The 87,043-nt window shown below is 62.9% G+C and carries 90 protein-coding genes, 1 tRNA gene and 1 pseudogene (1 of these 92 cut by a window edge); 38 read left to right on the forward strand and 54 right to left on the reverse strand.

All coding sequences use genetic code 11. From position 1 onward, the window contains the following. The 5 genes from nuoN to QB898_RS02630 form a co-directional block, all read left to right on the forward strand. A protein-coding gene (nuoN, locus tag QB898_RS02610; protein WP_050715761.1) for an NADH-quinone oxidoreductase subunit NuoN crosses the window boundary here: on the forward strand, positions 1-299 show its final stretch. 1,198 nt of this gene lie to the left of the window's left edge; the window shows 299 of its 1,497 coding nt (coding positions 1,199-1,497); the start codon falls outside the window, past its left edge; its stop codon occupies positions 297-299. Positions 300-363: 64 nt separating this feature from the next. Continuing rightward, complete coding sequence (locus QB898_RS02615) at positions 364-591, forward strand: hypothetical protein (RefSeq protein WP_279523669.1); 228 nt, start codon at positions 364-366, stop codon at positions 589-591. Further along, on the forward strand, positions 588-893 hold the full coding sequence (locus QB898_RS02620; RefSeq protein ID WP_279523670.1) for a DUF2818 family protein: 306 nt from the start codon (positions 588-590) through the stop codon (positions 891-893). Before QB898_RS02615 ends, QB898_RS02620 begins: the two co-directional genes overlap by 4 nt. Next, positions 883-1,545 carry an NUDIX domain-containing protein gene (locus QB898_RS02625; RefSeq protein ID WP_428982715.1) on the forward strand — a complete coding sequence of 221 codons (663 nt, stop codon included), beginning with the start codon at positions 883-885 and terminating at the stop codon, positions 1,543-1,545. Before QB898_RS02620 ends, QB898_RS02625 begins: the two co-directional genes overlap by 11 nt. Next, complete coding sequence (locus QB898_RS02630; RefSeq protein WP_279523671.1) at positions 1,532-1,984, forward strand: DUF1178 family protein; 453 nt, start codon at positions 1,532-1,534, stop codon at positions 1,982-1,984. The genes QB898_RS02625 and QB898_RS02630 overlap by 14 nt, the downstream gene beginning before the upstream one ends. Positions 1,985-2,085: 101 nt before the next feature. On the opposite strand, the gene QB898_RS02635 is transcribed toward QB898_RS02630, so the two are convergent. From QB898_RS02635 to ykgO, 4 genes are all read right to left on the reverse strand, one after another. Continuing rightward, on the reverse strand, positions 2,086-2,253 hold the full coding sequence (locus QB898_RS02635) for a hypothetical protein (RefSeq protein ID WP_279523672.1): 168 nt from the start codon (positions 2,251-2,253) through the stop codon (positions 2,086-2,088). Positions 2,254-2,512: 259 nt separating this feature from the next. After that, a complete protein-coding gene (gene ruvA, locus QB898_RS02640) occupies positions 2,513-3,091 on the reverse strand; it encodes a Holliday junction branch migration protein RuvA (protein WP_050715764.1) in 579 nt (192 codons plus the stop codon). Positions 3,092-3,106: 15 nt separating this feature from the next. Further along, positions 3,107-3,511, reverse strand: coding sequence for an I78 family peptidase inhibitor (locus tag QB898_RS02645; protein WP_050715765.1), 405 nt, complete (start codon positions 3,509-3,511; stop codon positions 3,107-3,109). 168 nt (positions 3,512-3,679) lie between these two features. After that, positions 3,680-3,829, reverse strand: a complete 150-nt coding sequence (gene ykgO / locus QB898_RS02650; protein WP_050715766.1) for a type B 50S ribosomal protein L36 — start codon at positions 3,827-3,829, stop codon at positions 3,680-3,682. Positions 3,830-4,245: 416 nt separating this feature from the next. Between ykgO and QB898_RS02655 the strand changes: the two genes are divergently transcribed. From QB898_RS02655 to QB898_RS02675, 5 genes are all read left to right on the forward strand, one after another. Then, positions 4,246-5,148 (forward strand): lytic transglycosylase domain-containing protein, encoded by a 903-nt coding sequence (locus QB898_RS02655; RefSeq protein ID WP_279523673.1) that lies wholly within the window; start codon positions 4,246-4,248, stop codon positions 5,146-5,148. Positions 5,149-5,508: 360 nt separating this feature from the next. Next, entirely contained in the window at positions 5,509-7,923 is a 2,415-nt protein-coding gene (gene rpoD / locus QB898_RS02660; RefSeq protein WP_279523674.1) for an RNA polymerase sigma factor RpoD, read from the forward strand. Between the two features lie 589 nt (positions 7,924-8,512). Next, positions 8,513-8,797 (forward strand): phosphopantetheine-binding protein, encoded by a 285-nt coding sequence (locus QB898_RS02665; RefSeq protein WP_279523675.1) that lies wholly within the window; start codon positions 8,513-8,515, stop codon positions 8,795-8,797. Positions 8,798-8,817: 20 nt separating this feature from the next. After that, the gene (locus QB898_RS02670; protein WP_279523676.1) at positions 8,818-9,708 is read left to right on the forward strand and encodes a COG4648 family protein; all 891 of its coding nucleotides are present in this window, start codon (positions 8,818-8,820) and stop codon (positions 9,706-9,708) included. Continuing rightward, positions 9,668-11,020, forward strand: coding sequence for an AMP-binding protein (locus QB898_RS02675; RefSeq protein ID WP_279523677.1), 1,353 nt, complete (start codon positions 9,668-9,670; stop codon positions 11,018-11,020). Before QB898_RS02670 ends, QB898_RS02675 begins: the two co-directional genes overlap by 41 nt. Before the next feature lie 557 nt (positions 11,021-11,577). On the opposite strand, the gene hemE is transcribed toward QB898_RS02675, so the two are convergent. Next, entirely contained in the window at positions 11,578-12,717 is a 1,140-nt protein-coding gene (gene hemE / locus QB898_RS02680) for a uroporphyrinogen decarboxylase (RefSeq protein WP_279523678.1), read from the reverse strand. Between the two features lie 591 nt (positions 12,718-13,308). On the opposite strand from hemE, the gene QB898_RS02685 reads away from it, so the two are divergent. After that, positions 13,309-14,271 (forward strand): lysophospholipid acyltransferase family protein, encoded by a 963-nt coding sequence (locus QB898_RS02685; protein WP_346429793.1) that lies wholly within the window; start codon positions 13,309-13,311, stop codon positions 14,269-14,271. After that, positions 14,207-15,193, forward strand: coding sequence for a M48 family metallopeptidase (locus QB898_RS02690; RefSeq protein ID WP_279523679.1), 987 nt, complete (start codon positions 14,207-14,209; stop codon positions 15,191-15,193). Before QB898_RS02685 ends, QB898_RS02690 begins: the two co-directional genes overlap by 65 nt. A 169-nt stretch (positions 15,194-15,362) precedes the next feature. Here the strand turns inward: QB898_RS02690 and QB898_RS02695 are convergent. From QB898_RS02695 to QB898_RS02735, 9 genes and pseudogenes are all read right to left on the reverse strand, one after another. Next, positions 15,363-16,115 (reverse strand): annotated as a pseudogene (locus QB898_RS02695) (IS5 family transposase). A gap of 115 nt (positions 16,116-16,230) precedes the next feature. Next, on the reverse strand, positions 16,231-16,752 hold the full coding sequence (locus tag QB898_RS02700; RefSeq protein ID WP_146006823.1) for a DUF6683 family protein: 522 nt from the start codon (positions 16,750-16,752) through the stop codon (positions 16,231-16,233). Positions 16,753-16,779: 27 nt separating this feature from the next. After that, positions 16,780-17,244: a DUF6683 family protein gene (locus tag QB898_RS02705; protein ID WP_279523680.1), complete on the reverse strand. Its 465-nt coding sequence runs from the start codon at positions 17,242-17,244 to the stop codon at positions 16,780-16,782. A gap of 394 nt (positions 17,245-17,638) precedes the next feature. Then, positions 17,639-18,469 (reverse strand): DUF6683 family protein, encoded by an 831-nt coding sequence (locus QB898_RS02710; RefSeq protein ID WP_279523681.1) that lies wholly within the window; start codon positions 18,467-18,469, stop codon positions 17,639-17,641. A gap of 176 nt (positions 18,470-18,645) precedes the next feature. Beyond that, positions 18,646-19,488 (reverse strand): DUF6683 family protein, encoded by an 843-nt coding sequence (locus tag QB898_RS02715; RefSeq protein ID WP_279523682.1) that lies wholly within the window; start codon positions 19,486-19,488, stop codon positions 18,646-18,648. 50 nt (positions 19,489-19,538) lie between these two features. Beyond that, positions 19,539-20,270: a DUF6683 family protein gene (locus QB898_RS02720; protein WP_279523683.1), complete on the reverse strand. Its 732-nt coding sequence runs from the start codon at positions 20,268-20,270 to the stop codon at positions 19,539-19,541. Between the two features lie 59 nt (positions 20,271-20,329). Next, complete coding sequence (locus tag QB898_RS02725) at positions 20,330-21,124, reverse strand: hypothetical protein (RefSeq protein ID WP_279523684.1); 795 nt, start codon at positions 21,122-21,124, stop codon at positions 20,330-20,332. A 300-nt stretch (positions 21,125-21,424) separates the two neighbouring features. Next, positions 21,425-22,129 carry a response regulator transcription factor gene (locus QB898_RS02730; RefSeq protein ID WP_279523685.1) on the reverse strand — a complete coding sequence of 235 codons (705 nt, stop codon included), beginning with the start codon at positions 22,127-22,129 and terminating at the stop codon, positions 21,425-21,427. A 279-nt stretch (positions 22,130-22,408) separates the two neighbouring features. Beyond that, complete coding sequence (locus QB898_RS02735; protein ID WP_279523686.1) at positions 22,409-23,350, reverse strand: hypothetical protein; 942 nt, start codon at positions 23,348-23,350, stop codon at positions 22,409-22,411. Positions 23,351-23,631: 281 nt separating this feature from the next. Here QB898_RS02735 and QB898_RS02740 point away from each other — a divergent pair, with 281 nt between their 5' ends. The 11 genes from QB898_RS02740 to QB898_RS02790 all read left to right on the forward strand — a co-directional run bounded on the left by QB898_RS02740 (position 23,632) and on the right by QB898_RS02790 (position 31,001). Continuing rightward, positions 23,632-23,871 carry a hypothetical protein gene (locus QB898_RS02740; RefSeq protein ID WP_050715781.1) on the forward strand — a complete coding sequence of 80 codons (240 nt, stop codon included), beginning with the start codon at positions 23,632-23,634 and terminating at the stop codon, positions 23,869-23,871. A gap of 197 nt (positions 23,872-24,068) precedes the next feature. Then, positions 24,069-24,770 (forward strand): GNAT family N-acetyltransferase, encoded by a 702-nt coding sequence (locus QB898_RS02745; RefSeq protein WP_279523687.1) that lies wholly within the window; start codon positions 24,069-24,071, stop codon positions 24,768-24,770. A 140-nt stretch (positions 24,771-24,910) separates the two neighbouring features. Continuing rightward, positions 24,911-25,111 (forward strand): hypothetical protein, encoded by a 201-nt coding sequence (locus QB898_RS02750; protein ID WP_279523688.1) that lies wholly within the window; start codon positions 24,911-24,913, stop codon positions 25,109-25,111. After that, the gene (gene rlmH / locus QB898_RS02755; protein WP_279523689.1) at positions 25,108-25,587 is read left to right on the forward strand and encodes a 23S rRNA (pseudouridine(1915)-N(3))-methyltransferase RlmH; all 480 of its coding nucleotides are present in this window, start codon (positions 25,108-25,110) and stop codon (positions 25,585-25,587) included. Before QB898_RS02750 ends, rlmH begins: the two co-directional genes overlap by 4 nt. Before the next feature lie 32 nt (positions 25,588-25,619). Beyond that, positions 25,620-26,231: a Maf family protein gene (locus QB898_RS02760; protein WP_279523738.1), complete on the forward strand. Its 612-nt coding sequence runs from the start codon at positions 25,620-25,622 to the stop codon at positions 26,229-26,231. Positions 26,232-26,649: 418 nt separating this feature from the next. Further along, on the forward strand, positions 26,650-27,435 hold the full coding sequence (locus QB898_RS02765) for an alpha/beta fold hydrolase (protein WP_279523690.1): 786 nt from the start codon (positions 26,650-26,652) through the stop codon (positions 27,433-27,435). Positions 27,436-27,556: 121 nt separating this feature from the next. Continuing rightward, positions 27,557-28,414, forward strand: coding sequence for a 3-deoxy-8-phosphooctulonate synthase (gene kdsA, locus QB898_RS02770; RefSeq protein WP_279523691.1), 858 nt, complete (start codon positions 27,557-27,559; stop codon positions 28,412-28,414). Positions 28,415-28,438: 24 nt separating this feature from the next. Beyond that, positions 28,439-28,792: a hypothetical protein gene (locus QB898_RS02775; protein ID WP_279523692.1), complete on the forward strand. Its 354-nt coding sequence runs from the start codon at positions 28,439-28,441 to the stop codon at positions 28,790-28,792. Between the two features lie 78 nt (positions 28,793-28,870). Next, positions 28,871-29,158, forward strand: a complete 288-nt coding sequence (locus QB898_RS02780) for a DUF1330 domain-containing protein (protein ID WP_279523693.1) — start codon at positions 28,871-28,873, stop codon at positions 29,156-29,158. Positions 29,159-29,332: 174 nt separating this feature from the next. Further along, complete coding sequence (gene eno / locus QB898_RS02785) at positions 29,333-30,619, forward strand: phosphopyruvate hydratase (RefSeq protein WP_279523694.1); 1,287 nt, start codon at positions 29,333-29,335, stop codon at positions 30,617-30,619. Positions 30,620-30,722: 103 nt separating this feature from the next. Next, positions 30,723-31,001: an FtsB family cell division protein gene (locus tag QB898_RS02790; RefSeq protein ID WP_102283053.1), complete on the forward strand. Its 279-nt coding sequence runs from the start codon at positions 30,723-30,725 to the stop codon at positions 30,999-31,001. A gap of 388 nt (positions 31,002-31,389) precedes the next feature. Here the strand turns inward: QB898_RS02790 and lolD are convergent, their stop codons facing one another. Both lolD and QB898_RS02800 read right to left on the reverse strand, forming a co-directional pair. Next, entirely contained in the window at positions 31,390-32,076 is a 687-nt protein-coding gene (lolD, locus tag QB898_RS02795) for a lipoprotein-releasing ABC transporter ATP-binding protein LolD (RefSeq protein ID WP_279523695.1), read from the reverse strand. After that, positions 32,069-33,340 (reverse strand): lipoprotein-releasing ABC transporter permease subunit, encoded by a 1,272-nt coding sequence (locus tag QB898_RS02800; protein ID WP_279523696.1) that lies wholly within the window; start codon positions 33,338-33,340, stop codon positions 32,069-32,071. The genes lolD and QB898_RS02800 overlap by 8 nt, the downstream gene beginning before the upstream one ends. A 125-nt stretch (positions 33,341-33,465) precedes the next feature. Between QB898_RS02800 and hpnE the strand changes: the two genes are divergently transcribed. Then, positions 33,466-34,899: a hydroxysqualene dehydroxylase HpnE gene (gene hpnE / locus QB898_RS02805; protein ID WP_279523697.1), complete on the forward strand. Its 1,434-nt coding sequence runs from the start codon at positions 33,466-33,468 to the stop codon at positions 34,897-34,899. A 248-nt stretch (positions 34,900-35,147) separates the two neighbouring features. Then, positions 35,148-35,642 (forward strand): DUF456 domain-containing protein, encoded by a 495-nt coding sequence (locus QB898_RS02810; protein ID WP_279523698.1) that lies wholly within the window; start codon positions 35,148-35,150, stop codon positions 35,640-35,642. A 26-nt stretch (positions 35,643-35,668) separates the two neighbouring features. Here the strand turns inward: QB898_RS02810 and QB898_RS02815 are convergent, their stop codons facing one another. The 3 genes from QB898_RS02815 to cbiE form a co-directional block, all read right to left on the reverse strand. Then, positions 35,669-36,190, reverse strand: coding sequence for a hypothetical protein (locus tag QB898_RS02815; RefSeq protein WP_279523699.1), 522 nt, complete (start codon positions 36,188-36,190; stop codon positions 35,669-35,671). A 46-nt stretch (positions 36,191-36,236) separates the two neighbouring features. Further along, the gene (cobI, locus tag QB898_RS02820) at positions 36,237-37,070 is read right to left on the reverse strand and encodes a precorrin-2 C(20)-methyltransferase (protein WP_102283048.1); all 834 of its coding nucleotides are present in this window, start codon (positions 37,068-37,070) and stop codon (positions 36,237-36,239) included. Between the two features lie 128 nt (positions 37,071-37,198). Continuing rightward, entirely contained in the window at positions 37,199-38,524 is a 1,326-nt protein-coding gene (gene cbiE, locus QB898_RS02825) for a precorrin-6y C5,15-methyltransferase (decarboxylating) subunit CbiE (protein ID WP_279523700.1), read from the reverse strand. Between the two features lie 105 nt (positions 38,525-38,629). On the opposite strand from cbiE, the gene glpK reads away from it, so the two are divergent. Next, positions 38,630-40,177, forward strand: coding sequence for a glycerol kinase GlpK (gene glpK / locus QB898_RS02830; RefSeq protein WP_279523701.1), 1,548 nt, complete (start codon positions 38,630-38,632; stop codon positions 40,175-40,177). 326 nt (positions 40,178-40,503) lie between these two features. Here glpK and QB898_RS02835 read toward each other — a convergent pair whose 3' ends face one another. Then, positions 40,504-41,337: a symmetrical bis(5'-nucleosyl)-tetraphosphatase gene (locus tag QB898_RS02835; protein WP_279523702.1), complete on the reverse strand. Its 834-nt coding sequence runs from the start codon at positions 41,335-41,337 to the stop codon at positions 40,504-40,506. A gap of 49 nt (positions 41,338-41,386) precedes the next feature. Here QB898_RS02835 and QB898_RS02840 point away from each other — a divergent pair, with 49 nt between their 5' ends. From QB898_RS02840 to grxD, 3 genes are all read left to right on the forward strand, one after another. Next, positions 41,387-42,706: a hemolysin family protein gene (locus QB898_RS02840; protein ID WP_279523703.1), complete on the forward strand. Its 1,320-nt coding sequence runs from the start codon at positions 41,387-41,389 to the stop codon at positions 42,704-42,706. A gap of 52 nt (positions 42,707-42,758) precedes the next feature. Beyond that, positions 42,759-43,052 carry an H-NS histone family protein gene (locus QB898_RS02845; protein WP_050715795.1) on the forward strand — a complete coding sequence of 98 codons (294 nt, stop codon included), beginning with the start codon at positions 42,759-42,761 and terminating at the stop codon, positions 43,050-43,052. 175 nt (positions 43,053-43,227) lie between these two features. Beyond that, the gene (gene grxD / locus QB898_RS02850) at positions 43,228-43,554 is read left to right on the forward strand and encodes a Grx4 family monothiol glutaredoxin (RefSeq protein WP_050715796.1); all 327 of its coding nucleotides are present in this window, start codon (positions 43,228-43,230) and stop codon (positions 43,552-43,554) included. Positions 43,555-43,761: 207 nt separating this feature from the next. On the opposite strand, the gene QB898_RS02855 is transcribed toward grxD, so the two are convergent. Beyond that, on the reverse strand, positions 43,762-44,595 hold the full coding sequence (locus QB898_RS02855; RefSeq protein WP_279523704.1) for a YidB family protein: 834 nt from the start codon (positions 44,593-44,595) through the stop codon (positions 43,762-43,764). Positions 44,596-45,080: 485 nt separating this feature from the next. Here QB898_RS02855 and paeA point away from each other — a divergent pair, with 485 nt between their 5' ends. After that, entirely contained in the window at positions 45,081-46,379 is a 1,299-nt protein-coding gene (gene paeA / locus QB898_RS02860) for a polyamine export protein PaeA (protein ID WP_050715798.1), read from the forward strand. A 143-nt stretch (positions 46,380-46,522) separates the two neighbouring features. Here the strand turns inward: paeA and sctT are convergent, their stop codons facing one another. The 4 genes from sctT to QB898_RS02880 all read right to left on the reverse strand — a co-directional run bounded on the left by sctT (position 46,523) and on the right by QB898_RS02880 (position 49,186). After that, positions 46,523-47,314, reverse strand: a complete 792-nt coding sequence (gene sctT, locus QB898_RS02865; RefSeq protein WP_050715799.1) for a type III secretion system export apparatus subunit SctT — start codon at positions 47,312-47,314, stop codon at positions 46,523-46,525. An 18-nt stretch (positions 47,315-47,332) separates the two neighbouring features. After that, positions 47,333-47,605, reverse strand: coding sequence for a type III secretion system export apparatus subunit SctS (gene sctS, locus QB898_RS02870; protein ID WP_050715800.1), 273 nt, complete (start codon positions 47,603-47,605; stop codon positions 47,333-47,335). Positions 47,606-47,619: 14 nt separating this feature from the next. Further along, the gene (gene sctR, locus QB898_RS02875; RefSeq protein ID WP_050715801.1) at positions 47,620-48,276 is read right to left on the reverse strand and encodes a type III secretion system export apparatus subunit SctR; all 657 of its coding nucleotides are present in this window, start codon (positions 48,274-48,276) and stop codon (positions 47,620-47,622) included. 61 nt (positions 48,277-48,337) lie between these two features. Further along, positions 48,338-49,186 (reverse strand): hypothetical protein, encoded by an 849-nt coding sequence (locus QB898_RS02880; protein WP_279523705.1) that lies wholly within the window; start codon positions 49,184-49,186, stop codon positions 48,338-48,340. 328 nt (positions 49,187-49,514) lie between these two features. Here QB898_RS02880 and ettA point away from each other — a divergent pair, with 328 nt between their 5' ends. Both ettA and coaBC read left to right on the forward strand, forming a co-directional pair. Next, entirely contained in the window at positions 49,515-51,176 is a 1,662-nt protein-coding gene (gene ettA / locus QB898_RS02885; RefSeq protein WP_279523706.1) for an energy-dependent translational throttle protein EttA, read from the forward strand. A 195-nt stretch (positions 51,177-51,371) separates the two neighbouring features. After that, complete coding sequence (coaBC, locus tag QB898_RS02890; RefSeq protein ID WP_279523707.1) at positions 51,372-52,625, forward strand: bifunctional phosphopantothenoylcysteine decarboxylase/phosphopantothenate--cysteine ligase CoaBC; 1,254 nt, start codon at positions 51,372-51,374, stop codon at positions 52,623-52,625. Positions 52,626-52,745: 120 nt separating this feature from the next. On the opposite strand, the gene QB898_RS02895 is transcribed toward coaBC, so the two are convergent. Continuing rightward, complete coding sequence (locus QB898_RS02895; RefSeq protein WP_279523708.1) at positions 52,746-53,381, reverse strand: hypothetical protein; 636 nt, start codon at positions 53,379-53,381, stop codon at positions 52,746-52,748. Here QB898_RS02895 and QB898_RS02900 point away from each other — a divergent pair. After that, positions 53,380-54,006 carry a hypothetical protein gene (locus tag QB898_RS02900; RefSeq protein WP_279523709.1) on the forward strand — a complete coding sequence of 209 codons (627 nt, stop codon included), beginning with the start codon at positions 53,380-53,382 and terminating at the stop codon, positions 54,004-54,006. The two genes, QB898_RS02895 and QB898_RS02900, sit on opposite strands and share 2 nt — an antisense overlap. Before the next feature lie 176 nt (positions 54,007-54,182). Here QB898_RS02900 and grxC read toward each other — a convergent pair whose 3' ends face one another. After that, positions 54,183-54,443, reverse strand: coding sequence for a glutaredoxin 3 (grxC, locus tag QB898_RS02905; RefSeq protein WP_279523710.1), 261 nt, complete (start codon positions 54,441-54,443; stop codon positions 54,183-54,185). A gap of 42 nt (positions 54,444-54,485) precedes the next feature. Beyond that, complete coding sequence (locus tag QB898_RS02910) at positions 54,486-54,896, reverse strand: rhodanese-like domain-containing protein (protein WP_050716561.1); 411 nt, start codon at positions 54,894-54,896, stop codon at positions 54,486-54,488. A gap of 166 nt (positions 54,897-55,062) precedes the next feature. Here QB898_RS02910 and gpmA point away from each other — a divergent pair, with 166 nt between their 5' ends. The 3 genes from gpmA (at position 55,063) to QB898_RS02925 (ending at position 59,721) form a co-directional block, all read left to right on the forward strand. Next, positions 55,063-55,806 (forward strand): 2,3-diphosphoglycerate-dependent phosphoglycerate mutase, encoded by a 744-nt coding sequence (gene gpmA, locus QB898_RS02915; protein WP_050715809.1) that lies wholly within the window; start codon positions 55,063-55,065, stop codon positions 55,804-55,806. Between the two features lie 66 nt (positions 55,807-55,872). Next, a complete protein-coding gene (locus QB898_RS02920; RefSeq protein ID WP_279523712.1) occupies positions 55,873-57,438 on the forward strand; it encodes a S41 family peptidase in 1,566 nt (521 codons plus the stop codon). 960 nt (positions 57,439-58,398) lie between these two features. Further along, the gene (locus QB898_RS02925; protein WP_279523713.1) at positions 58,399-59,721 is read left to right on the forward strand and encodes a solute carrier family 23 protein; all 1,323 of its coding nucleotides are present in this window, start codon (positions 58,399-58,401) and stop codon (positions 59,719-59,721) included. 726 nt (positions 59,722-60,447) lie between these two features. On the opposite strand, the gene QB898_RS02930 is transcribed toward QB898_RS02925, so the two are convergent. The 26 genes from QB898_RS02930 to QB898_RS03055 form a co-directional block, all read right to left on the reverse strand. Continuing rightward, positions 60,448-61,116: a heme biosynthesis HemY N-terminal domain-containing protein gene (locus tag QB898_RS02930; protein WP_279523714.1), complete on the reverse strand. Its 669-nt coding sequence runs from the start codon at positions 61,114-61,116 to the stop codon at positions 60,448-60,450. Position 61,117: 1 nt separating this feature from the next. Continuing rightward, positions 61,118-62,275 (reverse strand): uroporphyrinogen-III C-methyltransferase, encoded by a 1,158-nt coding sequence (locus QB898_RS02935; protein ID WP_279523715.1) that lies wholly within the window; start codon positions 62,273-62,275, stop codon positions 61,118-61,120. Positions 62,276-62,747: 472 nt separating this feature from the next. Next, a complete protein-coding gene (gene hemH / locus QB898_RS02940; RefSeq protein ID WP_279523716.1) occupies positions 62,748-63,776 on the reverse strand; it encodes a ferrochelatase in 1,029 nt (342 codons plus the stop codon). 200 nt (positions 63,777-63,976) lie between these two features. Beyond that, the gene (locus tag QB898_RS02945; RefSeq protein ID WP_279523717.1) at positions 63,977-64,501 is read right to left on the reverse strand and encodes a DUF4124 domain-containing protein; all 525 of its coding nucleotides are present in this window, start codon (positions 64,499-64,501) and stop codon (positions 63,977-63,979) included. Between the two features lie 191 nt (positions 64,502-64,692). Beyond that, positions 64,693-65,304: an ATP-dependent Clp endopeptidase proteolytic subunit ClpP gene (gene clpP, locus QB898_RS02950; RefSeq protein WP_102283032.1), complete on the reverse strand. Its 612-nt coding sequence runs from the start codon at positions 65,302-65,304 to the stop codon at positions 64,693-64,695. A gap of 98 nt (positions 65,305-65,402) precedes the next feature. Next, positions 65,403-66,731, reverse strand: a complete 1,329-nt coding sequence (gene tig / locus QB898_RS02955) for a trigger factor (protein WP_279523718.1) — start codon at positions 66,729-66,731, stop codon at positions 65,403-65,405. Between the two features lie 108 nt (positions 66,732-66,839). After that, positions 66,840-67,040 carry a DNA gyrase inhibitor YacG gene (locus QB898_RS02960; RefSeq protein WP_082203248.1) on the reverse strand — a complete coding sequence of 67 codons (201 nt, stop codon included), beginning with the start codon at positions 67,038-67,040 and terminating at the stop codon, positions 66,840-66,842. Next, positions 67,037-67,792: a cell division protein ZapD gene (zapD, locus tag QB898_RS02965; protein WP_279523739.1), complete on the reverse strand. Its 756-nt coding sequence runs from the start codon at positions 67,790-67,792 to the stop codon at positions 67,037-67,039. Before zapD ends, QB898_RS02960 begins: the two co-directional genes overlap by 4 nt. Before the next feature lie 33 nt (positions 67,793-67,825). Then, positions 67,826-68,431 carry a dephospho-CoA kinase gene (gene coaE / locus QB898_RS02970; protein ID WP_279523719.1) on the reverse strand — a complete coding sequence of 202 codons (606 nt, stop codon included), beginning with the start codon at positions 68,429-68,431 and terminating at the stop codon, positions 67,826-67,828. Positions 68,432-68,452: 21 nt separating this feature from the next. Further along, positions 68,453-69,394, reverse strand: coding sequence for a prepilin peptidase (locus QB898_RS02975; protein WP_279523720.1), 942 nt, complete (start codon positions 69,392-69,394; stop codon positions 68,453-68,455). 3 nt (positions 69,395-69,397) lie between these two features. Beyond that, positions 69,398-70,627 carry a type II secretion system F family protein gene (locus tag QB898_RS02980; protein ID WP_050715821.1) on the reverse strand — a complete coding sequence of 410 codons (1,230 nt, stop codon included), beginning with the start codon at positions 70,625-70,627 and terminating at the stop codon, positions 69,398-69,400. Positions 70,628-70,661: 34 nt separating this feature from the next. Next, entirely contained in the window at positions 70,662-72,386 is a 1,725-nt protein-coding gene (gene pilB / locus QB898_RS02985; protein WP_279523721.1) for a type IV-A pilus assembly ATPase PilB, read from the reverse strand. Positions 72,387-72,546: 160 nt separating this feature from the next. Beyond that, positions 72,547-72,623, reverse strand: a tRNA-Pro gene (locus QB898_RS02990). Positions 72,624-72,651: 28 nt separating this feature from the next. After that, positions 72,652-73,632 carry a polyprenyl synthetase family protein gene (locus tag QB898_RS02995; protein WP_279523722.1) on the reverse strand — a complete coding sequence of 327 codons (981 nt, stop codon included), beginning with the start codon at positions 73,630-73,632 and terminating at the stop codon, positions 72,652-72,654. Positions 73,633-73,685: 53 nt separating this feature from the next. Continuing rightward, the gene (locus QB898_RS03000) at positions 73,686-74,816 is read right to left on the reverse strand and encodes a WG repeat-containing protein (protein ID WP_279523723.1); all 1,131 of its coding nucleotides are present in this window, start codon (positions 74,814-74,816) and stop codon (positions 73,686-73,688) included. 11 nt (positions 74,817-74,827) lie between these two features. Next, positions 74,828-76,771 carry a RecQ family ATP-dependent DNA helicase gene (locus tag QB898_RS03005; protein WP_279523724.1) on the reverse strand — a complete coding sequence of 648 codons (1,944 nt, stop codon included), beginning with the start codon at positions 76,769-76,771 and terminating at the stop codon, positions 74,828-74,830. Between the two features lie 40 nt (positions 76,772-76,811). Next, on the reverse strand, positions 76,812-78,212 hold the full coding sequence (locus QB898_RS03010) for a GspE/PulE family protein (RefSeq protein WP_279523725.1): 1,401 nt from the start codon (positions 78,210-78,212) through the stop codon (positions 76,812-76,814). After that, positions 78,212-80,620, reverse strand: coding sequence for a type II secretion system secretin GspD (gspD, locus tag QB898_RS03015; RefSeq protein ID WP_279523726.1), 2,409 nt, complete (start codon positions 80,618-80,620; stop codon positions 78,212-78,214). The genes QB898_RS03010 and gspD overlap by 1 nt, the downstream gene beginning before the upstream one ends. A 136-nt stretch (positions 80,621-80,756) precedes the next feature. After that, a complete protein-coding gene (locus tag QB898_RS03020; protein ID WP_428982718.1) occupies positions 80,757-81,227 on the reverse strand; it encodes a GNAT family N-acetyltransferase in 471 nt (156 codons plus the stop codon). Between the two features lie 93 nt (positions 81,228-81,320). Continuing rightward, positions 81,321-81,830 (reverse strand): TlpA disulfide reductase family protein, encoded by a 510-nt coding sequence (locus QB898_RS03025; RefSeq protein ID WP_279523728.1) that lies wholly within the window; start codon positions 81,828-81,830, stop codon positions 81,321-81,323. Continuing rightward, on the reverse strand, positions 81,827-82,330 hold the full coding sequence (locus QB898_RS03030) for a TlpA disulfide reductase family protein (RefSeq protein WP_279523729.1): 504 nt from the start codon (positions 82,328-82,330) through the stop codon (positions 81,827-81,829). The genes QB898_RS03025 and QB898_RS03030 overlap by 4 nt, the downstream gene beginning before the upstream one ends. Before the next feature lie 199 nt (positions 82,331-82,529). Further along, on the reverse strand, positions 82,530-82,805 hold the full coding sequence (locus QB898_RS13385; protein ID WP_050715831.1) for a formylglycine-generating enzyme family protein: 276 nt from the start codon (positions 82,803-82,805) through the stop codon (positions 82,530-82,532). Positions 82,806-82,890: 85 nt separating this feature from the next. Further along, entirely contained in the window at positions 82,891-83,610 is a 720-nt protein-coding gene (locus QB898_RS03040) for a formylglycine-generating enzyme family protein (protein WP_279523730.1), read from the reverse strand. 34 nt (positions 83,611-83,644) lie between these two features. Then, complete coding sequence (locus QB898_RS03045; protein ID WP_050715833.1) at positions 83,645-83,914, reverse strand: HPr family phosphocarrier protein; 270 nt, start codon at positions 83,912-83,914, stop codon at positions 83,645-83,647. Beyond that, entirely contained in the window at positions 83,911-84,291 is a 381-nt protein-coding gene (locus tag QB898_RS03050; RefSeq protein ID WP_050715834.1) for a PTS sugar transporter subunit IIA, read from the reverse strand. Before QB898_RS03050 ends, QB898_RS03045 begins: the two co-directional genes overlap by 4 nt. Positions 84,292-84,625: 334 nt before the next feature. Continuing rightward, positions 84,626-85,312 (reverse strand): ComF family protein, encoded by a 687-nt coding sequence (locus tag QB898_RS03055; protein ID WP_279523731.1) that lies wholly within the window; start codon positions 85,310-85,312, stop codon positions 84,626-84,628. A gap of 287 nt (positions 85,313-85,599) precedes the next feature. On the opposite strand from QB898_RS03055, the gene QB898_RS03060 reads away from it, so the two are divergent. Further along, complete coding sequence (locus QB898_RS03060) at positions 85,600-86,538, forward strand: class I SAM-dependent methyltransferase (protein ID WP_279523732.1); 939 nt, start codon at positions 85,600-85,602, stop codon at positions 86,536-86,538. Between the two features lie 16 nt (positions 86,539-86,554). Then, positions 86,555-87,043 (forward strand): SCO family protein (locus tag QB898_RS03065; RefSeq protein WP_279523733.1); only part of this gene is annotated, 489 nt, incomplete at its 3' end.

The raw sequence follows: 87,043 nt of genomic DNA on the forward strand, positions 1-87,043 counted from the left end.
TTCAGGCCAAGCTTGGCGTCATCCAGGCGCTGGTGAGCACGGGGCAAAGCGCCTACATTGCGCTGGCCGTGTTCGCCATCGTCATGTCGCTGATTGCCGCCTTCTACTACCTGCGCGTCATCAAGGTCATGTATTTCGATGCGCCCGCCGGGCCGCAGGCGCAAGCCGCCATTGCCGCCCCGGCCGATCTGCGGGCCGTGCTCACCGTCAATGGCCTGCTGGTGCTGGGCCTGGGCCTGCTGCCGGGCGCGCTGATGGAAGCCTGCCGCAGCGCCATTGCGCACATGCTCAATACCTGAAAGCCGAGGCGGCCCTGCTGCCGGCCCGCCGCCTGCGCTGCTTGCCTCTGGCGCTTGGCGCTCCTTGCAGCTGCTGCGCAGGCTGTTGAAAAGTCTGAAATACCTCAAAATCAGGAGCAAATTCAAGGCCCAGAAATGGCCTTTTGCGCAATATCGGCGGGGAGGTCATGCTATGGAACAAAGAGCAATTAAAGCGATGTGGCGCCAGACGCTGGCGCGCACATGCGGCGTGCTCGCCGCCGCGCGCCGGGCGGCTGGCCCCGGCGGATATTGGGAAAAGGCATTGCCATGAGTCAAAGCGCAAGCATCTGGCTGTTGATCGCCCTGGCGGCGCTGGCCGCCAACCTGCCTTTTCTCAACCAGCGCCGGCTGGCCGTCTGGCCCGCGCCATCGGGCCGCAAAAGCCTGGGTCTGCGCCTGCTGGAGCTGGTGTTCTGGTACTTCGTGACGGGCGGTATCGGCAAGGCGCTGGAAGCCCATGCGGGGCAGATTCACTCGCAAGACTGGGAGTTCTACGCCGTCACCGCCGCGCTCTTTCTCACGCTGGCCTTTCCCGGTTTTGTTTACCGCTACCTGCTCAAACGTGGACGCTGACCGCACCCCCGCCCCTCCGCTCTTCCCCGCCGGCCCTGACTTTCAGGACGAAACCCTGCGCGAGCAGCCGCTGGCCTCCGAGCCTTTGCTGCAAGGCCATTTCCTGCGCGTGCAGCGCGACACCGTGCGCCTGCCGGACGGCCAGCACGGCGAACACGGCGGCACGGCCACCCGCGAATATGTGCGCCACCCCGGCGCAGCCGTCATCGCCGCCCTGCTGGAAGACGGGCAGGGCGGCTGGCGCGTCGTGCTGGAGCGCCAATGGCGCCACCCCCTGGGCCAGGCCATCATCGAACTGCCCGCCGGCAAGCTCGACCCCGGCGAGCCGCCCCTGCACTGCGCGCAGCGTGAATTGCGCGAAGAAACCGGCTACACCGCTCGCGAATGGGCCTATGCGGGCCTGATGCACCCCACGCCCGCCTACTCCACCGAAGGCATCCACCTCTGGTTCGCGCGCGGCCTCACGGCAGGCCCGCGCCAGCTTGACGCGGGCGAACACCTGCACGTCTTCACCACCACCGTGCCCGAACTGCTCGACTGGTGCCGCCAGGGCCGCGTGACCGACAGCAAAACCCTCGCCGCCGCCCTCTGGCTGCAAAACTACCTCAGCGGCGCGTGGCCGCTTGACTGGCAGCGCGATGAAAGTGCTTGATTTGCAATGCGACCAAGGCCACGTCTTTGAAGGCTGGTTTGCCTCCGAAGACGACTACCAGGCCCAGCGCCAAAGCGGCCTGCTCACATGCCCCCTGTGCGGCGCGCCCGATGTGGACAAACTCCCCAGCGCCCCGCGCCTGAACCTGGGCAGCGGCGGCGCGCCAGCAGGGCAGGGCGGCCCAAGCGGCGGGCCGGAGGAGGCCGCTTTGCCTGCCATGCAGGCCGCTTTACTGAAAGCCATGCGCCGCCTCATGCGCGAAACCGAAGATGTCGGCGCCCGCTTCGCAGAGGAAGCCCGCCGCATCCACTACGGTGAAACCCGTGAACGTCCCATCCGTGGCCGCGCAAGCCCCGAAGAAACCCACGCCCTGCTGGAAGAAGGCATCCCCGTCATGTCTTTGCCCCTGCCGCCCGGATTCGATGGCGAGCTTCAATGAGCAGAGGTGAAAAATCTGGGCCGCCTGCTTTTTGAAAGAGCATGACGGCGAATACAGGCCGCGCCAGAGCTTGCCAGACGGTCAAGCGCCAGAAAAACGGGTCAGGGTCTGGCCGCGAGAGATAAAAAGCCGGTCAGGACAGTCAAGGCACAGACGGCACCCTGCTTCTCGCAGGCTTTGCCGCCGTTCTTTTCTTGTATGCGCCGGCTTGCCTGTCTTGGCTCATGAAGCTGCGGCTGCCGCCAGACCGCGTTTTTGGCATGGGCCATTTCTACTGTCCATCCGACATCAGAAACTGGAGCAAATTTGAGAGGGTCAAAACACCGCTCTGCGCAATATCTACTAGGACGTCGTGCTATGAATAGTGGAGCGAAATTGACCTTGTCCAATGCTTGCCCGCAGGTGTGAAAAGCGGCCTGGCGGCCTGCGGCGCTGCAAGCGGCAGGTCAGGCCGCCCAGGCTCATCTGCTCTTTCGCCCTTTGCGGCCAGGCTTCGCTCGGCCTCACGGATAGATGGGCGACAGGCCTTTACCGCGCCAGGGTTTTGAGGGCCTGCTTGATGCCTTCGCTCACGCCTACGTCGGCAGGCAAGGCCTTGAGGGCTGCGGCGGCTTCTTTTTCGCTGTAGCCCAGCGCCAGCAGAGCCTGCTGGATGTCGGCGTGCGCATCGCTGGCTGGCGCGGCCGCGCCGGAAGCGGAAAGGTCGGGAGAGAGTTTGCCCTTGAGTTCCAGAAGCAGGCGTTCGGCTATTTTCTTGCCGATGCCCGGCAGTTTGGTCAGGCGGCCCGCCTGCTGGGTGGAAACGGCCTGCGCAAGATCGCTCACGCTCATGCCCGACAAAACGGCCAGCGCCATGCGCGGGCCGATGCCGCTGATGCGGATGAGCTGGCGGAAGGCGTCACGCTCGGCGGCGGTGCCGAATCCGTAGAGCGTGTGTGCGTCTTCCCGCACGACCAGGTGGGTGAGCAGCGTGACGGGTGCGCCAGCGGCGGGCAGGTTGTAGAAGGTGCTCATGGGCACGTCTACTTCATAGCCGACGCCATGGCAGTCGAGCAGCAGGCGCGGCGGGTTCTTTTCGGCCAGCAGGCCAGCCAGGCGTCCGATCATGGTCAGGGCTGCGAATCAGCCGCAGGTCACGCGCACGACCGCGCCTTGCGCATTGACGATGACGTTCAGGCGGCCTATTTGCATTTCCTTGGTGGTGGCGCTGTTTTCGCGCAGCATGCGGGCAAGGTCTGCGCCGGCGGCGGCGCGCGCCTGCTCCAGCATGGCCGGGCCGCCGTAGGGTTTGCCGACGATGGACTGCGCGGCTTTGGCGTTGCATTGGTTGCGCGCGGCTTTGCCGCTTTCCACTTGCGTGATTTCACGCGGCTGGCTTGGCTGGCCTTGCGCGTGGTCATGAGCGTGCGGGTGCATGGGAGTTTGGGTCTGTGCGGGTTCAGGGGCGGGCTTCGGGGCGTTGGTGCAGGCGGTCAAAGCCATCAGGGCGGCAAAAGCCAGAGGGTAGGCAAACAGCCGTTTTTCCATGTTGAGTGCTCCACAAGTTTGTTGAAAAGAAAACGTGAAAACGAAAACGCGCTGCTCCTGCCCGGGCAGCGCGCGTGGGATGGTAACTGCCTGCCTGGAACTGAAAGCGAAACGGGCGCCTGTTTTCAGACGCCCGCTGGCAGATTCGTGAGATCGGCGCGCGCTGCTTCAACACTTGTTTTTGTTCTTGGCGCCGCCCTGGCGCGCCTTCAGGCGCGGGTTTGATTTGCAGATGACGTAGATGCGGCCACGGCGGCGCACCACCTGGCAGTCGCGGCTGCGCTTTTTGGCTTCTTTGAGGGATGAAAGCACTTGCATGATTGAAATACTCCTTTGTGTTTCAGAACTTGTTCAAAGTCTGTCTGTGGGCGCGAAAAACGCGGACCCGGCCAGACGCTGAACGGGTTCATAGGGGGGGACGGGAAAGCTGTCGATTGTAGTTATGTTCTAACAACTGTGATGCGTTTTCCCTTTGGAAAAAGCCAGAAACACGCGAAAAACGCACGTGTGCTAGAGTCCCGCTTCGCAACTTTTCACGCATTAGGCCATCAGCTTGGCTACCTTCAACAGGTAGCCAAATTTTTTTGGAAAGCCCGCCCGCCAACAGCCAGACAGCCATTGGGCGGGACTCTCAAGGAGCCTCCGGCAAACAAAATACAAAGGCGCTGGCTCCCGCCTTTTTCACGGTGACCCGCAGCAGCGCCATGCCGCCTGCGGACATGAAAGGAAGCAACATGCAAATTCCCGCCAGGCTGAACGCCCTGGGGCGCGGCATCAATACCTTCGCGGTTGATGTGGCCGCCGGGTTCTTCCAGGTTTCGCACAACGGCTTTGCCCTGCTGGGACTGGCCGTGGTTTGCGCTGTAGCCTTGCTGGTGGCGCGGCCCGATTTGCGCCACCAGGGCGAAGAGCAACTCACCTCATGGCTCAAGGCGCGGCAGGCGGCACAGGTGGGCTTTGAAGCCGAACCTGTGGCCAGCCGCCGGGCCACGGCCGCCAACCCGGTGGACTTGCCGCCGGAGCAGGCCAACGCGGTGCAGTGGATCAGCCGCAAATACCGCGTAGCCCCCGAGCCAGTGGCCGCCCTGGTGGCCGAAGCCTATGAAACAGGCCAGCGCGTGCGGCTCGATCCCACGCTGATTCTGGCCGTCATGGCTGTCGAATCCAGCTTCAACCCCTTTGCACAAAGCAACGTGGGCGCACAGGGGCTGATGCAGGTGATGACCAAGGTGCATACCGACAAATACGAAGACTTCGGCGGCAACTTCGCCGCGTTTGACCCCGTCAGCAATCTGCGCGTGGGCATCCGCGTGCTCAAGGACTGCACCACGCGTTTTGGCTCCACGGCTGGCGGCCTGAAGTGCTACGTGGGCGCCGCCAACATGGAGGACGATGGCGGTTACGCCGCCAAAGTAATGGCTGAACACGCCCGCATCTACCGCGCTGCTACGGGCCGCGCCCTGCCCGCAGCGGCCAGCGAAGAAGCGCTGCGCGCCAAGGCTTCCGCCACCGGCACGGCGCCAGCCTCTGCTGACGCATTGACGCAAGCCGGGTCACTGGCGGAAAGCAGCGCCAGCCCAGTCAACTCATCCAGCCGCAAGAGCCGCAACGCCATCAGCGTAGCCAGCGCGTTTTAAAGCCTGGCTTTCTTTCGCCACGCGCCAGCCGCTGCCTGGAACGGTCTGTTTTCGCGCCGGGCGCGCGGCCTCTTGAAAAAACCTGCACCGCTACAATCTTGGCCCTCGACTCGCGGCAAGAGCGACAGCAACACCTCCGGCCCGGCCTGCCACGCGCACCAGATTCAGACGCAGCGGCCACTTTTCCCGCAAGGATTGCACACCAAATGATCGCCCGGACATCTTGCCTGCGCGCCGCAAGGCACCCCTTGCCTGCTGCGTCCTGACCGCACTCCTTTGTTCTGATGTCTGAACGCATGGCCAGGCGCCGGATGCCTTTCATGCAACCGACTGTCATGCCCCTTCACCATAGGTCCGTCCATGCCCGCCAAGAAAACGTCTGCTCCCGCCGCTGAAGAAGCCGTCGCGCCAAAAGCCGCCAAGAAAGCCAGCGCCAAGAAAGCTGCCACCGTCGAAGCCGAGGCCGAACCCCTAAAGAAAACCCCGGCTGCAAAGGCCCCGAAGGCCAAAGCTGAAAAAGCCGAAGCCGAGCCAGAAGCCAAGGCCAAAAAATCCCGTGTCGCCAAGGCTGCCGCTGATGAAACGGTTGGCGAAACTGCTGACTCAGCGGCCGAAAGCGCGCCCAAGGCCAAGAAAGCCAAACCTACTGCCAAATCTGCTGCCAAACCGGAGGCCGCCAAGGCTAGCGGCAAGCGTGGCCGCCCAGCCAAAGGCAAAAAAGCAGGTGCGGAGGATGACGACGCCGATCTGTCGGACATTGAAGACGACCTGCAAGGCGAGCCGGAGGCCGAAGCCGCTGGCGGCGCAGCCGCAGCAGCCGAGCAGGCCAAGCCGCTGCGCATGAAGATCAGCAAGGCCAAGGAGCGCGCGCTGATGAAGGAATTCGGGCTGGACGAAACCGTTCTGTCCGAAGAAGAGCTGAACCTGCGCCGCGCCAACCTCAAGGCGCTGCTCAAGCTGGGCAAGACGCGCGGCTACCTCACTCACGGCGAAATCAACGACCACCTGCCTGACAAGCTGGTTGATCCTGAAACGCTGGAAGCCGTGGTGACCATGCTCAACGATCTGGGCGTGGCCGTCTATGAGCAAACGCCCGACTCCGAAACCCTGCTGCTCACCAACCAGGGCAACAACACCGCCACGGAAGAAGAAGCCGAGGAAGAAGCCGAAGCCGCCCTTTCCACCGTGGACAGCGAATTTGGCCGCACCACTGACCCCGTGCGCATGTACATGCGCGAGATGGGCACGGTCGAGCTGCTCACGCGCGAAGGCGAAATTGAAATTGCCAAGCGCATCGAAGGGGGTCTGATGGACATGATGCAGGCCATCAGCGCCAGCCCTTCCATCATTGCTGAAATCCTGCAAATGGCCGCCGAAATCCGTGAAGGCAAAGCCGTCATCAACACCATCGTGGACGGCTTTGTGGACCACGACGAAAACGACGACTACGTGGCCGAAGAAGACTTCGACGAATACGACGACGATGACGACGACGGCAAGGGCGGCTCCAAGGCCATGACCAAGCTGCTGGAAGCGCTGAAAACGCAGGCGCTGGAGCGCTTTGACCGCATTGCCCAGCTTTATGAAAAAGTGCTCAAGGCGCACAGCAAAGACGGCTGGGGCACGCCCGCCTACGTCAAGGCGCAGGAAGCGCTCTCGGCCGAGCTGATGACCATCCGCTTCACGGCCAAAACCATTGAAAAGCTCAGCGACATGCTGCGCGGCCAGGTAGACGCTGTACGCCGCCATGAGCGCGATCTGCGCCGCATCATCGTGGACAAGTGCGGCTACCCGCAGGAGCAGTTCATTGCCGAATTCTCCGGCCGGGGCAAAAACGGCGAACGCGTGCCATCGCACCTGCTCGACCTGCGCTGGTGTGAAAAGCAGGCGGCCTCCAACAAGCCCTGGAGCGCCGTCATGGGCCGCAACATTCCGCCCATCCAGGACTTGCAGCAAAAGCTCATCGACTTGCAGCAGCTCGTGGTCGTGCCGCTGGACGAGCTGAAAGACATCCACAAACGCATGAACCAGGGCGAAGCCGCCAGCCGCTTTGCCAAGAAGGAAATGATCGAGGCCAACCTGCGCCTGGTCATCTCCATCGCCAAGAAATACACCAACCGGGGCCTGCAATTTCTTGATCTGATCCAGGAAGGCAACATTGGCCTGATGAAGGCGGTGGACAAATTCGAATACCGGCGCGGCTACAAGTTTTCCACCTACGCCACCTGGTGGATCCGCCAGGCCATCACGCGCTCCATCGCCGACCAGGCCCGCACCATCCGCATACCGGTGCACATGATCGAAACCATCAACAAGATGAACCGCTTCTCGCGCCAGCACTTGCAAGAGCACGGCTTCGAGCCGGATGCCGCCTTGCTGGCCGAAAAGATGGAAATCCCGGAAGACAAAATCCGCAAGATCATGAAAATCGCCAAGGAGCCTATCTCCATGGAAACCCCCATCGGAGACGACGACGACAGCCACCTGGGCGACTTCATCGAAGACACCAGCAACACCGCCCCGGTCGATGCCGCCATGCAGGCCGGCCTGCGCGACGTGGTCAAGGACATTCTCGACAGCCTCACCCCGCGCGAAGCCAAGGTGCTGCGCATGCGCTTCGGCATTGAAATGAGCACCGACCACACGCTCGAAGAGGTCGGCAAGCAGTTTGACGTCACGCGCGAGCGCATCCGCCAGATCGAGGCCAAGGCCCTGCGCAAGCTCAAGCACCCCTCGCGCTCGGACAAACTGCGCAGCTTTATGGACTCCATCTAGGCTCCCGGCGAGCGCCAGATGTACAGGAAACAAGGGGCGAATTCACTGCTTATTCGCTCCTTGTTTCATAGCATGGGGTCCTAGTAGAGTCTGCGCCAAAGCCACTTTCAGATCCCCTGAAATTGCTCCTCTTTTCAAGATAGAGCAACCTGCGTTTTCATGCCTGGCGCAGCAGGCATTGCGGTGCACAGCGGCTTTGCATCAGCCAAAGCACAGAGCCTGAACGCCGTGCGGCTTTTTTCGCCTTTGGCAGCCAGCAGCGCAGCGCGAAAGCCGGGCTGGTTTCGCTCCGCATTAAATAGCAATATGTCCTAGTGGAAATTGCGCAGAAGGGCGGTTTCTACCGCTTTAATTTGCTCCTGTTTTTGGTGCTCTTGCGTGGCAAACGGGTTTTGATGCCGGGCCAGAAATAGGCAGGCCGAACGTGTTTTTCGGCTGCGCGCCGTTGCGTATGCCGCAGTGCAGGTCGGGCCGGGCAGGCAGTGTGCGCCTGCGCTGCCTATACTTTCGCGCTTTTTCTGATTCAGGGCGGGCGGACCGCCTTTTTGCTGGCCGCTCGCGCCTGTTTGCCTCTCTGTTCCCTAGATTTATGAACGCTCCCGTTTCCCCCGCTGATGAAAACGCCTTGCTGGCTGAATTGGCCCAGATGCTGGTGGACAGCCTCAATCTGGATATGAAGCCTGCAGAAATCGACCCGGATGCGCCCTTGTATGGCGATGGACTGGGGCTGGACTCGATCGACATTCTGGAAGTGGCACTGGCGGTATCCAAGAAATACGGCTTTCAGCTGCGGGCTGAAGACGAGAACAAGCAAGCCATCTACAGCAGCCTGCGCAGCCTGGCCCGGCACATCGCGGCGCACCGCACGATTTGAGTTTTTTTCCTCCCTTGCCAATGACCTGGATGCCTGCAGGCCCGCCGGGCCGCCCCGCTGGCGAGAGCGCGCCTGCCTGCGGCGCAGCCCGCGCGGATGCCCCAGCCCTTGCTCACGCCCGTGAGGCCAGCGCGGCGTGCGCGCCCCATGACGCACGCGTACCCATGCTGGTGGCGGCGGGCGTGGTTACCTACGCAGCGGCGGCGTGGTGGAGCAGCCGCCATCTGCCCTGGCTGGCGCTGGCGTTGGCCGTGGCGCCTTTTGTGTGGCTGGCGGCGGCGTTCGCCTTGGCGCGGCCTGCCGCAGGCGGCGCGTGGCAGCGGGCCGGGCGCTGGCTGCCGCTGCTGGCGTTGTGCGCGGCCCTGGCGGCGGGCTGGGAGCCGCTGCTGGCCAATGTGCTGCTGGTGTATCTGGTCCAGCACGTGGGCGCGCATGCGGCGCTGGGCTGGATGTTTGGCGCAAGCCTGCGGCCCGGGCGCACGCCGCTTTGCACCGAATTTGCCAGCTGGGGGCACTGGCGCATGACGCCGCAGCTGGTGTGGTACACGCGGCAAGTCACGCGGGTGTGGGTGGCGTTCTTCGCGGGCGTGGCGGCCGTGTCGCTGGCGCTGTTCGCGGCGGCTTCGCCTGCGGCGTGGATGCTGTTTTCCTCTGTGCTGGGGCCGCTGCTGACGGCGGCGCTGTTCGTTGTGGAAAACCTGGCGCGCAGGCGCTATCTGCCGCCCGACAACCGCATGGGCCTGATGGCCACCTGGCGCGCCATTCAGGCGCGTGCGCGGTCGCAGGGCAAGCCAGCGCCCCAGGCGTGCCCGCCTTCGTCACCGCCTTTCCCGTCTACGCCCTTTCCGCCACACAACCCGGCAGAGCCAGATGAACCCACCCGCCCTCGCGCTGAGCGCCCACGCCCCTGATGAAACACTGGCCCTCGGCCCGCAAGGCCCCGTGACGGCCGCGCGCTTCTTTGCCGACGCGCAAAGCGTGGCCGAAGCATTGCCCGCCAGCCAGTACGTGCTGAACACCTGCCACGACCGCTACCTGTTCATGGTGGGTCTGGGTGCGGCCCTGCTGGCCGGGCGGCCCACGCTGATGCCTTCCAGCCTTGCCCCCGAATCCGTGCGCCAGTTGCAGGAGCGCTATCCGCAGCTGCTGTGCCTGCACGACGGTCAAGAGCGCCCCGAAGGGCTGCCCGCCTGGCCAGTCGCCCCGCCAGCGGCAGGCGCGGCCCGCGCCTTGCAGGATGCGCCGCTGATCGAAGCCAGCCAGGTGGCCGCCATCGTTTTCACCTCCGGCACCACTGGCGCGCCTACGGCGCACCTCAAGCGCTGGGGCGGACTGTGCGCCGATGGCGAGGCCGAAGCGCGGCGGATAGGCTCGCAGGGCCTTGCCATCATCGCCACCGTGCCTTCGCAGCACATGTACGGCCTGGAATCGAGCGTGATGCTCACCTTGCGCGGCGGCGCGCGCCTGTGGCGCGAGCGCCCCTTCTACCCGGCGGACATCTGCGCGGCGCTGCGAGCCGCGCCGGGGCCGCGCATGCTGGTGACCACTCCCTTTCACCTGGGCGCGCTGCTGGCCGCCCAGGTGGCGTTGCCGTCATGCGAACGCTTGCTGTGCTCCACCGCCCCGCTGCCCGTGGCGCTGGCGCGCCGGGCTGAAGCCGCCTTCGGCAGCCCGCTGACGGAAATCTACGGCTGCACCGAAAGCGGCCAGATCGCCACCCGCCGCCCCACGCAGGACGAAGCCTGGCATCTGCTGGATGGCGTGCAGCTTGATGTCAGTGCCGAAGGCGCATGGGCGCATGGCGGCCACGTGCAAATTCGCGTGAAGCTGTCTGACCACATCGAGCCGCTTGACGAGCGGCGCTTTCGCCTGGGCAGCCGCCATGCCGACATGGTGAACGTGGCGGGCAAACGCGCCTCGCTGAGCGCGCTCACCGCCCAGCTTCTGAGCGTGGAAGGCGTGACGGACGGGTGCTTCTTTCTCCCCCAGAACCCCGCCGCCGAAAAACAGGCCGGCGTGCAGCGCCTGGCTGCGCTGGTCGTTGCCGCCCCAGGCATGACGCCCGAGCGCATCATGGGCGCCCTGCGCCAGCGCATGGACCCCGCCTTCCTGCCCCGCCCCCTGCTGCCCGTGCCCGCCCTGCCGCGCAACGCCACGGGCAAGATCGTCGCCAAAGAGGTGCAAGCCCTCTACCAAACCCTCTGCCAACCCCGCGCCAGATAGAGGGCGAGCGGGGCTGAGAGCAGGCGCTGAAAGCCTGCTCAAGGCCTGTCATTCGGGCAGGATGAAAACGCAAAAGAAGTTATTTTTTGCTCTTTGATTTATAGCATGATGTCCTAGTGAAATGGGCGCAAAAGCCGTTTTAGAGCTTGTGAATTCGCTCTGCTTTTTGATGTGCCCATGCATCTGCTGGAACCTGCTCGTGAGTAGGCCAGCTAAGCGCCTCGCCGGGCGGCAAGAGGGTCACAAGACCTGACTTGTGGTTTGCGCCTTGCGGCCGCCGGATTTCCTTTTGCAGCGGAAGAAGGGCAGGGCGCGCCAGCCCGTGCATCTTCTGCCCAGCTCATTCTGATGAACGAAGCGCCCGGCAAGCAGGCAGCGGCAAAGCCCATATTTGCTCTTGAATTCATAGCATTAGGTCCTAGTTGGGCCTGCGCAGAATGGCTTTTTCAGCCCCTCATATTTGCTTCTGTTTTTGATGGTATGCGGCAGGTGGCGCTTGCCGTTGGGGGCGCTTCAACCGTCAGCCGTCTGCCGCTGCGCGCCGTTTTCCTCGCGTTTCATGGTTGCCGAAGGCGGCGCGAGTAGGCATGCACTTCATCTACCAGGTGCGCCACGTGTTCGGGCGGCGTGTGCTGGCTGATGCCGTGGCCGAGGTTGAAGATGTGGCCCACGCCCCGGCCTTGGCCTTGCCCGGCATCAGGCGGGCCGAAGGCGTCGAGCACGGCACGGGCCTGCTGGCGGATGACCTCGGGCGGGGCAAAGAGCACGTTCGGATCGAGATTGCCCTGGAGCGCAACGGGGCGCGCGGCCGCTGGCGCGCCGGGCGGCAGGGCCAGTGCGCGTTCCAGCTCGCGGCGCGCGCGCGTCAGGCTGGCCGTCCAGTCCAGCCCCAGCGCGTCGCACTCCAGCGCGGCGGCCATGTCGGGCAGCCACGGCCCGCCGCCTTTGGTGAAGACGATGCGGGGCACCACGTGCCCGTCGGCGTCCGTGCGTTTGAGCTGGCGCAGCACGCGGGCCGTGTAGGCCAGGCTGAAGGTCTGGAAGGCGCCATCGGCCAGCACGCCGCCCCAGCTGTCAAACACCATCACGGCTTGCGCGCCCGCGTCAATCTGCGCGTTCAGGTAGGCGGCCACGGCATCGGCATTGACGCCCAGCACGCGGTGCATCAGGTCAGGGCGGGCATAGAGCATGGTTTTCACCTGGCGGTAGTCGTCGCTGGAGCCGCCTTCCACCATGTAGCAGGCCAGCGTCCAGGGGCTGCCCGAAAAGCCAATCAGCGGCACGCGCCCGGCAAGCGCCCGGCGTATGGAAGTCACGGCGTCAAACACGTAGCGCAGCCGCTGCATGTCGGGCACGGCCAGGCGGGCCACGGCGGCTTCGTCGCGCACTGCGTGCGCAAAGCGCGGGCCTTCGCCCGGCTGAAAGCTCAGGCCCAAACCCATTGCGTCAGGCACGGTGAGGATGTCTGAAAACAAAATGGCCGCATCCAGCGCGTAGCGCTCCAGCGGCTGCAAGGTGACTTCGGTGGCGTAGTCCACATTCGTGGCCAGCCCCATGAAGCTGCCCGCGCGCTCGCGCGTGGCGCGGTATTCAGGCAGATAGCGCCCGGCTTGCCGCATCAGCCAGATGGGCGTGTGGGCGGTGGGCAGGCCCAGGCAGGCGCGCACAAAAGTATCGTTTTGCAAGGGGGCGTTCATGCGCCAGATTGTCGCAGGCGGGCTTGCGGACGGCCTGAGCGGGCGCGGGCGAGAGTGGCGGCGCGCAAGTGACAGCGCAAGGGTGGCGGCGCGAGCGGCTGAGCGCCAGCAGCGGGAAGTCAGCGCGGCCCTCCTGTGAACCCCGCGCGAAACCCGCGCAAAGCCCCGCCAGACAAGGCTTTCACGCTATGTTTTTTGGGGCATGGCGGCTCACTTATGCACAAAAAACGCTCGCACGGCCATGTGCCGCTCTGTTTTCACTACAGAAGCGATAGCGTCCGTAACTCATTGATTTGAAAGGATTTAATTTTTTTGCCGTTTTGCTGTGCAATCCGCAAAAACCCTTGTTTTGCAAGTGCGGCGCAGCGTTTGCACAGGCTTTTCAACAAAGTTGTCCACAGTTTCTGTGCATAGCCTGCGTGGCCTGTGAAGGCGTGCGGAAAACACAAGGAAAAAGACGCGTGAGACAGGGCCGCGAGCCTGGCAAGCCTGCGCCGGGAAAACACGCGCCCGCCTGCCCGCTGCCTGTTCGTGCGCCTTGCGGCGGCGATGCGGTAAAACCCGCCGTTTTCTCATCTTCCGGCCAGGCTCATGCTGCGTTTCATCCGCTCCGCTCTTCACATGCTGTTTCTCACCGTGACGGTGATTCCGTGGTCGCTGACGGTGGTTGCGCTGTCGCCCTTCGTGAGCAAGCAGTGGCTGTATGGCTTCTGCCATGTGTGGGTGCGCATGGTTGTGGCGTCGGCCAGGCCGCTGCTGGGCATCCGCACGCGGGTGCGGGGGCTGGAGAACCTGCCTGCCGGCCCGCAGGCCGCCGCCGTGCTGCTCGTCAAGCATCAGTCAGCCTGGGAAACCTTCGTGCTGCCCACGATAACGCCGCATCCGCTTGCCTACGTTTTCAAGCGCGAACTCGCGCGCATTCCCTTCTTTGGCTGGGTGCTGGCGCGGCTGAACATGGTGCGCATTGACCGGGGCCGCCCCACGGAAGCCTTCACCCGCATGGTCACGCAGGGCCGCCGCCTGCTGGCGCAAGGCATATGGGTGGTCATCTTCCCCGAAGGCACACGCGTGGCGCGCGGCCAGCAGGGCAAATACCGCAGCGGCGGCACGCGGCTGGCCATTGAATGCGGTGTGCCCGTGGTTCCGGTGGCCGTGACTTCGGCGCGCTGCTGGCCGCCGCGCGCCTTCGTCAAAAGCCCTGGCATCGTTGATATTTCATTTGGCCCGCTCATTGCTAGCCAGGGGCGCAAGGCGGATGAGCTGATGCGCGAAGTGCAAGACTGGATCGAAGCCGAAATGCGGCGGCTCGATCCGCAGGCCTACGCCGGCGCTGCCGCCCTGCCGCCATCAGACGGCGGGCCGGCCGATGGATCGGCCCTCTGCGCGCCCCAGCCTGTCTGCGCGAACGCCGGCCTGGCAGAAAACAGCGATGGCGGCGGCGGTGATGGCTGCAGCGGTGATGGCTGCAGCGGTGATGGCTGCAGCGGTGATGGCTGCAGCGGTGATGGCGGCGGTGGTGATGGCGGCGGTGGTGATGGCGGCGGTGGCGACTGACATGTCCGCGCTTGAGCATCTGGGCCAGCTCATGCTGGACCTGTTCGGCGCCGCATCCGCACAGCCTGCCGCGCCCAGGGCGGCGGTTCAGCCTCCGGCCCCGCGCCTGGCCTCTCCCACGCTCCAGCCGCCCCTGCGTCACTACGCCCACCCGCAGGCCACGCACGCCATACGCTTGGGCGAAACCTGCGTGGCCTGGCGGCTGCGGCGCTCGGCGCGGCGCAGCATTGGCTTCGTGGTGGACGAGCTGGGCCTGACCGTCAGCGCCCCGCGCTGGACGCAACTGCCTGAAATTGAGGCCGCCCTGCACTCAAAAGCGCGCTGGGTCCTCGGCAAGCTCGCCCAGGCGCAAGAGCGGCAGCAACGCCAGCATGCCGCCCGCATCCCGTGGGGCGAAGGCGCCACGCTGCCCTGGCTGGGCCAGACGCTCACCCTGCGGCGTGAACCGCGAGCCGCCTTGAACGGCCCCGCCCGTCCTCGCTGGCAAGCCGCTGCAGATAGCGTGGCTGACGCGGATCGCAGCAGCGCAGCTGGCCCCGCGCTCTATCTCTCGCTGCCCCCTGCCGCCACGGCCGCGCAGTGGCGCGACGCCACGCAAGCCTGGATCAAGCAGCAGGCCCGCCGCCACTTCACCGCGCGGCTGGACCACTTCGCGCCCCTCATGGGCGTGCGCTGGCAAAAGATGGCCCTGACCTCGGCCAGCACCCGCTGGGGCAGCGCCAGCGCAGACGGCAGCATCCGCCTGAACTGGCGGCTCATGCACTTTCGCCCGGCGGTTGTGGACTACGTCGTCGTTCACGAACTGGCCCACCTGCACGAGATGAACCATAGCCCGCGCTTTTGGGCGCACGTGCAGGCCCAGCTGCCCGCCTACGCCGCCTTGCGCGCCGAGCTGCGCGGCGAAGCCCTGCCACTCTGGTGAAAAACCGCTTCCCTGCTCGCCCGCGCTGTCAAAGCAGGCAGGTGCGAGCCAGACAAGAGCCGAAGGCCGTTTGCATGATTTGCGTGTCTGAACCCATAGCCAAGCGAGCGCGACGGAAGTTGTAGTCATGCCTCCACGGCGGCACAAGCCCACTCGGGCGCGTCATCAATCAGGCGAGCCATACGCCAGTCGCTGCCAGATGAATGGCACCCAGGAAGTTGCGAGCCGTCTTGTTGTAACGCGTGGCGATGGCCCGGCGCTGCTTGAGCCTGGCAAAGAAGTTTTCGATCAGATGGCGGGCTTGGTAAAAATGCGGGGCGTAGTCCCGAGCCGCCTTCTTGCAGCTGCATGAGGCAATGACAACGCCTTTGCCTTGGGCCGGCAGCAGCTCGAGCACTAGAGCTTGGGCGTCATAGCCCTTGTTGGTGATCACGGTTTCGGCCGCTGTTTGAGCCAAGAGCACGTCGGCCCCTTCGAGGCCGTTCGCCGCATTGGCGTGAGATGAAATCCGGTGGCCCAGTGCATCCGCCGCTGCGTGAATCTTGGCGCTCAGCCCGCTGCGGCTGTGTCCGATGGCTTGCGGCGCTCCCCCTTTTATCCCTGCACCGTGCTGGGGGCGCTCGCACGATGGTCGAGCCGATCATTGCGTACTCGTTGTCGGCCTGCTGCGCCAGGGCTTCAAAGACCTGTTGCCATACACCGCTGTAGCTCCAGCGGCTGTGACGCAGGTGCGCCACCCGGAAGCGCCACCCGGAAGTCTCCGAAACGTGCCAACAGATCGCGCCAGGGGATGCCGGCCCGGTAGCAGCACGGCATTGACAAACAAGCGGTTGTCCTGTGCTCCTGGCTGGCCGGCACGCTCGGGCAGCCAATCCTTGATGCGCTCCCACTGATCGTCGAGCAACGCGTATCTTCTGGCCATGGCCCCTCTTCTGGGTTCTCGCCCGCAGGCTTCAGGCTCGACTCTTCATGATTGATGACAAGCCCTATGCATGCCGACATGCTGGAAGCACATGCCCGCTTCCCAAATCTTGTTTCTATTTAATCTCTCTCAAACCGTTTTCATCCAGTTTGACGTGTCGGATATCCATTTGCGCGAACTTGCTCAGAAACTCTTTGCCTGCCTCCTTCAGTTGCGCCGCCACTTGCGGATTCTTGTTTTTCATGTTTTCCATTTGGGCCATGGTCAAGAACACGCCAGCGCCCACCAGAATGTGATACATGCTTTGTTTTTCCGTCATGGACATTCCGGCAAATTTCGGATCGACAGCCAGCACGATTTTCATCTGACGGGCCAGGGGCTTGAAATACTCCGCTGGCAGCTCCCGGTTGTGGTACGCCGCATAGCAGCCTGCAATCAGCGCGGCGGAAGCTGACCCCATGTCATAAGCATCCACACCAAGCTTTTCCGCCAGAGATTCGAACATTTCAATCATGCGGGTGAATGTTTTGCGAGCCTCGGCCTTCTGCTCATCCTGATAGCCTGCGACAAGTACGTCCATACCTACCATATCCGCTGGCTTGGCAATCGTGGTATCACTAAGTTTTTGATTTGACATTTTTATTTCCCGTTGCGAGTTAAAAATTCATTGCGATATTTCCATTCCGGACGACGTGAAACTCACCCGCTCGGGCGGCACGCCTAGCAGACTTTTCAGCAAATTGCCGCCCATGGTCTTCATCCGCACCTGCTCCTGTATATTGGGCTTTTTCTGAAGCTCCTGCTGCAAGGCAAACAGCCACATGCCCATGCCTACCAGCGTCTGATAGGTAAACACCTTGTCGCGGACACGCATGGATTTGATCTTCTCGTTTTCCTGCATCACTTTTTCAAGCTGCTGCTCCAGCGGCTTGATATAGGCATCAGGAAACGCCTGCCCCTTATAGGCCGTCCAGGCGCCCGCCAGGGCAACCGCCATACCCGAAGCCAGATTATTGGGTGGAATCCCATAAGCCGGAGCCACCTTCAGATTGAAATCGACAATTAATCTCTGAAACATGTGCGAGCGGTCTATGAAATTCTCGCGCTCATATATGCGCGAAGCCAGCATTTCAGGCGCGCGCGTATCAGCGTATCACTCAGGCGCTGGCCGGAAGACATATTACCCACGTCACCCAAATCTAGCGGAGAGCGTTTGGGCGCTGATTCAGATGGTTTTTTATTGCCTTTCTCGTCTTTTTGGGACTGCTGCTGGATAAGACGCCACATCCTGTCGCTTTCAAGCGCGTCTGTCACATAATCATAACTGTATCCCCAGGCTGCATCTCCCCACGCGCCAGCCGCCGCAGGCATAGCCAGACATAGCGCCGCCAAACAAATCCGCCATCTGCCAGTCATTGCGACGCATGATGAAAATCCAGCGCAACTCAATCTCATGAAACTCTCCTGAAGAAAAACCATGCAGAGGCTGTTGTTCTGGGAGATGGCTGGCAGCGCTGCGCGCTTTATCGAACCTGGCTCAAGCCGTTTTCATCCAGCTTGATGCTGGCCGCGTCCATATGCGTGAAACGGCTCAAAAATTCCTTGCCTGCCGACTGCAATTGCGCGGTAATTTGCGGATCCGGGTTTTTCATGTTATCCATCTGGGCCATGGTCAAGAACATGCCTGTACCCACCAGAATCTGATACATACGCTGTTTTTCCTGGACGGATGTCTGTGCGAATTTCGCATCAGCCATGAACACCTGCTGCATCTGCTGGGCCAATGGCTTGAAATACTCGTTGGGCAGCACTTCGTTCTTGTAGGCGGCATAACTGCCCGCAATCAGCGCCGCCGCTGCTGACCCCATGTCATACGCAGGCACTTCCAGCTTTTGTGCCACAGGTTCGAACATGTCAATTATTTTTGCAAAAAGCTTGCGGGCCTCAGCCTTTTGGGCGTCTTGGTAGCCTGCAACCAGCATGTCAATTCCAGCCGTACCGGTTGGTTTCTCAATGGCCGTGCCCACAGTGCCGGACAATGTATTTTGTTTTGGGTCCTCTGTCGTATTCGACAATAATGATCGTAACGTATCGCCTGATATCAATTCATTGACCTTGGCGCCTGAAGTGGACATGCCTTCCATTACCGAAGGGAGCGTCAGTCCATGCGCCCACGGCGCCACCCACAGGCTGGCTGCTGCAAGCAGGATGCAAAATGTTTTGCGCATATCAAATCCTCGTCTGTTGTTGAAGAAAATGAAAAAATGAAACCAATGCAGCCCAGATTTCATCTGAATATAGCCAGAAGATCCACCAGCTTTATTCCAAACTGATCGCACAAAATACAGCGTCATTGGGGGAAAACATACTTTGTGGAGTCGCTCAACCCTTGCTACAAATTATCGAATATGGAAGACGCGGACTAATCTTATGCCATCCACATTGCAGCCAAAACATGACAGCAATCCATGAACTTTTATCTCGCCCACTTTGCCTAATAATTCTCGTTCGGCGACTCTTGCCACAATCACTATTTAAATGTTATGCCTTTGGGACCCAGCATCACTTTATCTGGTGGCACATGCAAAACGGTAGACAGCACCTGACCGCCCATTTCTTTCCATTGTGCTTTCATCTCGGGACTCGAGGCTTGCTTCGCGCGCGCCTCCAAGTCCATGGCAAGACATACCATTACCTGATACAGATACCCCTTGTCGGAATAGTCCATCTGCACGATTTTATTGTTCTTCAGCATGGCCGCCTCCATTTGAAGAAAAACGGGCTTCATCCATGTCGCTTCCACCTGCCGACCAGAATAAACGCCATATCCGCTGGCCACAAGAGCTGCCATGCCCGTAGCCAGATTGTTCATCGGCACGTCCCACAATGCAGGCTGCGTATGATTGAAATCCATGGCGAGTCGCTTGAAATACCATTTACGTTCACTGTAGTCGTCCCCCAGGCCATATTGGCCCGCGAGAAATGCAAAACCTCTTTCCTTGCTAAAGCGCCCGCGCACCTCGCCATAACCCGCCTCCCAATTGCCAGAGGCCAGCGGCGACTCTTTTGGAAGCGGCCTGGACAAAGTCGTATCAGCATCAATATTCCGTAATCGCTCCTGCTCCGCCATCATGCGATTGAGTGTATCTTGCTCCATCAATGCGCTCAGCGTATCCAGGCTGATGCCCCAAGCCTGGGCCGATGATGAACAAATAAGCCACAGCGCCAAAACTGTAATTACGACGCCAAACGTGCGGGCTACGGCTTTTTGCGCACCGCGACAACCTTCAGACCGTTTCGCAGAATCCTGCGGTAATATGATAATATGCAGCACAAGGCATTCCTCTGAATGCACAATAAGAATCCGGCGCAATCGCCTACAGGCTTCACGAAGATACGATTTTCTAAAATTGGTTTAAATTCTTATCTAAAGACGATGCCTGACGAAGTGAAGCTGACCCGCTCAGGTTCAACGCCTAACACTGCTTGAAATACACTTCTGCCTATAGTTTTTAGCTCCTTCTCATGCGCCGGGTTAGGATTTTTCTGTAACTCAGCCTGCAGCAGCATGAGTAACATGCCCAAACCCACTGATAGCTGATATGAATTCACCATTTCTGTAGAAGATTTTCCCTCAAACAATTCTGCTTTCTTTCTCAAAAAGGAAGCCACCTGCAAGAAAGCCGGTTTAACTACATTATCAGGCAAAGGCTTGTTGTAATAGGCCGCATACGCACCGCCAAGCAGAGTTATCAGACCCGTAGCCACATTTTCCTTCGGGACTTGATAAAGATTCTCGACGCTTGCGTTGAACTTGTCAATGATCTCCACAAACATCCGCTTGGCCTCAGGGCGGCGCTCTGGAGGAAATAGCTGGGATAGCTGTTCGACACCATCCATATCCACAAGAAACTCTTCTCCTGCGCGAACCAAGCTGCCGGTATACAAGATATCAGTCTTAACATCAGGGGGATCATCTGTTTCGACCTCGCTTAAAGGCCTGAGATTTTTCTTTGCCTGATTCATTGCGCGATTGTAGGCATCTTCGCGGAGCCACTTCTCATTGAAATCGATGATAAAGAAAGCGTGAGCGTTAAGATTTACAAACGTTAAAATAATTAACGTCGCAATAGCGGTTATCTTATTAGTATACATAGGAGTATGAGAAATAAAAACAGGCGGTAAAACCGCCTGTCTTCTTGATTGTCAAGACATTACTGCTTGCGACCCATAGTGCTCAAGGATTCACCGATACCCTTGATCACGGTGGAGAAAGTTTCAGTAAGAAGCTTATATTCTTGGCTCACACCTTGCATTTCGGTCTGAGCTTTTGTCATGTCAGCAGCGGCTTCCTGCTGTGCCTTTTGGTCTTTCCCCGCACTCTTTTGAGCATCTGCTGCATCACTAATTTTTCCAGAAAGTTCAACCATTTTTGAAGCCTTTTCGCCCAAGACTTCGCCCATAGCTTTCGCAATAGCCATCAACCAGCTACCAGTGGATTTCTTGCCACCTTTGCCGCTGCCGCCTGTCCGGTTGCTGGCTGTATCATCCTTTTGGTTTTCTTCCAGATTTTTACGAACGGCATCAACAATCTTTTGCGCCAAATCATCTATGGACTTTTGGACATCACTACCAGCCGCATCTTTCAGAGCCTTCTCGGCTTCTGGATCGGCTTTTTTCTCAAATTTCTTAACGACTTCGTCGATGACCTTCTTGATAGCCTCTTGCAAGAATTTTGGCAGACCATCCTCCTTGGCCAACTTATCCACAGCCTGCTTACCGCTATTGCCGCTGATTGAATTGATCAGGTTGGCCGTGGCATTGATGACGTTGGCGGGAGAAAAGCCTTCCAGCACTTTGCCAAAGTCAATCTTGTTGCTGCCACCCAAAAAGCCGCCCAGCAATTGACCTAAGCCGCCCAGCAAGCCGCTGCCGCCAAGCAAACCGCCCAGCATGCCGCCGCCACCACCACCAATAACACCAGCAACTACACCTACTGCTGCACCCATTTTTACTCTCCTTCAAGGTTGAGATGACCCGTTAGGGCCGGTTGTGATGATCAAGCGTTTTGGCGCCTGACCTTCCTGGTAACCAAGCATCGCTTTGCTCGCGTTGCCTGTTGGGTGTATTAAACCGGGTTCGCGCGGCTTGCGCCATAGGGATCGTTCCCAGCTGGGAACGATCCCTATGTCATGAGCGCAACATAAAAGGAAACTCCTATGTCTCTTGCTATTTGATGAGCAGTGCCCCTTGTTTGCAGCGCATGCTGGAGCAGATTTGCTTTCTGATGTCCTTCTGGCTGGGGAGGACTACAGCACCCGCTGGGCCAAAGCCATATGGGTCAGGTGCACGACAGATTTGGCTTTCATTTTCAGCATGACGCGGCTGCGGTGCATCTCCACGGTTTTGGTGCTGATGTCCAACTCACGCGCGATGACCTTGCTGATCTTGCCTTTGACCACTTCCTGCATGATTTGCGCTTCACGCGGACTCAGGCTGGACAAACGGCTGGCGTATTCGGCACAAGGAGGAGCGGCAGGGTTGTCAGATGGCGCACGGTGGCTTTGAAATGCACGTTTGAGGGCTTCTTCCAGCGCGGCGCCCTCAAAGGGTTTTTCCAGAAAGGTGATGGCGCCTTTTTCCATGGCTTTCACGGCCAGGGGCACATCTCCGTGGCCCGTCATGTACACCACGGGCAGCGCCGGAGTGGCGCCCGCGCCAGTAATGCCCAGAGCAATCAATTCGTCATGCACTTGCAATCCGCTCATGACTGGCATGCGCACATCCAGCAGCAGGCAAGCCCGTGCAATGGCTGCGCCATCCAGTTGTTTCAGTGCTTCTATGGCTTGGCGTGCATCGCAAAAGTCTTCCACCTGATAACCTGCACCGCTTAGCCACCACTTGGCCGTGGCGCGGAACTGGTCGTTGTCATCCAGCAAATACAGTGTGCGCACCGGATCTGCAGGTTCAGACGATTCAGCAGATGAGGCAGCAGGGGCAAATGTCATGCTCATGCGCAGGGTCCTTGCAATCAAGAAAAACGCGGCAAGCCAGCCGCATCGGCGGCTGCGGCAAGTAAAAAGTGTAGTCGCGCTCTATGTTGCATCTATGCCGCAAAAAACGCCTGGCGGCCTATTGCTATTTATCAAGGAGCAGCCGCCAGCAAACGCCGAGAAACCGCCTTCTCCTTGCCACAGTGCATAAACCGTGTTTGCGCCAAAGGCCATCGGCGCGCACGATCCGCAGCAGTGCCTGTGAATCTGTTTACAGACAGGGAGCGGCAGCTGGTGACCTCAGCGCCCCAGCAGGCGAAGCAGCCAGTGGCGTGGAGCAGGGGTTAGCGTGAGACAGGCATTGGCAGTGCAAAGAGTCAGGCGCGCGCCGGGCTGATGAAGCAACGGGGCGCAGGCGGCGTCTGCCGCTTGCCAGCAGGCTGCCACGTCAGGGCCGGCAGCATATGAAGGCAGGTCTCGCAAGAGGGTAAAGGTTTGCACATCAGCATGGGCGGCCCAAGGAGCATCGATCACGCCTGCTCCGCTGATCCACAGAGCATTGACAGGGGGCTGGCCTGCTGCTTCGCGGGCAGTGTTGATGGGGTGCGTTTGCAGCAGCATCTGGATTTCGCTTTGCAGGCGCATGAGCGCAGCAGGCAGGCGCGGCAGCAAGCTGGGGGTGAGCCGTTGTTGACACGCGCGCGCCAGCGTGCAGGTGGGCAGGCGGCGCAGCGGTTCTCCTTGGGCCAGCCATCTCAGGTATGGCGGTTGCGGCGTTGAGTCAGCCAGCAGGGTCATGCCCGCTTCAGCCAACAGGGGGGCTACGGCCTCGCGCAGGGCGTGGGCTTGTTCGGACGGCAGCGCCAAGGCGGCAGGGTCGGCCAGCAGAGCATGGTCCATGCCGAGCAACCATTGGCAAGGGGTGAACCAGGCGCAAGGCACGCCAACAGCGCCCGTTTCAAAAGCGGCCCAAGGAATGCAGGCGGGGTCATCTGCGGCATGGGGCAGACCGTAGGCCAAGGCTTGCGCCAGCTCCAGCGGCGTAAGCGGGGCGTCGTCGGCCAGCAGATAGCGGGCCTGCACCTGCATGCGGCGCAGCAACGCGGCCAGCCGTGGCAGGCGGGCGGCCCAGGGGCACGCCAGGGGCGGCAAGCGCGCACCGCTGGGCAAGGGCGCGCTATCGTCCACAGGCAAGGGCAAGATGCTGGCGCGGTGAGCATCGGCAATGATCAGGTGAGGCATGGCAGGCGGCTATGGGCTTCGAAGAGCTTCCAAAAAAAGAGTAACAGTAAATCCAGCACGCGCAGCCTATGCCGAAACTTGCGGACGATGGGCGTCCAGAGCATCCGAAGAATGCTGGGGCGCGGCCGCCGGACCTCAAGGGGCTGAAAAAGCGCATCCATCCAACCCTGTTCAGACCTGAATAGGTAATCCCCCCCCTGGGAACGATCCTAGTGGCGCAAAAGTTCGCAACCGAATAGCATTGGCGTCACGATTTTTTGCAAACTGCTTTTGGCCGCGTCATGAACCCTCTCGCTTCCTCCTTTTTGCCAGCTGCCGGTTTTTCGCCGGTGGCTGGCGGCTGGCCCGCGCCAGCGTCGCAAACCAGCGGCGGCGCCAGCCAAGCCGCTGAGGTGTACGGTTTTCATGGCGAAAGCCCTCAGCTGGCCCGCACGCTGACCGTGCCGCCCGCCAGCGGCGAAACCACCAGCCAGATGCAAGCCCGGTTTCTGGATTGCCTCTTCGTCAAAAACCATCCCTAAGCCACCCGCAGGCAGGCCGAAGCAGAGGCGCAGAGGCGCATCACGCGGTTGCCCAGCCAGGCGCTTGTGCCTTGCGCACCTGCGCACCGGCATTCAGATTATTTTGAACGCGCTTCTGAAATAAACCCGAGGCCCGGGGGACGGCAAACAAAACACGCGTCGGCCTTCACGCTTCCGTCATTTGCCGCTGCTTCATGATGAATTTGCCGTCCTGCCCCATTCAGAACCTTCAAGTCAGCGCGCGCCTGAGAATCAGCGAATTCACCTGGCAAGATGCCGCTGACCTTGCGCACATGCACCAGAACCCTCGCGTGCGTGAGTTGCTGATGGATGATTTACCGCTGGACACCACAAATGCCGCACAGCGCTTCATCGACGGCATGCAGCGCTTTTACCGGCAGTATGAAGGCACTGGCATCTGGCGTGCAGAGCGCGCCATCGCGCCCGATGCCGAAAGCGTCGCGCAGGCCCGCCAAGCCTATGCCGAGGGCGAAATTCATGAAACCTTGCTGGCCCTGGTTGAAGCGCCCACCTGGCAGTTTTGCGGCTGGTTCAGTCTGGTGCACCTCATGGATGCGCCAGATGCCCTGGAAATAGGCGCGCGCCTCAGCCCTGACGCATGGGGCGCGGCGCTGGCGCTCGACGGCGGCGAATGGCTGCTGAACCAGGCCTTTCAAACCTTGAAGCGGGAGCAGGTCTTTGGCCACTGCTCGCCACGCAACCGGTCGGCCGCGCACTGCCTGCGCGTATTGGGCTTTGAGCGCGTGGGCCTGGCGCCGTACAACGGCCAACAAGCAGAACGCTTCAGCCTCAGCCGCGTGCGCTGGCAGCAATGGGGCATGCTGCCCCGGCGCGAACGCCAGCGCCAAGCCCTTGCCGCCGCCAAGGCAGGCCGCTGAAAACCACATGCCCAAAACCGCAAGAGGCGGGGGTGGCAGGCGGATAGCAAAAAACGCAAAGCAAGATGCAAGACGCGGCCAGTGAGCAACGGGGTTGAATACGCAAAGATTTTTCGCTCTTTAAACCATAGCATGAGGTCTTGGTGAAATCTGCGAGAAACGGTATTTCAGACCTCTTGAATTTGCTCCTGTTTTCGATGAATGCAGACAGGCGTGCAGTTCGCCCGCAGTGTGGAAAAGCCCATTGGGCGGACTGCGTGGCGGCTGAATACGGCCTCTCGCGTCTGGCCGCCTGCAAAATCATTTTTCTTGCCGCTTTTGCCGCCTCTTTTGCCACATGAAACTCACCATCATCGCCGTCGGCCAGCGCATGCCGGCCTGGGCGCAGGCGGCGTGGGACGACTACGCCAAGCGCTTTCCGCCAGAGCTGAAAGTGCAGCTCAAAGCCATCAAGGCCGAGCCGCGCGCGGGCGGCAAAACGGCGGCGCAACTCATGGCCGCCGAGCGCGTGCGCATTGAGGCGGCGCTGCCCAAGGGCGCGCACCTTGTGGCGCTGGACGAGCGCGGCCAGGCGCTGCGCACACAGGCGCTGGCCGCGCGCCTGAAGCACTGGCAGCAGGTGCAGGGCATGAATGCCAGCGTGGCCTTGCTCATTGGCGGGCCGGACGGGCTGGATGCCGCGCTGCGCGAGGCCGCCCACGAGCGCCTGCGCCTGTCGGACTTGACGCTGCCGCACGCTCTGGCGCGCGTGCTGCTGATCGAGCAGCTTTACCGCGCCTGGTCGGTGAATGCGGGGCATCCCTATCACCGCGAGTGAGCGCGTGGAGGCTGCCAACGAAATGCAGTAGCCTGCCCGCCATGATTTACCTGGCCTCACAAAGTCCGCGCCGCCGCCAGTTGCTGGAGCAAATCGGCGTGCATCACGAATTGCTGCTGCCCGAAGCGGGCGAAGACGCCGAAGCGCTGGAAGCCGTGCTGCCCGGCGAGCCGCCCGATCGCTACGTGCAGCGCGTGACGGGGCTGAAGCTGCAAGCGGCCGTGCAGCGCCTGCAAGCGCGCGGCCTGCCGCCCGCGCCCGTGCTTTGCGCCGACACCACGGTGGCGCTGGACGGTGAAATCTTTGGCAAGCCCGCAGACGATGACGAAGCCGCCCGCATGCTGGCGCGTCTGTCGGGCCGCACGCATGACGTGCTCACGGCCATCCGCCTGTGGCCGCTGGCGGGGCAGCCGATGGCGGCCTTGAGCCGCTCGCAAGTGCGCCTGGCCTGTTTGAGCGCCAGCCGCATTGCCGCTTATGTGGCCAGCGGCGAGCCGCGCGGCAAGGCCGGCGCTTACGGCGTGCAGGGGCGGGCGGCGGCGTTCATCGAGCACATCAGCGGCAGCTACAGCGGCATCATGGGCCTGCCGCTGTTCGAGACGGCGCAGCTGCTGGAAGCGGCGGGCGTGATGTGCAGGGCTTGATGGCAGCCAGCGCGTAGTTTCAAGGGCTTTCCAACAGGCCCTAACGCCACGGGGCGCAGGGACGCCGCAGCGTAGCCCAGTAGGTTTGATGGTCTTTATTAGCTCTTGATTCGATAGCACGATGTCTTGGTCGAAACTGCGCTGAAAGTCATTTAGACCCTTTTATATTTGCTCTTGTTTTTGATGTGTCTGGCCCGTGTGGAACCAGCTCATCGGCGGCCCGCCTGGACAAGCCGCCGCAAGCGCCGCTTCAGCGATGCGTCGGCGCCAGCGAAGGCGCTGGCAGTGGCCAGAAGCCCCCGAATGCGCCCGTTGTTCAAGAGCACAAGCGCACAATGCCCGCCGCACGCCGCCGGCTTCCCGCGTGCCTGCCTCCGTTTTTTCCGTCTTCTTCCTTCACCGCTTGAAAGGCACGGCCATGCCCTCCATCCGCACCGCTTTCAATCACGCCTGTGGGTGCGTTCTGCCTGTGGGCGACGCGCAGATCTACGTGGAAGAGGCAGGCCAGCCAGATGGCCCGCCTTTACTCTGCCTGCATGGCGGCCTGGGTGACATGCGCGATCTCAACCCCGTGCTGCCCGCGCTGGCGCAGCGCCTGCGCCTCATTGGCATGGACTTTCGCGGGCATGGCCGCTCCACGCTGGGCAGCCAGGCGCTCACGTATGCCCTGTATCAGTCGGATGTGATCGCCGTCATGCGGCAATTGGGCATTGCAGCGGCGCGCGTGCTGGGCTTTAGCGACGGCGGCATTGCGGGTTACCGGCTGGCGGCTGCAAACGGCCCGTTCCAAGTGCTGCAACTGGCCGCCATCGGCGCGCAATGGCGGCTGGCGGCGGATGACCCCGCGCTGCCCATGCTGCAAGGGCTGACGCAAGACGACTGGGCGGGCCTGTTCCCCAACGCCTTGCCTGACTACCAGGCTTGCAATCCGCAGCCTGATTTCGCCCGCCTGCTGCAAGCCGTCAAAACCTTGTGGACCAACGCGCAGCCCGGCAACTACCCCGGCGAAACCGTGCGCGCCATCACTGCGCCCACCTTGCTGATACGGGGCGACGCAGACGAGCTGTGCAGCCTGCAAGAGCTGGCCGCCTTGCAGCAGCGCATCGCTGGCAGCGCCTTGCTCAATGCGCCTTTTGCCGGGCACGATGCCCAGCGCGACGCGCCCGCTCTCCTTGCGCCCGCGCTGGCCGCTTTTTTCGGCTGACGCTGCATCGCTGGCCTGGCCCGGCCGGGAGATTGCCGAAAATCGCCCGTTCGCCCCAGTCGCGCCCCAAGCGCGCCCCAGTTGCGCATTTCGCACTTCTTTGATTCCAGACACTTTCGCCATGAACCTCTGCGGCTTTCCCATCGGCCTTGACCGGCCCCTGTTTCTCATCGCCGGCCCCTGCGTGGTCGAATCCGAACAATTGCAAATCGACGTGGCCGGGCAGCTCAAGGAAATCACTTCGGCGCTGGGCATCCCCTTCATCTTCAAAAGCAGCTACGACAAGGCCAACCGCTCCAGCGGCAGCAGTTTTCGCGGCCCCGGCATGGAAAAGGGGCTGCACATCCTGGCCAAAGTCAAAAAAGAGGTGGGCGTGCCCGTGCTGACCGACGTGCACACCGAAGCCGAAATCCCCGCCGCCGCCGCCGTGGTCGATGTGCTGCAAACCCCGGCCTTTTTGTGCCGCCAGACCGATTTCATCCGCGCCGTGGCGCAAAGCGGCAAGCCGGTGAACATCAAAAAGGGCCAGTTTCTGGCCCCGCACGACATGAAAAACGTCATCGGCAAAGCCCGCGCCGCCGCGCGCGAGGCGGGCCTGCCCGAAGACCGCTTCATGGCCTGCGAACGCGGCGCCTGCTTTGGCTACAACAACCTCGTTTCCGACATGCGCAGCCTGGCCATCATGCGCGAGACGGGCGCGCCCGTGGTGTTTGACGCCACGCACAGCGTGCAGCTGCCCGGCGGCCTGGGCGCCAGCAGCGGCGGCCAGCGCGAGATGGCGCCCGTGCTGGCGCGCGCGGCCGTGGCCGTGGGCGTGGCCGGCCTGTTCATGGAAACCCACCCCGACCCGAACAACGCCCTGTCCGACGGGCCCAATGCCGTGCCCCTCAAGCACATGAAAGCCCTGCTGGAAACCCTGCTGGCGCTGGATGTGGTCACCAAGAAAAACGGTTTTCTGGAAAACGATTTTTCTGCCTAATCAAACCTGTTTCAAGGATATGCCATGCACACGATATTGATTGCAGCCAATACCTTCTTTGCTATTACGAGTGTAGCTGCCGCTTTGCTGGCGCTGTTTCGTCCACATCTCATGATTCGTACGGCTCAAGCAGGCAGCGGCGAAAGGTTTTATGCGCAGATGTACGCCAGCCGGGCCGTGCCCGCTGGCATCGCAACCGCTGTGGCTCCGTTTTGTTTTAACGGAAGCGCTGTGCCGTTGATTCTGTGTGCAGCCGCAGCCATGCAAATAGGCGATGCCATCATCGGCTGGAGCAGAAAAGAATGGGTAATGGTAATTGCCCCGATGATCGCTGCCGCTGTACACCTCACCGCCGCGTGGCAACACTCTTTCTTTTGATGCGCAAAGCCCTCTGCATCCTGCTGCAACGCAACCGCCCTTTGCGTCAAACCTCAAACCCAGACAAGGAACTTCACCATGCCCTACGGTTATGTCATTGCCAATATCGACGTCACAAACCCTGAACAGATGGCCGAATACCGGCGCTGGAGCACCGAGGCGGCGGCAGCGCACGGCGGGGAGTTCATCGTGCGCGGCGGCCAGCAGCAGGTGCTGGAGGGCACGGCTTTTGGCCGCACGGTGGTGATGCGCTTTCCCAGCTATGCGGCGGCGCGCGCCTTTTACGACAGCGCCGAATACCGCAAGGCGCGCCAGGCGCGCGAAGGCGCGGGCGTGTTCAACATGATCTGCGTCGAGGGCCTGTAGAGATAAGGCGGGCAGCCCGCCCGTTTGTCGCCCCTGTTTTTTTGCTCCTGTTTCAATAGTTGCAGCGCCCGTCCAATGGGCGCTGAAGCCGTTTTCAGACCCTTTCATCCGCTCCCGTTTCAGGAGCAATCCTTCCACATTCATTCCCAACCATTTGCGAAAAGGAGAAACCTCATGAGCGCCATCGTCGATATCGTGGGCCGCGAAATTCTGGACAGCCGGGGCAACCCCACCGTTGAATGCGACGTGCTGCTGGAAAGCGGCGTGATGGGGCGCGCCGCCGTGCCCAGCGGCGCATCCACCGGCAGCCGCGAAGCCATCGAGCTGCGCGACGGCGACAAAAAACGCTACGGCGGCAAAGGCGTGCTGCGCGCCGTGGAGCACGTGAACACCGAAATCACCGAAGCCGTGATGGGGCTGGACGCCAGCGAGCAAGCCTTTCTGGACAAAACCCTGATCGAGCTGGACGGCACCGACAACAAAAACCGCCTGGGCGCCAATGCCACGCTGGCCGTGAGCATGGCCGTGGCGCGCGCCGCCGCCGAAGAAAGCGGCCTGCCGCTGTACCGCTACTTTGGCGGCATGAACGGCTGCCAGCTGCCCGTGCCCATGATGAACGTCATCAACGGCGGCGCGCACGCCAACAACAGCCTGGACTTGCAGGAATTCATGATCATCCCCGTGGGCGCGCCGTCTTTCCGCGAGGCGCTGCGCCAGGGCGCGGAAGTGTTTCACGCGCTCAAGAAAATCATCAACGACAAAGGCATGCCCACTGCCGTGGGCGACGAAGGCGGCTTTGCCCCCAACGTGCCCAGCCACGAAGCGGCCATTGAACTCATCCTGCAAGCCATCGACCAGGCGGGCTACACGGCCGGGCAAGACATCGTGCTGGGCCTGGACTGCGCCGCCAGCGAGTTCTACAAAGACGGCCAATACGTGCTGGCCGGCGAAGGCGGCCTTCAGCTCACCGCCAGCGCCTGGGCCGACATGCTGGCCGCCTGGGCCGACAAATACCCCATCATCAGCATCGAAGACGGCATGGCCGAAGGCGACTGGGACGGCTGGAAACTGCTCACCGAACGGCTGGGCAAAAAAGTGCAGCTGGTGGGCGACGACCTGTTCGTGACCAACACGAAGATTCTGAAAGAAGGCATCGAGCGCGGCATTGCCAACTCCATCCTCATCAAAATCAACCAGATCGGCACGCTGACCGAAACCTTCCAGGCCATTGAAATGGCCAAGCGCGCGGGCTACACCGCCGTCATCAGCCACCGCAGCGGCGAAACGGAAGACAGCACCATTGCCGACATTGCCGTGGGCGCCAACGCCGGGCAAATCAAAACCGGCTCGCTCTCGCGCTCTGACCGCATGGCCAAATACAACCAGCTGCTGCGCATCGAAGAAGACCTGGGCGACACGGCGGTGTACCCGGGCCGCGACGCCTTCTACAACCTGCGCTGACGCGCCGCCGCACGGGCCGGAAGAAGGCGCGGCGGCGTTCCAGAAACGATAGCATCCGCCCTTCTCCGCCCGCCCTTGCTGAACGCGCCCTGCCAGGCCTGCCATGACCCAACGCATCGTCGTCGCCATTCTTCTGCTGCTGCTCGCTGCGCTGCACGTGCAACTGCAAACCGGCCGTGGCAGCCTGCCTGAAGTAGCCGAACTGCGCCAACGCCTGCGCGAGCAAAAAGCCGCCAACGCGCAGGCCCAGCTGCAAATTGACCAGCTCGCTTCCGAAGTGGCCGACCTGCGCGACGGCCTGGATACCGTGGAAGAAAAGGCGCGCCACGATCTGAGCATGGTCAAGCCCAACGAAATCTTCGTGCAGTACGAAAAGCCCTGAAGAGGCTGCCCCAAAAGTTATTTCAGGAGCCTGACCGCGCGCCGAATGCAGGCGATCTTCGCGAAGGCTTCGGCTGAAGAGGGCAGTGATTTCGTCGTTTTTGGAGCGCCTGCGAGATTGACTCAACCAGGCAAAAGTCCTCTCCACAACCTAGCGCTTGGGCAGCGCCTCAAAACCGTGGCCCTCTCTTTTGCTCATTTCAGCAAAGTGCTTGGCCGGGTGGCGTCAATAGCCTCAAAAAGAGGAGCGAATCTGGAGGGGCAAAAATACCGTTTGCCGCAATTTGTTCTAGGACCTAATGCTATGAATAGAGGAGCGAAATAAAGGGCGGAATACCTGCGCGGAGCGCTGGCGTGAAATGTCCGGGCGGGATGCCGAGGCCGCGCCTTCAGCCTTCCGTCAGCCTTCCGTGCGTGAGCGTGAGGCGGCGTGAGCAGCGCGCGGCCAGTTGCTGGTCGTGCGTGACGAGCACGAAGGCCGTGCCTTGCTGGGCCGCCAGGTCGAACATGAGGGCGAAGACGGCATCGGCCGTGGCGCGGTCGAGGTTGCCTGTGGGTTCGTCGGCCAGCACGCAGGCAGGCTGGGTGACCAGGGCGCGGGCGATGGCCACGCGCTGACGCTCGCCGCCCGAGAGTTCGGCGGGGCGGTGGTGCAGGCGTTCGGCCAGGCCCACGCGCGCGAGCATTTGCGCGGCCTGCCCGTTGGCGGCGCTGGCGGGCAGGCGGCGCATGGTCAGGGGCATGGCCACGTTTTCCAGCGCGCTGAATTCGGGCAGCAAGTGGTGGAACTGGTAAACAAAGCCCAGGTGCCGGTTGCGCAGCAGGCCCTGCCGGGCGGGCGTGAGGGCGGCGAAGTCCTGCCCCATCAGGCGCACGCTGCCGCTGCTGGGCGCGTCCAGCCCGCCGAGCAGGTGCAACAGCGTGCTTTTGCCGGAGCCGGATTGGCCGACGATGGCCAGCGTTTGCCCCGCCCGCACGGCCAGATCGATGCCGTGCAGCACCGTTACGTCAATCGGCCCTTCGGCAAAGCGCTTGGTCAGGCCGACGGCTTGAAGGGCGATGGTGGCTTCACTCATAACGCAAAGCCTCCGCCGGATTGACGCGACTGGCGCGCCAGCTTGGGTAGAGCGTGACGACGAACGACATCAGCAGCGAAAACAGGCAGATGGGCACGATGTCGCCCGCCTGCGGGTCGCTGGGCAGCTCGGAAATCATGTAAACGTCTTTGGGAATGAAGTGAAAGCCCAGCAGCTGCTCCAGCGCGGGCACGATGACATCGATGTTGGCGGCAATGCCCAGCCCCAGCAGCAGCCCGGCCAGCGTGCCGATCACGCCCACTACCGCACCTTGCACGATGAAGATGGCCATGACGCTGCGCGGACTGGCCCCCAGCGTGCGCAAGATGGCGATGTCGGCGCGCTTGTCCTGCACCGTCATCACCAGCGTGCTGACCAGATTGAAGGCGGCCACGGCCACGATGAGCGCCAGGATGATGGCCATCATGCGTTTTTCGATTTGCACGGCGGCATACCACGTGCTGTTCTGGCGCGGCCAGTCCAGCAGCAGCAGACGGCCGGTGAGCGTGGCGGCGAGCTGCTGCGTCACCTGCGGGGCCTGGTGCATGTCATGCAGGCGCGCGCGCACGCCGGTGGGGCCTTCGAGCTGGAAGATGCGGCGCGCGTCATCCATGTGAATCAGCGCCAGCGTCGAGTCGTAGATGTGGTGGCCCGAATCGAACACGCCCGCCACGGTCATCTGCTTCATGCGCGGGGTCACGCCCACAGGGGTCATCTGCCCGCCGGGGGCCAGCAGCGTCAGCGCATCACCCTCGACCACGCCCAGCATGCGCGCCAGATCGCGCCCCAGAATGATGTGAAAGCGCCCCGGCTCCAGCCGTTGCAGCACGCCCTCGGCCTTCAGTTGCGCGGCCACGTCGGTCACTTGCGTTTCCTGTTCGGGGTCGATGCCGCGAATGGACGCGCCCTTCATCTCCTCGCCACGCACCAGCAGGCCCTGCTCGCCGATGAAGGGCGCGGCCCCGGCCACTTGCGGGTTTTGCCGCACCTCGGCCAGCGTCAGCGCCGGATCGGGCAGCGCCTGGCCGTCGGGCGTGAAGATTTCAATGTGCGGAATCACGCTCAGCATGCGCCCCAGCACGTCTTTCTGAAAGCCGTTCATCACCGACAGCACGATGATGAGCGCCGCCACGCCCAGCGCAATGCCCAGCATCGAAGCCGCCGAGATGAACGAGATGAAGCCGTTGCGCCGCGAAGCCCGCCCGGCCCGCGTGTAGCGCCAGCCCAGCCGCCATTCATACGGCAGGCGTTCGAGCAAGTTCATGGGCTTGATTCCTTGTGATGCAAAAGCGCCGGATTGTGGCGGAAGGCCGGGCATGGGCGGGCGGCCCCGTTCCCGTAGCATCCGCCGCTTGCCGCCTGCCGCCTGTGCCCGTGACCGTGACTGCCATGCCCTCCGCTTCTTCCTCCATGCGCCCGCTGCGGCGCGTTGCCATTGTTGGCGCGGGCTGGGCCGGGCTGGCGGCGGCGGTGCGGGCGGCGCAGGGCGGCCTGGCAGTGAGCGTGTTTGAGGCCAGCCGCAGCGGCGGCGGGCGCGCGCGCGCCGTGCCCCTGCCGCTGCCCGATGGCCGCGAGGTCATGGCAGACAACGGCCAGCACATCCTCATAGGCGCTTACAGCGAAACGCTGCGGCTGATGCGGCTGGTGGGCGCCGAGCCGCAGCGCCTGCTGCTGCGCCTGCCGCTGGCGCTGGCCTACCCCGATGGCACAGGGCTGGCGCTGCCTGCCGCCCGCTGGCTGCCCGCGCCGCTGGATGCCGCCTGGGGCATTGCCCGCGCGCGCGGCTGGCCCTGGCGCGCGCGGCTGGCGCTGCTGCGCCGGGCGCTGGCCTGGCAGCGCGGCGGCTTTGCCTGCGGCCCGCAGGCGAGCGTGGCCGATTTGTGCCGTGGCCTGCCTGGGCAGCTGCTGCGCGATTTCATCGAGCCGCTTTGCGTCTCGGCCCTGAACACGGCTATGCATGAGGCCAGCGGCGCGGTTTTTTTGCGCGTGCTGCGCGATGCGCTTTTTGGCGTGCGCGGCGGCTCCAACCTGCTGCTGCCGCGCGTGCCTTTGGGCGATTTGTGGCCCGAACCGGCGCTGCGCTGGCTGCAAGAGCGCGGCGCGCGCCTGCACATGGGCCAGCGCGTGCAGGGCCTGCAAGCCGAAAACGCCGGCTGGCGCGTGCATTGGCAGGCGGGCGATGAGGCGTGCAGCGCGCTGTTTGACGCCGTCATCCTCGCCACCGCCGCCCCGCACGCGGCGCAACTGGCGGGTGAAGCCATCACGCCGCCCGCCTGGCCCCACGCGCCCCGCCTGCAAGCCTGGCGCGCCTGCGCCGCCGCGCTGCGGCACACGGCCATCACCACCGTTTATGCGCAGGCGGCGCCTGAAGCCATTGCGGCCGCCTTTGCCCGCCCCATGCTGGCGCTGCGCAGCGGCCCGGCCGCGCCCGCCCAGTTCGCTTTTGCCCTGGACGCCATGCGCCTGCGCGGCGCGGAAGGCAATGCGCAACAAGCCGCAGAACCAAATGCAGAACCAAACATCACGGGGCTGCTGGCCTTCGTCATCAGCAACAGCGCGGGCCAGGAGCGGCAGGCCCTTTGCGCCGCCGTGGCCGCCCAGGCGCAAAGCCAGCTGGGCCTGGCCGTGAACGTGCTGCGCAGCGTGAGCGAAAAGCGCGCCACCTTCGCCTGCACGCCCGCCCTGCCGCGCCCAGCTGCTGCCATCGCCCCCGGCCTGGCCGCCTGCGGCGACTACGTGCAAGGCCCTTACCCCGCCACGCTGGAAGGGGCCATGCGCAGCGGCTGGCAGGCGCTGGATCAGGCGCAGGCGGCCTTTCCGTGAGCGCGCTGGCCGCGCAAGCGGGCGCAGGGCCTGCCGGGGCGCATCAAAATCAGGAGCAAATTCAATGGGGTCGAAATGCCGTATCGCGCAATCTGCACCAGGACCTCACGCTATGGTTAAAGGAGCGAAAAAGCCGCATGCCAGTGCCTGCGGCGTGCCCATCCGGCCTGCTCTTTGCGCCCTTTGCGGCCGGGCCTGAAGCTGCGAACCTGAAGACAATTCCGCCCGCTTGTTCCGCTTGCGCCCTCATGACTGCTTCGCTTCTTTTGCCCCTGGCCGCCGTACTCGTCATCCTGACCGGGCTGGCGGGCGCCTTGCTGCCCGCGCTGCCCGGCCTGCCGCTGATGTTCGCCGGGGCCTGGCTGCTGGCCTGGAGCGGCGGCTACCAGACGTTTGGCGCGGGCAGCCTCATCACGGTGGGCGCGCTGGCGGCTACAGGCTCGCTCATGGATTACGTGGCCAGCCTGCTGGGCGCGAAATGCACGGGCGCAAGCCGGCAGGCCCTCTGGGGCGCGGCGGCGGGCAGTTTCGCGGGCCTGTTTTTCGGCCTGCCCGGCCTGGTGCTGGGGCCGCTGGCAGGCGCGGCGGCGGGCGAATACCTGGCGCGCCGCGAGCTGCTGGCGGCGGGCCGGGTGGGGCTGGGCGCTTTTGCCGGTTTCATCATCGGCACGGCGGCCAAGCTCGGCTGCGCCCTGTCCATCGTTTTCGTGCTGCTGGGCGTGTATCTGTTCAGCCTGCTCTGAGTCCGCCGGATCCGCTCCGTGGGCGCTCACTTGCGGATGGCAATGCTGTAAAGCCCCTCGCTGCCCGGCGGCTCGTTCAGGCGGATGGTGTAAACGCGCCCGGCCACGGCTTCAAACGCCACTTCGTATTCGTTGCTCGCGGGCGAAATTTGCGTGCCCAGGCTATTGACGGTGATGGCGGGGACAAAGCCGCCGTCCGTGCCCACCCACACGCGCAAGCTGCGGCTGCTGCGGGCGGTGTAGATGAAGGCGGGCGTGCCTTCGGCATCGTCTTTTTTCGCCAGACGGAACAGGCGCACGCCATAGGGCAGGCTGACATCGGCGGGGCGGGCTTGCGGGCTGGCTCTTTGCTCCTGCCCGGCCAGCATGGCGCCAGCCAAATCGCCGCCTTCTTGCGTGTCTTCCGCCACAGCGTAATTGCCGCCCGAGGCCAGCACGGCGCGGATGACTTCCTGCATGGATGGATCGTCCACGTTCGCAGCCTGCGCGCTGGCAGCCAGCAGGGCTGCGATCAGCGCGCAGGGCACCAGGCGCATACGGAAAGACATGGCTTTTCTCCTTTTGAAGTGGAAAACGGAAAACGGCTGGCGGCCTTCAGGCGGATGGATGCGGGGCCGCCGCAGGCGGGCTTTTTTTCTTCAGGCAGCCCCTGATGCGCTCGCCGCGCACGCGGTGCGGGTTTTTCACGATCAGCAGCGACAGGTAATGCACGGTCTGCCCGCGCAAAGCCAGCAGGGCGCGGCCCGCCAGCGCCCGCTCGCCGGGCGCGCCCACGCGCTCGATGAAATGGGCCGCCTCCAGCAAGCCGCGCTGCTGGAGCCAGTCGAGCAGCTCGTCCATCAGCGGCTTGACTTTCATCAGCACCAGCGTGTCGAACTCCGGCAGCAGCCGGTCCACGGCGGCCACGCCGTAGGCGGCCGGGACGATGGCCACGGTGTCGTCTTGCTCGGCCAGCGGCACGCCCGCGTCCGCGCAGGCGGCCGTGAAGGCGTTCACGCCGGGCAGCGTTTGCACGGCAATGCGCGCATCCAGCCCGCGCACGGTGCGCGCCAGGTGGCCAAAAGTTGCGTAGGTGCTGGCGTCGCCTTCCACCAGAAAGAGCACGTCGCGCCCGGCTTGCAGCCAGGGCAGCACGGTTTGCGCGGCGCGCAGCCAGGCGCGGGCGAGCTTTTCGCCGTCGTGCGTCATGGGAAACAGCAGCGTGGCGGCATCCGGCGGCGGCGCCAGCTGCGCGCGCTCAAGAATGCCCAGCGCGTAGCTGGGCGTTTTGGCGCTGCGGGCCGGATACACCCAGGCCGCGTCCGTGCGTTGCAACTGCGCCCAGGCCGCGCGGGTGATCAGCCCCGGATCACCGGGGCCGAGTGACACGCCGATGAGGCGGCCCGGCGCCGGGTGCGCGGCGTCAGGGTTTGGAGCGTCTGCGGTCATGCTGGAAAGGCGGAGAAAGGGTTCAGAAAAAGGAGCAAATTCAAGGCGGCAGAAAATGGCTTTCGCGCAGTTTCCACCAGGACCTATTGCTATCGTATCAGTAGCTGAAAATAAGCCATTATTCCGCGTCACACCCCATTGCGGGCCTGGCTGGCGGGCTTGCCCGCGCACACCACCCACACCGGGTTTTCGGCGGCCAGGCGGTGCATGTCCAGGATGGGGCGGCTGCGGGCGGCTTGCAGCTGGGTCACGTCCCACTCGATGCCTTGCGCTTCGTGCGCCTTCAGCGCGCCGCAGGCCGCATTCAGGTTTTCAAGGGTGACGAAGTTCATCACCAGATGCCCGCCCGCGCGCAGGCGGCGCAGGGCCAGGGCGATGAGGCCGGGCAGCTCGCCGCCGGAGCCGCCTATGAAAACGGCGTCCGGGTCAGGCCAGCTCTCAAGCCCTTGCGGTGCCTTGCCCCGATGCAGGCTGTAGTTGCTCACGCCAAAGGCAGCGTGGTTTTGCGCGGCAATGGCGTGATCGGCCTCGTTTTTTTCAATGGCCCACACGTGGCCTTGCGGGCACAGGCGCGCCGCTTCCAGGCCCACGGAGCCGGTGGCCGCGCCAATGTCCCACACCACGCTGTTGGCGCGCAGCTGCATGCGCGCCAGGCTCAAGGCGCGCGCTTCCAGCTTGGTGATCAGGCCCTTTTCGGGCTGGCGCTGCGCGTAAGCCGCGTCGGGCAGGCCAAAGCGCACGGGCTGCGGCGCGGGGCGGCTGCGCCAGAGGATGACGACGTTCAGCGGCGCGAAATCCATGCCCGCCGCCTCTTGCGGGGCCAGCTCGGCGTGCACACGCTCGCCCGGCTGCAAGAGGTTTTCGGCCACGGCCATCAGAAAGTCATCGCCCAGCCCTTCGGCCAGCAGCATGCGGGCGATGCGCGCGGGCGTGTTGCCGGGGCTGGTGAGCACCAAAAGCCGCTCGTGCGCGCGAACGGCCTGCGCCAGCGCGTAAAGGCCGTGGCCGGGGGCGCTGCCGCGCTGCCACTCGCCTGCGTCTTTGCCGTGAACGGAGACGATGCGCGCGTCCTGCCAGGCCAGCCCCAGCCGCGCGCAAGCCACTTGCAAGGTGGAGAGATTGGGCAGCACGCGCAGCGCGTTCACGCACAAATGGCGCGCCAGATACGGCGCAATGCCGTGGCACAGCGGATCGCCCGTGGCCAGCACCACGCAGCTTTGGCTGGCCTGGCGCGCGGCCTGCGCCCACTGGGGCACTTGCGCCAGCTGCCCGGTGAGATCGCGCTGCGCCGCGCCCGCCTTGAACTCGTGCGACAAAAGCGCCAGCGCGCGCGTGCCGCCAATGACGAGATCGGCCGCGCGCACATGCGCCAGCGCCGTGGCCGACAGACTGGCCGCGCCATCATCGAGCACGCCAATGACGAGGCAGGGATTGGGATCGGTATGCAATGACATGAAATTCTGAAAGGGGAAAAGCAAGGCGGCCAGGCGGGGCGCGGGCCGGATTCGTTGCCGCTGCCGCAAGGGCACAATGCCGCCCCCGCCCAAGGAGACAAGCTCATGACCTACCTGCTGGCCCTGGACCAGGGCACCACCAGCAGCCGCGCCATCGCGTTTGACGCGCAAGGCCGCATCGCCGCGCTGGCGCAGCGCGAATTCACGCAGCATTTTCCCAGCCCCGGCCAAGTGGAGCACGACGCCGACGAAATCTGGCAAACGCAACTGGCCGTGGCGCGCGAATGCGTGCAAAAGCTCGGCTCGGCGGACGCGGACATGGCCGCCATCGCCCCCAACATCGCGGCCATCGGCATCACCAACCAGCGCGAAACCACCGTGCTCTGGAGCCGCGAAACGGGCCGCCCCGTGGCCCCGGCCATCGTCTGGCAAGACCGCCGCACCACCGCCCGCTGCGAAGCGCTGTCGCCCGCCGAACGCCAGCTCATCCAAAGCCGCACCGGGCTGGTGCCCGACGCCTACTTTTCCGCCACCAAGCTGCAATGGCTGCTGGACAACGTGCCCGGCGCGCGCCGCCGCGCCGAAGCGGGCGAGCTGGCCTTCGGCACCGTGGATTCATGGCTGGCGTGGAACCTCACCGGCGGCGCGAAAGGCGGCGGCCTGCACGTCACGGACGCCAGCAACGCCAGCCGCACCATGCTCATGAACCTGCACACGCTCCAGTGGGACGATGAGCTGCTGGCGCTCTTTGGCATTCCGCGCGCCGTGCTGCCGCGCATCGTGCCCTCCAGCGGCGAAATCGGCGCCACCGCGCCCGATCTGCTGGGCGCGCCCATCCGCATTGCAGGCATCGCGGGCGACCAGCAAGCCGCCACCTTCGGCCACGGATGCCTGGCCCCCGGCATGGCCAAAAACACCTACGGCACCGGCTGCTTCATGCTCATGAACACCGGCGGCCAGCCCGCCGCCAGCCGCAACAACCTGCTGGGCACCGTCGGCTGGCTCGCGCCTGATACGGAGAACCATCCAGCGGGCCAGCCCCGCGCCGCCTACTGCTTGGAAGGCAGCGTCTTCATGGCCGGCGCCACCGTGCAATGGCTGCGCGACGGCCTGCAAATCATCCGCACCGCCGCCGAAGTGGAAGAGCTGGCCGCCAGCGTGCCCGACACGGGCGACGTCTTTCTCGTGCCCGCCTTCGCCGGCCTGGGCGCGCCCGACTGGGACGGCCGCGCGCGCGGCGCGCTCATCGGCATGACGCGCGGCACCACCCGCGCCCACATCGCCCGCGCCGCGCTCGAAGCCATCGCCCTGCAATCGGCCGACGTGTTCGCCGCCATGAGCGAAGACGCCGGCCTGCCCCTGCAAGAGCTGCGCGTGGACGGCGGCGCCAGCCGCAACAACCTGCTCATGCAAATGCAGGCCGACGCGCTGGGCGTGCCCGTCGTGCGCCCGCATGCCGCCGAAATCACCGCCCTGGGCGCGGCCCGCCTGGCGGGCCTGGCCGCCGGTTTCCGCTTTGACGAGCAGGCCCTGGCCGCCAGCCAAAGCGCCGCCCGCCGCTTCGAGCCGCAATGGCCCGACAGCCTGCGCCGCCAGCGCCTGGCCCGCTGGCGCGAAGCCATCGCCCGCGCCAAAGACTGGGCGCGCGGCTAAAAGCCTGGCCGAAAAAGCGCCGGGCCATGCCAGAGACCGGCTTATTTAGCTCTTTTATCAATAGCATGAGGTCCTAGTAAAACGGGAGCTGATCTGTATTTAAGGCCCCTTTAATTTGCTCCTGTTTTGATAAATTTTGACCGGCACAAGCCGCCTAAAGGCCCTGCTTTGCCCATAGCGGCCTCGTATGCCCGGCCTGGTTTGCGCGCCGTGGTTTCATCTGGCGGAAAGCAGGCCAGAAGAGAGAAATCCTGTTTGCACTCTGGCCGCAATCTGGCCGCAATCTGGCCGCGAGGGGCAAAGACCGGGCTGAAGTGGGCTGCTTTTCAGCTGCCGGGTTTTTGGGCCTGCTCGCATGCGATCTGGATCAGCTCGCGGTCGCTTGCGTTTGGTCCCAGGCGCAGGGCGCTTAGGGAACCGCCCCAGACGCAGCCGGTGTCCAGCGGGAGGATGTCGGGGCGTTCGCGCCAGCCCAGGGTGGACCAGTGGCCGAAGGCGATGACGTCGCCCGCCGTGCGGCGGCCGGGCACGTCAAACCACGGCATCAGGCCAGCGGGGGCGCTTTCCGTGCCTTCCTTGGTGGCGAATTCCATCTGCCCTTGTGCGGTGCAGTAGCGCAGGCGGGTGAGGGCGTTGGTGATGACGCGCAGGCGGTCTGCGCCTTGCAGGCTTTCGCTCCATGCGTCAGGCAGGTTGCCGTACATCTGGCGCAAAAAGCCGGGCCAGGCGGGGCCGCGCAGCACGCTTTGCACTTCGGCGGCCAGGCGCAGGGTGTCTTGTGCCGTCCAGGCAGGCAGTACGCCAGCGTGCACGCACAGCACGCCCGCTTCGCGCACGGCCAGGGGGCGATGGCGCAGCCATTCGAGCAAGGCCGGGGCGTCGGGCGCGGCCAGCAGTTCGCCCAGTGTGTCGCTGCGGTGCGGCTTGCGCGCGCCGCAGGCCACGGCCAGCAGGTGCAAGTCATGGTTGCCCAGCAGGCAGCAGGCGGCGTCGCCATAGCCCATGAGGCGGCGCAGCACGCTGGCGGACTGGGGGCCGCGATTGACCAGATCGCCCAGGAGAACGAGGCGGTCGCGGCTGGGAGAAAAGGCAATGACGTCCAGCAGGCGCTGCAAGGCGCCGTCGCAGCCTTGCACGTCGCCGATGAAGTAGAGTGACATGCTTGTCGATTGTGATGCGGGCGCGCTTTTGCCAAAGCGCCCTGGATGCATGGAACTGCTGCTGATTTGTTTGTTGATCGTGCTCAATGGCGTGTTCGCCATGTCGGAAATGGCGCTGGCCTCCAGCCGCAAGGCGCGGCTGGAGGCGATGGCCGAGGGGGGGGACACCGGCGCTGGCGTGGCGCTGCGGCTTATGGAAGACCCCACGCAGTTTCTTTCTACCGTGCAGGTGGGCATTACGTCCATTGGCGTGCTCAACGGCATTGTGGGCGAGTCGGCCTTCAGCGCCCCGGTTGCCAGCTGGCTGGGCGGGCTGGGCCTGAGCGAGAGGGCGGCGGGCATTGCCGCCACGGTGCTGGTGGTGGCCGCCATCACTTTCGTCACCATCATTTTTGGTGAGCTGGCGCCCAAGCGCATCGGCCAGCTCTACCCTGAAACCGTGGCGCGCTGGGTGTCGCCGCCCATGCGGGCGCTGGCGGCTTTCACGCGGCCCTTCGTGGCGCTGCTTTCCCTGTCTACCCAGGGCGTGCTGAAACTGCTGCGCATTGACAACCGCAGTGAACGCGCCGTCACGGCCGAAGAAATATCCGCCAGTCTGGAAGAGGGCGTGGACGCGGGCCTGATTGAGGCGCACGAACACCAGATGGTGCGCAACGTGTTTCACCTGGATGACCGGCCTTTGACGTCACTGATGGTGCCGCGCAGCGATATTGACTGGCTGGACGGCGCAAACACCGTGGCGCAGGCGCTGCAATATGTGGCTACTCGCGGTGAAAAACAATCGCATTCGTGGTATCCCGTGTGCGATGGCGGGCTGGATGACGTAATCGGCATCATCAGCGTGGCCCGCCTGCTTGAATTGGGCCCAAATGCCGAAGGCGCGCTGGCACAGCATTGTGAAAATGCCGCATTCGTGCCTGAAACCCTGAGCGGGCTGGAAATGCTGGAGCAATTGCGCGCCAAATCCGGACGGCTGCTGCTGGTGGTGGATGAATATGGCGTGGTGCAAGGCATGATGACGCCGCGTGATTTGCTGGAAGCCATCACGGGCGAACTCAAACCCGATACTGATATGGACGCATGGGCCACGCCCGCTGCCAATGGCGCATGGATTCTGGAGGGTTTGATGCCCGTCAATGAAATGAAGGCGCGCCTGGGCATTAAGGAATTGCCCCACGAAGCCAAAGGCCGCTACAACACCGTGGCAGGCTTGCTGCTGGCCGAGGCGGGAGATTTGCCACGCGCCGGAGACAAAATCCAGGCGGCGGACTGGGAATTTGAGGTGCTTTCGCTGCAAGGGCGGCGCATTGATAAAGTGATGGCGCGCCCCTTAATGCCGCAGGCCATTCAGTCAAAAAGCAGCGGCTGAAAAATGATGGTATATTCAAGTCTCCAGTTTCTAACTCACTCAAGGAGATTTCATGTCATCTCTCAAAGACCTGCTGCAACAGCGCGAACAACTGAATGCCCAAATTGAACAGGCCCGCCAAAGCGAGCTGTCTGAAGCATTGGCCAAAGTTCATGCCGTCATTCAGGAATATGGTTTGACACAGCAGGATATTTTCCCTTCCAGCGGTCGCCGCTCTTCCCGCGCCGCTGGTTCCAAAGTGCCGCCCAAATACCGCGATCCCGCCACGGGCGCTACGTGGACGGGCCGTGGCAAACCGCCGAAGTGGATTGAAGGCAAGGACCGCAGCGCTTATCTCATTGCCTGATACTCCCTTGCGGCCCGCTTGGCGCGGCGTCACAAACCCAGCAAAGGCCTGCCATCCGTGCAGGCCTTTGTCGTATGTGGGCGATGGCGAATGAAGGGCGGTGGAATAATCCGCGCCTTCAGCGTTTTCCCTTCTTCCTTTTCCCCACGTTTTCACAAATCAGAGGAGTTCTTCCGTGAGCGACACGCAACAGCGCATTGATGCCATTGTCAAAGGCCATCCCATCGTCCTGTTCATGAAAGGCGATGCCAACTTTCCCATGTGCGGTTTTTCTGGCCGCGCCATTCAGGTGCTCAAGGCCGCCGGTATGGATCTGCACAAACTGGTAACGGTGAATGTGCTGGCCGACGAAGAAATCCGCCAGGGCATCAAGGATTACAGCCAGTGGCCCACCATTCCGCAACTTTATGTGAAAGGCGAATTCATTGGCGGCTCCGACATCATGATGGAGATGTTCGAGTCTGGCGAGCTGCAAAACCTGCTGGCTGAAAACGCCGCCTGAAAACCGATTTCAGGCTCTTGCACGCCAACGGACGCCCGGCAAGGCGTCCGTTTCTTTTTGCCCATGTCACGGCAAGGCTGCACTATTTCACACAATGCGAAGATCTTTCACTTAAAAACAAACCAGGGCCATACACAAAAGGCCAAAAAAATGCCAGCACATGGCAAACGCGCATGGGCTGGCAGGCAGCAAAATGTGGAAAAAGCGTCAGGCCGCAGGCTGTTTTTCCACCGCTGGTTTTTCTTCTGCGGGCGGTTCAACCGTTTCAGCAGCAGGCGGCGTTTCTGCGGGTGGTTTTTCTGCGGCGGCCGCAGGCATTTCCGGCATGGGCGGTGCGGCTGGTTTTTCTTCTCTGCCCGGCTCTTGCGCTGGCATTTCCCGGACGGGCGTTTGAGCGGGTGTTTCGACGGGCGTTTCCGGCTGGGTTTTTTGAGGCGCGGGAGTGGTTTCCACAGGTTGAACCGGGCTTGCAGGCGCGGGCTGCGGGGCGGCCACGGGCGCTGACGCTGGCGCAGGCACACCGTCGCCGCCCTGGCGGCAGTAGCTCAGGCCCAGCAGGCCGGCGGCGACCACGGCCACGGCAGGCCACAGCCACTTCATGCCGCCGCCACTGCTGGGCAAAGGGGCGGACAGCAGGGCTTGTCCGGCGCTGGCCACGCTGGCGATTTCAGCGGGCAGCGAGCCGGGCAGGCTGCCGCCGGGCGTGAGCTTGCCGACGATGTAGGGCAGCAAATAGCCCAAGGCGCCTGCAACGTCGTCGCGCGGCGCGTCCAGCCGCCCGGTCAGCTGCTCCAGCAGGCCGCCCGCGCTGCCCAAGGCGTTTTCAATCTGGCTGGCTGTCACAGCCTTGGCACTGGGGCCGCCGCCCAGCCAGGATTGCACGGCGGGGCCAAGTCCGGCTGCCTTGAGCTTTTCAAGAAAGCCGGGCAGACCGCCCGTGTCCTGCCGAGTCATGCATGCCAGCAACATTTGCAGCAAGGGCAGGGCCTTGTCGCCCAGGTTAAAGCGCACAGCCACTTCACGGATAAGAACGTCAAACATGCGGTGAAATCCTTCAAGTCAAAAATGAAAAATGATTATAGAAATGGGGGTTGCCATTACCTTCGCGCAATCAGGGCGGAAAAACAAAAGAGCCGCTTTGGCGGCGCATGGCATTTCGGGCTCTGAAACAGGCTCTGGCGCGGAAGGTCTGGCCCGAACGCATTACGTAACGCAACACATGAACATTCCGCGTGCACACCCTGCGCGAGCGCATCTGCGCCGGCTGACCGCCTGCGCTTGGCTGCAGGCGGCGATGTCGGCGTGCGAGCCGCTCTCCTCTTGCGTACATGCTCTTTTTTCAGAAGCGAATTCAACGCCCACAAAACGGATGACGTCCCCATGAAACGGGCGCTACCCGCTATCGGAACAAGAGCGAGCACTACTGCTGCCAGGCACTGTCCGCTTCGTCAAGCCGCGTTCGCGCCGCCGTAGTTGCCGCAGCGCCAGGCATTTGGCAGGCGGCCAGTAAACTGCGCTTCTTTCTTATGACGCCTTTTCAAAGCCTTTTCGTTCTTGTTTTTCTGATTGCCGCCAGCGCATTTTTCTCGCTGGCTGAAATGTCGCTGGCCGCCTCGCGCCGCCTCAAGCTCACCCAGATGGCTGATGAGGGCGATGCCCGCGCCTTGCGCGTGATGCAGATTCAGGAGCATCCGGGCCGCTATTTCACAGTGGTTCAAATTGGCATCAACTCCGTTGCCATTCTGGGCGGCATCGTGGGTGAAGGCATGCTGGGGCCGTGGCTGGTCTGGATTTTCGAGCCGTGGATGGCGGCCGGATGGGCGGCGCGGCTGGCATTTTTGCTGTCGGTCGCACTCGTCACTTCGCTTTTTGTGGTGTTCGCCGATCTCGTGCCCAAACAAGCGGGCATGGCCAACCCGGAGCGCCTGGCCGTGCGCCTGGTCGGCCCGATGGAGCGGCTGCTGGCCCTGCTCAAGCCCTTGGCCTGGCTCTACAACAAATGCGCCAGCGCCGCCATGCGCGTGCTGGGGCTGCCCATGCAGCGCGATGAGCGCATCACCTCTGACGACATCCTGGCCCTGACGGAAGCGGGCGCGCAGGCAGGCGTGCTGGAGCGCCCCGAACAGCAAGTGATTGAAAACGTCTTCGAGCTGGACACCCGCCCCGTCTCCAGCGCCATGACGCTGCGCGGCAGCGTGGCCTGGTTCGACATCCGCGACAGCGACGAAAGCGTGCGCGTGCGCATTGCCGCCGAACCTTTTTCCACCTACCCCGTGTGCGACGGCGGGCTGGACAACGTCGTGGGCTACGTGGACGCCAAAGACCTCTTTCAGCGCGTGCTCAACCAGCGCCCCATCGTGCTCACCGACGAGGGCCTCATCCACAAGGCGCTGGTCGTGCCCGACCGTCTCAGCCTGGCCGAAGTGCTGGCCCAGTTCCGGCAGGCGCATGAAGACTTCGCCATCATCGTCAATGAATACAGCACCGTCGTCGGCGTGGTCACGCTCAATGACGTGATGAGCACCGTCATGGGCGAGCTGGTCACGCCCGCCGATGAAGACCTCATCGTGCGCCGCGATGACGGCTCCTGGCTGGTGGACGGCATGACACCCATGCCTGATGTGCAACGCGCCCTCAGCCTCTACGACTGGCCCGACAAGGACGAATACGAAACCTTGGCCGGCTTTCTCATGGTCATGCTCCGCCGCGTGCCCCGCCGCACCGACTGCGTGGAATGGGGCGGATACCGCTTTGAAGTGATGGACGTAGACAGCTACCGCATCGACCAGGTGCTGGTCACGCCGCGAAAAGAAAACGTGCAATAAGGCGCAACAGGCCAGCGAGGTGAAGACGGAGCGGGGCGCGGAGCCTGAATGCCCGGCGCTGGTTTGCGCCGCGACCCATCAAAAATAAAAACTCCCGTTTGCCGCCTCGGCTTTGCAGGGAGCAACGTGTTGAGAAGCTACAGCTATACCAGCATGGCCTGCAATCTTTGCAGCAGCTGCGGCATCAGCTCGCCAATTTGCTCTGTGAGCGTATGCACCACAGTTGAGAGCATAACGACCCACGCCAGCACGGCGGCCAGCCCTTTGAGCGACGATGAAATGGGCAGCAAGTTGAGCTGCGGGGCGTAGCGATTCATCAGCCCCAGCGACAGGTCAATCATGTACAGCATCACCAGAGCAGGCGCGGCCAGCACGAACATGAGGCTGGCGAAATGGGAGAACACCCCTTCGAACACCACCACGCCTTCTCTTTTGGGCAGCAGGTTCATCTGGCCCAGCGGCCACAGGGCAAAACTTTCCATCAGCGCGCCTACCCACAACAGCATGCCGCCTGAAAACATGAACATGAAAACAGCCAGGCGTCCCAGAAAAGCGCCCGTGAGCGAAGTCTGGCGGCCCGAGAGCGGATCGACGATTTGCGCCATGCTCATGCCGCTGGCCCCGTCCACGATTTCGCCTGCGGCATGAAACGCCCAGAGCACCGCTGCCAGCATGGCTCCCATGGCCAAGCCAAGAAAAGCCTCCTTGGCAAACAGCAGCAGCCATTGCTGCGCCGTCAAGCCATTCACGTCCAGCAGCGGTTGCACCGCCAGCGTGATGACGCCAAAGCCCAGAAACAGCGCCCCCCGCACCGTGGCGGGCACCGTCTCTTGCGCCAGCACAGGCAGCAGCAGGAAGGCCACGGCAAAGCGCGTGCTGGCCAAAGCGGCCAGCAAAGCCATGTCGCCCAGATTGCCAAACGCGGCAAAGTCCATTGCGTCCGCCCGCTGCCTTTACTTGCGCACCATGGCCGGAAATTCCGTCATCACCCGGTCCGCAAAGCGATACAGCGAGCTGCCCAGCAGCGACGCTGTCACGAAGATGGTGAGCACGATGGCGAAAAACTTGAGCGCGTATTGCAGCGTTTGCTCCTGAATCTGCGTGGCCGCCTGCACCAGCGCAATGAGCAGGCCCACGACGGCCGCCGCCAGCACGGGAGGCGCTGAAAGCATCAGCACCAGCCACAGGGCCTGATAGACGAGTTGCAAAGCTTCACTGTTCAGCATGCAGCCTCTCCCCATCAGTAAGACAGAACCAGCCCGTGCGAGAGCTTGACCCAGCCATCGACCAGCACGAACAGCAGCAGCTTGAACGGCAGCGAAATCGTCGTGGGCGAAAGCATCATCATCCCCATCGCCATGAGGATGTTGGCAATGATGAGATCCACGATGAGAAACGGCAAAAAGATGAGAAAGCCGATCTGGAATGCCGCTGACAACTCGCTTACCGTGAAAGCCGGCACCACGATCACGAAATCACGCTCGGTCAGCTGCGCGGCGCGCTCCGCTGGCAGGTTCTTCTGCGCTGTTTGCAGAAAAAAGGCTCGCTCGCGCGGGCTGGAATGCTTGATGAGAAAGTCACGCAGCGGCTCCTTGGCGGCATCAGCGGCCTGCATCATGTTGGCGCTGCTGTTGCCTCCCGCAGCCTGAGGCAGCGCGCCCACGCGGGCATAGGCGTCCAAGCCCACAGGCAGCATCACGTAAATGGTGAGCACCAGCGCCATGCCATTGAGCACCACATTGGGCGGCACCTGCTGAAGGCCCAGCGCATTGCGCAACAAGCTCAACACCACCACGATTTTGGTGAAGGAGGTCACCATCACCCCCACGAACGGGGCCAGCGCCACGAGGATGACGGTGATCAGCGCTGAAGAGGGAGAAAACTGGGAAAGATCCATAGCGTTTGTTTTCGTGTAATCAGGAAAAGCGTAAGAACCAGTTCAAAGAAACAAGCCGGGTTCAGCTTTCCAGCGCCTGCACGTGCAAGCCGCAGCCGCTGCCCAGCGGCAACAGCGCGCCGCTGGCTTGACGCTGCCCGTTGGCGTGCAATTCAGCAGGCCACGGAGCAGGCAGGGGCCAGTGAAACGCAGGCTGCCCCTGGCGCGGCCAGCCTAGCCAAACATCCAGCGGAATGCTGACCGTCTGCTCCAGCATGGCCTGCCCGGCGCCTTCAGTTTCATCTTGTGTTGCGCTGCCAGGCGCGGCGCTGCCATTCAATGCCAGGCGGGCGTCAGGCAAATCAAGCCAAGCGGCGGCGGGCGGCAGATGACAGCTCATGTCATGCAGCGTCACTGCCCAGCGGTTGGCAAAGGCGGCCGGCAGCCACACCAGCGCTCCGGCTTCCAGCGCCTGTATCGCCTCGGCTGGCACGCTGCCCAGCAGCACCTGCCCGGTTACGGCGCTCCAGGCCAGATGCGGCGCCAGCAGTGCGGCTGGCGGCTGGCCGCCTGGCAACAGGCCGGGCATCAGCGCCAGGCGCGAGCCAGCAGGCGCGAGCGCCGGGGCCTGCACCACGGCCGCCAGCGCGCCCGCAGGCGGCGCTTCCTGCGCCGGAGCCGGGTCCCAGCCTGCATGCAGCCACTCTTCCACGCAAGCAACCAGCGCCTCGGCTTCGGCCAGACGCAGCACCTGCTCCTCGCCTGTGGGCGGCACTGCTGGCGCATCAGCCGCGCGAGGAATGCTCAAGTGCACCCAGCCCCTTGATGTCGCGCCGCTGTAGTGCAGCCATTCAGACGGAAAGGCGGAATCATCCTCGGCTGGCGCGGCGGCAGCGTCATGCGGCGGGTCGGTCAGTGAATCAGCGTTCATGCTCAGGCTCGTCAACGGGGCGGCAATGGTAGTTCGTGCTTTGCAACGTATCGTGTCAGTATGTAGTCTTGCCAACACTCTCGCACCTTTGTGTTGGTTTTTCATCAAAAACAGGAGCTAATTCAAGGCCTTGAAAACACATGAGGTCCTAGAGGAACTTGGAAAGCGCGCTATTGCTTCAGGAGCGAAATATTCCCTTTTGTTCCACACGCGCCGCCCAGGCCAACGGCTCTGCCGCTGGTGGGCGTGGCCGATAATCGCCGCCCTTTGCGCCGGCGCTTTCCGCTGGCGGCGTATTTCTTCTTTTCTGCTTTTCCCAGACCACCCAATGGCCCAATACGTCTTTTCCATGAACCGCGTCAGCAAGATCGTGCCCCCGAAGCGCGCGATCCTGAAAGACATTTCTCTGAGCTTTTTCCCTGGCGCCAAGATTGGCGTGCTGGGCCTGAACGGCGCGGGCAAATCGACCCTGCTCAAGATCATGGCGGGCATCGACAAAGAGATCGAGGGCGAAGCCACGCCCATGCCCGGGCTGGACATTGGCTATTTGCCGCAAGAGCCGCAGCTCAACCCCGAGCACACCGTGCGCCAGGCGGTGGAAGAGGCGATGAAAGAAGTGAACGACGCGCGCGCGCGGCTGGAAGAAATCTACGCCGCCTATGCCGAGCCGGACGCCGACTTCGACGCCTTGAGCGAAGAGCAAGGCCGGCTGGAAGCCCTCATTGCCGCCGCTGGCACCGACAGCGAGCACCAGCTTGAAATCGCCGCCGATGCGCTGCGCCTGCCGCCGTGGGACGCCGTCATCAAGAACCTCTCGGGCGGCGAAAAGCGCCGCGTGGCGCTGTGCAAGCTGCTCTTGAGCAAGCCCGACATGCTGCTGCTGGACGAGCCGACCAACCACCTGGACGCCGAAAGCGTGCAGTGGCTGGAAATCTTCCTGCAACGCTTTCCCGGCACCGTGGTGGCCATCACGCACGACCGCTACTTTCTTGACAACGCCGCCGAATGGATTCTGGAGCTGGACCGTGGCCACGGCATTCCCTACAAAGGCAACTACTCCAGCTGGCTGGAACAAAAAGAGGCACGCTTGAAGCAGGAGCAAAAAAGCGAAGACGCCCGCGCCAAAGCCATCAAGAAAGAGCTGGAGTGGGCGCGCCAAAACCCCAAGGGCCGCCAGGCCAAGAGCAAGGCGCGCCTGGCCCGCTTCGAGGAGCTGAGCGACTACGAATACCAAAAGCGCAATGAAACGCAGGAAATCTTCATCCCCGTGGCCGAGCGCCTGGGCTCCGAAGTCATCGAGTTCAAAGGCGTCAGCAAAAGCTTTGGCGACCGTCTGCTGATCGACAACCTGAGCTTCAAGGTGCCCGCCGGGGCCATCGTCGGCATCATCGGCCCCAACGGCGCGGGCAAGTCCACGCTCTTCAAGCTCATCGCGGGCAAGGAGCAGCCCGACGCCGGTGAAGTCACGCTGGGCAAAACCGTGAAGATGGCCTTCGTCGATCAAAGCCGCGACGATCTGGCCAATGACAAAACCGTGTGGGAAGACATCTCCGGCGGGCTGGACATCATCACCGTCGGCAAATTCCAGATGCCCAGCCGCGCCTACTGCGGGCGCTTTAACTTCAACGGGCAAGACCAGCAAAAGAAAGTGGGCATGCTCTCTGGCGGCGAACGCGGCCGCCTGCACCTAGCCAAAACCCTCATGCAAGGCGGCAACGTGCTGCTGCTGGACGAGCCCAGCAACGACCTGGACGTGGAAACGCTGCGCGCGCTGGAAGACGCGCTGCTCGAATTTGCGGGCAGCGTCATGGTCATCAGCCACGACCGCTGGTTTCTCGACCGCATTTGCACCCACATCCTCGCCGCCGAAGGCGACAGCCAATGGGTGTTTTTCGACGGCAACTACCAGGAATACGAAGCCGACAAGATCAAGCGCCTGGGCGAAGAAGGCGCCCGCCCGCACCGTATGCGCTACAAGGCGCTGAAGTAACTTTCCGCCGCGCCATCCGCGCGTCACGAAAGAGCCGGGGCATCCCGGCTTTTTTCATGCCCAAACCGCCCGCAAGTCCCGGCGCAGGCTGGACTGGCTGCTATGGTTTTTGAAGGAAACAAGGGCAAGCCATGCTGTATAAATCTTTCAGCCTCTCTCCTTATCTCCCTTCCTTGAACAGACTGAGCCTTGCCCATGACCCATACCCCGCCGCATGAACCGCCCGAACTGGCGGGCCGCCGCATCCTTCTGGGCCTGACAGGCAGCGTGGCCTGCTACAAGGCCGCCGAGCTGTGCCGCCTGCTCACGCAAGCGGGCGCCCGCGTGCAGGTGGCCATGAGCGAAGGCGCGCAGCACTTCATCACGGCCGCGACGATGCAGGCGCTCTCCGGCCAGCCGGTATTCACTTCGCAATGGGACGAACGCCCCGCCAATGGCATGGCGCACATCCAGCTGGGCCGCGAGGCAGACGCCATCCTCGTGGCCCCTGCCAGCGCCGACTTTCTGGCCCGGCTGGCGGCAGGCCGGGCGGACGATTTGCTCTCGCTGCTGTGCCTGGCGCGCCCGCGCGAGCGCGCGCCGCTGCTGCTGGCGCCTGCCATGAACCGTGAAATGTGGTCGCACCCGGCCACGCAGCGCAACGTGCGGCAGGCGGCCGCTGACGGTGCGCGCGTGCTGGCCGTGGGCTTTGGCGCGCAAGCCTGCGGCGAAACGGGTGATGGCCGCATGCTGCAAGCGCCCGAACTGCTGGAAGAAGTCATCGCCGCGCTCACCCCGCAAACACTGGCGGGCCGCCGCGTGGTGGTCACGGCCGGGCCGACGTTTGAAGCCATCGACCCCGTGCGGGGCCTCACCAACCGCTCCAGCGGCAAGATGGGCTTTGCCATTGCGCGCGCGGCGCGCCTGGCGGGCGCGCAAGTCACGCTGATCGCCGGCCCCGTGCATCTGCCCACGCCGCATGGCGTGGCGCGGGTGGATGTGGAATCGGCCCTGCAAATGCAAGCCGCCTTGCAGCCCGCACTGCAAGGAGCCGATGTGCTGATTGCCGCCGCCGCCGTGGCCGACTGGCGCGCCGCCGAAGTAGCCGCGCAGAAGATGAAAAAAGACGGCAGCGGCCTGCCGCCGCCCCTGCGCTTTGTGGAAAACCCTGATTTGCTGGCCGCCGCCGCCCGCAGCCCGCGCGCGCAAGCCGGGCAGCTGTATTGCGTGGGCTTTGCCGCCGAAAGCGAAAACCTGCTGGCGCACGCACAAGCCAAGCGCCAGCGCAAAGGCGTGCCGCTGCTGGCGGGCAACATCGGCCCCGCCACTTTCGGGCGCGATGACAACGCGCTCTTGCTGATTGACGAAGCGGGCGTCACCGAACTGCCCGCCGGGCTGCAACCGGCCAGCAAGCGCCAGCTGGCCCGCCTGCTGGTGGACGAAATCGCCCGTCGCCTGCCCCGGCGCTGAACCGCTTCCGAAGCCAGCTATTTCGCTATGAGTTCAATAGCAATAGGCCCCATGAATCCATGCGATAGAGGCGTTTTCTTGGCCTTGAATTTGCTTCTGAAAAAGGAGTAAAAAAGACTTTCACGCCAACCAAAGAGAGCCATGAAGCCCAGCCCCACGCAAGAGCCTGACGCAGCCGATGAGCTGCTGTCTTTGGGCAAACGGCTGTGTTGTCTGGTCTGGAGACTGATCTGGACGTTTTGCAAATGGATGCTTGAGAACGTGCTGATCTTCATCGCATGCCTGCTGGCTCTTGCTTTCGGGCCGCTGGGGCTGCTGGTCGCCCTGCTTGCTTTCCTTGGGCCGCCTGCTGAAAAGAAACCCGGCGACGCAGATGAAAAGCAGAGCCAAACCCCAAAACGCCCGCCCCGAACGCCCGGCAAGCCGGCTTGAAAGCGCACACTGGCAGCCGGCCCCATCAATCAGAAAAAAACCATGAGGCCAAACGAAAAGGAAGCAAACGAATGGCGCGAACCCAAACAGCAAGGCCTGACGCTTGCCGCAAAGCTGCTCCAAATCATTGGGGGCTTTTTCAAGCGGATATGGCACACCGTGCTGATTTTTCTGGGCGTCTGCGTGCTTTTGGTTATCAGCGCAGAAGGCGGCCGCCTTGGCCAGCTTGTGAGCTTGCTGGCGGCTTTTCTGATCTTTCTGACCGTGCAGCCATGGCCCGCGCCGCCTTCTTTTGACAAACAAGAGCCGGATCAAAACAGCCATGAAACCTGAAACAGACAACCTGGAAGGCCCCAACTGGGACACCCCGCCCAACGGCGACTTCGCCGCTTATGTGCAGCAGCTGACCGCGCCTGCCGAACAGGCTGCATCCGCTGCGCCCGCCACGCCTGCCACGTTTCCGCCGCCGGTTCCCATCCAGGCCCCAGCATCCCCGCAAAAAACGCCCCCGCAGAAAAAAAACGGCCCAAAACCGCCCGCGCTGGCCGCCTTGCGCAAGCTGTCTTCCTGGCGGCAACGCCACGTCTGGCTGGCCACGGCGTTCACGTTCGCGGGCCTCTTCTTTGAATTCATCGGACTGATTCTGAAATTCCTGCTGACCATCGCGCTGCTTTTCGTGCCCGGCGGCAGCCTGCTCAGCGAAATACTGGAGCGGCGGAAAAAGCCGCAGCAGGCCCGCGACGTGCCTTGGAGCGTCATTGTTTCCCTGTCAGCCATGCTCAGCCTGCTGCTGGGCATACTGTTTGACTGGCCAGGGGCGCTGGCCGGGCTTCTGATAGGTGCGCTGTGGCTGCTCTGGAGCTATCGTCACACCCGCTTCGTTCGGGCGCTGGGCGCGGCATGGCAGCAATGGCTGCGCCGTTTTTCCGATCCGCCCAATCCTGTTTAAAAGCCTGTCTTCAAATCCCCAGCTGACAGCAAAGCTGGATTGAGGTGAGGACTTTTGCCTGGCTAAGTCAAGCGAGAAAACTGGGCAAGGACTACAAGGTCACTGCCCTCTTCAACTGAAGCATTCGTGAAGATTGCCTGCACTCGGCGCATGGTCAGGCTTTGGGAAACAGGCTCTCAGTCGCCTTGCAGCAGCGGCGTGAGGCCGCCGCGCGCGTCTAGGGCCATCAGGTCGTCGCAGCCGCCTACGTGCGTGCCGCCGATGAAGATCTGCGGCACGGTGCGCCGGCCCGTGATTTCAGCCATTTCAGCGCGGCGCTGCGGAGCCAGGTCCACGCGGATTTCTTCCAGCTGCGTCACGCCGCGCTCGGCCAGCAGCTGCTTGGCGCGAATGCAGTAGGGGCAGGTGCCGGTGGTGTAGATCTTGACGTGTTGCATGAGGCGTTCTCTCGTGGGGCGGGTGGTTCCGGGAAGTGTTTTTCAGCTTTTCTCGACGGGCAGGCCTGCTTCGCGCCAGGCTTTCAGGCCGCCTGCGAGCGAAACGGCTTTTTCGTGGCCCAGTTTTTTGGCCACGGCCACGGCGGCGGCGGAGCGGCGGCCGCTGGCGCAGCACAGCACCAGGGGCAGGGTTTTGTTCTTCACGGCGGCGGGCAGCTTCTCGGCCAGCTCGGCCAGCGGCACGTGGCGCGCGTTGGCAATATGGCCTGTGGCGAATTCGGCAGCTTCGCGCACGTCAATGACGGCGGCCTTTTCACGGTTCATCAAATGCACCGCCTCGGCGGGTGTGACGGTGGCGGCGCCCGGCTGGCCCGACAGCGCCGGAACAAACAGCATGGCGCCGGAGACGAGCGCCACCAGTATCAGCAGCCAGTTGGCAAGAATGAAGTCCACTTTGTGTTCCTGTTCCGGGCGGCTCTGTGCAAAAAGGCCGCTTCCGGGCAAAAAAATGAAAGCCCGAAGGGGGCTGCGAGGGGCGGAGGAAAAGCGGGCGATTCTAAAATGCCGCCTTTTTTCTTTCAGCCCTTTCCCATTTCCTGCCGCCCAGCCGGCCATTGCAATGCACAAGCTCGTTCTGATACGCCACGGCGAATCCACCTGGAATCTCGAAAACCGCTTCACCGGCTGGACGGACGTGGATCTCACGCCCAAGGGCATCGAACAGGCCCGGCAAGCGGGCCGCCTGCTCAAGGAGGAAGGCTACGAGTTCGACCTGGCCTGCACCAGCGTGCTCAAGCGCGCCATCCACACCCTCTGGCACTGTCTGGACGCCATGGACCGCCAGTGGCTGCCTGTGATCAAGAGCTGGCGGCTCAACGAGCGCCACTACGGCGCCTTGCAGGGGCTGAACAAGGCTGACATGGCCCGCCAATACGGCGACGAACAGGTTCTGATCTGGCGCCGCAGCTACGACGTGCCCCCGCCCGCCATGCGCGAGGACGACCCGCACCGCGAAGGCGGCGATGCGCGCTACGCCGCCCTGCAGCCCGGCGAAGTGCCGCTGACCGAATGCCTGAAAGACACCGTGGCCCGCGTGCTGCCCTACTGGGAAGGCGAGCTGGCCCCGCGCATCCGCCAGGGCCAGCGCCTGCTGGTTTCAGCGCATGGCAATTCCATTCGCGCCCTCGTCAAACACCTGGATGGCATTTCGGACGCGGGCATTGTCGCCCTCAACATTCCCAACGGCATTCCCCTCGTCTATGAGCTGGATGACGATCTCAAACCCCTGAGCCACTATTACCTGGGCGACGCGCAGGCTGCCGAACAGGCCGCAGCCGCCGTCGCCAGCCAGGGCAAGGCCTGAGAACCTGCTGCGGGAACCCGTTTGCACGCCTTTTCCCCTTTCCCCACCTGAAAACCCGACACCCCCATGAGCCAGAAACTCAAAATCGCGGGCTGGCTGTGCGCGGGCGCGCTGGCTGGCGCGCTTGGCACGGCCTCGCTGCAATCTGCGGCCCGCAACAGCAACCTCGCCCCGCTGCCCCTGCACGAGCTGGAGCAATTCGCCGCCGTCTTCGGCATGATCAAAAGCGACTATGTCGAGCCGGTGGACGAGAAAAAACTCATCACCGACGCCATCGCCGGCATGGTCTCCAGCCTCGACCCGCACTCGCAGTACCTCGACAAAAAAACCTATCAGGAATTTCGCGAAGGCTCCAGCGGCCGCTTCGTCGGCCTGGGCATTGAAATCACGCAGGAAGACGGGCTGATCCGCATCGTCTCGCCCATAGAAGACAGCCCCGCCTACCGCGCCGGTCTGCTGCCGGGCGACCTCATCACCAAGATTGACGACACCGCCGTGCGCGGCCTCTCGCTGAGCGACGCCGTCAAGCGCATGCGCGGCGAGCCGAACACCAAAGTCACCCTCACCATCTTCCGCAAGGACGAAAACCGCACCTTCCCCGTCACCATCACCCGCGCCGAAATCCGCACGCAATCGGTCAAAACCAAAATGGTCGAGCCGGGCTACGCCTGGGTGCGCCTCTCGCAATTCCAGGAACGCACGGTGGAAGACTTCGTGCGCAAAGTCAGCGATCTGTACGAAAAAGACCCCCACATCAAGGGCCTGGTGCTCGATTTGCGCAACGACCCTGGCGGCCTGCTGGACGCGGCCGTAGCCATCTCCGCCGCCTTCCTGCCCAAAGACGTCACCGTGGTCACCACCAACGGCCAAATCGCCGAAAGCAAGGCCACCTTCCGTGCCTCGCCCAGCGACTACATGCGCCGCCCCGGCTCCGACCCGCTGGCCCGCCTGCCTGCCGCGCTCAAGAAAGTGCCGCTTGTCGTGCTCGTCAATGAAGGCTCGGCCTCCGCCAGCGAAATCGTCGCTGGCGCACTGCAAGACCACAAGCGCGCCACCATCATGGGCAGCCAAACCTTTGGCAAAGGCTCCGTGCAAACCGTGCGCCCGCTCGGCCCCGACACCGGCCTGAAAATCACCACTGCCCGCTACTACACGCCCAAAGGCACCTCCATCCAGGCGCGCGGCATCGTGCCCGACATCATGGTCGATGACACCGCAGAAGGCAGCCCCTACGCCTCGCTGCATGTGCGCGAAGCCGATCTGGAAAAACACCTCAGCGGCGCAGGCGAAGCGAAAAAAGACCCCGCCCTTGAAAAAGAGCTGGAAAAAGAGCGTGAAGAAGCCATCAAGCGCCTGGAAGCCGAATCCAAAAAACCCGCCAGTCAGCGCCGCCCGCCCGACTACGGCAGCGAAAAAGATTTCCCCTTGCAACAGGCCCTGGCCAAGCTCAAGGGGCAGCCCGTGAAAGTAAGCAAAACGCTGACCGAACGCAAAGTGGCCGCAGACCGCCAGGACGGCGCGGACAAGGCGGCCGAGCGAATTTCCAGCAAGCCCGCGCCCAAGCCGGCTGGCGACAAAACAGAGCAGCGGCAAGACAAAACGCCGCAAAAAGATAAATCGCAAGACAAATAAAAAAGGGCCGTGAAGGCCCTTTTTTATTGCGCGAGACATTTTTTGCTGCCCTGCGTTTTATAAATGTCCCATGCCCGCCATGAGGCGGCTCATGCGCCCCTGAATCATCAAGATGCTTGATGACCTTTTATGCGGCGCTGTAATCCCGCGTGCTCAATTCACTTTTGTTGCAGGCCGGGATCTTCAGAACCTGTTCAGAGTCCGGCCATGAGGGCGAAAGAACGGATGAACTTTGGGCGGCAGGCACCAGCCACAGACGGGCATCAGACAGAGCTATTTTTTGCTCCTCTATCAATAGCATGATGTCCTAGTGAAAACTGCGCAGGGCCGTTTTTTTGGCCGCTCAAATTTGCTCTCTTCTTTGAGGTGTTCTGCTCCCTGAAGCCTATTGATGGCTTGACCGCAAGGAGACGTAGAACCAAGCAGGGCTCCAGCCCGTTTTCCCTTGTTCGACGTCTCCAAGGAACAAAGCGCCCAAGCGGAGCTAAAAACAACCTGCGTAGCGCAAGAGAAAAAAGGCTGTAACCGCATCTTGAATGCATAGTTGATGTCTTGGTGGAAATGGCGCAGAACAGGTTTTATTCAATTGGGTTAGATCCTGTTTTTGAGGCTGTCAGGGTTGCTGCGGGCACCGCAGCACCCATGATCTGGCTTGGTTGAAGGACTTGGAAAAACACGCGCCGCGTTGCATGGCGATATTGGGGAAAACCTGATGCTGGTGATGTGCGCCAGCCGCTACAGTCGCGCCCGCCGTGAAAACAGCGGCGCGCGGAAATTCAGGGGGAAATTTGCCACTTTCGGCGGCATGTCCCGCTGGCCCGCGCAGAACGCATATCCACACAAACAAAGGAGACATACATGCCAATGCAGCGTGAATACGGCCAGGAACACCCTTTCTGGCCCTTGGGACCATTCAAATTGAGGCTGCCTTTCATTCATTACCGGTGGGAATTTCCGGAAATGATTCAGGCTTTTCTGATGTTCGTGGTCAGCCTGGGCATGATTCCCTTGCTTCAGCAATATCTGGGGCTGCCGTACGAAGCTGCGCTGGCGGGCGTGGTGATTTGCGGCATTGGCTTCATGCTGCCCGCGCTGATGGGCGTGCCGCTGGTGCCGGGCTGGATTACGCCGGCCATTCCGGTGGTGCTGCTGTATTTGCAGAATTTCGAGCCGGGGCCGGAAGCCGTCAAGGCAATGGTGGCGCTGCAAATCGAGGTTTGCGTCATTTTCCTGGTGCTTGGCATCACGGGCCTGGGCGACAAGCTGGTCACGCTGATTCCCAATTCGCTCAAATGCGGCATCATCATCGGCGCGGGCATTGCCGCCATGATGGGGGAGCTGAAAGCGGGCGGCCGTGTTTCGAACGCGCCCTTTTCCATTTTGATGGGCGCGATGATCGCCGCCTATATTCTTTTTTCGCTCTCATTCAAAAGCGTGGTGCTGCGCAGCCGGGCAGCCAAAATCATTTCCAATTTCGGCATGGTGCCCGGCATTGTGGTTGCCATGCTGATTGGCTGGGTGATAGGCGAATTTCCGCTGCCCGATATTCAATGGGGTATTACCAAACCCGATTTCGGTTTGCTGTTCAGCCATTTGGCCTTTAACGTGGGCTGGCCTGACTGGAACATGTTTCTGCTGGCTGCGCCCACGGCGGTGATTGCCTACGTGATTGCCTTTGGCGATATTCTGGTGGGCTTTACGCTTGTCAAGCGCGCCGATCACCAGCGCCCCGATGAAGTGATCGAAAACAACGTGACTCGCGCGCACCTGGTCACGGCCATTCGCAATGCGCTGCATGCCGTGCTGGCCCCTTGGCCCGGCCTGGCCGGACCGCTGTGGACGCCCGTGCAGGCTGTCATTGCCGAACGCTACGCGCTGGGCCGCAAGTCCATGGATACCCTCTACGGCGGGCAGGGCGTATTCTGGATTTCGGGCTTTCTGGCGCTGTTTGTGCTGCCGCTGGTCTCGATGTTCAAACCCGTGCTGCCGTTGGCGCTGTCGCTGTCGCTGATTCTCACGGCCTATATCTGCATCATGGTGGGCATGGAAGAGCTGAAAGACTCCGCCGAACGCGGTGTGGCAGGCATTGTGGCCGTCACGCTGGCCATGCCCGATACCAAAGCCACCATTTACGCCATCGTGGCCGGGCTGGTGCTGTATTTCCTGATTGAGCGTCAGAATGCCGCCAGCCGCAAGAAGGGCGAGCTGTCCATGATTTTGGACACCACCGAAGCCATTGAGGCCGCCGACGAAAAAGGCGTGGTCAGCCCGGCACAAAAGTGATAACGCCATTTGCCGCCCTGTCCGCACAAAACGCGCCAGGATCAGCGCAAAGCCAATAAAGCTGCGCGGCGGTTATTCAAGGTAATAATAAAAAGGGCCTTCCCGGCCCTTTTTGTTTGCCAGCCAATACGCCCTGCGTGAGCGCGCCAAGGCCATGCGAAAAGAAATGGACGAAACCGGAGCGCAGTAACAAAGCCGCCCGCGCGCAGCCGCTTTCTGGCGCAGCGCGGCTTTGTTTATATCCAGCCCCTGGAATAATGAGATGCTGCATCAAATATACGAATTCAAAGATGCAGAATTACAAAGCGGAAACAGGCCCAATGCCCGCTGAGTGAAAAATCAATCTTGGCTGATTTTTCCACCCAAGCGTCAAATCCAAAAAAAGCGTACGTTTACAGGCGTGCATGCGCCAAATCATAATAAACAACGCGAAATCCATAAACAGATGATGCTCCAGCGTCACGACAGCCGCCGCCCGCCTGTTTGAAGTTGGTCCGTAAGAGCTAAAAGCGCGGACTCGGGCGGTTTATGACGTTGCAAATGCTTTGTCAGGCAGCACTGCCTGTTCGCGGCTTACGCCTTGCAGTCGCTCCAATCCGCTCTTTTCCCCTCATGGCCAAACTCTGGACCGTCTCCCATAAAAAGGAGCAAATTTGAGGGGCAATAAAACACTGTTTCGCGCATTATCAATAGCTGGATATTGCGCAGATTCGTATTTTTGCCCCTTTATATTTGCTCCTGTTTTTGAGGCGTCCTGGCAGGCTCTTGCCCACCGCCGGGTTCCTGCCGGATGGCGGCTTGGCCGCTGGCCGCCAGCACGCGGCGGCCAGCAGGCACGGTGTCGGCTGCGCTATCGGCAGATGCGGCTGGCGCGGCTGGTTCAGCGGCGGATGGGGCCAATGGCTCCAACTGCGTCAGCGCCGCCAGAGCCGCCTGGGCCTGCCGCCAGTGCCGCTGCCGGGCGGGGCCAGTCTCGCAGGCGGCGGCCATCAAGTGCGCCTGCGCTTGCAAGGCCCAATCCTGCGCGCCAGCGGCGGCCAGTGCGGCGGCGGCGGCTTGCCGGGCTTGCGCCGTGCGGCCAGCCAGACGGTGCGCCCAGGCTTCGGCCAGGCAGGCTTCGGGCGGGCGGGCAGGCGCGCGCCGCCCGAATCTGGCAAACCGGGCCAGCGCAGCGGCAGGCCGCCATGCCTTGCGCAGCGCCAGGCGGCCCGCGTGCAGCAGCAGCGCCGCCGCCAGCAGCAACAGCAGCGCCAGGTTGGCAGATACGTCCACCCGCCAGGGCGGCCAAAACAGCGTGACCGTGCCCCGGTTGCCGCCCATGAGCAGCGCCAGCGCCACGGCGCAGGCGAACAGGCCCAGAAACCACAGCACGGCGCGCATGAGGGCGTTGTTCACTTCAGAACTCTCCGGTGCGGGCGTCTTCATGGGCGGCCGGGCGCGTGTGGGGCTGGCCTTGCGTGTCAGGCGTGGCGTTGGCTTTGGCGCTGCCGTTTGCGTCGGTATCTGCCGCATTGGCGGCGCTGATGGCCTCGGAGCTGGCGCTGGCTGCGTCAGCCAGCGCCGCCAGCGTGGCGCTGGCGCTGGGCATGGGCGCGCCTTGCAGGGCTGCCTGCGCTTGCCGCAGGCGCGCCAGCGCGTCGCGCGTGGCCTGCGCCTGCGGCGCGAATAGCTCGCCCAGCATCTGTTCGGCGCGGGCCAGGTCGGCCTGCGCGGCATCGCGCCGCCCGGCCAGCAAGGCCAGGCGCGCGCCTTGCAGGCGCAGCTTCACGTGCTGGCGCACGAAAAACACTTGCTGCGGCGTCATCATGCTGGCGTCGGGCCGGTCGATGCGGCTCACGCGCACCAGCCGCCCGGCGCCAGACCAGGCTTCGCGCCACGCGCGCTGCCACCACGGGGCGGGGGCGGCTTCTGGCGGCGGCTCCTGCGCATCAGAGGCGTCCGCCGCGTCATTGGCGGCGGGAATGGCATCTACCTGCCCCCACAGTGCATCCAGTTGCGCCAGCAGGCTGGCGATGTCGGGCACGTCTGCCGACTGCGCGCGCTCCAGGTCTTGCCGCGCGGCGCGAGCGGCGGCGGCCAGGCGTGGATTGGCGGCCTGGCTGATGCGCTCTTGCACCAGATGCAGCGCCGTTTGCAGGGGCGTTACGTCGCCTGAGAGGCGGGCCTGGATTTGCGCGGCCTCCAGCATGGCGGCCAGGTCGGTCACCAGGCTGTCATCGCGGGCGCGCACGGCGGTTTGCAGCAGCTCGTCTGTCTGCCGCTGCCAGGACAGCAGCTCGTCCAGGCTGCCTTCGGCGACTGCCAGCCGGGCCTTGGCGGTTTGCGCCATGCCCTGGGCCTGCCGGGCCTGCGCCTGCGCCTCGTCCGCCTTGGCGCCGCTGGCGGCGCTTTGACGGGCCAGCTGCTCTTGCGTGTGCGCCAGCTTTTGCCATAGCAGCGCGCTGGATGTGAGCGCCAGCACGGCCACCGCCCACAGCAGCATTTGCTGAACGCCTGCCAGGCGCGGCGCGGGCGCGGCAAGAGATGAAACAGGCGCAGGAGCGGGGGCGGTCATGCCCAAATTGTAGGAAACGGTTGCAGTTTTGCCAGCTTCCCGGATGGAGCGGCGCCGCCGCTGGTCATGCCCGCTTTCAGGTTTGCGGCGGCCACGGCCTTGGGGCGCGCCCATGGCCCGCTGGCGCTCATGGCACTGCTCATGGGCAGGATGGCGCTGTCTGTTTGCATCAGAAACAGGAGCAAATTCAAGGGGTATGAAATGCCATCTCGCGCAGTTTCTACTAGGACATTATGCTATTGATACAGGAGCGGATAAATCGGCGCATTCATATCCTGCGCATGGGTTGCCTGCGTCTTTTCCGCTCGGGGCGTTTTTTCCAGCCTGTGGGCGGGCATGAGCGGGAACGGGGCATGAGAGCCTTGCGCGGCCCTGTTCGCAGGCGGTGGGTCGCTGGAAGGGCGAACCCGGACGGTTTGCGGCCTTGCAAATCTTCGCGGGGCCGGAAGCGGGCGCGGGCCTGCCTGGCGCGCTACGCGGCTGGCCAGCCCTGGAGGTGTTGCTGCACCAGGGACACGAGGGCGCGGATCCAGTCCGGGTCGTCATTGAGCGCCGGGATGTAGTGGAATTCGCGTCCGCCCGCGTGCAGGAAAGTGTCGCGTGCGTCTTCGGCGATTTCTTCCAGGGTTTCCAGGCAGTCGCTCACGAAGCCGGGGCAGGCCACGTCCACACGGCCTGTGCCAGCTTGGCCCAGGCGCGCCAGCGTGGGCGCCGTGTAGGGCTGCAGCCATTTGGCGCGGCCAAAGCGGGACTGGAAGGTGGTTACGTATTGCCCTTCGCGCAGCCCCAGCGCCTGCGCCAGCAGCCGCGCGGTTTCATGGCACTGCTGCGGGTAGGGGTCGCCCAGGTCGGCCATGCGCTGCGGCAGGCCGTGAAAGCTGAGTAACAGCACATCAGGCCGCCCATGCGCCTGCCAGTGCTGGCGGATGCGCCCGGCCAGCGCCGCCACATAGCCCGCATGGGCGTGAAAGGCCCCGGCCAGCCGCAGCTCGGGCAGGCTGCGCACGGTGCGGCCCCAGGCGAATACGGCGTCATGCACGCTGGCCGTGGTGGTGGCTGAATATTGCGGGTACAGCGGCAGCACCAGTATGCGTGCGCAGCCCTGCGCCTTGAGCGCGTCCAGCTCCTGCGCAATGGCGGGCTGCCCGTAGCACATGGCATGACGCACGGCTACGCGCAAATCTGCTTCGTGCAGGTAGCCGCGCAGCAGACTGGCCTGCTTTTTTGACCAGGCCAGCAAAGGCGAGCCTTGCTCAGTCCAGACAGTGCGGTACTTGGCCGCAGAGCGCGCCGGGCGCGTGCGCAGCACCCAGCCATGCAGCACGGGCAGCCACAGCGCGCGCGGCGCTTCCACGATGCGCGGGTCGCCCAGGAACTGCGCCAGATACCGCCGCACAGCCGGCGTTGTGGGCGCTTCAGGCGTGCCCAGGTTGCACAGCAGAACGCCCGTGCCGGAAGGCGCGGGGGCGTCGGCGGGAGCGGGTTCGGGGCGGTAGCGCATGAGCTGGAAGGAGCGTGCGGATCAGGGATCAGAAAAGCGGGCAGCGGCAGCGCGGAAATGCAAGGAGCTTGCGGAAGCGGAAAAGGCGCGCCTTCGGGGTGGGTTTCTGGACGGGGGCCGGGCCTGCTTCGCAAGCGTTCAATCGGCCTCAAGCCCCCGTGAAATCAGCGCGGGCAGCTATTGTTCTGATAGTGAATGCGTCATTGGACCGCCTGCTGCCGGAGGGCCTGGAGGGCCGGGCCGCTGCAAAAAGCGTTCATCTGTTGCGGGGCGGCCTGGCGGGTGAGCCTGGCTTGCTCCGTGGCGCGGGCCATCAGCTCGGCGTAGCGGCCGCTGTTTTCGTATTGGGCGTAGGCTTGCCGCCTGTTTTGCCGCCATTTCTGATACAGGGGCATGCCCTGCTCGTTGAAGTCTGGCAGGTGCTTGCAGCTTTCAACAAGGGAGTCAGTGGCCACGAGGCGCAGGATGGCTTCGTCAGCGCTGGCATCGCCCGCCGCAGGGCCGCCGCCGGCTTGCGCGGCAGCGCCTTTGCCAGGCTGCTGGGCGGCAGACGGCGGCGCGGCTGGCGAGCGCGGGCTTGCCACGGCGCTTTGCCGGGCGCTGGCAGGGCAGGGCTGCTCCTGATAGCTCACTTTGCCTGCGGCGTCCGTGCATTTGTTGATGGCCCAGGCCCCGCCAGGGGCCAGGCAGGCCAGCGTCAGAAGAAAGAAAGCAGTGGTTTTCATAGGGCGTCCAGAACCTGTTCAAGGTTTGGCTGTGAAAGGGCAAAAGTGCGGATCGGGATGGGCGGCAAGACGCAGACCGCAGATGGCGCAGATGGGCTTTGCGGCTACTTGCTGCCCATCGAAGATTTGCGACGCCTGCAAACGCCCGGGGCCGCGTTTTTTGCATCCACGGGCAGACTTTGAGCGGGTTCTCAGGCGCGCTTTTCGACGACGCTGTCAATCAGGCCGTAATCCTTGGCTTCGGGCGCGGTCATGTAGTAGTCGCGCTCGGTGTCGTGCACGACTTTTTCATAGGGCTGGCCGGTGCGCTCGGCCAGGATGCGGTTCATCTGTTCCTTGGTGCGCAGCAGATCGCGCGCCTGGATTTCGATGTCGGTGGCCTGGCCGCGCGCGCCGCCGAGCACCTGGTGAATCATGATTTTGCTGTTGGGCAGGCTGTAGCGTTTGCCCTTGGCGCCTGCGGCCAGAAGAAACGCGCCCATGCTGGCGGCAAAGCCCAGGCACATGGTGGAAACATCAGGCTTGATGAACTGCATGGTGTCGTAAATGGACAGGCCCGCCGTGACGCTGCCGCCGGGGGAGTTGATGTAGAAGGAAATGTCCTTGTCGGGGTTTTCGCTTTCGAGAAACAGCAGCTGGGCCACGACGAGATTGGCGCTCTGGTCATTGACTTCGCCCACAAGGAAGATGACGCGCTCTTTGAGCAGGCGCGAATAGATGTCAAAGGAGCGCTCGCCCCGGCCCGATTGCTCGATGACCATGGGGATAAGGCCGAGATTGCTGGCAGGTTCCTGGATGTGCATGCGTGTTCTCCTCAAGAAGTGACCGGCGGAAAAATGGGGCTTGGCCTGTGCGGCTCAAGCCCCCTTGGGTGCGAATGGGCTGCGCCTGTGTGTTCGGGTCAGGCGGCGGCTGGCGCAGCGGCAGCGCTCATCAGCTCATCAAAGCTGAGGGTTTTTTCGGTGACTTTGGCATGGCTGAAGACGTAGTCCGCCACGTTGGCTTCCAGCACCATGGCTTCAACATTGGACAGGCGGTTGGCGTCCTGGAAGTACCAGCGCTCCACTTCAGCGGGGCGCTCATAGCTGGCCGCCAGTTCCTTGACCTGCGTCTTGATTTGCTCTGGCGTGGCCTGAAGCTTGTGGGCATTGACCAGCTCGGCCAGCACCAGGCCCAGACGTACGCGGCGCTCGGCATTGGAGCGGAAAAGGTCTTCCGGCAGATCAACCTTGTCGGCATCCTTGATGCCACGGGCTTTCAGGTCGGCGCGGGCGTTTTCGCTCATGCGGGCCACTTCGGCCTGCACGCTGGCCTTGGGCACGTCAAATTCGGTTTTGGCCGTGACCGCATCCAGCGCGGCTTGCTTGTTGCGGGCGGCCACGCGGAATTTGACTTCGCGCTCCAGGTTCTTGCGCACATCGGCGCGCAAGCCCTCAATGGTGGGGTCGGCCACGCCCAGGGATTTGATGAAGGCTTCATTCAGCTCGGGCAAATGGGCGGCTTCAATGTTCTTGAGCGTGACGAGAAAGTCAGCCGTTTTGCCCGCCACTTCCTTGCCGTGATAGTTTTCAGGGAAAGAGAGCGGGAAAGTCTTGCTTTCTCCCGTTTTCATGCCGCGCACGGCATCTTCAAACTCTTTAAGCATCTGGCCTTCGCCAAGGATGAAGACGAAGTCATCGGCCTTGCCGCCTTCAAACGGCTCGCCGTCGAGCTTGCCGGAAAAATCGATGGTGACGCGGTCGCCTTCTTCAGCAGGGCTGCCTTTGGCGCGCTGCGCGAATGTGCAGCGCTGCTTGCGAAGAATGTCGATGGTGCGGTCAATGGCGTCTTCGCTGACCTCGGCAGACAGTTTCTCGACCTCAACGGCGGACAAATCGCCCAAGTTGATTTCGGGAAAAACCTCGAACACGGCATCGAAAACCAGCTGGCCTTCAGGCGCGTCGCTTTTTTCAGTGATGGTGGGCTGGCCCGCCACGCGCAGCTTGGCATCAGCGGCTTCCTTGAAAAAAGCCTCGCCAACCTTGTCATTGACCACTTCGTACTGCACGGAATAGCCATAGCGCTGGGCAACGATGTTCAGCGGGACTTTGCCAGGGCGGAAGCCATCCATGCGCACCGTGCGGGCGAGTTTGCGCAAGCGGGCTTCGACTTCGCTGCGGATGGAGTCCGCAGGCAAGGTGAGCGTCATTTTGCGCTCCAGCTTTTCAAGGGTTTCGATGTTGGCAGCCATATTTGTTCCGGGTTGCAAAGGTGATTTGGCAGGATGCGCGCTCAGGAAAGCGCCATTCCGAAAGAGCGGGCCAGAAAGGAGTTCCGGGCGCAAGGAAAACCGGGCATTTTAGCTTGCGCTGCCCGCATCAAGGCCCGGGTCTTCAGGGGAAGCCAGACGGAAGCTTTCATTGGCCCATGCGCCCAGATCATGCAGTTTGCACCGTTCGCTACAGAAGGGGCGAAAGCGGTTTTCAGGCGCGTACAAGCTAGGGCGGCCGCAAGAGGGACACTTGACGTGGCGCGGGGCAGGCGGCTGGGCTTCAGTCATGAGCAAAGCGCCAGCTCGAAGGCCACATCATCAGCCACGGGTGCGCTTTTGTTCCCGGCTAGCTGCTGCATGAACTGTATGGATATCAGCAGCCGGTTGCCGCTGATTTTGGGAACAACATTCATTTTTTTGGGAAGAGATAGCCGTATGAGCTGCACCTGGCGGCCCTGAGGCAGCGCATGCTGGAACTGGCCTTGCTGCGCTTGCGCCATTTGCGGCGTGCCAGAGTCGCGCAACATATGCAAAAGAAGTGTCAGAGCATTGGCCAGCGGCTGCAAGTGTGAAGTCCAGCGGCTCAGATCAGCCAGGCGGGCGTCAGCGTGGCCTTCTTGCCAAGCGTGATATGCAGGCAAGTCAAAGGAGCAGGTGCCGCCCGGTATGAAAATGCGGCTGCGAACACTCATCAGCCAGTCATCTTCCGTCAGTTGGCTGCAGGGCTTGCCGTGCTGGCGCTTGAGAGTGGAAAAAGCGTTTTCCACATAACCGGCAAAGGCTTCCAGCGCCTCTTGGGCGATGGCCGGGTTGCCGCGTTGGGCGGACAGATAGGCTTTGTGGTTTTCCAGATCTTTCAGCACATCAGTCTTGATGTCGATCCGGCCGGCCATGTCCATGATTTCAAACAAGGTGACCAGCGCAAAATGGTGATCCAAGGCAGCCGTATGGGCTAGCAAACTGCTCAGGCGATGAAGAAGGTGCTCCAGTCGCAAGTAAGTGCGGATGCGCTCGTTAAAGGGGTATTCGTACAGGATCACGCGAAAGCGGGCACGGGCTGGCAAAGGGGCGCATCATAGTCCGAAGCGGGGAAGAAGTGCTTCAAGCTGCTTCTCCAACGCTTGCAGCGTTGTGCCAGCATCATTGGTAATCACAAAGTTGGCCATAGCTAGCCGCTGCGCCCGGCTGGCTTGCGCAGACAGAATGTGCATCACTTCTTCGCGGGAAAGTTGGCTACGGGCCACGACGCGGGTAATTTGCACTTCTTCCGGACAATCAACGATCAGCAGCGCGTCAATGCGAGATTGCCAGCGCGCGAAATTCTCAATCAGCAGCGGAACATCAAACACAACGCAGCGCACGCTGCGCATGGCTGCCTCACGTGTCTGCTCTTCCAGTGCCTGTTCAACCAGCGGGTGAAGGATGGTTTCCAGGCGCTGCCTTGCAGCCGGATCAGCAAAAATCATTTGCCGCATTGCGCTACGGTTCAGCGCGCCATCCGGGCCAATGACATGAGTTCCAAATTGAGCGGCAATAGCTGGAAGCGCTGCGCCATGAGAGGCGGTTAACGCACGTGAAATGGCATCGGCGTCAATGACGGCTGCGCCACGTGCGGCAAGCATCTGCGCGACAGTGGTTTTGCCGCTGCCTATGCCGCCAGTCAATCCCAACCGAAACACGGGAAGATTGGATAAAGAGCTTCAGGCGCCCAGCCCGATGGCGCGCAAAATGCTGGCGGGGCTGAAAATCATGGCGGTCAACCCAGCCAGCGCCAGAAAAGGCCCAAAGGGCACATAATGCCCTTCTCTAAGATTATTGCAGAACTTCATGCCAATTCCAGCAAGCGCGCCAATGACAGAAGCCATCAGAATAATCGGTATCAATGCATTCCAGCCAAACCAAGCCCCCAAAGCTGCGAAAAGCTTGAAATCGCCATAACCCATGCCCTCTTTTCCCGTAAGCAACCTGAATGCCCAATAAATGGACCACAAAAAGAGGTAACCCGCCATCGCCCCAATTACGGAATGGGATAGCGGAACAGCTGTCAAATGAAGCAACGATGCCAGTAAACCGCCCCAAACCAGAGGCAGGGTCAAATCGTCAGGTAATAGTGTCGTGTCCCAATCAATCATGGTCATGACGATCAGAAAGGCAGAAAACGCCGCCCATGCCACGCCAGAAGCTGTCAGGCCCCATTGCCAGCCGCACCATGCAAATAGAAGCCCTGTCGCCAGTTCGATGGCGGGATAGCGCCATGAGATACTCGCATTGCAGCCAGAGCATCTGCCGCGCAGGAATACCCAGCTGAATATTGGGATATTCTCGAACCAGCGAATTTTATGCCCACAGCTTTGGCATCGTGAAGACGGCATCATGAGATTGAATCTCGGCAAATCTTCAACCGCCTGCATGATATGCCGTCCAACCGCTTCCATATTTTCAGGGGCAGTAGTCCGTGAACCGAAACTTAGCGCCCATAGGGTCTTCTCATCTGCGGTAGTGCCGGAAATATTCGATCCTGCTTCATGAAGCCAGGATCGATACATCATTTGAGGCAGACGATAAATAACGACATTGAGAAAGCTGCCAACCAGAAGTCCAAAAATCAGATAGATTATTGCATCTATAGTATTTTCGTGCATATCTCAGACAACAGAACCCAGCTTGAAGATCGGCAAATACATTGAGACAACAATGCCGCCAATAATGGTTCCAAGGAAAACAATAATGATAGGCTCCATCAGGCTTGACAGTCCGGCAACCATCTCATCAACTTCGGCTTCGTAGAAGTCGGCCGCTTTGCCAAGCATATGGTCAATGGAGCCCGATTCTTCGCCAATGGCAGTCATTTGTATAACCATGCTCGGGAATACATTTGCATTGGACATGGCATTTGTCAGGCTGGTGCCAGTCGAAACTTCCTGTTGGATTTTTTGAGTTGCCGACTTATAAATATAGTTACCTGCCGCGCCGCCAACTGAATCCAAGGATTCAACAAGAGGAACGCCAGCAGCAAACATGGTCGAGAGGGTCCGCGTCCAGCGCGCAATCACTGACTTTTCAATCAGATTGCCAAAAATTGGTATTTGTAAAAGCAGCCGATCCATGAACATCTGCATTTTCTCATTTCTCTTCCATGACTGCAGGAAAAAATACACCCCACCAAATATTCCGATAAATATGATATACCAGTATTTTACGAAAAATTCGCTCATGGCGATCACAAAAAGCGTTGGCGCTGGCAAATCTGCGCCAAAATTTTCGAAGACGCTCTTGAATGCCGGGATGACAAAGATCATGATCAAGGCAACGACCACGAATGCCACGACAATAACGGCAACCGGATACATCAATGCTGATTTGATTTTTGATTTAATGGCTTCCGTCTTTTCCATGTAAATGGCAAGACGATCCAGAAGATCTTCCAAAATACCCGCCGCTTCCCCGGCCTCTACCAAATTGCAGTAGAGGGTATTGAAATAGAGTGGATGTTTCCGAAAGGCCGATGACAAAGAAGAGCCTGATTCCACATCGGTGCGAATGTCATTGAGCAGCTTGGCAACGCTGGGGTTGGTACTGCCCCGACCAACAATGTCAAAGGATTGCAGCAACGGCACGCCCGCCTTCATCATGGTGGCGAGCTGTCGGGTGAATATGGCTATGTCTTTGGGCGCGATCTTTTTGCCAGACCGCATCCGGCGCTTGCGCACTTTTGTTACTAAAATGCCTTGCCTGCGCAAGGTAGCTTGGACCTGATGCTCGCCGGCGGCTCGCAACTCGCCCCGAACAATTTTGCCGTTGCGATCTTTACCTTCCCATTCAAAGATAACTTCTTTGACGGATTTCATGTTTGGGCGTGAGGCTGCTGTTGCCATATTCAGTGCGCTCCCTTGGGATCTTTGAAAGGGTTTATTCGTTAGTAACGGCCAAGACTTCTTCAAGCGAAGTGACGCCTATTTTTACTTTGTGCAGACCAGACTCACGCAATGAACGGACTCCCTCAGAGCGAGCCTGGTCTGATATCTCCAGGGCGCTCCCATCAGCGAGAATAATGCGCTGCATCTCTTCTGAAATAGGCATGACTTGATAGATGCCGACCCGGCCTTTATAACCGTTGTTGCATGCGTCGCATCCGACAGGTCTGTAGGGTGTCCAGCTTCCATCCAGATCTTTTTCTGTAAACCCGGCCTCTAAGAGAGCTTCATTGGGTATATCAGTGGGCTCCTTGCATTTTGGGCAGAGTCGCCGCGCCAAGCGTTGGGCTGTGATAAGAATGACGCTGGATGCGATGTTAAATGGGGCGATCCCCATATTTCGCATGCGCGTTAACGTCGTCGGAGCATCGTTGGTATGCAGTGTGGATAATACTAAATGCCCTGTCTGGGCCGCCTTGATGGCAATGTCAGCTGTTTCCAGATCACGAATTTCACCTACCATGATGATATCCGGATCCTGACGGAGAAAGGCCCTGAGGGCGACAGCAAAAGTCAGGCCAGCCTTGTCATTCATATTGACCTGGTTGATGCCAGGCAAGTTGATTTCAGCCGGATCCTCTGCAGTGGATATATTGACTCCTGGCTTGTTTAACAAGTTGAGACAAGTATAGAGCGAAACAGTTTTGCCAGAGCCAGTGGGGCCGGTAACGAGAATCATGCCATAGGGGCGCTCAATGGCCGTCATCAAACGCTCTTTTTCAATTGGTTCGTAGCCGAGGGCATCAATTCCCAACTTGGCGCTGCTCGGGTCCAGAATACGGATCACGATTTTTTCGCCAAACAGGGTGGGCAAGGTGCTGACGCGGAAATCAATCACGCGATCAGGCCCCAGTTTGAGCTTCATGCGGCCATCTTGCGGCACGCGTTTTTCGGAAATATCAAGACGTGAAATAACCTTGATGCGAGATGCCAGTTTTTCTTTGATGCCGGGTGGAGGACTGGCAATTTCGCGCAATTCGCCATCAATGCGAAAACGCACCCGGTACATGAATTCGTAGGGTTCAAAATGCAAGTCAGAGGCGCGCATACTGACGGCGTCTACCAGCATTTTTTGCAGGAAGCGAACGATAGGAGTGTCTTCGCTGTCATCTTGTTCAGCATCTTCTTCGGCTTCATTGGGGCTGGCGGCATCTTCGCCAAATTCGAAGTCGTCGGCGCTGATGCCGTCCATTCCATCGCCTGTGCCGCGCGTGGCTGTCTCGATCAGATGGGAAAGTTTGTCATATTCGGCAATGACCCATTCCACACCCATCTGGGTGGCGAACTTGACTTTTTCTGCAGCTTCGTTATCCGTGGGATCAGCTGTTGCGATGATGAGCCGGTTGCCTCTCTTGCTTAGAGGCAGGATGCGGTATTTGACGATCAGCTTGCGATCGATCAGATCCTGTGGGAGGCGGTTGGGGTCAATGGCCGCGGCGTCAATGAGCGGCGCCGCGAATGCAGCGGAGATGGTGTGCGCCAGGTCGAAGGCGGAAACAGCGCCGGAGCCTGTTAGCTCCGCAATGAAATTTTTGTTGGACTGCTGCGCCTTCTTGTAGAGGTCTTCAGCGGCTTGCTGGCCGAGCTTGCCAGTCATGACCAGCGTGTGCGCCAAGCCGGGCAGAGGCGCTGCTTGTGCGGGGGATTCAACGGTTGCCATCGGTGACCAAAGATTTGCAGACTAAAGTTATCTGTCAATCATCGTCGAATGGTGAGTTTTTGTAAATCAAAAAGACGGCGCAATGTGTGAATGAATCGACACAATACGCGTTTTCCTATGGGGGAGTGTTGTTTTCCAGCAGGTTGCTGTCTGAACCAGCTGGTCGGGGTGAGAGGATTCGAACCTCCGGCCTCTACGTCCCGAACGTAGCGCTCTACCAGGCTAAGCTACACCCCGTATGCGGGCGGGAAGGCTGAAGGAGATTTCAGGTCCGCCGTTGCAAAAGTTGAGTCGCCAATTCTATCATTGACTGACTATGAGGATTGGCGGGCAGCAAGGCAGCTGCGCGAATGGCGCTTTCAGCCTGGCGGGCGGCTACTTCGCGCGCGCCTTGCAGCGCGCCGCTTTGGCGCACGATGGAGATGATGGCTTCCATGTCTTGCGCACTGCCTTCTTCCACGGCGCGGCGCACAACAGCCGCTTCTTCGGCGCGGCTGCGCTGCATGGCGATGATGAGCGGCAGCGTTGCTTTCCCTTCGCGCAGGTCGTCGCCCAGGTTCTTGCCCATCTCATGGCTGTCACCGTCATAGTCGAGTACGTCGTCAATGATTTGGAAGGCGGTGCCCAGGGATCGGCCGTACTCGACGCAGGCGGCTTCCATGGCGGCGCCGCTGTCGGCGAGCACGGCGCCCAGGTGGGCGCTGGCTTCAAACAGTTTGGCGGTTTTGGAACGAATAACGTGCAGATAGGCCGCTTCATCGAGCGTGGCGTTATGAATGTTCATGAGCTGAAGCACTTCGCCTTCGGCGATGACGTTGGTGGCATCGGCCAGGATTTGCATCACGCGCATGTTGTTGCTGTCCACCATCATCTGGAAGGCGCGCGAGTAGAGAAAGTCGCCGACCAGCACGCTGGCCGGGTTGCCAAAAACCTCGTTGGCCGTGCTGCGGCCGCGCCGCAGGGTGGATTCATCGACCACGTCGTCATGCAGCAGGGTGGCCGTATGGATGAATTCGACCACGGCGGCCAGATTGAAGCGTTGCTCCCCCTTGTAGCCCAGGGCGCCGCAGGCCAGCAGCAGCAGAACCGGGCGCAAGCGTTTGCCGCCGGAAGAGATGATGTAGCGCGCCACTTCGCCAACCAGTGGCACGCCGGAGTCCAGCCGCTGCGCAATAGTGGCGTCAACCTGGCGCAGGTCATCGGCGACGAGAGCGAGAATTTTCTGGATGGATGAGGATACGGGCACAGTTGAAAACCGCTTGCAGAAAAATAGGGAAAATTATAGCCAGCGCGAAGTAATTATTTCTTGTCGCAGGCGGCGCTGAATTTGCGGGGCCAGATAATCTCGTCGCCAGCATTTTTGACCACGGTTTGGCCGCAAACCCTGTCTTGCCGGACAATCCATTGGCCGCGCGCGTCAATGAATCCGGGTAATTCCGTTTTGCTCTGAATGACTTTGGCCCACGGGCGGTTTTCAAATGGAGAAACTTCCGTGAATTGCGCGGCAATGGCCCAGTCGCCGCGTTCATTCAAATAGCCGGCCAGCCCATTTTGTTTGGCTCCAGCCAGGCCGTTGGCTTCAAAATCGTCCGCTTCATCAAAGTGAACCGGAATAACCCAGCGGCCAAAGGCATTCACATAGCCCCATTTCCCGTTTTGCTGGGCGCGCGCCAGTCCGTTGGCTGCGAAGGGGCGGGCTTGTTCAAACTGTGCAGGCACGGCCCAGTTGCCCCGTTGGTCAAGAAAACCATGTTTGCCGCCCTGGCTGGCAGGAGCCAGTCCGTTGGCGGCAAAGTCGCCCGCGCTGTCGAATTTGGCGGGAATGGCCCAGGCGCCGCTGGCGTTGATATAGCCCCATTGATCAGGGGCTTGGCCGGAGCTGGCTGCGGCCAGGCCATTAGGGGCGAAAGGGCGCGCCCTGGCAAAACGCGCGGCAATTTTCCATTGGCCCTGGGCATCCAAAAAACCAGATAAACCGTCTTGCCGCGCAATGGCCAGCTGATTGGCGCCGAATGAGCCAGCCTGCGCAAAAGTCATTTTGAATGCCTTTTGGCCTTTTTCATTGATGTAGATATCACGCTTGTCTTTGCGGACGACGGCCAGATGATTTTCAGAAAACGGCGCGGCGGCATCGTATTGCGGCTTGATTTTCCATTTTCCGTGGGTATCAATATAGCCATATTTGCCGTTATGGCGGGCCGGAGCCAGCCCGTTGCGTGAAAAGGGGTGGCGTTCGTCGTCATTTTGGGGGCGGGCGGGCGGAGAGATGGCCCAGCTTTGGCTGGCGGGATCGTAATAGCCGTTTTGCACGGGTATCCAGGCCAGCCAGGCAGGAGGGGCGTCGTTGGCTTGGGCAGCGGCTTTTTCGGCGGTCCAGGCTGGGGCGGAGGCGGCCAGACAGAGCAACAGGGCGAAGAGGCGGAATTTCATGGCGGACGGATTCAGTGAGCGGAAGCGGCCAGGCAGGCGTCGAGCACAGCCTGCCCGTATCGCTCCAGTTTGGTGGCGCCGATGCCGCTGACGCCTTGCAGGTCTTGCAGCGCTTGCGGGGCGCGGGCGGCGATGGCGGCCAGGGTGGCGTCGTGAAAGATGACGTAGGCGGGCAGGTTGTGCTCGCGGGCGGTTTCGGCGCGCCAGGCCTTGAGAGCGGCAAAGCGCGCCTGGGCAGCGGCGTCCAGCTCGGCAGCGGCGGGCGCGGGCGCTTTGTGAGCGGGCGCCTGGCGCTTGCGGGTTTCTTTTTTGGCGCTGGCGGCGGCCCGCAAATGCACGGGCTGCTCGCCGCGCAGGATGGGGCGGGCAGGCTCCAGCAGGCGCAAGGTGTTGTAGGAAGCGGCGTCTACTTGCAGCGCGCCCAGGGCGATGAGCTGGCGCAGCACGCTGCGTAGCTGGGCTTCGCTGTATTCGCTGCCGATGCCGAAAGTGGAGATTTGCTGATGGCCGAATTGCGCGACCTTGTCCGTCGGCTTGCCGCGCAGGATGTCCATGATGTGCCCCGCGCCAAAGCTGATGCTGCTCATCTGCTGCACGCGGTAGATGGTGGACAGCAGCTTGCGGGCGCAGTCGGTGGCGTCCCACACTTGGGGCGGGTTCAGGCAGTTGTCGCAGTTGCCGCACCAGTGGTCAAAATGGCCGTTTGTCCTAGTGGAATCTGCGCCGGCAGCTATCTTTTTGGTAGTGCCACGGGGCCTGGGCGCCATTTCCTCGCCAAAGTAGGCCAGCAGGCGGGCGCGGCGGCAGTCGGTGGCTTCGGCCAGGGCCAGCAGGGCATCGAGCTTGCCGCGCATCACCTGCCGGAAGCTTTCTTCGGCCGGGCTTTCATCAATCATGCGGCGCTGGTTCACCACGTCTTGCAGGCCGTAGGCCATCCAGGCGTCGGCGGGTTCGCCGTCACGGCCGGCGCGGCCCGTTTCCTGGTAGTAGCCCTCGATGTTCTTGGGCATGTCCACGTGGGCGACAAAGCGCACGTCCGGTTTGTCAATGCCCATGCCAAAGGCGATGGTGGCGCACATGACGATGCCGTCTTCGCGCAAAAAGCGGCTTTGGTTGTGCTGGCGCTCGGCGGCGGGCAGGCCGGCGTGGTAGGGTAGGGCGGTAATGCCGTGGGCGTTCAGCGTGGCGGCCATGTCTTCCACGCGCTTGCGCGACTGGCAATACACCACGCCCGCTTCGCCCGCGTGTTCGCGTTCGATGAATTGCAGCAGCTGCCGCGTGGGGTCTTTTTTCTCGACGATGGTGTAGCGGATGTTGGGCCGGTCAAAGCTGCTCACGAACTGTCGCGCGCCTTGCAGCCGCAGCCGCTCGATGATGTCGGCGCGCGTGAGCGCATCAGCCGTGGCGGTGAGGGCAATGCGCGGCACGCCGGGCCAGCGTTCGTGCAGCAGCGTCAGCGCCCGGTATTCGGGGCGGAAGTCGTGCCCCCACTGGCTCACGCAGTGCGCTTCGTCGATGGCGAAAAGGCCCAGCTGCCCACGCGCGTGCAGCGCATCCAGCAGCTCCAGAAAGCGCGGCGTGGTCACGCGCTCGGGCGCGGCGTAAAGCAGCGTGATGTGCCCTGCCAGCAGCTGCCGCTCCACGGCCTGGGCCTCGCGCCAGTCTTGCGTGGAATTGAGGAAGCTGGCGGCCACGCCCGCTTCGTGCAGTGCGTCCACCTGGTCTTGCATGAGCGCGATGAGCGGCGAGATGACCAGCGTGGCGCCATGCCCGGCCCGCTGGCGGGCAATGGCCGGAATCTGGTAGCACAGCGATTTGCCGCCGCCCGTGGGCATGAGCACCAGCGCATCGCCGCCGCCCGTGACGTGTTCGATGATGTCCTGCTGCTGCCCCCGGAAGCTGGCGTAGCCGAAGACTTCGCGCAGGATGTCTGCCGGGGCCTGAACTGCGGGCATGGTGAGTGAAAAGCGTGCAGGGATGGCGGTTGGCGGCCAGTCAGTCGCGCGTGACGCGCAGCACTTCTTCGCGGCTGGTTATGCCTTGTTCCACCAGCCGCGCGCCGTCGTCGCGCATCAGGGTCATGCCGCCAGACAGGGCCTGGGCGCGGATGTCCGCCTCGGGCGCCTGGCCGTGAATCTGGGCGCGAATGGCGTCATCCACGGTCAGCAGCTCGAACACGCCGATGCGCCCCTGGTAGCCCGTGCGCCCGCAGGCCTCGCAGCCTTTGCCGTGGCAGGTGGCGCAGTATTTGCGCACCAGCCGCTGCGCCAGCACGCCCAGCAGGGAAGATGACAGCAAAAACGGCTCCACGCCCATGTCGGTCAGCCGCGTGATGGCGCTGGGCGCGTCGTTGGTGTGCAGCGTGGCCAGCACCAGGTGGCCCGTCAGGCTGGCCTGAATGGCGATCTGCGCCGTTTCCGCATCGCGGATTTCGCCAATCATCACCACGTCCGGGTCTTGCCGCAAGATGGCGCGCAGCGCGCGGGCAAAGGTGAGTTCAATGCGCGGGTTCACCTGCGTCTGCCCCACGCCCGGCAAGTCGTATTCGATGGGGTCTTCCACCGTCATGATGTTGCTGTGCGCCGCATCCAGCCGCGCCAGGCTGGCGTACAGCGTGGTCGTTTTGCCGCTGCCTGTGGGGCCGGTCACCAAAATGATGCCGTGCGGCTGGTGAATGAGTTGCTCAAAGCGTTGCAGCACGCCGCCTTGCATGCCCACGGCTTCCAGCGTGAGGCGGCTTTCAGACTTGTCCAGCAGGCGCAGCACCGCCCGCTCGCCATGCGCGCCGGGCAGGGTCGATACGCGCACGTCGATGGCCCGCGTGCCCAGCCGCAGGCTGATGCGGCCATCTTGCGGCAGGCGCTTTTCGGCAATGTCCAGCTCGGCCATGATCTTCAGGCGGCTGATGAGCGCGGCGTGCAGCGCGCGGTTGGGCTGCACCACCTCGCGCAGCGTGCCGTCCACGCGAAAGCGCACGCTGGAGTGGCGCTCGTAAGGCTCAATGTGAATGTCGCTCGCGCCATCGCGCGCGGCCTGCGTGAGCAGCGCGTTGAGCATGCGGATGATGGGCGCGTCGTCCGCCGCCTCCAGCAAGTCTTCCACGGCAGGCAGCTCCTGCATGATGCGCGAGAGGTCCACGTCAGACTGCACTTCGCTGACCACGGCGGCGGCGCTGGATTCGCCCTGCGCGTAGGCGTTGCTGATGCGCTGGGCCAGCGTGGCTTCGTCCTGCACTTGCAGCGTCAAGGGCCGCTCGCCCTGGCCGTGGCAGCGCAGCGCCTCGCCCAGGCTGGCGCGGTCGCTGCGCGGGCTGGCCCACAAGGTGAGCGTCTGGCCGTCGTCTTCCAGCAGCAGCAGGGCCGCGCGCGCGAAGGCGTAGGGCAGGGGATAGCGCATCAATCCCCCATGTAGTTGGCTTCGCCGGAAGCGGGCATGCGGAAAGAAGAGCGCTTTTCCTGCCGCGCCATGCCGGGGGCGGGGGCCGCGCTGCCGTGGTTCAGGGGAGCGGGCGGCGCTTCGTTTTTCCACTCATCCTTGTAAAGAGGCTGGGCGGGCGGCATGACGGGCGCGATATTGACCTTGAGCACGCTGCTCGGATCGGGCTGGTTGTCCTGCTGTGCGGCGCGCATCATGTCGTAGCGGCTCACGGAATACTGCTCGGTCGAAGGCGCGTCGCGCACCACCACGGGGCGCAGAAACACCATCAGGTTGGTTTTCACGTAGCCGCGCTCGCGGCTTCTGAACAGATTGCCCACCACGGGCACGTCGCCCAGCACGGGCACCTTGCTTTCCTTTTCGGCGTAGTTGTCTTCCAGCAGGCCGCCCAGCACCACGATGGAGCCGTCTTCCACCAGCACGCTGGATTCAATGGCGCGCTTGTTGGTCGTGGGGCCTTGTGCGGCGTTCTGTGTTTCCTTCACCACGCTGGAGGTTTCCTGGTAGATCACCATCTTCACGGTGCCGTTTTCGCTGATTTGCGGGCGCACGCGCAAAGTCAGGCCCACGTCCTGGCGGTCATAGGTCTGGAAGGGGTTGAGCGCGGCGTTGGAGCCGCCCGTGTTGGTGTAGCTGCCCGTCACGAAAGGCACGTTCTGGCCCACGATGATCTTGGCTTCCTCGTTGTCCAGCGTGAGCAGCGTGGGCGTGGACAGCACATTGCCCGTGCCCGTGGCTTGCAGGAAGTTGGCCAGCGCGCCCAGCGTGAACAGGCCATTGACGCGGTGGCCGAAGGCCAGATTCATGCCTTGAGCGGGCATGACCACGTTGCGGTCGGACGATGGCATGCCGTTGCGAAACTGGCTGGCCAGCGAAATGATGTTGGTGCCGCCCGTGTTGTAGTTGGTGCCGATGATGCCCACGTTGGCCCCGTCGCGGCGGCCGACCAGCCCTTGCCACTGGATGCCGAATTCGGCCGCCTTGTCGGTGCGCACTTCGGCAATCAGGCTTTCCACGAATACCTGCGCGCGGCGCTCGTCCAGCTTGTTGATGACTTCGCGCAGCTCGCGGTACACCGGCCCCGGCGCGCTGATGATGAGCGAGTTGGTGGCCGGATCGGCCTGAATTTGCCCGCCGGTGGAAGGCTGGTTGTCGCCCTCGGCGTCGATGCTGGGGCCGGTATTCAGCCCGCTGCCGCTGCTTTGCACGCTGCTGCTGGCGCTGTTGCGGCTGCTGGAGGAGGAACCCGTTGAGGCGGCCGCCGCCGCGCTGGCTGCGCCGCCGGTTGCGCCTTGCTGCTGCCCCGGCAGGGCCGCCAGTGCGGCGCGCAAGGTCACGGCCAGCTTCACCGCATCGGCATTTTTGAGGTGGACGATGTGAATGTTGCCGCTGCTGCCGTCGTCATGCGTGGCCGAAGGCAGGTCCAGCTGCTGGATCAGCCCCTTGATCTGCGCCAGTTTGGCCGGGTTGGCCGCGCGCACGATGATGGAATTGCTGCGCGGCTCCGGAATGAGCGTGGTGGGAAAGACGCCGCTGCCCGCGCTGGCCTGCACGGCCATGTTGCCGTTGCCGGGCGCGGCGGGCATGGCGCTGCCGCCCGCCTCGGCCAGGCGCAGCACCAGCGGCGCCAGGTCGGCGGCCACGGCGTGCTTGAGCGGCACCACCTCCACGCCCGTGGCGTTGGAGATGTCCAGCGCGGCGATGATGCGGCCCATGCGTTGCAGGTTGTCGCTGTAGTCGGTGATGACCAGCGCGTTGCCGCCGGGGCTGACGTTGATGGTGTTGTTGGGGCTGATCAGCGGGCGCAGCACGGGCACCAGGTTGGCCGCGTTTTCATGCATGAGGCGGAAGATTTGCGTCTGCACCTGCCCGCTGCCGGTGCTCCGCGGCGTCTGCGTCCGCACGCTGCCGCTGCGCAGCTTGGCTTCGGCCTCGGGCAGCACCAGCGACATGCCATCGGTTTCCACCACCGAAAAGCCTTGCGTGCGCAACTGCGCCGCAAACAGGCGCATGGCCTCGGCAGGGGTGACGGCAACGGTGCTGGACAGCGTAATCGTGCCCTTCACGCGCGGGTCCACCACCACGTTGCGGCCGCTGAGCGTGGCCATGGCGCGCGCGACGGCCTCGATTTCGGCATTTTCAAAATCCAGCGTCACGTCAGCTTTTGAGTCGCGCCGGGGCGCGCCAGACGCCGCCTTCTGTGCCTTGGGCTGGCTGGCAGCCTTCTGGGCCGCTTTTGGGCTGGCCTTGCCGGACGCCTGCGCCGCCTGCGGCAGGGCCGGCATCGCGCCAAGCGCCAGGCAGGCGGACAGACAGGCGGCCGCCAGCGGCGGGCGGCGATGGCCTTTGAAAGAGAGAAGCTGGCTCATGCGGATATCGAAAAAGTCTTTTTCTGCTTTGAAAATGATAGCTGCCCGCGCTGATTTCATGAGGACCTGCGGCCCATTTCATGCCGGAAGGAGAAAGCATGAAAGGGCGGCGGTCCGGGCGCTTGCGGCCAGAGGGTCAGTCCAGGTTCACCTTCAGGTAGTGCGCTCCGGGCAGGGGGTTGTGGTAGTAGGGATCGGTCGGCTCGAAGCCCAGGTCTTCATACAGCGCGCGGGCCGATTCCATGTCGTCCAGCGTGTCAAGCAGCACGCACTGGTAGCCGCGCTGGCGGGCGGCGTCCAGAATGCGCTCCGTCAGCTGCCGCCCCAGGCCAAAGCCCCGGAACATGCGGCGCACATACAAGCGCCTCATTTCAGCGGCGTTGGGCGTATCGGCATCATCCAGCGGGCGCAGGGCGCAGCAGCCGGCCGCCTGCTGGTCCACCAGCGCCAGCAGCAGCGCGCCGCGCGGCGGGGCGTATTCGCCAGGCAGCGTGGCCAGCTCGCGCTCAAAGTTCTGAAAGGACAGGTCGATGCCCGCTTCGGCTGCGTATTCCTCGAACAGCGCGCGCGCCTGGGCCACGCGCTCAGGCGTGTCAGCGGCGATCAGTTCGACGGCGGGAGTGGTCACGGCGGGGCAAGGCGCGAGGGCGAAGGGCAAAGAAGGCGGGCAGTGTAGCGCCCGGCTTTTCTGAACGGGCGCTCAGCCTTCGGACAACAGCTTGCCAATCAGGCGCGACACCTCGTGCAGCTGCGAGCCGACAAAGCGCCGGGCAATGCGCCCTTTGCGGTCCAGCACAAAGGCCGTGGGCGTGGCGCGCACATCGCCCCACTGGCGCGCAAGCGAGCCATCGCGGTCATGCGCTACCGGGTACGGCGGCTGCCTCGTTTGCATGAAGCGATTCAGGCTTTCGGCGCGGTCGTACGACATGGCTACCGCCACGGCCCGCAAGCCATGAGGGCGGTAATGCTGGTAAAGCGCGGCCAGTTGCGGCGCCTCGTTCATGCAATAAGGGCACGAAGTGGCCCAGAAATTCACCAGCGCCACCGAACCCGCGAAGGCGGACGAATAAAACGCCGAGCCATCCAGCAGCGTGAACGTGCTGTAGGGCGCGCGCTGCCGGCTGCAACCGGCCAGCGCGCCAGCGGCCAGCAGGGCGGGCGCGGCCAGGCAAAGCTGGCGGCGCAGGACTGAGCGGGGCGCAGCGTTCATTCGGTCAGCAGCTTTTCAATTTGCGCGTGCAGCGCGGCAAAGTCCGGCTGGCCCACGTAACGCTTGACGATGCGGCCCTGCTTGTCCAGCAAGAAGGTGGTGGGCGTCAGGCGCACATCGCCCCAGGCTTTGGCGGCCTGGCCGTCATGGTCGTAAGCCACCAGAAAAGGCAGCGCCCGCTGCGCGGCAAAGCGGCTCACGTATTCGGGCTTGTCGTACTGCATGGCCACGGCCAGCGTCTCGTAGCCTTGCGCCTTGAACTTGCCGTAGGTGGCGGCGATTTCAGGCATTTCGGCCACGCAGGTGGTGCAGCTGGTGGCCCAGAAATTCACCAGCGCCACCTTGCCGCGCAGGCTTTCGGTGGAGATGCGCTGGCCGTCCAGCAGCAAGAAGCTGCTTTGCGGCGCTGACTCCTGCGTGCAGCCTGCCAGCAGCGCGCAAGCCAGCGCCAGCAGGGGCAGCAGGCGCAAGAAGGAAAAACGGAATGCGGACTTGAACATGGCGGGCGATTGTCCTTGAGAAGCCTTTCCCGTTCCATCTGTGCCTGTTTGGGCGGACAGCGCTGGCAAAAGAGGCCTTTCAATTCAAAAAAAAGAGCAAATTCAGGCTGCCAAAAAGGGCCTGTGCCGCAATGAATACGGGGACATCCAGCTATGGATACAAGAGCAGAAACAGCCTTTCCCGGAACGCCTTGACGGCTCAAGGATGCGGATCGCGCGCCAGGCGAAAGCCCCTGTCATCGCCCCGCCACTTGGGAGGGGCATGGTGGCGCACAAGGGCGCGCGCGTAGCCAAAGGCCGGAGCCAGCGCGCTGCCGCCGCGCTGCACCATGCGCAGTCCGCTGAAATAGCGGTTGCGAAAAGAGCAGCTGCTTTCCCAGGCGCTGCCGTCGGCGGGGGCGGCGTCTTCCATGCCGTCCTCCTTGTAACTGTTGTGCCAGCAGTCCTGCACCCATTCAAAGGCGTTGCCGCTCATGTCGCAAGAGCCTGTTTGCCCTCTGGCCGCAAGGGGCGAAAGCGCGGGTCGGGATGGGCTGCAAGGCGCAAACCGCAGACGGGCCTTATGGCCCGGCGAGGATTTGCAACGCCGCAGGACGCCCGAGGCCGCGCTTTCGCGCCTGCGGACGGGGGGCAAACAGGCTCTTAAGCCCCCAGGCGTTGGGCTGCTTTTGTGCTACGGGGTGGATGCGGCGGCCACTGTTATCAGCGTGCCAGGCTACGGCGCCGGGGTCATCACTGCCGCAGTAGCGAACAGGCTGGCCCGCGCGGCAGGCGTATTCCCATTCGGCTTCCGAGGGCAGGCGCCAGCGGCCACCCTGCGGCCAGGTCTGGTTGAGCCAGCGGATGTAGTCCTGCGCGTCATGCCAGCTGACGTAAACCACGGGGGCCTGGTCGCCGTGGCGGTTGGCCTGCATGAACTCTTCGGTGAGCAGATCGTCACGCCCGGCGGCGCGCAGCCAGGCCTTGAACTGGCCCAGCGTGACGGCGGTTTTGCCAAGCTGGAAGGCTCGCACGCGCACGGCGTGCTGCGGGCCGGATGCGGAACCAAAGGCTTCTTCTTCTGGCTGACAAGCGGGCTGCGCGGGCGGGCGGCCCATGAATTCATCGCGGGCGCGCCGCTGTTTGTCGGCGCTGGCCGGCACGCACGCGCCCATGAGGAAGCTGCCTGCGGGGATGTCCACCATCTCGATGGCGGGCGTCGGCTGGGCCTGGGTGGCGGCCGGGCCGCACAGGGCCAGGGCGCAGAGGATGAAAAAGGCGGGGCGCAAAAGGGCGGTCATGGAAGGATCACTTTCAGGCCGGAGGGCGCGCGGGCTACTCGCCTTCGCCGAACTTGTCTTCGATGAGCGCCAGCAGCGCCTGCATGGCTTCTTGCTCGCGTTCGCCGCTGGTTTGCAGGGTGACGGCCGTGCCCATGCCAGCGGCCAGCATCATCACGCCCATGATGCTTTTGGCGTTCACGCGGCGTTCGCCGCGCTGCATCCACACTTCGCAAGGAAAGCTGCCCGCCAGCTTGGTGAGCTTGGCGCTGGCGCGGGCGTGCAGGCCGAGTTTGTTGATGATGGTGGTCTGTTTTTCGATCATGGCTCGATGCGGATGATGGCTTGCTGGCCGCCTTCGCGCACGCGCGCGGCCAGCTCCAGCAGCGGCTCGGCGCGGTAGGTGATGGCCTTGAGCAGCATGGGCAAATTGGCCCCGGCCAGCAGGGGCGAGCCGGTTTCGGCGGCCAGGCGGCTGGCCACGTTGCTGGGCGTGGCGCCCAGCACGTCGGTCAGCAGCAGTGCGCGCGCGGCAGCCGGCAGCAGCAACGCGCGCGCGGCCAGCAAGGCGGCATCGGGGCTGACGTGGGCCTGCACATCCAGCGCCAGCACGTGGCTGGCGGCATCGGGAAACACGTGCAGGGCGGCATCGCGCAGGGCGCTGGCCAGCGGGGCGTGGGCAATGACAAGCAGATGGGTCATATCAGTGGGATCAAGACCTGCGCGCGGGCGCGAAAAGGCGGGCCGCCTGCCTGCGCTCAGCAAGGGTTCCGGAAAAGGGAAAGGCCAGCGCGAGGCCAGGCGGGGCAGCGGTACTGCATGGCACGGGTGGAAGGGCTGAATTTATCCTTTCGGGCGCGGGCGGCGCAGACCCGCTCGCCATGCTTGGCTTCATGCCGGGCCTGGTTTCTTTTGTTCAGCTCCTTTTTCAATAGCATAATGTCTTAGTGGAACCAGCGCAAACCAGCTTTTTGGCGCCCCTGGATTCGCTCCTGTTTTTGAGGGTCTGTTCGCAGACAGACTGAGAGCAGCCTGCTCAAAGTGGCGGCGTGCGGGCCAGCACGGCGGCGCTGACTTGCCTGGCGCCCGCCCGCAGCAGGGCTTCGGCGGCGGCGCGCAAGGTGGCGCCGGTGGTCATCACGTCATCAATCAACAGCACATGGCGGCCTTGCAGGGCGGGCCGGCGCGCGGGGTTGGGAACGAAGGCGTTTTGCACGCGGCGCAGGCGCTGGGCGCGGCTGAGGCTGCGCTGGGGCAGTGCGTCGTGAGGGCGCAGCAGGGCGTCGGCCACCACGCGCCGCGCGCCCAGGGTGCGGGCCAGCAGCAAGGCGGGGTTGTAGCCGCGCGCGGCCAGGCGTTGGCGCGAGGCGGGCACGGGCACGGCGGCATCGGCTTCGGCCACGGCCTGCGCCACGCCGGGCGTTTGCAGCAGCATGGCAGCCAGCGGGGCGGCCAGGCCGGTTTGCTGATGGAATTTGAACTGGACCAGCAGCCCGTCCCAGGGCCAGCCATAGGAAAGCGCGGCGAAGGTGCGGCTCATGGGCGGGGGCCTGAGCAAACACTCGCCGCACTGCGCCGCGCTGCTCGCCAGCGGCGCGGCACAGGTAAGGCAACGCGGCTCGGGGCGGACGAAGCAGGCCAGGCACCCGGCGCAAATGGGCGGCGCGGGCCAGGCGCGGCAGATATGGCACTGGCTGGGCAGCAGGCGGGCAAGCAGGGCCATGCGGCGAAAAAGGGAGCAGGAAACGGAAGAAGTGGAAGAAGCGGAAGAAGCGGAAGAAGGCCGCGCAGCGCCTGCGGATGGTCCGGCGGCAGGGCGCGCAAGCGCCGCGTCATCAATATACTGCCCGCCCCAGCGCCGCAGGCGGGGTGGTGAAGGGGTTTTTCTGCTCCTTGATTCATAGCACGACCTCCCCGTATTCATTGCGACGATAGCCTTTTCAGGCCCTGTGAATTCGCTCTTGTTTTTGATGCCAAGCCGCATCCGTCCCGCGCGCCGGGGCTTTTGTCATGACCGCCGCTTCCTCGCCTTCTTCCCCCCCTTCCCTAGACGCGCGGGCCGCCGCCCGGCTGGCCGCGCTGCCCGGTCCCGCGCCCTGGCTGCATGAAGAAGTGGCGCGCCGCATGGCCGAGCGCCTGCCGTGGATCACCCTGCCCGTCAAACGCTGGGCGCACTGGTCGCCACGCCACGGCGGCATGCAAGGGCACGCGCTGGTGGCGGCGCACTTCGCCCAGGCCGAATGCGTGGGCGTGCCTGCGGGCGAAAGCCCAACGGGCGACGCGCCCCTGCCCTGGTGGCGGCCCGCCCGCTGGGCGCGCCCGGCCTTGCGCACCGTGGCGCAGCCCGAAGCGGGCAGCGTGCAAATGGTGTGGGCCAACATGCTGCTGCACCGCGTGGCCGAGCCGCAGGCGCTGATGCGCCAGTGGCTGCAAGCGCTGGCCGTGGATGGCTTTGTGATGTTTTCCTGCCTGGGGCCGGACACGCTGCGCGGCCTGCGCGCGCTGTATGCGCGCCTGGGCTGGCCCGCGCCCGCGCACGAATTCACCGACATGCACGACTGGGGCGACATGCTGATGCAGGCCGGCTTTGCCGAGCCGGTCATGTTCATGGAGCACGTAACCCTCACTTTTGAAACGCCGCAGCGCGCCTTGCAGGAGCTGCGCGCGCTGGGGCGCAACCTGAGCCGCAGCCGCTTTGCCGCCCTGCGCGGCCGCCGCTGGCACGCGCGCCTGCTGGCCGAGATGGAAAGCCTGCGCGGAAACAGTGCGGAAAGCGGCGCGGAAAGCGGCTCCATTCCCCTGGAATTCGAGCTGATTTACGGCCACGCGCTCAAGCCCGCGCCGCGCGCGACCGTGTCGGCTGAAACCGTGATCGGCCTGGATGACATGCGCCAGGCCCTGCGCCAGCCGCGCCCGCACAGCCTGCCGCCCGAAAGCCGCGCTGAGTGAATGAAAGCCGCCTGCCATGCCTGACCGCTTCCCTGCCGCCTTTTCTGCCGCTTTCCCTGCCGTCTTTTCCGCCGCCTTGCTGACGGCCTGCGCCCTGGCGCTGCCCGCCTGCTCGCCGCAAGACGCCGCCCGCCCCGCCCTGCGCGGCCAGGCGCTGCATGACGCGCCCTATGCCCGCGACTTTCACCTGATCGACGCCGATGGCCAGCCGCGCAGCCTGGCCGATTTCAAAGGCAAAGTCGTGGTGGTTTTCTTCGGCTACACCCAGTGCCCCGACGTGTGCCCCACCACGCTGCTGGAGCTGGCGCAGGCGCGCCAAAAACTGGGCGCCGAAGCCGGCCGGCTGCAAGGCATCTTCATCACGCTGGACCCCGCGCGCGACACGCCCGAAGTGCTCAAAGCCTACGTGACCAGCTTTGACGAAAGCTTCATCGCCCTGACCCCGCGCAGCCCCCAGGAGCTGGCCGCGCTGGCGCGCGAGTTCAAGATTTTTTACCGCCAGACG

Origin of the sequence: Ottowia cancrivicina (genome assembly GCF_029813755.1) — a bacterium.
In the GTDB taxonomy this organism is placed as follows: Bacteria; Pseudomonadota; Gammaproteobacteria; order Burkholderiales; family Burkholderiaceae_C; genus Ottowia; species Ottowia massiliensis.

What these genes read in the sequence shown, in the direction of transcription:
- kdsA (WP_279523691.1), top strand. Translation starts at nt 27,557, where the DNA reads ATGAACCTCTGCGGCTTTCCCATCGGCCTTGACCGGCCCCTGTTTCTC.
- rpoD (WP_279523674.1), top strand. Translation starts at nt 5,509, where the DNA reads ATGCCCGCCAAGAAAACGTCTGCTCCCGCCGCTGAAGAAGCCGTCGCG.
- QB898_RS02935 (WP_279523715.1), bottom strand. Translation starts at nt 62,275, where the DNA reads ATGACCGCCCCCGCTCCTGCGCCTGTTTCATCTCTTGCCGCGCCCGCG.
- QB898_RS02765 (WP_279523690.1), top strand. Translation starts at nt 26,650, where the DNA reads ATGCCCTCCATCCGCACCGCTTTCAATCACGCCTGTGGGTGCGTTCTG.
- QB898_RS02840 (WP_279523703.1), top strand. Translation starts at nt 41,387, where the DNA reads ATGGAACTGCTGCTGATTTGTTTGTTGATCGTGCTCAATGGCGTGTTC.
- QB898_RS02775 (WP_279523692.1), top strand. Translation starts at nt 28,439, where the DNA reads ATGCACACGATATTGATTGCAGCCAATACCTTCTTTGCTATTACGAGT.
- QB898_RS02960 (WP_082203248.1), bottom strand. Translation starts at nt 67,040, where the DNA reads ATGACTGAAGCCCAGCCGCCTGCCCCGCGCCACGTCAAGTGTCCCTCT.
- eno (WP_279523694.1), top strand. Translation starts at nt 29,333, where the DNA reads ATGAGCGCCATCGTCGATATCGTGGGCCGCGAAATTCTGGACAGCCGG.
- QB898_RS02740 (WP_050715781.1), top strand. Translation starts at nt 23,632, where the DNA reads ATGAACCCTCTCGCTTCCTCCTTTTTGCCAGCTGCCGGTTTTTCGCCG.
- hpnE (WP_279523697.1), top strand. Translation starts at nt 33,466, where the DNA reads ATGCCCTCCGCTTCTTCCTCCATGCGCCCGCTGCGGCGCGTTGCCATT.
- QB898_RS02620 (WP_279523670.1), top strand. Translation starts at nt 588, where the DNA reads ATGAGTCAAAGCGCAAGCATCTGGCTGTTGATCGCCCTGGCGGCGCTG.
- QB898_RS02815 (WP_279523699.1), bottom strand. Translation starts at nt 36,190, where the DNA reads ATGTCTTTCCGTATGCGCCTGGTGCCCTGCGCGCTGATCGCAGCCCTG.
- sctT (WP_050715799.1), bottom strand. Translation starts at nt 47,314, where the DNA reads ATGGACTTTGCCGCGTTTGGCAATCTGGGCGACATGGCTTTGCTGGCC.
- glpK (WP_279523701.1), top strand. Translation starts at nt 38,630, where the DNA reads ATGACCTACCTGCTGGCCCTGGACCAGGGCACCACCAGCAGCCGCGCC.
- QB898_RS02705 (WP_279523680.1), bottom strand. Translation starts at nt 17,244, where the DNA reads ATGCTGGCTTCGCGCATATATGAGCGCGAGAATTTCATAGACCGCTCG.
- QB898_RS02730 (WP_279523685.1), bottom strand. Translation starts at nt 22,129, where the DNA reads ATGAGCATGACATTTGCCCCTGCTGCCTCATCTGCTGAATCGTCTGAA.
- ruvA (WP_050715764.1), bottom strand. Translation starts at nt 3,091, where the DNA reads ATGATCGGACGCCTGGCTGGCCTGCTGGCCGAAAAGAACCCGCCGCGC.
- QB898_RS03050 (WP_050715834.1), bottom strand. Translation starts at nt 84,291, where the DNA reads ATGACCCATCTGCTTGTCATTGCCCACGCCCCGCTGGCCAGCGCCCTG.
- QB898_RS03000 (WP_279523723.1), bottom strand. Translation starts at nt 74,816, where the DNA reads ATGAAATTCCGCCTCTTCGCCCTGTTGCTCTGTCTGGCCGCCTCCGCC.
- QB898_RS02790 (WP_102283053.1), top strand. Translation starts at nt 30,723, where the DNA reads ATGACCCAACGCATCGTCGTCGCCATTCTTCTGCTGCTGCTCGCTGCG.
- ettA (WP_279523706.1), top strand. Translation starts at nt 49,515, where the DNA reads ATGGCCCAATACGTCTTTTCCATGAACCGCGTCAGCAAGATCGTGCCC.
- hemE (WP_279523678.1), bottom strand. Translation starts at nt 12,717, where the DNA reads ATGAACGCCCCCTTGCAAAACGATACTTTTGTGCGCGCCTGCCTGGGC.
- QB898_RS02780 (WP_279523693.1), top strand. Translation starts at nt 28,871, where the DNA reads ATGCCCTACGGTTATGTCATTGCCAATATCGACGTCACAAACCCTGAA.
- paeA (WP_050715798.1), top strand. Translation starts at nt 45,081, where the DNA reads ATGACGCCTTTTCAAAGCCTTTTCGTTCTTGTTTTTCTGATTGCCGCC.
- QB898_RS02685 (WP_346429793.1), top strand. Translation starts at nt 13,309, where the DNA reads ATGCTGCGTTTCATCCGCTCCGCTCTTCACATGCTGTTTCTCACCGTG.
- QB898_RS02975 (WP_279523720.1), bottom strand. Translation starts at nt 69,394, where the DNA reads ATGCACGAAAATACTATAGATGCAATAATCTATCTGATTTTTGGACTT.
- QB898_RS02980 (WP_050715821.1), bottom strand. Translation starts at nt 70,627, where the DNA reads ATGGCAACAGCAGCCTCACGCCCAAACATGAAATCCGTCAAAGAAGTT.
- hemH (WP_279523716.1), bottom strand. Translation starts at nt 63,776, where the DNA reads ATGCGCTACCGCCCCGAACCCGCTCCCGCCGACGCCCCCGCGCCTTCC.
- QB898_RS03010 (WP_279523725.1), bottom strand. Translation starts at nt 78,212, where the DNA reads ATGCGCTATCCCCTGCCCTACGCCTTCGCGCGCGCGGCCCTGCTGCTG.
- QB898_RS02745 (WP_279523687.1), top strand. Translation starts at nt 24,069, where the DNA reads ATGAATTTGCCGTCCTGCCCCATTCAGAACCTTCAAGTCAGCGCGCGC.
- QB898_RS03005 (WP_279523724.1), bottom strand. Translation starts at nt 76,771, where the DNA reads ATGCCCGCAGTTCAGGCCCCGGCAGACATCCTGCGCGAAGTCTTCGGC.
- ykgO (WP_050715766.1), bottom strand. Translation starts at nt 3,829, where the DNA reads ATGCAAGTGCTTTCATCCCTCAAAGAAGCCAAAAAGCGCAGCCGCGAC.
- QB898_RS03040 (WP_279523730.1), bottom strand. Translation starts at nt 83,610, where the DNA reads ATGACCGCCCTTTTGCGCCCCGCCTTTTTCATCCTCTGCGCCCTGGCC.
- QB898_RS02945 (WP_279523717.1), bottom strand. Translation starts at nt 64,501, where the DNA reads ATGAAAACCACTGCTTTCTTTCTTCTGACGCTGGCCTGCCTGGCCCCT.
- QB898_RS02665 (WP_279523675.1), top strand. Translation starts at nt 8,513, where the DNA reads ATGAACGCTCCCGTTTCCCCCGCTGATGAAAACGCCTTGCTGGCTGAA.
- sctR (WP_050715801.1), bottom strand. Translation starts at nt 48,276, where the DNA reads ATGGATCTTTCCCAGTTTTCTCCCTCTTCAGCGCTGATCACCGTCATC.
- QB898_RS02810 (WP_279523698.1), top strand. Translation starts at nt 35,148, where the DNA reads ATGACTGCTTCGCTTCTTTTGCCCCTGGCCGCCGTACTCGTCATCCTG.
- QB898_RS02710 (WP_279523681.1), bottom strand. Translation starts at nt 18,469, where the DNA reads ATGACGCTGTATTTTGTGCGATCAGTTTGGAATAAAGCTGGTGGATCT.
- QB898_RS02690 (WP_279523679.1), top strand. Translation starts at nt 14,207, where the DNA reads ATGGCTGCAGCGGTGATGGCGGCGGTGGTGATGGCGGCGGTGGTGATG.
- QB898_RS03025 (WP_279523728.1), bottom strand. Translation starts at nt 81,830, where the DNA reads ATGAACGCTGCGCCCCGCTCAGTCCTGCGCCGCCAGCTTTGCCTGGCC.
- QB898_RS03030 (WP_279523729.1), bottom strand. Translation starts at nt 82,330, where the DNA reads ATGTTCAAGTCCGCATTCCGTTTTTCCTTCTTGCGCCTGCTGCCCCTG.
- QB898_RS02655 (WP_279523673.1), top strand. Translation starts at nt 4,246, where the DNA reads ATGCAAATTCCCGCCAGGCTGAACGCCCTGGGGCGCGGCATCAATACC.
- QB898_RS03055 (WP_279523731.1), bottom strand. Translation starts at nt 85,312, where the DNA reads ATGGCCCTGCTTGCCCGCCTGCTGCCCAGCCAGTGCCATATCTGCCGC.
- cbiE (WP_279523700.1), bottom strand. Translation starts at nt 38,524, where the DNA reads ATGTCATTGCATACCGATCCCAATCCCTGCCTCGTCATTGGCGTGCTC.
- coaBC (WP_279523707.1), top strand. Translation starts at nt 51,372, where the DNA reads ATGACCCATACCCCGCCGCATGAACCGCCCGAACTGGCGGGCCGCCGC.
- QB898_RS03045 (WP_050715833.1), bottom strand. Translation starts at nt 83,914, where the DNA reads ATGATCGAAAAACAGACCACCATCATCAACAAACTCGGCCTGCACGCC.
- QB898_RS02855 (WP_279523704.1), bottom strand. Translation starts at nt 44,595, where the DNA reads ATGTTTGACGTTCTTATCCGTGAAGTGGCTGTGCGCTTTAACCTGGGC.
- sctS (WP_050715800.1), bottom strand. Translation starts at nt 47,605, where the DNA reads ATGCTGAACAGTGAAGCTTTGCAACTCGTCTATCAGGCCCTGTGGCTG.
- QB898_RS02670 (WP_279523676.1), top strand. Translation starts at nt 8,818, where the DNA reads ATGACCTGGATGCCTGCAGGCCCGCCGGGCCGCCCCGCTGGCGAGAGC.
- QB898_RS02675 (WP_279523677.1), top strand. Translation starts at nt 9,668, where the DNA reads ATGAACCCACCCGCCCTCGCGCTGAGCGCCCACGCCCCTGATGAAACA.
- lolD (WP_279523695.1), bottom strand. Translation starts at nt 32,076, where the DNA reads ATGAGTGAAGCCACCATCGCCCTTCAAGCCGTCGGCCTGACCAAGCGC.
- gpmA (WP_050715809.1), top strand. Translation starts at nt 55,063, where the DNA reads ATGCACAAGCTCGTTCTGATACGCCACGGCGAATCCACCTGGAATCTC.
- clpP (WP_102283032.1), bottom strand. Translation starts at nt 65,304, where the DNA reads ATGCACATCCAGGAACCTGCCAGCAATCTCGGCCTTATCCCCATGGTC.
- QB898_RS02720 (WP_279523683.1), bottom strand. Translation starts at nt 20,270, where the DNA reads ATGTATACTAATAAGATAACCGCTATTGCGACGTTAATTATTTTAACG.
- QB898_RS02895 (WP_279523708.1), bottom strand. Translation starts at nt 53,381, where the DNA reads ATGGCTGTTTTGATCCGGCTCTTGTTTGTCAAAAGAAGGCGGCGCGGG.
- QB898_RS02645 (WP_050715765.1), bottom strand. Translation starts at nt 3,511, where the DNA reads ATGGAAAAACGGCTGTTTGCCTACCCTCTGGCTTTTGCCGCCCTGATG.
- QB898_RS02925 (WP_279523713.1), top strand. Translation starts at nt 58,399, where the DNA reads ATGATTCAGGCTTTTCTGATGTTCGTGGTCAGCCTGGGCATGATTCCC.
- QB898_RS02835 (WP_279523702.1), bottom strand. Translation starts at nt 41,337, where the DNA reads ATGTCACTCTACTTCATCGGCGACGTGCAAGGCTGCGACGGCGCCTTG.
- QB898_RS02920 (WP_279523712.1), top strand. Translation starts at nt 55,873, where the DNA reads ATGAGCCAGAAACTCAAAATCGCGGGCTGGCTGTGCGCGGGCGCGCTG.
- QB898_RS13385 (WP_050715831.1), bottom strand. Translation starts at nt 82,805, where the DNA reads ATGAGCGGCAACGCCTTTGAATGGGTGCAGGACTGCTGGCACAACAGT.
- QB898_RS02700 (WP_146006823.1), bottom strand. Translation starts at nt 16,752, where the DNA reads ATGTCAAATCAAAAACTTAGTGATACCACGATTGCCAAGCCAGCGGAT.
- grxC (WP_279523710.1), bottom strand. Translation starts at nt 54,443, where the DNA reads ATGCAACACGTCAAGATCTACACCACCGGCACCTGCCCCTACTGCATT.
- rlmH (WP_279523689.1), top strand. Translation starts at nt 25,108, where the DNA reads ATGAAACTCACCATCATCGCCGTCGGCCAGCGCATGCCGGCCTGGGCG.
- tig (WP_279523718.1), bottom strand. Translation starts at nt 66,731, where the DNA reads ATGGCTGCCAACATCGAAACCCTTGAAAAGCTGGAGCGCAAAATGACG.
- QB898_RS02880 (WP_279523705.1), bottom strand. Translation starts at nt 49,186, where the DNA reads ATGAACGCTGATTCACTGACCGACCCGCCGCATGACGCTGCCGCCGCG.
- QB898_RS02900 (WP_279523709.1), top strand. Translation starts at nt 53,380, where the DNA reads ATGAAACCTGAAACAGACAACCTGGAAGGCCCCAACTGGGACACCCCG.
- cobI (WP_102283048.1), bottom strand. Translation starts at nt 37,070, where the DNA reads ATGACCGCAGACGCTCCAAACCCTGACGCCGCGCACCCGGCGCCGGGC.
- QB898_RS02630 (WP_279523671.1), top strand. Translation starts at nt 1,532, where the DNA reads ATGAAAGTGCTTGATTTGCAATGCGACCAAGGCCACGTCTTTGAAGGC.
- QB898_RS02845 (WP_050715795.1), top strand. Translation starts at nt 42,759, where the DNA reads ATGTCATCTCTCAAAGACCTGCTGCAACAGCGCGAACAACTGAATGCC.
- pilB (WP_279523721.1), bottom strand. Translation starts at nt 72,386, where the DNA reads ATGGCAACCGTTGAATCCCCCGCACAAGCAGCGCCTCTGCCCGGCTTG.
- QB898_RS02725 (WP_279523684.1), bottom strand. Translation starts at nt 21,124, where the DNA reads ATGGGTGCAGCAGTAGGTGTAGTTGCTGGTGTTATTGGTGGTGGTGGC.
- QB898_RS02800 (WP_279523696.1), bottom strand. Translation starts at nt 33,340, where the DNA reads ATGAACTTGCTCGAACGCCTGCCGTATGAATGGCGGCTGGGCTGGCGC.
- QB898_RS03060 (WP_279523732.1), top strand. Translation starts at nt 85,600, where the DNA reads ATGACCGCCGCTTCCTCGCCTTCTTCCCCCCCTTCCCTAGACGCGCGG.
- QB898_RS02735 (WP_279523686.1), bottom strand. Translation starts at nt 23,350, where the DNA reads ATGCCTCACCTGATCATTGCCGATGCTCACCGCGCCAGCATCTTGCCC.
- QB898_RS02635 (WP_279523672.1), bottom strand. Translation starts at nt 2,253, where the DNA reads ATGGCCCATGCCAAAAACGCGGTCTGGCGGCAGCCGCAGCTTCATGAG.
- gspD (WP_279523726.1), bottom strand. Translation starts at nt 80,620, where the DNA reads ATGAGCCAGCTTCTCTCTTTCAAAGGCCATCGCCGCCCGCCGCTGGCG.